This window comes from Xylanimonas oleitrophica, assembly GCF_003244315.1.
Classification (GTDB): domain Bacteria; phylum Actinomycetota; class Actinomycetes; order Actinomycetales; family Cellulomonadaceae; genus Xylanimonas_A; species Xylanimonas_A oleitrophica.
The window spans coordinates 1-98,838 of the sequence record NZ_QKWH01000015.1 but is presented as its reverse complement, the minus strand read 5'-3'; the positions used below and the strand labels follow the sequence as shown (position 1 = coordinate 98,838).

Here is a 98,838-nt window from a genome sequence, read left to right as displayed (position 1 = left end):
GGTGGCGGCAGGGGGCGGGTCGGGGTCGTGGTCTCAGTCGTCATAGTGCACCCAGTACTTCGAGAGCCAGAAGTTGACGGCGGTCATGACGCCGATGATCAGCACCAGCAACCAGGCCAGCGCCGAGGCGTACCCCATCCGGAACGAGCCGAAGCCCTCCTGGTAGAGGTAGAGCGTGTAGAACAGCAGCGAGTCGGCGGGGGCGCCGGTGCCCCCGGAGACGATGAACGCCTGTGTGAAGGACGAGAACGCGTTGATGACCGCCAGCACCAGGTTGAAGAAGATGATGGGCGTCAGCAGGGGCAGCGTGATGGCCCGGAACCTGTGCAGCACGCCGGCACCGTCGGTGGCGGCGGCCTCGTAGAGCTCGGTGGGGATCTGTCGCAGCCCGGCGAGGAAGATCACCATGGGTGACCCGAACGTCCAGATGTGCAGCAGGATGATGGTGCCCAGCGCCGTGTCTGGGCTGCCGATCCAGCTGGTGGTGTGGTGCACGCCCACGAGGGCGAGGCTGGAGTTGACCAGGCCGGACCCGCCGAAGACGAGCCGCCACAGCACCGCGATGGCCACCGACGACCCGAGCAGGCTCGGCAGGTAGAACGCCGACCGGTAGAAGGACCGGCCGCGCAGCCCGCGGTCGAGCAGCAGGGCGAGCCCCAGCGCGACGACGAGCTGGCCGGGGACGCCGACGGCGACGTAGACGAAGGTGACCAGCAGCGCCTGGTGCAGGCGGGTGTCGGTGAGCATCCGCTCGAAGTTGGCGAGTCCCACCCAGCTCGCGTCCTGGAGCAGGTTGTAGTCGGTGAACGCGAGGTAGAGCGAGGCGAGGACGGGGCCGAGGGTGAGCGCCGCGGCGCCGAGGACCCACGGCCCGAGGAACGCCAGCGCGGCCTTGTTGTCTGGTGCGTGCTGCGGGACGCGGGTCCGTGAGGACCGGCGCGTCAGCCGTTGCAGCTCGGCGACGGACATGAACACCTCCCCTTCGAGGTCTTCGGCACTTGCCCCCCATTGGGCTAGTGATACGTACCACGTGATACGAATCACTATGGTTGTGGGAGGCTGTCCCCCTGTCAAGAGCACGAGGGAGAAGGATGAGCGCGCCCCCCCAGCCGACCAGCCGCGACGTGGCCCGGCTCGCCGGCGTGTCGCAGACCACGGTGTCCTACGCGCTCACGGGCCGCGGCACCATCTCGGCCGCCACCCGCGAGCGCGTGCAGCGCGTCGCAGAGTCGATCGGATACCGGCCCAACCTGGCCGCGCGCTCGATGCGCACCCGCCGCTCCGGCAGGCTCGCCGTCGTCACCGGCGTCACCATCGACAACCACCTGCGGATGGTCGCCGGGGCGGGAGAGGTCGCCCAGGCAGCCGGGTACGTCACCGAGACCCACAGCGTGGGCGGCACCGTCGAGGACCGGACCCAGCACGTCCTCGAGCTCGCCGCCGCCCGCCAGCACGAGGGGATCCTCACCGTCGCGCCCGTGCTGCCCACGGCTCTGTCCGACGGGACGAGCGGCCCGGTGGTGGTCGCGGCGACCGCGTTCGACGACCAGATGCGGACCGTCGGCGACCTGGCCGACGCCAGCATGATCGCCACGTTCGTCACGACCCTGGCCGCCGCCGGGCACCGCCGGTTCGTCCATGTCGCCGGTTCTCAGCACTACGCCTCCGCCCGCGCCCGCCGCGACGTCTACCTCGCCGCCGTCGAGCGCTCCGGGGTCGAGTCGCTGGGGGTGCTCGGCGGCGAGTCGTGGTCCGCCGAGGCCGGCCGCCAGGCCGTGCTCGGCCTGCCCGACGACGCCGCTCCCCTCGTCGTCGTCGCGGGGAACGACCTGGTGGCGCTGGGCGTGCTGCGCGGCGCCGCCGAGCGCGGCTGGTCCGCGCCCCGAGACGTCGTGCTCACCGGGTGGGACAACTACGAGTTCGGCGCGTACACCACGCCCAGCCTCACCACCGTGGACGTCGACTTCCGCGAGGCGGGGCGCCGTGCCATGCACCAGCTCGTCGCGACGCTGCGCGGCGAGGAGCCGCCGTCGGCCACCGCGCCCCTGCACCGCATCGTGTGGCGCGAGTCGACGGGCGAGGCCGGCCCCGGCGCATGAGACGACCCAGGGCCCCGGAAGATCCGGGGCCCTGGGTCGTTCACAGGTGGCAGGTGAGGGATTCGAACCCCCGAAGCATGACGCGGCTGATTTACAGTCAGCTCCCTTTGGCCGCTCGGGCAACCTGCCGGGTGTGGAGTTGTGCACCCCACCGCAGCGGGGCGGGAGCAACCATATCGCCCCCGACGCCCGGGAGCGAAATCGGCCGCCGCGGCGAAGCCCGCGCACCGTCGCCCCGGCCTACAGTGAGCCGGTGAGCTCCTCCCCCACCCCGGCGCCGGAGACGGCGTCCGCCGGCGCGCCGTCGTCCCCCGCCGCCACCACCCCCGACGGCGTCGGGCCCGTCGCGGGCGACCAGCCGGGCCGACCCGGCACGACGCCGGCCGCAGCCGACCGCTGGGGGCTGCTGCTCGGCGTCGCCGCCTTCTTCATCTGGGGCGGCATGCCCCTGTTCTTCCCCCTGCTGGAGCCGGCCGGGGCGCTGGAGATCATCGCGCACCGCGTCGTGTGGAGCCTGGTGTTCTGCGTGGTGCTGCTCGCGGCGTCCCGCTCGTTCCGCGACTACGTGCGCGTGCTGCGCACGCCGCGCACCCTCGGCGTCCTGACGCTCGCCTCGCTGTTCATCCTGTGCAACTGGACCACCTACGTCTACGGGGTGCTCACCGACCGCGTGCTCGACGCCGCGCTCGGCTACTTCATCAACCCGCTCCTGACGGTGCTGCTCGGCGTGCTCGTGCTGCGCGAGCGCCTGCGGCCGGTGCAGTGGGTGGCGATCGGCTTCGGCGCGGCCGCCGTCGTCGTCATCTCCACAGGCGTGGGCGGGCTCCCGTGGATCGCCCTGACCCTGGCGTGCTCCTTCGGCGTCTACTCCCTGCTGAAGAACCGGGTGGGCCGCACGGTCGGCGCCCTGCCCGGCCTCGCCGTCGAGACCACCGTGGCCGCCCCGCTCGCGCTCGCCTACCTCGGCTGGCTCACCGCCCAGGGGCAGTCGACGTTCGCCGCCCACGGCACCGGCCACGTGCTGCTCCTCATGGCGAGCGGCATCATCACCGGCCTGCCCCTGCTCCTGTTCAGCGGCGCCGCCCGCCGACTCCCCCTGTCGGTGGTGGGGATGCTGCAGTACCTCGGCCCCGCCCTGCAGTTCGCGTTCGGCGTGCTGGTGTTCCACGAGCACATGCCGGCCGCCCGCTGGGCGGGCTTCGGGCTCGTGTGGGTCGCCCTCGTGCTGCTCACCGTCGACGGCGCACGGCAGGCCCGGGCCACCCGGCTCGCCGCACGCTGAGCCCACGCCGACTACGGTTGCCCTCAGCAGCCCCACCACCGAGCCGAAGGAGCCCCGACGTGGCCGACTCGTCGTTCGACATCGTGTCCAAGGTCGACCGCCAGGAGGTCGACAACGCCCTCAACCAGGCCGCCAAGGAGATCGCGCAGCGCTACGACTTCCGCAACGTCGGCGCCTCCGTCGCCTGGAGCGGCGAGGACATCCTCATGGTCGCCAACTCGGCCGAGCGCGTGCTCGCCGTCCTGGACGTGCTGGAGACCAAGCTCATCAAGCGCGGCATCTCCCTCAAGGCCCTGGACACCGGGGACAAGGAGCCCAAGCCCTCGGGCAAGGAGTACCGCCTGGCCGCGTCCCTCAAGGAGGGGCTGAGCAGCGAGAACGCCAAGAAGATCACCAAGATCATCCGGGACGAGGGCCCCAAGGGCGTCAAGACGCAGATCACCGGCGACGAGGTGCGCGTGACCAGCAAGTCGCGCGACGACCTCCAGGCCGTCATCGCCCTCCTCAAGGGCGCCGACCTCGACGTCGCGCTCCAGTTCACCAACTACCGCTGACGCCGGCCCCACGGGGGACCACGCGCACAGAGGACCATCCGCACGGCCGAGGGCCGGTGCCAGGCCGAGACGCCTGGCACCGGCCCTCGGCCGTGCCGGTCGACAGACCTCGGAGGCGGCTGCGCGCCATCGCGTGGCGGGAGTGCGACAAACCCGGTCATCCCGGGCGCCGGGGCTGCGCACCGCGGGTAGCGTTCCGCGCGTCAGCCGGCGAGCCCCCGGTCAGCACGGGTGTCGTGCCGGACCGCAGCGCTCGGCGAGGGGACTCCACGCGGTGTCACACAGGTTGTCGTTCGAGGGCGTGTCGTACTCCTACGGGAAGAGGTCGCGCCCGGCCCTCACCGACGTCACCTGGACGTTCCACGCCGGCCGGACCGTGCTGCTCGGGCCCGACGGTGCGGGCAAGAGCACGCTCCTTCGGCTGGCGGCCGGAGAGCTCGTTCCCGACGCCGGCCAGGTGAGGCTCGACGGCGACCTGCCGAGCGCCCCGCGGCGCCGCTGGCCACCGCGGCCACCGCGGCACCGGACGCTGGCACGACGGGCTGCGGTGACCGGCTGGATGCCGCAGGAGGTGCGCCCTGCTCCCGGGCTCACCGCCCGCGAGCAGGTGGCCTACGCGGGCTGGCTGCGCGGCATGGAGCGGGCCGAAGCGTGGGAGCGGGCCGTGACGACCCTGCACGACGTCGGCCTCTCGGCTGACGCCGGGCGTCCCGCCTCGGCTCTGTCCGACGAGCAGCTGCGCCGCGTCGGGCTCGCCGAGGCGCTGGTCCACGGCCCCCGCCTGCTCCTTCTCGACGAGCCGACGGCCGGCCTCGACCCGGCACAGCGGGCGCGGTTCCGCGACGTCCTGAAGAACCTCCCCGGCGACCCCGCCATGCTCGTCTCGACGCACCAGGTGGACGACCTCGACGAGCTGTACGACCAGGTGGTGGTCGTGGCCGGCGGCCAGGTCCGGTACGCGGGGAGCGTCGCGCAGCTCCTGGAGCACGGGCGCGACGGGCGGCCGGGGCGGGCCGAGAGCGCCCACCTCGCCCTCGTGGCCGATGCGGGGGACCCGTGAGACCGTCGGCGCGATGGAGGACGTCCGGGGCCACCTGGGTGCTGCTGGTCCTCCTGGCCTGGATCGTCCTCGACCAGCAGCTGACTCACGACGCCCTCGGGTATGCACGTGCCGACCGCGTGGCCATCCAGGCTGCCGGGCACACGGTGTGGATCGTCCTGGCGGTCACCGTGGTCGCCGCCCTCGCAGGAGCGCAGTGGCGCGCCGCGAGGTGGGCGGAGCGGACGGCTGCCCGCCCGGCCGCCGCGCGGCTCCTCGACGCCCTGTGGCCCGCCCTGGTGGTGGGGGCGGTCGGAGCCGGGGCGGCCACCGCCCTCACGGCCGCCACCCTCGGGTCGGTGGGCCGCGTCGAGCCCCGGCCCTACGTCACCCTCCTGCTCTTCGTCGTCGCTGCGGCCACCACGGGTCTCGCAGTGGGGCTGCGCCTGCCGCCGGCGTTCGCCGTCGTGGTGGCACCCGTGATGTGGTTCGTCCCGCTGGCGTTCGCCCCCGTGATGGAGACCCCGTGGCCACGCCACCTCGTGTCCATGACCTGGTGCTGCGGGGTGGACACCACCACGGACCCGCGCGTCTACGCCGCCAACGCCCTGTGCGCGACGTCGCTCGCCGTGGCGGGACACCTCGGTGCGCGCGGTGCGACGAGGCCGCGGCCCCCGCTCGGCGAGATCGTCGGCGCCGGCGGCGCGGTGGTCTGCGGCCTCGCGGGAGCCGTGGCCGTCGCGCTCCCCCTGGGCCACTCGCCGCACGTGGTGCGGGACGAGGCGCTCCACTGCCGGGACGGCGTGCAGACGAGCATCCGGTACTGCTACTTCCCCGAGGAGGCGGCAGCAGCGCCCGCGGCGATCGCCGAGGCGGACGCCCTGTTCTCGGCCGTGGAGCGACGCACCGGGGTCGAGCTGCCGCACAGCATCAGCCAGCGGCCCGATCGGGCGTCCGGGGAGCGGCCGATGGACGCGGTCCCCGCCCGGCGCCCTCCGCAGGAGCAGGGGCACGGCCTGCTGGCCCTCGCGGCGTTCCCCACCGTGCCGGACGACTGCTGGGACGCGCTGCCGGGAGGCACCGGGAGGTCTGTGCTCTCGGAGGACGTGGCCGTCGTCGAGCGGACCGGACGGCTCTGGTGGGAGGCGTGGGCGCGATCGGTCCGGCCCGGCGAGCCGACGGTCGACACGGAGCTCCGCGCGGCCGCGGAACGGCTCCGGGACGGCCAGGTGCCCCGGCCCCTCCTCGACCACCTGTTCGCGCTCACCCCCGCAGAGCAGGGCAGATGGGTCAGCGCCGCGCAGGCCGCCGTCGAGTCCTGCGACACCGCATCGATGGAGCACCTGCTGACGCAGGGCCTGCGGTGAGGTGGCACCTCTCGGCGCGCGCACGTCATGAGGGGCTGTCAGGTGTGACGCTCGGCACGTGGGGCCCGGAGCGTCACCCGGCGGGCGGCGCGCGGCGTTGCGATAGCGCGGTTCCTGCCCGTGCCGGACGCTCCCGGGCTCACCGGCAGCGTTGCTGGCCAGCGTCGTGTTACCGCTACGTTAAAGCCTCATGAGACAGAGAGGTTTCGTGATCCTGGCTGCCGCGACGACGCTCCTCCTCGGAGGGTGCGCGGGCGGCGACGCCGCAGCCTCCTCGGGGGCCTCGGCAGGGTGCGTCAAGGCGTTCGAGGACGCCACCAAGCTCGAGGGTGTGAGCGACACGCACGAGGCGCTGTTCCCCGTGTTCGACGCCTGCACCACGCTGGACGAGTTCGCCGCGGTGGCGGCGGACCACCCCGACCTGCTCGCCTACGTCGACCCGGAGACGTACGCGCGCAACGGCTGCCAGTACCGCCCGGAGGTGGCCGACTCGACGCTCTGCGCCTCTGCCGCCGCCCTCGACGAGGAGGCAGACGAGGCCGAGGAGGCTGAGGGATAGCAGCCCGAGGTCTCGCCCGGTGCCGTCGGTAGACTCCCCGCACGGCACAGCCGCCAGCCCACCTCCAGGAACGGCGAGGCCCCACGATGTCCAGCGCACCCCGACACCCCCAGCCCCGGCCGAGCGGCCCCGCGGCCGCGGGCCGGGGCGCCGCGCTCCCCCGCCTGGTCGCCACCGACCTCGACGGCACGCTCCTGCGCTCCGACGGCACCGTCTCCGACCGCACCCGCCGCGTGCTGGCGGCGGTCGAGGACGCCGGGGTCGAGGTGGTGTTCGTGACGGCCCGCCCACCCCGCTGGCTCGACGTGCTCGCCGGCGTCGTCGGCCGGCACGGCCGTGTCATCTGTCTCGGCGGCGCAGCCGTGTGGGACCTGGAGGGCTGCCGCCCGCACGAGGTCCAGGGGTTCGACGACGACGAGGCCCTGCGGCTCGTGGCAGACCTGCGCGACGCGGTGCCGGGCGTACGCCTGGCGTTCGAGCGGGTGGACGGCCCGGTGTTCGACCCCGGGTTCACCTCGGCCCCCGGCGACCTCGACGACCCCGCGTGGCGCGCCACGGTCGAGACGACGCTCGGGGCGGGAGCCCAGCCCGTGGCCAAGATCCTCGCCCGGGCCGGCCAGGACGAGCCCGAGCAGGCCCGGCCCGGGCAGCCGGCTGACGGCCCGGCCGTGACGCCGCTGGCCGGGGACCAGGCCCAGGACGTGTTCTTCGACCGCGTACGTGGCGTCGTCGGGCGCCGGGCGCACCTCGCCTACTCCGGCGCGGCCGGGCTCGCCGAGCTGTTGGCACCGCAGGTCACCAAGGACGCCGCCCTGGCGCGCTGGTGCGCCCGGCTGGGCATCGACGCCGCCGACGTCTGGGCGTTCGGCGACATGCCCAACGACGTCCCCATGCTGCGGTGGGCGGGCCGCGGCCTGGCCGTGGCCGGCGCGCACCCGGACGTCAAGGCGTGCGCGGACGGCGTCGTCGGGGGCAACGACGAGGACGGCGTCGCCGCGGCGCTCGAGGAGGCCCTGGCAGCGCCGCGCTGAGCGCCCGGGAGCCGGCCGCCCCGGCAGCCGGCTCAGTAACGGGTGATGCCGCCGTACCCGAAGCCCTGACCGCCACCGGCCATGGCCTCCAGCCGCTTGATGCGCTCGCTCATCGGCGGGTGCGTGGCGAACAGCCGGGCCAGGCCCGCCCCGCGGAACGGGTTGGCCAGCATGAGGTGCGAGACGTTCTCCAGCTCACGGGTCTGCGGCAGCGGGGCGGCCGAGGTGCCCTGCTCGAGCTTGCGCAGCGCGGACGCCAGAGCCAGCGGGTCCCCGGTCAGCTTCGCCCCGTCCTCGTCGGCGTCGTACTCGCGCGTACGGGAGATGGCGAGCTGGATCAGCGTCGCCGCGATCGGCGCCAGGATCACCATCGCCAGGGCGGCGAGCGGGTTGCCGCCCTGACGGCGGTCTCCCCCGCCGAAGAACATCAGGAACTGCGCCAGAGACGTGATGACGCCCGCCAGGGCCGAGGCCACCGAGGACGTGAGGATGTCGCGGTTGTACACGTGCATCAGCTCGTGGCCCAGCACCCCGCGCAGCTCACGCTCGTCGAGGATCGCGAGGATCCCCTCGGTGCAGCACACGGCCGCGTTCTTGGGGTTGCGCCCCGTGGCGAACGCGTTCGGCGCACGCGTGGGCGAGATGTACAGGCGCGGCATCGGCTGGCGGGCCACCGTGGACAGCTCCCGGACGATCCGGTACATCTCCGGGGCCTCGAGCTCGGTCACCGGGTAGGCGTGCATGGCCTTGATGGCGATCTTGTCGGAGTTCCAGTACCCGACGAACGTCATGACCAGACCGATGAGCGTGAACAGCCACAGGAACCGCGAGGTCCCGCCGCCCACGGCCCAACCGAGGCCGAGCACCACCGCCCACATGACGCCGAACAGCGCGGCGGTCTTGAGACCGTTGAAGTGCCGGTGCCCCATGGGACTCCTTCCGTACCGTCCTGCACACGGCCCCGGCGGGGCCTCACGGACGGTCAACGCCGGGCGGACCAGGACGGTTCCCGCTGCGGCACGTCACGTCGGCAGCTCCTCGCCGGGCCGCACCACCCAGGCACCCGTGCCGCGCCCCGCCCAGGCACCCGTGCCGCGCCAGGGTGCGGCACGGGCGAGGGGCCCGACGACGGCTGCTGCGTCGTCGGGCCCCTGGCGTGCGTCGTCGGCACCGGACGCCGGGCGGCGGGTAGCCGGCAGGCTCAGCCCTGGTAGCGGCCCTTGGCGATCGCGATCATGTCCTCGCGCGGCACCACCTTGATGCGCTCACGGCCGTGCGGCTCGCCCAGCGTGCGCTCGTGGGCGTCGAGCAGCTCGAAGTCGGCCCACTCGACGTACTCGACGCCACGCTCGGCGAGGAACTCGAGCACCGCGGCGGGGTCGGCCTGCGGGGCCGTGCGCCCGCCGGCCAGGTCCCCCGCCGCGACGTCGCCGCCGTCGCCCACGCCCGTCACGTCCTCCACCAGGTGCCGGACCGTCTCGGACGCGTCGGACTTCGTGTGCCCGATGAGGCCGACGGGGCCGCGCTTGATCCACCCGGTGGTGTACACGCCGGGCAGGTGCTCGCCGTCGATGTCGACCACGCGGCCCTCCCGGTTGGAGATGACGCCCTTGGCCTCGTCGAACGGGATCTCCGGCAGCGGGGAGCCGAAGTAGCCGACGGCGCGGTAGACGGCCTGGACCGGCCACTCGTGGAACTCGCCCGTGCCCTTGACGGTGCCGTCGCCCTGCAGCGCGGTGCGCTCGGTGCGCAGCGCCTCGACCTTGCCGTCGCCGAGGATCGCCGCGGGAGCGTGGAGGAAGTGCAGGTGGATGCGGCGCGACGCCTTCTGCGTGGACGGGTCCACCAGCGTCCAGTCGGTGAGAGTCTTGACGACCTGCTTCGTCTGGTTCGACTTCTCGATCGCGGCCATCGAGCCCTCGTCGAAGTCGAAGTCCTCCGGGTACACCACGATGTCGACGTCGGGCACGTGCCCCAGCTCCCGCAGCTCGAGCGGCGAGAACTTGGCCTGCGCCGGACCGCGCCGCGCGAAGACGTGCACGTCCGTGACCGGCGAGGCCTTGAGCCCCTCGTAGACGTTGGCCGGGATCTCCGTGGGCAGCAGGTCGTCGGCGTGCTTGGCGAGCACGCGCGCGACGTCCAGCGCGACGTTGCCCGCGCCGAGCACCGCGACCTCCTTGGCCTCCAGCGGCCAGGTGCGCGGCACGTCGGGGTGCCCGTCGTACCAGGAGACGAAGTCGGCCGCACCGTACGAGCCGGGCAGGTCCACGCCCGGCAGGGGCAGCGGGGCGTCCTTGATCGAGCCGGTCGAGAAGATCACGGCGTCGTAGAACTGGCGCATCTCCTCGAGCTTGAGGTCGACGCCGTAGTCCACGTTCGCGATCAGGCGCACGTCACCGCGCGAGAGCACCTTGTGCAGCGCCACGATGATCTGCTTGATCCGCGGGTGGTCGGGGGCGACGCCGTAGCGCACCAGCCCGAACGGCGCGGGCAGACGCTCGAACAGGTCGATCGACACGTCCAGGTCGGTCTTGGACAGGATGTCCGCGGCGTAGATGCCGGCGGGGCCGGCGCCGACGATGGCGACGCGCAGCGGTCGGGTGCTGGTCACAGCGGAAGAGACCTTCCGTTCGGGGTGGCCGGCTCGTTCACCGAGCGCGGCCCACGTTCGCTGGTGCTCGACCCCCGATTCTACGGCGCTGTGAGGCTCGCCTAACCGCCCGGTGCCGATACGCCCACCATGTGGACAAGACCTCCACACTCGCCGGCCCCCTGCCCGCCGTCACGTGCCGGCCCGTACCTGCACGGGGCGACCTGCGCCAGCAGCGGCGCGACTCGGAGACGGTGCCTGTCAGCCCGCCTGCGCGGACGGCTGACCGCTCGGCGTGGCATCGGTGTCGATCACCGCGATGCTCTCACCGATCGCGGTCACGACCTCCTCGTCGAGGTGCTCGCCGGTGAGCTGCACCGCCACCGTCTTCGAGGTCTCCTTGTCCGACGCGACCCACCAGACGCCCTGGAGCGGCTCGCCGTCCTCGGACTCGTACGTGAAGTCGATGCGCCAGCGCTGCGTGTCGGCCTCGAGATCGGGCCAGTCCTGGTTCTCGACCTGGAACCCCGGGTAGCCGCCGACCTGCGCCTCCGCCACCAGCTGGCCGCTGGCCGCGTCAGAGCCGGCGGTGCCCCAGGCGGGGACGGCGGCGAGCTGGACCGCGCCCTGCTCCCCCTCCGCGTCCTGCCAGCTGCGCGACCACCGGTCGTTGAGCGCACCCGTGTCGGTCCAGCCCTCCGGGACGTCGACCCGGAGCCAGCCGTCCTCGACCCGGTCGTAGCCCTCCGGCGCACCGCCCGAGGTGCACGCCCCCAGCAGCGTCGCCGACAGCAGGGCGAGGACGCCCGCCCGTCCGGCCAACCGTGCACGTGCACCCCTCATCGGTTCCCTCCCAGGTAGTCGACCGGAGCAGGCCGGCCCGTCGCGGACCGCGCCCGACGGCGCATCAGCGTAGCCACCCCCACCGCGGCGAGCGCCGCGACGAGCACGTGGACCATCATGCCGCCGGCCAGGGGGCCGACTGCCGCTCCCGCACCGGCACCGCGCACCGTCGTCACCACCGCGCCCACCACCGGTACCGCGAGCGCCGCGACCAGCCACGCCCACCGCGGGGTGGGCTCACGCACCGGCAGCGCCAGCACCGCGGCAGCAGGCCCCACCACGGCGGGCAGGAGCACCGGTGCCCACAGCACCCAGGCGTTCGCCTCGACGTCGGCCACCCCGCGGATCACCGACCCCACGAGGAGGCTCGCCAGCAGGCCCGCCCCGTAGTACCCGACGAGGCTCACCACCAGCCCTCGCGCCAGCTCGCCGACGCTCACGCCGCCCAGGTCCCGTCGCACGCCCCGGGCGCTCACTGGGACACCACGCACATGTCGTCGGGAAGCAGGGAGCGCGTGCCGTCGGTGCCCGGGGCCCCGAGGAACTCGGCGTCGACCGCCGTGGCGGTCGCCTCCTCACCGCCGATGTTGAACCCGAGCTCCCAGCCCTTCTTGACCGCCAGCTCGAACTCCCAGGCGTCCTTCACGTTGTGGTAGTTGATGGAGCTCACCTTCGCCTGCTCGTACATCAGCTGCTCGAACGGGTCGTCCGAGGGCTTGTCCGGGATCATGGCAGAGAACGGCAGGGTCATGGCCGCCGTCTGGCTCTGCCGGCTGGAGAGCCAGGCCTCGACCGTCGCGCGGTTCTGGTCCGTGACGTCCAGCGTGGTGGTCACCACCGACGAGGAGGTCTCGGTGTGCCCGGCCTCCCCGGAGACGGTGTCGAAGCTGTCGTTGCCGAGCGAGCCGGAGAAGCCGCCCTCGTGGATGTGCTGCAACGAGATCTGGGTGAGCTCGCCGTTCTCCCCGCGGGTCACGCTCATCGCACCGGTCAGCTCACCCTGCGCCTGCGCCTCCCCGGCCACGAACGAGCCGCTCGCGCTGCCGCTGCCCTTGAGCTCGAAGGTCCAGGTGCGTTCCTTCTTGTCGTGGTCCGTCTGCAGGATGACGTTCGTCCCGAGCTTGATCTCGCCGTCGACGCCCACGTTCGGGTCGAAGAACTCGGGGTTGCCGTCGGCGTCGAGCGCCCCCGTCGGCTCCCTCAGCCCGAACGCCGCCGACGCCGCCAGCTCGAGCCCGACGCTGGACATCGAGATCGACGGGTCCTTCGGCGGCTGCTTGGGGTCCTTCCACAGGAACTGGATGGCGTAGTAGGGGCTGTGCTTCATCGCTTCCTGCTCCACGAGGTACTCGTTGAGCTGCCTCTCCATGTCCTGCCACTGCTGGGGGTTGTCGAACTGCCAGGTGGACCCGTAGGCGAACTTCAGGTCGGCACCGAGACTGACCTCGAGCCCCGCGTTGTCCCCGTTGCCCAGCTTGCCCGCGTCGAACGTGCTGCTGGAGACGGCGCCGTTCGCACCGATCGACGCACCGTCGGTCAGCGTCACCTGGACAGGACCGTCTTCCCCGCCGTCCTCGGCGGCGAACTGCTGGACGATGAACCCGGAGTCCTGACCGAACTGCACGAACCAGACCTTGACCGCGGCGGAGTACTGGGAGCTGGTCTGCGACAGCATGCAGGCCGGCGGCCGGAAGTCCTCGTCCGTCGGCAGCGTCGGCGGCGCGGCCGTGCCCGCCGTCTCCTCGCAGGAGGCGGCGCTGCCACCGCCGACCAGCTGGGCGAGCTGGCAGAACACCGTCGAGACGCGGCCTGGGAACACGGTGATACCGAGGACGACAGCACCGACCAGGAGCACGGCGATCGACGCGATCCCGAGGTTCTCCAGCGTGCCCGCACCGCGCTCGCTGTCGCGGCTCCAGCCTCGCATCATCGTCGTACGCCCCCAGTCCTGGGCTCGTGCCATGTCATGCCCGGTCGTCCTGCTCGTGCTCTGCTCCTAGGGAAGCCGGTCGCGCGCCGTCGCGGTGGGCCCATGGTCCCGTTCCCGGGCCCAGGCCCGGAAGGCGCTCGAGCGTGCCCGGCCGTTCTCGCGGTCCGCGGCTCGGCGCACCCTCCAGCCCGTGCTCTCCGTCCTCTGGTGCACGGTCAGTCGGTGACAGGGATGTCGGTGAGCCGGAACGGACGGGCACCGAGCGCCTTGTTCAGCTGGAGCGTCACCGTGTCGACGTCACCGATGCTCGGGTAGAGGGCGACAAACCGGATCGTCTCGCCGCCGTCGACACGCTGGAGCGTGCTCAGCTCGCCGAGCGTGTGCCACAGCTCCTTGCCACGGCTGTCGGACCCCACGTGGTAGTCGTACGGGTACACGGCGGTCGAGCCGGACATGAGCGTCAGGCCCAGCACGTGCTGGGGCACGACGCTGCCCTCGCCCCGGTAGGACCAGAAGCCGCTGAGGGCGCCCGGCTGGATCCCCGAGTCGACCTCGTCGTCCTCCGCGGTCACCTCCAGGGTGACCAGCAGAGAGTCGCCGACCCGCTGGACCGCCGGCGCCGTGTAGCGCCAGGTGCGCGCGCCCTCCTCCAGCACACCCTCCTCGCCGGTGGCCACGGGGCCGTCGAACTCCGGCAGCTCGCCCGTGGCCTCCACCTGGGTCTGCGTCGTGATTTGCGACGTCAGCGTCAGCACCACCCGGCGGTTGGTCGCGCGGTTCTCGTCGTTGCTGTTGGGCACCAGCGGCTCGGCCTCGCCCCGTCCCGAGGGCCGCAGCTCGTACGCGGAGGTGTCGATCCGCTGCGCCAGCGCGTCGGCCACCGCCCGCGCGCGGTTCTCCGAGAGCACCTGGTTGGAGGCGTCGTCCCCCACGTCGTCGGTGTGGCCGACCACGTCGACCACGCCCGGTTCCCGGCTGGACAGGTGCGCCGCTGCGGCGTCGACGACCGCCACCGCCTCCGGCGTCAGGTCGAACGAGCTCGAGGCGAACAGGACGTCACCGCCCAGGCTGATCTGCACCTGCTCCGTCGACTCCAGCACGTCGACCGCGCCACCGAGCTCGCGGGTGAACGACTCCAGCCCGTGCACCGGCGCGTCGGCGACCGCGTCGACGTCGAGCGGCTCGGCGTCGGGACCCGTGCCCGCGGCCGGGCTGGCACCGTCGTGAGCGCCGGGCGCAGGCACATCTGCGTCGATCACGGGGACGCTCTCCAGGTAGGCCCCCGGGAGCATCAGCCCCAGCGCCTCCGTGCCCGCCGGGGGTGCGGCGAAGACTCGCTGGACCCGCAGCCCTTCCACGGGGACGTGGTCGACGGTCCCCGGCTCACCGACGACCTCCCCCGCGGCGTCGACACCCTGCAGGTAGACCTGCTTCTCCTCCACGTCTGCGAGCCGGACGTAGTCGCCCTCCAGGTTCCCCCCGAACCTCGTCCCCAGGCGCACCCGCTCGGTGCCCTCCTGGACGAGGTCGTAGGTGAGGACCACGTGCTCACCCGCCCGCACGAGCGGGTGCACCTCGACGGTGATCTCCGTGCCGCCCACGACGAGCGGAACCCGCTCCACGACCGCCTCGGCGGACGGGCTCGCCGGCTCCTCGACAGCGGCCGGTCCCGGGTTCGCCTCCGGCGAAGGGCCCGCGTCGCCGGTGCAGCCTGCGACGAGCGCCAGCACCGCCAGCGCCGCGGCCACGGTTGCTCCGCGCCCCAGGGCCGGCCCGTTCCTGGTCGTGCGCGTCCGTCTCGTCACGAGCACTCGTCCCCTCTGGCCGCCGTCGCGGCCTGTCGATGCGGTCCGGCCCGCCGGGTGCTCCACCCGACGGCGGTGAGGTCACCCTACGAGTCGGGGCGCCAACGCCTCCTCGACCCGATCACGCCCCCGGTCGAGGACGCTGCCCAGGCTCGTCCCCCGGACCGGGTCGATGCCGGCGCAGGAGAAGGTGTACTCCCACGGCCCGTAGCGCCACTCGAGCTCCGGCTCCGGCTCCGGCTCGGGCTCGGGCTCCGGCGGCACCTCCGGGTCGGCGCCGGGGTCGGGCTCGGCAGGCGGCGGGGTGGGGGTCGGCGAGGGCTCGACCTCCACCTGTTCCGCCGAGCGGCCCGCCTCGAGCCGGCAGGTGTGCAGCGCGACGTCACCGAGCCGCGCCTCGGCGGTCGACTCGGTGCGCCCCCCACCGGGTGCCGTCTCGGTCAGGCGCGCCCGGACGCTCACCGTGCGCGAGCCCAGGTCGTAGCGGTACCACTCCGCCGGTACCCGCGCGCCGTTCTTCGCGGCGTACTCTGCCGCCTCCGGGTAACCGGACAGCGCCCACAGCTCGAGGCCGGGGAACGGCCAGGTCGCTTCCCGACCCCCGTGCTCGTCACCCGGCAGCCACCCCGCGGGCGGGGCGATCAGCATGCCGAGGGCGCTCTCACGGATCGCCTGCGCACCAGCCAGCGCCGCCGCGTCCGCGGCGGTCTGCGTCCGCCCTGCCTGCTCGGTCCCGCGCAGCAAGGGGATGGTTGCCATGAGGAGCACCGCGACCACGCACGCGAACACGACGACGACGACGGAGCTCGTCGCGAGCCCGTCGTCGCCGCGCAGCAGTCCGCGGCGGCGACCCGTGTCACCGCCGCGGACCCGATCCGGTGCATGACTCATCAGCCGCCCTGCGGGGTCCCGATCTGGTTGAGCTGCTCCTGGACCTTGGACGCCAGATTGAACTGGTTGACGGCCCAGACGATGGCACCCACGAGCACCACGGCGATCATGGCGATGCCCAGGAACTCGAGCGTGCCCTGACCGGCCTCGCCGCGGGCGAGCGCGCGGCGCTCGAACGCCTTCTGGACGGCGACCTGCGTACGGACGAACGTGCGGGTCATGCTGTCTCCCTCCTCCGGTCCGCCGAGGCGGACCCGCTGCCCGGGTGCCCGGGCGCTGACCTGATGTGCTTCACGCTAGGAGACGCCCCTCCTCGGCCGGCGGGCCCACGGGCCCATTCGGGGACCCATCTCGGACGTGCGAGGCCCGGGCCCCGGGACCGCCCGGCCGCGAGCCGCCGCGAGCCGTGTCACGCCGGTCCCCCGCCGAGCCACACCGCCACGGCCTCGGCCCGGGTGCGCACCCCGAGCTTGGCGAAGATGTGGTTGACGTGGTTCTTCACCGTCTTCTCCGCCAGGAACAGCCGTGCGGCGACGTCTCCGTTCGTCAGGCCCTGCGCCACCAGCTCCATCACCTCCACCTCACGGTCGGAGAGCCCGGCGTCAGGACGCGCCGGCCGCGCCGGCTCGGACGTCGCCGTCCAGACCGGCCGCAGCGCCGCCATCGCGGGACCCGAGAGCAGGAACGTCCCCTCGGCGACGGAGAGCACCGCACGCTCGAGCTCGTGCGTCGCGAAGTGGCCGTGCACCAGGTAGCCCGCGGCGCCCGCCTCGACGGCAGCCCGCACGACCTCCGGCGCGTCCGTGTAGGTCAGCATGATCACCCTGGTCCAGCGGTGCACCTCGCTCAGCACCTGCACGCCGTCGCGCCGAGGCATCCGCACGTCGAGCAGCGTCACGTCGGGGACCGTCGCACGGATCATCGCCACCGCGGCCTCGCCGTCGCCCGCCTCGCCGGCGAAGCGGAGACGGTCGGAGGCGTCGACCAGCGCACGCAGGCCCATGCGGATCACCGGGTTGTCGTCGACGACCGCCACCGAGACCTGCCGGGGCGCAGCGGCCTCGAGGCGCTCCGGGGGTGCGGCCGCGTCACCCGCCCCTGCCGCAGGGGCGTCCGCCCGGGGGCCGGAGGGCTCAGGCATCGGCGGCCTCGCGCGTCTCCGGCCGCGCACTGCGGTCGTCGTCTGGGTCGACGCTCTCCACGGACACCGTGGTGCCGTGCCCCGGCGCGGACGACACCGACAGCCGCATCCCTGCCTCCCGAGCACGCTCCGCCATGCCGGTGAGCCCGAAGTGCCCCTCCGGGCTCCCGCCGTCCGGGCGTGGGAGGAACCCGCGTCCGTCGTCACGGACGCCGACACGGACACGACCACCGGCCAGACCGGTCAGGGCGACCTCGACCTGCTGGGCGTCCGCGTGCCGCGCCACGTTCTCCAGCGCCTCTCCCACGATCGCGAGCACCTCGTACCGGCAGGCCGTCGCCAGGTCCACGACGCCCGTCACGGTCAGGCGGCAGGGGATCCCGTGCGCCTCCTCCCACGCCGCGCACCGCTCGGCGAGCACCTCCGCGAACGGGCGGTCGGGCTGGTCGGCACGCATCCGGACCAGGAGACGCCGTGCCTCGTCAGCAGCCTGGTGGGCCCCGAGCGACAGGTCGCGGGCGTACGTGCTCGCCGTCGCAGGGTCCTGCTCCACGAGCCGTGGCAGCGCGTCGGCGCCCAGGGCGATGCCGTGCAGCGTCTTGCCCAGGGAGTCGTGCATCTCGCGTGCCAGCCGTGCCCGCTCGTCGGCGGCCGCGGCCGCGAGCTGCGCCTCGGCAGCCTGTCGTGCCGCGACGAGCTGGGCCTCGTGGGCTCCCCGGACGGCGCCACCGACGGCGATGAGGCCGACGTACAGCGCCGGCACGCCCAGCTCCAGCATGAAGCCGCGCGTCTGCGCCGGGTTGTAGAGCGAGACCAGCACGTAGCCCGCCACGAGGACGACCCCGCACAGCGCGGCCGTCCTGCGGTCGAACAGCATCCCCACGACCAGCGCCGTCGACAGCGTCACGAGCACGAGCGGGCTCTCCACCCCCACGACGTAGACCACCGCCAGGGCCACCAGCACGTCCAGCACGAACGCGAGCGGGTGGCGGCGCACGAACCCGGTGACCTGCGGCGACAGCAGCACGCTCAGACTCGTCACGCTCAGCACGAGGATGCACATCAGCACCGGCATCGTCATCGTCTGCCCGACGAGCCCGAGGAGCGACACCAGGATCGCCATCAGCCGGACGACCAGGCTGGCCGCGAGGATCCGGCCGGTGAAGTCGCGCTGGTGGAGGGCAGCGGCCTGCGGCGCACTCATCCGCCGCCTCCGAGCAGCACGCCCCAGTCGACGTCCATGCCGAGGAACAGGCCGACGATCACCAGGATCAGCGCTGCCGGCAGCAGCACCAACGACGTCACCAGCGTCACCCGGGGCGCCGTCTTCGCCGCGGCCTGTCGCTGGCGCTGCGCGCTGTCACGGCGCATGTCCTCGGCGATCTGCTGCAGCGACTCCGCCAGCGGAGCGCCGAGCTCCTGCGACTGCAGGAGGGCCGAGACGAACTTGGCCATCGGCTCCGACGAGCTGCGCCGCCGCAGGTCGGTGAACGCCTGCCGCACCGAGGCGCCGTTGGCGATCTGGTGCAGCGTGAGCTGGATCTCCTCGGCCAGCGGTCCGTCGAACCGCTCGGCCACGCGGGCCAGCGCGGCACGGAAGCTCACCCCCGCCACGACCGTGACAGCCAGCACGTCGAGGAAGTCGGGCAGGTCGCGGTCCACGCGCTCGCGGCGGATCCGCTGCCCCGCCTCGATCCTGCTCAGCGGCAGGACGACCGGGATCGCCACGCACATCAGCACCAGGAGGAACTGGCGCTGCAGCAGCACGATCAGCATGACGGGCGAGACCAGGAGCATCCACCAGACGCACTGCTGGAGGTACCCGTCCACCGTCAGGCCGCCAGGCCGCCCCGCCTCGTCGATGCGGCGCTGCAGGTTCGCGAGGATCCGCGGGCCGAGGAGGCGGCGCAGCCCAGGCACGCGCCCCCGAGCCAGCCGCTGCAACGGCGGCTCGCCCTGCGCCCTGCGCCGCTGCTCGCCGCGGAGCAGGTCGAGGTCCTCCACCTCGAGGATGTCGAGGGCGTCCGAGCGCGCCAGACGGTACCCGACGAGGAAGAGGACCATCGCACCGGCGGCGAGCAGCGCGAGCGCGAGGACTGCCGGGGCGCTCATCCGCGGAACCTCGTCATGCGCCGGATCGTGAGGAACCCGCCTGCGAACAGGGACGCGCTGACCGCGAGCGCCAGCTGCCCCACCCAGTGCCGGGTCATGGCGTCGACCGTGCCGGGCTGCAGCGCGTTGAGGAGGAACAGCAGGCCGAAGCCCACGAGGATCACGAGGTACCCGGTCGTGGTCGACTGGGCCAGGGTGGTGCGGATCTCCCGACGCACCTCCTTGCGGTCGTCGAGCGTGTCGGCGATGTCGCGCAGGGCCGTGACGAGCGAGCCACCGCTGCGCGCGCTCACGAGCAGCGTGGAGACGAGCACGGTCACCTCGCGCGACGGCAGACGCTCTTCGAGCCCGGCCATCGCGTCCTCCAGGCTGTCCCCGAAGCGCATGCGTTCGGCCACCCGCGTCATCTCGACACCGGCCGGTGCGGACAGCTCGCTGCCCGCCACTGCCACCGCGCTGGCGATCGAGAGGCCGGCGCTCGTCGCGTTCGACAGGACGCGGGCCAGCTCCGGCATCTGCGCGACGAACTGCTCCTTGCGGCGCTCGCGCCCCCGGGCGAGGTACCAGCGCACCGCCAGCACCATCGCGCCCACGCCCAGCAGCCCGAAGACCGGGGCGAGGCCGGCGGCGAGGACCCAGCCGACCACCACGCCCACGAGCGCCGCCACCGTGACCACGGTCAAGGGCCGCAGCCGCTCCTCACCGGCCAGGACGAGCTGGGTCTCGACCCAGCGCCCGGGGCGCGTGCGGCGGAAGGCGCGGTCGAGCCGGTCGACGTGGCTGCGCGGACGCGGCCCCGCGCCCACGTCGAGCCCTCGCACGAGCGCCCGGCGCCGCAGGCGCACCGCCGACAGGTCCACGATGCCGGCCAGCAGGAACCCCGCGAGAAGGACCGACAGGACGAGCAGGAGCAGGACGATCACGGCGATCCCCACGAGCCCGACGTCGGCGCGGCCTGCTGCCCCAGCTCTTCGCCGGCGACACGCAGCCGCGTCGCCATCGCCTCTGGCGGCGCGTACGAGACGAAGCGACCGAGACGGCCGTCGTCCCCGGCGGCCTCCGGGTCCCACCGCATCAACGGCTCCAGCCGGAAGTCCTCGCGGTGACGGGACGCCACCCAGTCCACCGAGACGACACGACGCGCGCCGTCGGACCCGCGCAGCAGCTGCACCACCACGTGGACCGCGTTGTTGACCTGGTCGCGCAGCGCGTGGAACGGCACCTCGACGTCGCTCATCGACGCGAGGGTCTCGAGCCGGATCAGCGCGTCGAGCGCGGAGTTGGCGTGCACCGTGGCCAGCGAACCCTCGTGGCCGGTGTTCATGGCCTGGAGCATGTCCAGGGCCTCGCCGCCGCGGACCTCACCGACGATGATCCGGTCGGGCCGCATGCGCAGGGAGTTGCGGACCAGGTCGCGGATCGTCACCTGTCCCTTGCCCTCCACGTTGGCCGGCCGGGTCTCCAGGCGCACCACGTGCTCCTGCGAGAGGGACAGCTCGGCGGCGTCCTCGATGGTGATGATGCGCTGCCGCGACGGGATGAACGCGGAGAGGGCGTTGAGCATCGTCGTCTTCCCGGACGAGGTGCCGCCGGAGACGATGATGTTCATGCGGGCGCGCACGCAGGCCGCCAGCAGGTCCGCCGTCGCGCGGTCGAGACTGTTGCGGTTGAGCAGCTCGTCCAGACCGTAGGCCTTCGGGAACAGGCGGATGGTCACGGTGGGGCCCTCGAGCGCCAGCGGCGGCAGCACGACGTGGACACGGGCTCCGCGCGGCATGCGCTCGTCAGGGGGCAGACGCGCGTCCACCATCGGGCTCGACTCGTCCACGCGGCGGTTGACCGTGGAGACGATGCGGTCGACCGTCTGCCGCAGCTGTTCCTCGGACGTGAAGGCCGTCGGCACGCGTTCCACCACGCCGAAACGCTCCACGTAGATGGTCCGGTGACCGTTGATCATGATCTCGGACACCGTCTCGTCCGCCAGCAGCGGCTCGAGGACGCCCAGGCCGATCGCCTCGTCGACCACCCGTCGGATCAGCGCGTTGCGCTCGCGGGTGGTGAGGATGACGCCCTCGGTCGAGACCAGGTGGGCGACCACACGCTCGAGGCGGATGCGGCGCTGGCCGGCGTCGAGCCGCCCCAGCTCGTGGAGGTCGACCTCCTCCAGCAGCTTGCGCCGGAACAGCGCGACCAGGCCCTCGTCGAGGTCGGAGCGAGCGAGAGCCTCCGCCGAGGGCGTCTCGGCAGGCCGCCGGTCGGCGTCCGCCCACTCCCCGAAGCCGCCCCTCACGAGGAGGTCCTCGGCATCGTCGCGGCCCGCTCGACCGTCATCGCGGGGAACGGCCCGACGCGCGGCACGGGGACGCGCACGACGACGCGCTCGCCGCTCTCGACCCGCACCGTCGACGCTCGCAGCGAGCCCGGCAGCGAGCGGTCCACGGCCTGAGCCACCTGGACGTACCCGGACCCGGTGCTCAGGGCACGGGCGCCGTCGCGCGAGGCCTGGTTGGCCCCGGACACGGTGTAGGCGAAGGCGCACACCTGGACCAGCGCGATCGCCGCGACGACGACGAGCGGCACGAGCCCCAGGATCTCGAGGGTGGCGCTGCCGCGCTCGCGGCGCCTCACGGCTCCCTCACCACCTGCCGGTCCACCGTGACGTCCCAGCCGGAACGCATCACCCCCGGCATCAGGCGGGGCACGCCTGCCGTCACGTCGACCTGGACGCTCCCCGAGGGGGAGTAGTCGACCCCCACGTCGAGGCGGCTGCGCAGGCCCTGCGGGAAGGCGTCCTGCGCGGCCTCGCGCACGCGCCACGACTCCCACGGCTCGGCGATGGCGGCCTGGCGGGCCGCCTGGGTGGCTGCGTGGCCCGTGTAGACGTACGTCACGCCGGCCAGGGCGAGCTGGCACAGCACCGCGACCAGGAGAGCGAGCGCCGGCACCACCCCGAGGAGCTCCAGCGACATCGAGCCGCGCTCCCGGGCAGCCCGGGCGGCGCGGCGGCCGGTCACCACCGGTGCCTCGGCCTCGGGGGCGACGTCACCGGCGCTGCGCTCGCCCTCCTGCTGCTGGGCCGAGCGGGAGCGACGGCCGCGGCGCGACCGTGAGTCGGTCTCCTCCGGCTCGCCGGAGTCGAGCGCCCGGGCGACCCCGAGCTCGTGGCCGACCGCGCGCAGGGCACGCCACCACCCCTCGTCGGTCGTCAGGTGCGGCGAGCGGGAGTTGGTCGAGGCCTCCAGACGGCGCCCCTGGTGCGGCACGGTCGCGGCGAGCACCGGAGCGGGCGAGAGCTGCCGCACCGCCTCGGGCTGCACCTCGTCCGACTTCGTGTGCCGGTTGAGGAGCACGCGGACGGCGTCGGGCTTGCGGACCCCCAGCGACTCCCACCAGCCGAGGTTGCGCCGCAGCGCGCGCAGGCTGATGAGGTCCGGGGTCACGACCTGCACGACCTCGTCGGAGACCTCCACGATCGCCGCCTGGACCGGCGTCACGTGCGCGCCGGCGTCCACGAGCACCAGGTCGTACTGCTGGCGCAGCAGGAACAGGATCTGCCGGATCGCCGTCGGGGTCACCCACTCGACGTCCCGCACGTCCTCCGGCGGCAGGAGCATGTGCAGCCCCGACTCGTGCTCGAAGACCGCGTCGGCGACGGTGCGTGGTGAGAGGTCCTCGGAGACCTTCGCCAGGTCGGCGATCGACGTGCGGTAGCTGGCGGCGAGGTAGCTGGTGACGTCGCCCTTCTCGAGGTCGGCGTCCACCACCGCGACCGACAGCTCCGGCAGCTGGCGCCGGATGTCCCACGCCAGGTTCGTCACCACGGAGGTGGTGCCGACCCCGCCCTTGGAGCCGGTGACGGTCACCACGGTGGCGCGGCCCCGCGCGCTGGCGTCGCCCTGCTCGGCGGCGGTGAGCATCCCCTGGATGTGGCGCGACCACTCCAGCGCGTTGGTGACACGCTGCTGCACGTCCTCGAACGTCAGCGGGTAGGTGATGACACCCCGGGCGCCTGCGTCCATGGCGGCGGCGAGGGCCTCGGGCTCCGGGTCGCTGGAGACCACGACGGAGACCGTCCCCGGACGGCGCAGGCCGAGGTCGCGCACGACCTGGTGCACCGGGAGCGGGCCGAGCCGGTCGTGGACCAGCAGCAGGTTCGGCTGGTGGGCGACCACGAGCTCGGTCAGCTCCGTCGTCGTCTCCGCGAGGCCCACCACCTCCAGGTCGGAGATCTCTGCGAGGAGCGCGCGCAGCTCGTACGCGAGCGTCTGGTCGGCGCAGCCGACCACCACGGTGCCGGACATCAGTTCCCTCCCTCGGGGATCGCTTCGCCGCCGAGGTCCCCGGCGTCGAAGTCACCCTGCTCACCGGTGCGGTCCTCCGGCGTCCCGGCGGGCAGGCCCACCAGGCGGACCTCCTGGGCGAACGCCGCGGCGTACGTCACCGCCAGCGCGTCGTTGGGCGTGAGGGCCAGCGTCACCGGGATCACGGTGGACTGGCCGGTGACGCTGTCCTGGTCGACCTGGACCTGCGTGCCGCGCACGGAGACGACGCGGACGCTGCGCACCAGCACCCGCACCTGCTTGGGCAGCCCCGGGACGTCGGCGAAGACGGCGTAGATGTCGACGTAGTCGCCCGGCTGGACCCGGTCGGCGACCCCGGTCACGGAGTCGACGTTGATCGCGATCTCGCGCTCGTCGGCGTCGAGGTCGGACGGCGGCACGAGCATGTCGGACGTCAGCATCGTGCCCTCGTCGAGGTTCACCGCGACCCGGCGGCCGAGCAGCTCCTCGCGCTGCAGCACCGCGCTGTCCGACAGCCAGCGGCGCGGCACCTCGTCCGTCCTGATGGTCTCCTCGGTCAGCGCGCTGTAGGCAGGCAGGTCGGAGCTCGCCCGGTACACGGTCACGAGCGACCCCACCTGGCTGCTGACGTTCCCCACGTAGACGGTGACGGCGACGAAGACGACGACAGCCATCAGGGCGGCTGTCAGGATGAAGAGGACTCCACGTCTCTGGCGCGGGTTCACAGGGCTCCTCCGGTGGCGAGCTCGGTAGGCCGGATCGGCCTCACGTGGCAGTACGGGCAGTAGGGGCCGACCAGCAGGACGCCGCACACGCCGCAGCGCTCCGCGGCCTCCGCCGGGGTGGGCAGCAGTCGGCGCGGCGCCTGCGGCAGGGCCACGGCCTCGACGGCGCGCGGCGTGCCGAACCGCTCGTCGGGCGTGAAGTCGAACGGCGGCAGCACGCCCACCGAGAGAGCACCCGAGACGCGCAGCAGGGCGTCGCGCGCGGCGTCGGGGACGCCGTGACGGTCGACGAGGAGCTCGGCCCGCGCGAACGGCCTCGTCCCCGACGGCTCGCTGAGCGCGATCCGGGCGACGGCCTCGACGGCTGCGCGGTCGCTGCCTGCCAGCGTCACGACATAGCCCTTGCCCCCCGGCACCCAGGACCGCACGTGCTGCCACAGGCTCGGTGAGGGGTCGGCCAGACCCGTCACGCCGGGCAGCCACGCGCCGCTGTACGTGTGCGCACCGAGGGCCTCCACGTAGCCGGGCACCAGCCCGGGGTCGCTCGCCACCGTGCTCGCCTCGAGGGCGATCAACGTGAGGGCCGCGGGCCCGTGCGGCAGCGTGCGGACGGCCACGTGGTGGCCCACGTCGGTCAGGGCGGCTGCCTGGCGCAACGCCTCCCGCTCGTGCCGCTGCTCGGCGAGCAGGACGACGTGCTCGGCCTGCGCCGGCGCTCGACGGACGAGCTCCGCGACGTCGTCGGGGGCGGAGACGAGAACGCGTCCGCCCAGGGCTTCTCCCGTGCTCGCCGCGCTCGCGGCGAGCACGCACACCTTTGGTCCCACCATGTGTGGCCTGTTGTCCCCTGGTCGTCCTTACCCGTCGCCCGCATCGTAGCGGCGGTTATTTACGGCATTTGGCGCGTAACGGGCATCGATCCGTCCAGAACGGTTCTCCAGGGCACGTTTCACCCGCTCCGTCGGGCATGCTCACACCCGTGAATGCTCACGTCCAGGCCTCACCGTCCGATAGCGCCCGCACCCTCGTGGTGGACGGCCGTGCCGTCGGGCCCGTGCTGCACGCCCGCACGTGGTGGGCACGCAGCCGCGGGATGCTGCTGCGGCAGCCGCTGCCCGCAGCGCTGTGGCTCGAGCCCTGCTCGTCGGTGCACGGGGTCGGGATGAGCGCCGCCCTCGACGTCGCCTTCCTGGCCGAGGACGGGCAGGTGATCGACGTGACCGTGCTGCGGCCCTGGAGGCTGACGTCGCCGCGACAGGACGCCCGCGCCGTGCTCGAGGCCCCCGCCGGGAGCTTCCCGGGCTGGGGACTGTCCGTCGGCAGCCTCGTGAGGCTCGCCTAGCATGCCGTCCATGGAAGCCTCCGGTCCCGACGCCCCTCCCGCCGCACCGGGACAGGACCCGAGACCCTCGCTGCTGCGGCGCCTCCCCGGCGAGATCGCCCCGTTCCGCCGGCCCGTCGCCGTCGGTGCGCTGGTGGCCGCCGCGTGGGCCGTCTGGGTCAGCGGCCCAGGGCCTGCGACCCCGGCGCTCGTGGTCACCGCGGCGGCGGGCGCAGCGCTCGCCGTCATCGACGCCCGGACGCACCGCCTGCCGGACGCGGTGGTGCTGCCGACGACCGTGGTGGCAGCGCTGCTGCTCGCGCTCGCCGCCGGGATCACCGGCGACCTGGCGGCGCTGCAACGTGCGGCCCTCGGCGCCCTGGTGCTGGGAGCCGTCTACCTGCTCCTCCACGTCCTCAACCCGCGGGGGCTCGGGTTCGGCGACGTCAAGCTCGCGGTGCTCCTGGGCCTGGTCACCGGCTGGTGGGGGTGGACGCCGGTGTGGGTCACCACCGTGGCGCCGTTCCTCCTCGGCGGCCTCGTGGCCCTCGCCCTGCTGGTGGTCCGCCGGGCGGACCGCCACACCGCCATCCCGTTCGGACCGTTCATGCTGTTCGGCGCTGCCCTGGCCGTCACTGCCGTACGGCTCGCCTGATCGCGGAGCGCATCGCCGCCGCCGGTCGCGCGCCTGGCCCGCCTGGGCCAGGCGCCGCCCGGCTCAGGCCGCCCGGTCCGCCAGCGCGGTCGCGAAGGACTCGAGAGCCTCCTTGACCGGCCCCTCGGGCAACGACGCGAGCTCGCCCGCGGCCTCACGAGCCCAGCGGACGGCCAGCGCACGGGTCTCGGCGAGCACCTCGTGGGCACGCAGCCGGGCCACGACGTCCGCGAGAGCCTCGTCCGAGGAGAGGTCGGCGTCGAGGGCGGCGAGCAGCGCGACGTCGTCGTCGGACGCCACGCCGCGGGCGACGCGCTGACGCAGCAGCAGCACGGGCATCGTGGGGACCCGCTCGCGCAGGTCGGTGCCCGGCGTCTTGCCGGACTGGTCGCCGCTCGAGGCGAGGTCGAGCACGTCGTCGGCGAGCTGGAAGGCGACGCCGAGCTTCTCGCCGTAGGCGCCGACCACCTCGACGACCTCCTGCGGCGCCCCGCCGAACATGGCGCCCATGCGCGCCGAGGCCGCCAGCAGCGACGCCGTCTTGTCGGCCAGCACCTGCAGGTAGTGCTCCACCGGGTCCTCGCCCTCGGCGGGGCCGGTGGTCTCGTGAAGCTGGCCGAGGCACAGGCGCTCGAACGTGCGGGCCTGCAGCAGCACGGCGTCGGGCCCCAGCACGGCCACGCGCGCCGAGGCGCGGGCGAAGAGGAGGTCGCCCACGAGGATGGCGACGGTGTTCCCCCACACGGAGTGGACGCTGGGAGCGCCGCGGCGCAGGGGCGCGGAGTCCATGACGTCGTCGTGGTAGAGCGAGGCCAGGTGCGTCAGCTCGACACCGACGGCCGCGTCGACCAGCTCCGGGCGGGCCCCGTCGCCCAGCTCACCGGTCAGCAGCGTGAGGAACGGGCGCAGCCGCTTGCCGCCCGCCGCCATGAGGTGGTGCGAGGCCTCGTCGGCGAGCCGGTCGGCCTGCGCGGCGGCGTCCGAGAGCGCTTCCTCGACGACGACCATGCGTTCGGCGAGCCGCGCGGCGAGCGCGGGGTCGGACAACGGGATGGCCGTGCCCGTCGGGGTCGGGGCGGCGCTGGGCGGGACGGGCTGGCTCACGGGACGAACTTAGCCGCCTGACCCGCCAGATCCAGAACCGACGCGGGCAGGAGCCCCAGGAGGAGGACACCGGCGGCGCAGAGCGCGACCACGAGCGCGGCCGGACCGGGCGTCGTCACGACCGTCACCACGGTGCGGGTCGCCGCCGGCGCGGCCGTGAGCGTGCCCGTGGGTGCACCGCCCCCGACGGCGTGCGCGGCTGCGCCCGCGTCGGGACCGGCGTCGGTGCCCGCCGCCTCGGGCGCACCGCCGTCGGGCGCACCGCCGTCGGGCACCAGCTCGTCGGCGGGCGGCGTGAGCACCATCAGCACGATGACGCGCACGTAGAAGAACACGGCGACGGCCGAGGCCACCACGCCCGCCACGGCGAGCGGCCAGGCCCCGGCGTCGACGGCCGCCGAGAACGCGCCGAACTTGGCGATGAACCCGGCGGTGAGCGGGATGCCGGCCATCGAGAGCAGGAAGAGCGCGAACGCGGCCGTGAGCCACGGGGCCTTGCGGCCGACCCCGGCCCACTGCGCCAGGTGCGTGGCCTCCCCCAGCAGCGTGTCGGACGCAGCGCTCGCCGCACCGTGCTCGGCGTCCGGCACGGGCGTGGTGAGCCGCTCGCGCACCACGGTCACGACGGCGAACGCCCCCACCGTGGCCAGGCCGTACGCCAGCAGGTAGAACAGCACCGCAGCGGCTCCCGTCTCCGAGAACCCGACGAGCGCCACCAGCACGAACCCGGCGTGCGCGATCGAGGAGTACGCCAGCACCCGCTTGATGTCGGTCTGCACCACGCCCACCACGGTGCCCACCACCATCGTCAGCAGCGCGACCGTCCACAGCACCACCTCGACGCCGTGCCGCGTCCCGGCGTCCATGCCCTCGGCGAGCGTGAACAGGAACCGCACCAGCGCGCCGACGGCGGCCGCCTTGGTGCAGGCGGCCATGAACCCCGTCACCGGCGTCGGGGCGCCCGTGTACACGTCCGGCGTCCAGGCGTGGAACGGCGCCGCACCCACCTTGAACAGCAGGCCCGCGACCACCAGCAGGACGCCGGCCAGGGCGAGCACGTCCATGCCCGCCAGCGGCGAGGCACCCTGGCCCGCCAGCGCCTCGGCGATCGCCCCCAGGCGCACCGAGCCGGCGAACCCGTACAGCAGCGCCACGCCGAAGATCAGCAGCGCCGAGGCGAACGAGCCGAGCAGGAAGTACTTGGCCGCGGCCTCCTGGCTGAGCAGCCGGCGGCGGCGCGCCGTGGCGCACAGCACGTACAGCGGCAGGCTCAGCACCTCCAGGGCGATGAACAGCATCACCAGGTCGTCCGTGGCGGGGAAGAGCATCATGCCGCCGGTGGCGAACAGCACCAGCGGGTACACCTCGGTCTGCTCGAGCCCGGCCCTGCGGGCCTGCTCCTCGTAGGTGCTGCCCGGCACGGCCGCAGCGGTGGGCGCGAACGCGTCCTGCCCACCAGGACGGTCGGCCACCACGAGCACACCCAGCAGCGCGCACACCACCACCACGGCCTGCACGCCCAGCCCGAACGGTGTGAGCAGGTAGCTGCCGCCCACCACGGACAGCGCCGCCTCCTGCACCCTGCCCCACAGCAGCGCCACGGCGACGAGCGCACCCGCCAGCGCACCGAGGGTCAGGACGAGCTGCACGGACCGCCGCGCACGGGCAGGCACGAGAGCCTCCAGCAGCACGCCGAGCACGCCGGCGGCGAGCACCACGAGCACGGGCGACACGGCCGCCCAGTCGATGGTGGGGGCGACGAAGTCGATCACGAGAGGCTCCCCTCGGTCGGGCGGGCGTCCACCGGCTGCGCACCGAGGACGGGCGGCGGGTCGCTCTCACCGACGAGCTCGACAGCCACCTGCCCCGGAGCGTCCACGTACCGCAGGGCGAGCCCCGGCACCAGGCCCAGCACGAGCAGCGCCCCGACCAGCACGCCGGCCACGGTGCGCTCGCGGGCGTCGAGGTCGCGCACGGGCGCGTCCTCGCGCGTGCGGCTGACCGTGTCCTCCAGGGGCGGCGTGCCGTCGTCGGTGGCCTCCCGCGCTGCGTCACCGCCGAGGTGGGCCGGCACCGTGCCGGTGAAGATCCGCTGGTAGGTGAGCAGCACGTAGACGGCGGCGAGCACGACGGCGGGCACCGCGACCAGGGCGGCGACCGGGGCGCGGCCGAACGCCCCGAGGAACACCATCACCTCGGACACGAACGTGGCCAGCCCCGGCAGGGCGGCGGCGCTGAGCGCGGCGACCAGGAACGTGCCGCCCAGCACGGGGGCGACGGTGCGCAGGCCGCCGTAGTCGGCGATGCGCTGGCTGCGCGCCGGGTGCCGGGCGATCACGAAGCCCGCCACCAGGAACAGCGCCCCGGTGGAGATGCCGTGGTTGAGCATCATGAGGCTGGAGCCGGACGTCCCCAGCGAGGTGAACGTGAAGATGCCCAGCACGATGAACCCGAAGTGGGACACCGAGGTGTAGCCCACCAGGCGCAGCAGGTCGCTCTGCCCGATGGCGAGGATCGCCCCGTAGAGGATGGAGACCACGGCGAGCACGATCACGAACGGCGCGGCCCAGCGCGACGCCTCCGGGAACAGCGGCAGGCAGAGCGTCAGCATGCCGAACGTGCCGACCTTGTCCAGCACGCACACCAGGAGGGTGGACGTGCCCGGGGTGGCGTTCTCGGCGACGTCGGGCAGCCAGCTGTGCACCGGCACCAGCGGTGCCTTGATGGCGAACGCGAGGAAGAAGGCGGCGAACATCAGGCGGCCCTCGGTGGTGCCGAGCTCCAGGCCGGTGAGGTTCTCCGTCAGGAACGTCCGCGGGCCACGCTCGGCCGCCGGCACCTGCAGGTACAGCGCGATGACGGCGACGAGCATGATCAGGCCGCCCGCCAAGGAGTAGAGCAGGAACTTCACCGCGGCGTACCGCCGCTGGGCTCCCTGCCCGAACCCGCCGATCAGGAAGTAGGCGGGGATCAGCATGGCCTCGAACAGCACGTAGAACAGGAAGACGTCCCGGGCGGCGAACACCGCCACCATGAACGCCTCGAGCACCAGCACGACGGCGAGGTAGCGCCGCAGCCGGGAGTCGTCACCGCCCTGCTCGCGCCAGGCCGCGAGGATCACCAGGGGCACCAGGCCCACCGACAGGGCCACGAGCAGCAGGCCCACGCCGTCGACGCCGACGGCGTAGCTCGCGCCGATCGCGGGGATCCAGTCGTGCGTCTCGGCGAGCTGGTGCTCGCCCGCGCGCGTGGTGTCGAAGGCCGTGAAGGCACCGACCAGGAGCAGCACCTCGACGAGGGCGCCGGCGAGCGCGACGACGCGGGCGGCGGTGCCGCCGAAACGGCCCGCCCCGGTGCCGGTCGCTGCCGGGCGGCCCCGCCCCACCCCGGTCAGGGCGGTGGCGAGGGCCGCGAGCAGCGGCCACACGATGAGGGCGGTGAGCCAGGGGAAGGTCATGTCTTCTTCTCCTCAGTACGCCAGCGCCCACACGACGGCGGCGACCACGAGCAGGCCGCCGAGCGTCGTGGCCGCGTACGACCGGACGTAACCGTTCTGGGACCGGCGCAGCCCGTCCCCCGCCCGCCGCACGCCCGAGGCGAGCCGGAGGAACGCGGAGTCGACCACGGTGCGGTCGGCGTACACGAGCGTGCGGGTGGCAACCTGCCCCGGCAGCATCGCCAGGGTCTCGTTCACCGGGTCCTGGTACAGGTCGCGGCGGGCCGCGCGCACCAGGGCGTTCGACGCGGGCGGCTCCACCGGGACCTGCTGCACCGCGTAGAGGCGGAACGCGAGCGCCGCCCCGAGCACCACCAGCACGAGCGTCAGGGTGATGATCAACCACACCGGCAGCACCGGGTCGTGGTGCTCGGCGTGCCCGACGACGGGCTCCAGCCAGGTGGTGAACCCGCCCCCCAGCGTCAGCAGGCCGCCGAGAGCCACCGAGCCCACGGCCAGCACGATCATCGGCAGCCTCATCAGGAACGGCGCCTCGTGCGGGTGCCGGGCGCCCTCGCCCTCGCTCTCCCACCGCCGTCGGCCCGCGAACGTCATGAAGAACAGGCGGGACATGTAGAACGCGGTGATGCCCGCGCCCACCAGGGCCACGGTGCCGAAGACCCAGGGCCGCCAGCCCTCCCCCACGAACGCCGCCTCGATGATCTTGTCCTTGGACCAGTACCCCGAGAACGGCGGGACGCCCAGGATGGCGAGCCACCCGAGCCCCATGGTGACCGCCGTGACCGGCAGCGCCCGGCCCAGCCCGCCGAACCGGCGCATGTCCACCGAGTCGTCCATCGCGTGCATGACGGAACCTGCCCCGAGGAACAGCCCCGCCTTGAAGAAGCCGTGCGTCACCAGGTGGAAGATCGCGAACGCGTACCCGATCGGTCCCAGGCCCGCGGCGAGCATCATGTAGCCGATCTGCGACATCGTCGAGGCCGCCAGGGCCTTCTTGATGTCGTCCTTGGCGCAGCCCACGACCGCCCCGAACAGGAGCGTGACCGCACCGACCACGGCCACCACGAGCTGGGCGGTGGGCGCCGCCTCCAGCACCGGCGCGCTGCGCACCAGCAGGTACACCCCCGCCGTCACCATCGTCGCGGCGTGGATCAGGGCGGAGACCGGCGTCGGGCCCGCCATCGCGTCGCCCAGCCACGCCTGCAGCGGGAACTGCGCCGACTTGCCGCACGCCGCCAGCAGCAGCATCAGGCCGATCGCGGTCGCGACCCCCGTGCTCATCCCACCGGCAGCACCCAGCACGTCCCCGAAGCTCAGCGAGCCCACCTGCCACAGCATGAGCATCATCGCCACGATCAGGCCCATGTCACCCACACGGTTCATGACGAACGCCTTCTTGCCCGCCACCGCGTTCTCGCGGCGGTGGTCCCAGAAGCCGATCAGCAGGAACGACGCCACGCCCACGCCCTCCCAGCCCACGAACAGCAGCAGGTAGGAGTCGGCCAGCACCAGCAGCAGCATCGCCGCGACGAACAGGTTGAGGTAGGCGAAGAACCGCCGACGGTCGACGTCGTGCGCCATGTACGCCACCGAGTACAGGTGGATCAGCGTGCCCACGAACGTCACCAGCAGCACGAACGTCAGCGACAGCGGGTCCACCCGGAACGCGGCGTCCACCTGCAGCGTGCCCACCTCCAGCCAGGTGCCCAGGCTGTGCACGGCGACACGCTCGTCGGCCGGCAGGCGCAGCACGTCGGCCAGCAGCACCAGCCCCACCGCGAAGGCCGCGGTGCTCGCTAGCACGCCGAGCCAGTGGCCCCACCGGTCGGTGCGGCGCCCGCCCAGCAGCAGCACGGCGGCCCCCGCCAGCGGGAGGCCCACGAGCCAGGGCGCGAGTCCCAGGGTCTGCATGCTTCAGCCCTTCAGGAGGTTCACGTCGTCGACCGAGGCGGACCGACGGGTGCGGAAGATGGTCACGATGATCGCCAGGCCCACCACGACCTCGGCGGCCGCGACGACCATGACGAAGAAGGCCAGCACCTGCCCGGTGAGGTCGCCGTGGATGCGCGCGAACGTGACGAACGCGAGGTTGGTGGCGTTGAGCATGAGCTCGACACCCATGAACACGACGATGGCGTTGCGGCGCAGCATCACGGTGGTGGCGCCGATCGCGAAGAGGATCCCCGCGAGCACGAGGTAGTTGGTGATCGGCATCAGCGGGTCTCCCCCTCGGTGCTGTCAGCCCCGGCGCCCGGGACTTCCCGCGCGCCTTCTGCGGGCACGTCCTCGGGGGCGATGCGCTGCACCAGCGTCTCCTGCGCCCCGAGCACCGCCACGGGCGAGCGGCGCTGACCGCGGATGCGCAGCACGCGCGGCACCGAGTGCTCCAGCGGCTGCCCGTCCGGCCCCAGCGCAGGGGTGTCCATCGCGTTGTTCTGCGCGTACACGCCCGGGGCGGGCAGCGGCGTCAGCGGCCGGCGCCGGGCCGGGTCCACCGCCATCTGCGCCACCCGCTCGCGCGCCTGCAGCCGCTGGGTGCGGCGCGGGCCCAGCCGGCGCCGGTGAGTGAGCACCAGCCCCGCGAGCGCCGCGGTGACCAGCAGCACGCCGACGACCTCCATGGCGAGCACGTAGTCGCCGAACAGGACGGCGGCGAGGCCCTCGGGGTTGGTGGCGGCGTTGGCGGCCTCGAGCCCGACGGCGGGCGGGAACGTCGCCCGGGTGATGACGCCCAGGAGCACGGCCAGCAGCCCGGCGCCGAGCAGGACGCCGATCCAGCGCTGCCCCCTGATCGTCTCGGTGAGCGAGTCGGCGGCGTCGACGCCCACGAGCATGAGCACGAAGAGGAACAGCATCATGACGGCGCCGGTGTAGACGACCACCTGCACGATGCCGAGGAACGGCGCCTCGTTGGCCACGTAGAGGATGGCGAGCGAGACCATCACGAACACCACGCAGATGGCGGCGTGCACGGCCCGGCGGGCGAAGAGCAGGCCGAGCGCGGCGATCACCATCAGCGGGGCGAGCACGGCGAACAGGGCGGCCTCGCCGCCCGACGTCGTCACTGGCCCGTCCCGGCGGCCGAGCGGGCGGCGCCGGACCGGGTGGCCGGGGGCCGCAGCTGGTGCCGGCGCGGGGTGGGCGGGGGCGCCTGCCCGTCGACGACCTTCGCGGCGGCGTCGAGGGTCGGGTCGTCCGGGCGGTGCTCGCGCACCCACGCCACCTGCTCGGCCGTGGGCGCCGTGACCTCGCCGCGGTAGTACTCGGTGTCCGTGGTGCCCTCGGCCATCGGGTGAGGTGCGGCGAGCATGCCGTCGGAGAGGGGGGCGAGCAGGTCGGGCTTCTCGTAGATCATCCCGGCGCGGGTCGGGCCGGCCAGCTCGTAGTCCTCGGTCATGGTCAGGGCGCGCGTGGGGCACGCCTCGATGCACAGGCCGCAGAAGATGCAGCGCAGGTAGTTGATCTGGTAGACGCGCCCGTACCGCTCGCCGGGGCTCATGTGGGCGCCGTCGGGCAGGTCCGCGTTGTCCCCGCCCTCGACGTAGATGGCGTCGGCGGGGCAGGCCCAGGCGCACAGCTCGCACCCGATGCACTTCTCGAGCCCGTCGGGGTACCGGTTGAGCTGGTGGCGGCCGTGGTAGCGCTGCTGGGGCGGCACCTTCTCGAACGGGTACTGCTCGGTGACGGTGGGGCGGAACATCGACCCGAGCGTCACTCCGAACCCGGCCACGGGTGCCAGGGCGCGGCCGATCGGGCCCTTGGTGGGCCGCAGGGGCTTGTACTCCGGTGAGTCCGTCATCGGGCACCCTCCTCGACGTCGTCGTGCGGGGTATCGGGGCCGGCGCCGCCGGCGGGGACGTGCTCCACGGGCCGGCGGCCGGCGCGGGGCGAGGGCGGCAGGCTCTGCCCGGGCAGCGGGGGCACGGGGTAGCCGCCGGCGAACGCGTCGACGGTGCCCGGAGCGCTGCTGGGCGCGGTGCCGGCCTCGCTGCCGGGCCCGGCGTCGTCGTGCTCCGGGCTGCGCCTGCGGTCGGGCCAGAGGCTCACCAGCGCCACGGCGGCGAGGCCCACGCCGAGGATGACGGCGACCAGCACGGTGCGCGAGACGCCGGCGTCGAGGCGGAACCACTGCACCACCGCGAGGACCACCACCCAGGCGAGGGCGACGGGGATGAGCACCTTCCAGCCGAACACCATGAACTGGTCGTAGCGCAGGCGCAGCAGCGTGCCGCGCACCCACACGAAGACGAACATCAGCAGCCAGACCTTGGCCAGGAACCAGAGGATCGGCCACCAGCCGGTGTTGAGCACGCCGTCGCCGACGGCACTCAGGGGCCACGGGGCCCGCCAGCCGCCCAGGAACAGGGTGGTGGCGATGGCCGAGACGTTGAGCATGTTGATGTACTCGGCGAGGAAGAACCAGGCGAACTTCATCGACGAGTACTCGGTCATGTACCCGGAGACGAGCTCGCCCTCGGCCTCCGGCAGGTCGAACGGGAGGCGGTTGGTCTCGCCGATCATCGAGATGACGTAGACGACGAAGGCGGGCAGGAGCGGCAGGAAGAACCAGATGCTCTGCTGCCCCTCGACGATGGTCGAGGTGGACATCGACCCGGCGAGGATGAACACGCTCACCAGGGACAGGCCCATCGCCAGCTCGTAGCTGATGACCTGGGCGGTGGAGCGCACCGACCCGAGCAGCGGGTACGTGGACCCGGACGACCAGCCGCCGAGCACGATGCCGTACACACCCAGGGAGGCGCAGGCCAGCACGTAGAGCACCGCCACGGGGAAGTCGGTGAGCTGGGCGGGCGTGGTGAAGTCGGTGAACGGGATGGTCACCTCGGGCCCGAAGGGCACGACGGCGAACACCAGCAGCGAGCAGAACACCGAGACCATCGGGGCCAGCAGGTAGACGATCCTGTCGGCCGCCGTGACGTTGACGTCCTCCTTGAGCAGCAGCTTCATCGCGTCGGCGAGCGACTGCAGCAGGCCGAACGGGCCGTGCACGTTGGGCCCGGGCCGCACCTGCATGCGGGCCACGACGCGGCGCTCGAACCAGATGGCGACGAGCACGCTGGTCAGGAGGAACACGATGATGAGCACGGCCTTGACCAGGTAGGTCACGAACGTGTCCTGGCTGAAGTCGGCGGCGACCCCGGGGATCATCGGGCCTCCTCCGTCCCCGTGCCAGGACGGGCGCCCGCGGGCGCCCCCGCTGCTCCTGACGCCACAGGTCCTGCGACGGCGAGGCGGACGACGTCGCCCGGCGAGGCGCCGAGCGTGTCGTGCACGCGGCAGCCGCGGCTGGCCAGCGGCAGCCACACCACGTGGTCCACCATGGCCGTCACCTGGAGCGGCACGGTGATCGCGCCCCGGTCGGTCGAGACGGTCACCGTGTCGCCGTCGGCCGCCCCCACCGCCGCCGCGGTGGCCGGGCTCAGGCGGGCCACCGGTCGCTTGGCGGTGCCGGCGAGGAACTGCTCGCCGTCCTGCAGGGCGCCGTCGTCGAGCAGCAGGTGCCACGAGGCGAGGACGGCGGTCCCGGGCTCCACCCGGGCCGACGACGTCGCGGCCGCCGGCGGGGGCGCGACGCGCTCCCCGCCCCAGGCGGGCAGCGCCGCCACCGCGAGGTGCGCCGCGAGCGGCTCGGCCGCCCCCAGGTCGGCGCCCAGCTGGGCCGCCAGGGCGTGCAGCACCCGGTGGTCGGGCATCGACGACGACTCCAACGCCTGCGGGAACGCCCGCACCCGCCCCTCCCAGCTCCAGTACGAGCCCGAGCGCTCCACGGGCGGGGCCACGGGCAGCACGACGTCGGCCAGGGCCGTCGCCTCCGACGCCCGCACCTCCAGGGAGACGACGAACCCGGCGGCCGCGAGCGCCCGGCGGGCCAGCGCCGGGTCGGGCAGGTCGGCCAGCTCGAGGCCGCCCACGAGGGCGCCGCCGAGCTCTCCGGCCTCCAGCGCCCGGAGGATGCCGGTCGCGTCCCGGCCGGGCTCGGCGGGCAGGGTGGTGACGTCGACGCCCCAGGCCGCCGCCACCTCGGCGCGGGCGACGGGGTCGGTGAGGGGGCGCCCGCCGGGCAGCACACCGGGCAGCAGCCCGGCCTCGACGCCGCCGCGCTCGCCGGCGCGGCGCGGCACCCAGGCGAGCCGGGCACCGGTGGCCTCCGCCAGGCGCAGGGCAGCGCCGTACGCACCCGGGGTGCCGGCCAGCCGCTCGCCCACGAGGAGCACGGCTCCCGGCTGGGCGAGCGCCTCGGCGGCGGCGGCCACCGCGGCCGCGTCCACCCCGGCGGGCAGTCGGCCACCGGTCGCGCTCGCGGCCACCGCACCGAGCCAGTCGGTCTCGGTGCCGGGGGCGGCGGGCAGGAGCGTGCCGTCCAGGCGCCGCAGCCCCCGGGTCGCGAAGGGCGCCAGGCCCAGCACGCGCACCCGGTTCTTGCGCACCGCCTTGCGCAGCCGCAGGAAGACGACGCCGCCCTCCTCCTCGGCCTCGAGGCCGGCCAGCAGCACCGCGGGCGCCTTCTCCAGGTCGGAGAACGTCACGCCGACGCCGGTGCCTGCCACCGCGCGGGCCAGGAACGCCACCTCCTGCTCGGAGTGCACGCGGGCCCGCATGTCGACGTCGTCCGTGCCGAGCACGGCCCGGGCGAACCGCGACCACGCGAAGGCGTCCTCGACCGTGAGGCGCCCGCCTGGCAGCACGCCGACACCACCTGCGGCACGGGCCGCGACCAGCCCCTCGGCCGCGAGCTCGAGCGCCTCGACCCACGACGCCGGTCGCAGCTCGCCGCGCGTTCCGTCCGCGCCGCGGTCGCGCACCAGCGGGGTGGTGATCCTGTCCGGGGCCGACTGCCACGTGAACGCGAACCGGTCCTTGTCGGTGATCCACTCCTCGTTGACCAGCGGGTCCTCCCCCGCCAGGCGGCGCAGCACCACGCCGCGGCGGTGGTCCACGCGGATCGCCGAGCCCGAGGAGTCGTGCTCGCTGACGCCCGGGGTGGAGACGAGGTCGAACGGGCGGGCCCGGAAGCGGTAGGCCGCCCCCGTCAGCGCACCGACCGGGCAGATCTGCACCGTGTTGCCGGAGAAGTACGAGGCGAACGGGGTACCGGTGGTCGAGCTGGTCGCCGAGCCGGCGGGCAGCTCGGCGGGCACGTCGCCGCTGCGGACGGCGTCGGTGGCCGCGACCGGGTCCGCGTGCCCGTCAGCGCCCTCGGCGTGGCCGGCGCACGGCGGCGGGGCGAAGTCCAGCACGCCCTCGTCGAACCGCCCGATCTGCTGGCGGGCACCACGCTCCTGCAGCGCGATGAACGCGTCCCCCGCGATCTCCTCGCTGAACCGGGTGCACCGCTGGCACAGCACGCACCGCTCCCGGTCCAGCAGGATCTCGGTGGACACGGCGATCGGCTTGGGGAACGTGCGCTTGACGTCCACGAACCGGGAGGTGGCCCGCCCGTTGGTCATGGCCTGGTTCTGCAGCGGGCACTCCCCGCCCTTGTCGCACACCGGGCAGTCCAGCGGGTGGTTCATGAGCAGCAGCTCCATGACCCCGTGCTGCGCCTTGTCGGCCACGGGGGAGGTGCGCTGCGTCTTGACCACCATGCCCGGCGTGGCCTCCAGGGTGCAGGAGGCCTGCGGCTTGGGCATCGGGCGCAGGTTGCCCTCCCGGTCCGGGGTGGCCACCTCCACCAGGCACTGGCGGCAGGCGCCCGCCGGCTCCAGCAGCGGGTGGTCGCAGAACCGCGGGATCTGGATGCCCACCTGCTCCGCCGCCCGGATCACCAGGGTGCCCTTGGGCACGGTGACCTCGAGCTCGTCGAGCGTGAAGGTGACGGTCTCGACGGGTGCGGCCGCGCCGCCGGCCGACCTGTCCGTGGTCGCGGTCATCGGTGACCTCCTGCCCCGGCGCCGGCCAGCACGCCGGCCGTGGGGCTCGTCTTCGGGGTGTAGGCGAACAGCGCGGAGGCCGACGGGTCGAACGGGCAGCCGTGGCCGTCGATGTGGGCCTGGTACTCGTCACGGAAGAGCTGGATCGAGCTGGTCACGGGCGAGGTGGCGCCGTCGCCGAGCGCGCAGAAGGCGCGGCCCAGGATGTTCTCGCACAGGTCGAGCAGCAGCTCGAGGTCGCCGTCCTGCCCCTCGCCCGCCTCGATGCGGCGCAGCACCTGCTTCATCCAGTAGGTGCCCTCCCGGCACGGGGTGCACTTGCCGCAGGACTCGTGGGCGTAGAAGTCGGTCCACCGGCTCACCGCCCGCACCACGCAGACCGTCTCGTCGAAGATCTGCAGCGCACGGGTGCCCAGCATCGACTTCGCCGCGCCCACCGACTCGTAGTCGAGCGGCACGTCCAGGTGCTCGGCCGTGAACATCGGGGTCGAGGAGCCGCCCGGCGTCCAGAACTTCAGCTCGTGGCCCGCCCGCACGCCGCCCGCCAGGTCCAGCAGCTCGCGCAGCGTGATGCCCAGCGGCGCCTCGTACTGGCCCGGCCGGGTCACGTGGCCGCTCAGGGAGAACAGGCCGTGCCCCTGGGAACGCTCGGTGCCCATCGAGGCGAACCACTCGGGCCCGTTCTTCAGGATGCCCGGCACCGACGCGATCGACTCGACGTTGTTGACCACCGTGGGCCGGGCGTACAGGCCGGCCACCGCCGGGAACGGGGGCTTGAGGCGCGGCTGGCCGCGCATCCCCTCGAGCGAGTCGAGCAGCGCCGTCTCCTCGCCGCAGATGTAGGCACCGGCTCCGGCGTGCACCGTGACGTCCAGGTCGAACCCGCTGCCGAGCACGTCCTTGCCCAGGTACCCGGCGTCGTACGCCTCCTGCACCGCGTTCATCACCCGCCGGTACACGTGCAGCACCTCGCCGCGCACGTACACGAACGCGTGGTGGCAGCCGATGGCGTAGCTGGTGATGGCGATGCCCTCCACCAGGTGCTGGGGGCTGGCCATCATCAGCGGGATGTCCTTGCAGGTGCCCGGCTCGGACTCGTCCGCGTTGACCACCAGGTAGCGGGGCCCGCCGTCGTCGGGCGGCAGGAACCCCCACTTCATGCCCGTGGGGAACCCGGCGCCGCCACGGCCGCGCAGGCCCGCGTCCTTGACGGCCTGGACCACGGCGCCCGGCTCCATCGCCAGCGCGTTGCGCAGCCCGGCGTAGCCGCCCTTGTCCAGGTAGGTGCTCAGCGCCCACGAGCGCTCGGCGTCCCAGGTGTCGGTCAGCACCGGGGTCAGGGTGTCGGTCACCGTGCCTCCCCCTTGCCTCGTCCGGGGTCGCCGGGGTGGGGCGACTCGGTGGTGTCCGACGGCGTCGCCGGCTCGCGCTCGGCGCTCGACCCGGGCTCGCCCGCCTCGGGCTCGCCCGTCGTCGTGCCACCCGCGGCCGGCGCCTCGTGCGCCGTCTCGGGCTGCGGGGCCGTCCAGCCGCGCTCGCGGGCCACCCGCAGGCCGGCCAGCGTGGGCTCGCCCGCGACGCCGCCCTCGTCGGCGCGCCCGTCGGGGAACCCGGCCAGCACCCGGCTCATCTGCTTGAACGTGCACACGCTCGCCGCGCCGCGCGTGGGCGCCACCGGCCGGCCGGCGCGCAGGTCGTCCGCGAGCGCCGTGGCCGTCTCCGGGGTCTGGTTGTCGAAGAACTCCCAGTTGACCATCACGACGGGCGCGTAGTCGCAGGCGGCGTTGCACTCGACCCGCTCCAGGGTGATGGCGCCGTCCTCGGTGGTCTCGTCGTGCCCGACGCCGAGGTGCTCGCTGAGCTCGTCGAAGATGGCGTCGCCGCCCATGACGGCGCACAGGGTGTTGGTGCACACGCCGACGGTGTAGGTGCCGTTGGGGTGGCGCTTGTACTGGGTGTAGAAGGTGGCGACGGCGCTGACCTCGGCCGGGGTGAGGCCCAGCTGCTCGGCGCAGAACAGGACGCCGTCCCGGCTGACGTACCCGTCCACGGACTGCACCAGGTGCAGCATGGGCAGCAGGCCCGAGCGCGGGTCGGGGTAGCGGGCCGTGATCGCGGCGGCGTCGGCGCGCAGCCGTGCGAGCAGGTCCGGGTCGAGGCGGGCGTCGTAGCCGGGGCGCGGCGGCACGCCCGTCCCGGTGGTCACGGGCTCGGCGGTCATCTCGGGGTCCTCGCGCAGGCGTGGGCGCAGCGAGCGGCTGCGTGGGGTGAGGTCATCGGTCGACTCCTCCCAGGACGGGGTCCAGGGACGCCACGGCCACGACGACGTCGGCCACCTGGCCGCCCTCGCACATGACCGACACGGCCTGGAGGTTGTTGAAGGACGGGTCGCGGAAGTGCGCCCGGTAGGGCTTGGTGCCGCCGTCTGACACCACGTGCACGCCGAGCTCGCCGCGGGGGTGCTCGACCGTCTGCCAGGCCTGGCCCACGGGGACCCGGAAGCCCTCGGTCACCAGCTTGAAGTGGTGGATCAGGGCCTCCATGGAGGTGCCCATGATGGTGCGGATGTGGTCGAGGGAGTTGCCCTGCCCGTCGCCGCCGACGGCGAGCTGGGCGGGCCAGGCGATCTTGCGGTCGGCCACCATGACGGGGTCGCCGGTCGTGGCGTCGAGGCGCTCGAGCGCCTGCTCCACGATCTTGAGGGACTGGTAGCACTCCTCGACACGGATGACGACCCGGTCGTAGCAGTCGGCGTTGGTACCGGTGGGCACGTCGAAGTCGTACGTCTCGTACCCGCAGTAGGGGAACGCCTTGCGCACGTCGTAGGGCAGCCCGGTGGAGCGCAGCACGGGGCCGGTGATGCCGAGCGCCATGCAGCCGGCGAGGTCGAGGGTGCCGACGTCGGTGAGCCGGGCCTTGAAGATGGGGTTGGCGAGCATGAGGTCACCGAGCTGGCCGAGGTACTTGCGCACCTCCTTCATGGCGCGGCGCACCTGGTCGGTGAAGCCGTCGGGCACGTCCTGCGCGACGCCGCCCGGGCGGATGTACGCGTGGTTCATGCGCAGCCCGGTGGCGGCCTCGAAGAGGCGCAGGATCTCCTCGCGGGCGGTGAACCCGATCGTCATCACCGTGGTGGCGCCCATCTCGTTGCCGCCCGTGCCGAGGCACACCAGGTGGGAGGAGATGCGGTTGAGCTCCATCATCAGCACCCGGATGACGCTGGCCCGCTCGGGGACGTCGTCGGTGATGCCGAGCAGCTTCTCGGTGCCGAGGCAGAACGCGGCCTCCTGGAAGAACGGCGCCAGGTAGTCCATGCGGGTGCAGAACGTGGTGCCCTGCGTCCAGGTGCGGAACTCCATGTTCTTCTCGATGCCGGTGTGCAGGTACCCGACGCCGCAGCGGGCCTCGGTGACCGTCTCGCCGTCGATCTCGAGCATGAGCCGCAGCACGCCGTGGGTGGAGGGGTGCTGGGGCCCCATGTTGACGACGATGCGCTCCTCGCCCACCACCTCGCGGGCGATCTCGTCCCAGTCGCCGCCCGACGCCTCGTAGGACGGGGTGCCGGGGTCGAAGTCGCCGACGGGCGGGCGGGTGGCCCGGTAGCCGGTCGTGGGCGTGCTCACGAGTACTGCCTCCTCGTGTCGGGCGGAGGCACCGTGGCGCCCTTGTACTCCACGGGGATGCCGCCCAGCGGGTAGTCCTTGCGCTGCGGGTGCCCGGGCCAGTCGTCCGGCATCTCGATGCGCGCCAGGCCGGGGTGCCCGTCGAACACGATGCCGAAGAAGTCGAACGTCTCCCGCTCGTGCCAGTCGTTGGCCGGGTACACCGCCGTGGTGGACGGGACGTGCGGGTCGACGTCGGGGCAGGCGACCTCCAGGCGCAGCTGCCGGCCGTGGGTCACCGAGGTGAGGTGGTAGACGGCGTGCAGCTCGCGCCCCGCGTCGTGCGGGTAGTGGACGCCGCTGACGCCGAGGGACAGCTCGAAGCGCAGGTCCTGGTCGTCGCGCAGCGCCTGGCAGACGCGCACCAGGTGCTCGCGCGCGACCCACAGGGTGAGCTCGGCGTGCGCCCCGGCCCGCGAGCTGCGGGGCGGGTCGACGACGACGCGCTCCACCGCGTCGTCGAACGCGACCCCCTGGGCGCCGAGCACCTCGGCGAGCACGTCGACCGCCTCGTCGAACCAGCCGCCGTAGGGCCGTTCGGCGGCGCCCGGCATGGCGACGGGCTGCACGAGGCCGCCGTAGCCGGTGGTGTCGCCGCCCTGCTTGACGCCGAACATGCCCTCGCGCACGGCGATGATCTCCGGCTGCGGCAACGAGCCCGCACCGGCGGGGCTGGCGGTGCCGGAGACCAGCTCCCCCGAGCGGGGGCCCATGGCCTCCTCGGGCTGCGGCACCGGCGTCGTCGGCTCCCCCGGCCCCGGGGCGGGCGTCGGGCCGCTCATCGCAGCAGGCCCTTCATCTCGAAGGTGGGCGTGGCCTCCAGGGCCGCGGCCTCGGCTGCCTTGGCCGCCTCGACGCGGTTGACGCCCAGCGGCGACTCCTGGATCTGGTGGTGCAGGGCCAGGATCGCGTTGATGAGCATCTCGGGCCGGGGCGGGCAGCCGGGCAGGTAGATGTCCACCGGCACCACGTGGTCGACGCCCTGGACGATCGCGTAGTTGTTGAACATGCCGCCCGACGAGGCGCACACGCCCATCGACAGCACCCACTTGGGCTCGCTCATCTGGTCGTAGACCTGGCGCACCACCGGGGCCATCTTCTGGCTCACCCGCCCGGCCACGATCATCAGGTCGGCCTGGCGCGGGGAGGCGCGGAACACCTCCATGCCGAACCGGGACAGGTCGAACCGGGAGGTGCCGGCGGCCATCATCTCGATGGCGCAGCACGCCAACCCGAACGTCACCGGCCACAGCGACGCCTTGCGCAGGTAGCCCGCGATGTCCTCGACCGTCGTCAGCAGGAACCCCGACGGCGCCTCTTCCAGCCCCATTGCTCTTCCTTCTCTCAGACCCAGTCGAAGCCGCCGCGGCGCCACTCGTACACGAACGGCACGGTGATCAGCGCGAGGAAGACGAGCATCGCCACCAGCCCGAACCCGGCCAGCCAGGCGAAGCTGACGGCCCACGGGTAGAGGAAGACGACCTCGATGTCGAAGACGATGAACGTCATGGCCACCAGGTAGTACTTGACCGGCAGCCGCCCGCCCCCGGTGGCCTGCGGCGTCGGCTGGATGCCGCACTCGTAGGCCTCGAGCTTGGCGCGGTTGTAGCGCTTGGGGCCGATCACGGCCGAGGCCGCGACACCGCCCAGGGCGAGCACGGCCGCCACGGCCATGAGCACCAGCACCGGGACGTACGGGTTGGTCATCGCCCCTCCCTCCCTCGCTCTGCCTGCGTCATCGTTCGATCACTCCTTCGTGCTCGCACCACGCTCGTCCGCCGGCCGTCAGGCCGCGGGGACCACCCGCGTCATCGCTGCGATCACCCGGTCCACCCAGTCGCCCCCGCGCGGCTCGTAGCAGTCCGAGAGCAGCTTGACCACGAGCCTCATGACCACGGGGACGGGCAGGGCGTACCGGGTGCCGACCCGCATGATCGTGGGGTGCTCGATGAGCCGGACGAACGCCCGGCCCAGCGTGTAGTAGCCGCCGAGCTCGGCGCGCATGCGGTCGGCGTAGGTGCCGAGCGCGCGCTCGCGGGCGTCGTCGGTGGTGCGCGTGCGGGCCTGGGTGATGGCGTCGGCGGCGACCCGCCCGGCCTGCAGCGCGTAGGCGATGCCCTCGCCGTTGAACGGGCTGACCATGCCGGCGGCGTCCCCGACCAGCAGCGCGCCGTCGCGGTACATGGGCGTGCGGTTGAACCCCATGGGCAGCGCGGCCCCGCGGATCGGGCCCACCTGGTTGTCGGGCGTGAAGCCCCACTCGGCGGGCGTGTTCTCGATCCAGGTGCGCATCAGCGCCTTGTAGTCGTGCCCGACGGCGGACTGGCGCGCCGGCGTCGAGCTCACCGAGCCGAGGCCCACGTTCACGGTGCCGTCACCGAGGGCGAAGATCCAGCCGTAACCGGGGAGCAGGTCGCTCTGGCCGGGCGCGCCGGACCACAGCTCGAGGTGGGACTCCATCCAGGCGTCCTCGTGCCGGCTGGTGGGCCCGGTGGCGGACGGGGTGCCGTCGGCGGCCTTGCCGTCGGTGCGGAAGTACGTGCGCACCGCGGTGCCCATCGGGCGGTCGTCACGGCGCTCGATGCCGAGGCTCGTGGCGAAGCGCGAGCTGACACCGTCGGCCGCGACGACGACGGGTGCCCGGTAGGTGGTGGGGGCGCCGTCGGGGCGGCCCCGGCCGTCCAGGGGCTGGGCGGTGACGCCCACGACGCGGCCGGTGCGGTCGTCGAGCAGCGGGCCGGTCACCTTGGTGCGCTCGAGCAGCTTGGCGCCGCTGCGCTGCGCGTGCTGGGCGAGGCGGTGGTCGAGCGTCATGCGCGAGCGGGCCATGCCGTAACCGGGGTAGGCCGTGACGTCCGGCCAGGGCAGCTCCCACGTGCGGCCGCCGGCCACCACGCGCAGCCCCTGGTTGCGGATCCAGCCGTCCGCGGCGTCGGTGGGCACGCCCATGCGGGCCAGCTCGGCCACGGCGCGCGGCGTCAGCCCGTCGCCGCAGACCTTGTCGCGAGGGAACCCGGCCTTCTCGAGGAGCAGCACGTCGAGCCCCGCGGACGCGCACCAGTGCGCGGCGGAGGACCCGGCAGGGCCGGCACCCACCACGATGACGTCCGCGTCGTCGGATGCGCCTGCTCGCACGTGATCACCTCGCTCTCACCAGAGCCCGGGGCCTGCTCCGTCGCAGGCGGCGGGCCTCGTCAGACTGACTTGTGAACCCGATCACAACACCGCCGTCACCATATCCACATGAGCGGCTGCTTGTGTAGCAAGGCTCGCCTTCGTCGTGGCGCACGGCTCCGGCAGGCCCTCGGGCAGCCGCCCCGTGATGGCTGCGGCCAGGCACGATCCTCGCTCACCAAGGAGGCCGGGACGTGCGGATCCGGGCCGCGAGAAGACCCCAGATCGCGGGCCGAAGGTCCCGAGCCCCGTCCCGCCGCGGCGTCACGCCGTCGGGCGGGCTCACGCCCTCGGGCGGGCTCGCGGCGTCGGCGGGCTCGCCGCCCTCGGGGACGCCACGACCTCCCCCTGCGCGGCCACGACGCCCCCGCGGACGACGAACCCCGGTGCGGGGCTGCCCGAGGGCGCCCCGCACCGGGGTGGGGTCCGCGGCGGCGGGGACGAACCTCGCGGACACGACGACGCTAGGCCCCGTGGCTGAGGGTTCCCTGCCGCCCGCCTGTCAGGACCGTGTGAACCTCTGGCGGGAGCCTCAGGCGAGAGGATCGCCCGCGAGGATCAGGCGGGCCGGCTCGCGCGGTGCAGCGCCACGATGCCCCCGGTCACGTTCCGGTAGGCCACGTGCTCCCACCCGGCGTCGAGCATCAGGTGGGCCAGCCCCGGCTGGTCGGGCCACGAACGGATCGACTCCGCCAGGTACTCGTAGGAGCCCTTGTCACCGGTGACGGCACCCGCCACGACGGGCAGGGCACGCATCAGGTACTCCATGTACAGGGTGCGGAACGGTCCCCACGTGGGCGTGGAGAACTCGCACACCACGATGCGCCCGCCCGGGCGCACCACCCGCAGCATCTCCCGCAGCGCACCCTCGGTGTCCACCACGTTGCGCAGGCCGAAGCTGATCGTCACGGCGTCGAACGCGCCGTCGGCGAAGGGCAGCGCCGTCGCGTCGCCTGCGACGAACGGCAGGTCGGGGCGGCGCTCCTTGCCCACCCGCAGCATCCCGAGCGAGATGTCGGAGGGCACCACGATCGCGCCGTCCTCGGCGAACGGCTCCGACGACGTGCCCGTGCCGGCCGCCAGGTCGAGAACCTTCTCCCCGGGCATCGCCGCCACGGCCTCGCGCACCAGGCGGCGCCACCGGCGGTCCTGCCCCAGGGAGACGAGGTCGTTGACGAGGTCGTAGCGCTCGGCGATCCCGTCGAACATCGACGCGACCTCGGCAGGCTTCTTCTCCAGGCTGGCGCGGGGCATGGCGTCATCGTGCCACGGCCGGGCAGGGTGCCGTGGTGCGGCGGGCCGCGCTCAGCGGCCCCGCACCACACGTGGTGCGGCGCCCGGCGCGAGCCCCACCACGAGGAAGGCCGCCGCACCGCACGCCGCAGCGACCACCATCGCCGCCGGACCCGCCGGCGACGCAGGACCGGCTGCCGCACCGACGGCCTCGGCCACCACCCCGGCGAGCGGGAACGCGGCCCACCAGCCGGTCCACCCCACCAGCGCCACCAGCGCCAGCCCCGCGACCACCAGCGCGCGGGGCCGCACGGGGGCGCCGCCCAGCACGCGCCGCCGCACGGCGGGCACAACACCCAGGAGCAGGTACGCCAGCACCGCTCCCAGGCTCAGCGCCGCCCAGGCCAGCACCGCCCAGGAGCCGGCCTCGTACGCCGTGCCGAGCGCCTCCCGCACCTGCGCCGACGAGCTCCCCGGCACCCGGGCCCGAGGGTCCCACACCACGGCGTGCAGTGCCTGGGCCACCGTGACGGCGGTGGCCAGGCCGGCCAGGAGGACGACGGCGAGCCGGCCCGCACCGGCATCGGGCTCGCCGCCGTGCTCACCCTGGCCCGCGCCGTCCTCCCGCGCAGCCCGCGCACGGCGGGCCGCCGCAGCCGTCAGCGCCAGCACCACCACGGCCACCACCAGGCCTCCCAGCGGTACCAGCACCAGCGCAGGCGCACCGGCCACGGCGACCACCAGCCCCAGCGGCAGCAGCAGGGCCCGTGCCCCGACCTCCCGCCAGCCCGCTCCGACGGCCGCGCCCAGCGCCACGAGCCCCGCGAGCACCAGCACCGCCGCCGCCACGAGACCCGCTGTCGTCACCGCCGCGAGGACGGTGGCCGCCGGCCGGGGCACGACGTCGCCGGACCCCGCGTTCCACCACAGCGACACGGCCAGCACGGCCCCGGCCAGCACGAGGGCGTACGCCAGGCGGGTGGAGCGCTCGAAGGTCATGGCCTGGATCCTGCCGTGGATCCTGCCGTGCCGGCGCCTCCCAGGGCACGATCGCCGCGATGCTTCACCGAAGCGGCACCGACCGTGCGGATCCCCTCCCGCCGACGACGGTGCGGCGCGGGTAGCGCGTGCGTGCGCCGGGGCGCGCCGGGCGTGCCCCGGCAGGCGCCCCGGCTGCGGCCAGACCGTCGCCCCGGCGTACTCTGGACGGCGATGTCCGCCTTCCCGTCACCCGAGCCCGGCCCCCGCGTGCCCAGCACGCCGGACGCGCAGCCGCTCGTGGTCCGCACCGCCCCGATCGAGCTGCCCGACGGCGGCCTCACCACGCTGGTCGACCTGCTGCCCGACGCGCGCCCGCTGACGTGGGTGCGCCGTGGCGACGGCATCGTGGGCTGGGGCGAGACGCTGCGGATCCGTACCGAGGGGGCGGGCCGGTTCGCCGACGCCGAGGCGGCGTGGCAGTCGGTGCTCGAGCGCGCCGTCGTGCGCGACGACGTCCAGGTGCCGGGCACCGGCCCGGTGGCGTTCGGCTCGTTCGCCTTCGACGACACCTCGGGTGCCGGGGGCGTGCTGGTGGTGCCCCGCGTCGTCGTCGGCCGCCGTGGTGGCACCGCCTGGGTGACCACGATCTCCACCACGCTGGACGCCGCTCCGTCCACCGCGGTGCTGGACACCCCGCGCGCACCGGTCACCGCTCCCGGTGCGGTGACCACGGCGGACGGCGCGGTGCCCGCCGCCGACTGGCCCGGCGTCGTGGCCGCGGCCGTCGCCCGCATCCAGGCCGGCGGGCTCGACAAGGTGGTGCTCGCGCGCGACGTCGTCGCCACCGCCGAGAACCCCGTGGACCCGCGCTGGCTGCTGCGGCGCCTGGCGAGCGCCTACGAGACCACGTGGACCTTCGCCGTCGACGGCCTGGTGGGGGCCACCCCGGAGCTGCTGGTGCGCTCGGAGAAGGGGCTGGTGGCCTCGCGCGTGCTGGCCGGCACCATCCGCCGCGAGCCCGGCATGAGCGACGACGACGCGCTGCTGCGCGCCGCCCAGCTCGCCCGCTCGTCGAAGGACCTGGAGGAGCACGAGCACGCCGTCGTCTCCGTGGCCCGCGCGCTGGAACCGTTCTGCACGTCCATGAACGTGCCCGAGCAGCCGTTCGTGCTGCACCTGCCCAACGTGATGCACCTCGCGAGCGACGTGACGGGCGTGCTCGACCGTGCCGCGGCGCCCGGCCGGGCGCCGTCGTCGCTGTCGCTCGCCGCCGCCCTGCACCCCTCGGCGGCGGTGTGCGGCACGCCGACGACGGCGGCACGCGACCTGATCCGCGAGATCGAGGGCATGGACCGTGCCCGCTACGCCGGGCCCGTGGGCTGGACCGGCGCGGACGGCGACGGCGAGTGGGGCATCGCGCTGCGCTCGGCAGCCGTGGACGACGCCGACGCGCGCCGGGTGCGGCTCTTCGCCGGCTGCGGCATCGTCGCGGCGTCCGACCCGGCCGCCGAGCTGGCCGAGTCCGAGGCCAAGCTGGTCCCGATGCGGTTCGCGCTCGGCCTCTGAGCCCCGCTCAGGCCACCGGCGCCGATCCCGTGGCGGGCTCGGTGGCCAGCAGCCCGGCCGGCTGCGGCGCGACCGGCGGGGCGTCGGCCGCCTCGCCGGCGTCGTCCAGCGCCTCGGCCGCCTCGGAGACGCGCGGCGCCACCCCCGGTGCCGCCACCCCCGGCCCGCCCTCGACGCTCGCGGCACGGCCGGCGTCGTCGCGCTCGCGCTCCAGGAGGAGGCGCCGCTGCCGCGCCCACGCCACGGCGACGGGGGCCAGGCCACCGAACCACGCCAGCGGCGCGGCCATCGCCACGCCGAGGAAGCCCACGTGCTCCACGAGCACCAGCGCTGCGACCGACCGCATCACGAGCTCCACCAGCCCGGCGACGGTCGGCACGGTGGACAGGCCCAGGCCCTGCACGGTGTTGCGGAGCACGAACAGCACGGCGAGCACCGCGTAGAGCCCCCCGTTGACGAGGAAGTACTGGTGGGCCAGCGCCACCACCTCCTCCTGCCCGGGGCCCACGAACAGCCCCGCCACCGGCCCGCCGAACAGGACCAGGACGCCGCCGAGCAGCACGGCGAGCCCACCGGCCACGAGACTGGCCCGGAAGGCGCCGACGCGGATGCGCCGCCACTCCTGCGCCCCGCGGTTCTGGGCCACGTAGGTGACCATCGCGACGCCGAACGAGTTGAGCGGGGCCAGGGCGAGCTGGTCGACCCGCATGGCGGCGGTGAACGCGGCCACGGAGACGGCACCGAGCCCGTTGACGGCGAGCTGCAGCACCAGCGCCCCGATGGCGATGACGGACATCTGGAAGCCCATCGGCAGGCCGGCGTGCAGCGGCTCGCCCATCGCCCGCAGGCCGGCCCGCCAGTCGTCCCGGGACAGGCGCAGGGCAGGCATGCGCAGCAGCACGTAGACGACGCAGCCGGCCACGGCGGCGAGCTGCGCGAACACCGTGGCGGCGGCGGCCCCCGGCACGCCCCAGCCGGTGCCACCGACGAGCACGACGACGAGCACGGCGTTGAGCAGGCAGGAGATCACGAGAAAGACGAGCGGGGTGCGGCTGTCGCCCAGGGCGCGGATGGTCGAGGCCAGGAAGTTGTAGGCCACCGTGGTGAACGACCCGAGGAACGTGACCTCGAGGAAGCGGGTGGCGTCGGCCATGAGCTCGGGCGGGGTGTCGAGCAGGCGCAGGATGTCTCCGGCGAAGGCGACGCCCAGCACGGTGATGACCACCGCCATCCCGAGCGAGGCGTAGGCGCCCGCCGCCGTGTAGCGGCGCACCCCGGCCATGTCCCCGGCGCCGAACGCCCGGGCCACGGGGATGGCCAGGCCGGCCGAGGCACCCCAGGAGAACCCGACCAGGAGGAACACGACGCTGCCGGAGGCTCCGACGGCGGCGAGCCCCTCGAGCCCGACGAGCCGGCCCACCACGGCGGCGTCGGTGAACATGTAGACCTGCTGGAAGACGTTGCCGATCAGCAGCGGCAGGGTGAACGCCACGATGAGCCGGGTCGGTGGCCCGGCGGTCAGGTTCTTCACGGGTGCACGCCTCTCGCCGACGTCGTGGACGCCGCGCCTCAAATCGATTCGATCCGAGGTGAGCATACTGCCTGCGGCAACCGTCCCGAGACGCCACGGGGCCCCGCGCCCGACGGTGGACCGCCGGCACGAAGCCCCGGGGCCGCGCAGCCCTCTCAGCCGGTACGCGACCAGACCGACTCGCTGAACCCGTTCCACGTCTGACGGTCGGACGTCGCGCCGAGCAGCCCCACCGTCGGGTCCGTCAGCGCGAGCAGCAGCCCGGTGACCGACTGCGGCGGATGCTCCGCGTCGAGCCGCAGCGACGACCCGTCCGGCAGCGGGGCCGTGAGCGAGGTGACGTAGATCGTGGCGTCCCCCTCCATCACCACCGACTCCGCCGTGGTGTACGTGCCCGCGACCTCGCCCCTGTCGTACGCGTACGTCTTGAGCTCGAAACCCGACGTGGTGATGTGGTCGGCCACGATCTTGAGCGCGTTGCGCCGCTCCCCCGGCGCACCGGCCACCGGCACGGAGACCAGCGCGACCGCGCGCAGGCCCGAGATCCGCAGGTCGCGCGCCTTCAGCTCACCGGGCACCGAGTACACGTCGACGTCCTCGTTGCCGCCCAGCACCACCGGCAGCTCCTCGTCGTGCGGGGCGGGCAGACCCGGCGGAACCTCGACCGTGACGCCGTCGTCGGACGCGGGCTCCGGTGCCGCGCCCGGCGAGCCACCGCCCCGCTCGCCGCCTCCCTCGGCGCCACCCGGCACACCTCCTGCACCGCCGCCGACCACCTCGCCGGCCGTGCCGCCCACAGCCCCACCCACAGCCTCTGCCCCGGCGTCGCCGACGGCCTGACCAGCGCCCGTGAGCGCGTCCCCCGCACCGCTCACGGCGTCGCCCGCGCCCCCGACGACGCCACCGACCGCGTCGCCCAGCGGGCCGCCGCCGGCGTCTCCTGCCGCCGTGAGCGCCCGGCCCACACCGTCGAGGACGCCGCCGACGCCACCCTCCCCGAGCACCACGTCCAGGATCCCGTCACCCGTGACGTCCTCCAGCACGCCGTCGAGCACGCCGTCGCCGTCCACGTCCACCTCGTCCCCAGGCGTCCCCTCGACCACCTGCCCGGGGGACGGGCTGACGGTCGGGACCGGGGCAGGGGCACCGCTGCCGCCGCCGCAGAGGATGAACCCGAGGAGGCACGGCCCTGCCGGAGCGGCAGCGGGTACCGCGGCCGGGACCGGCCCCACCGCACCCCCGGCGATCATCGCGGCACCGAGCGCGACGGCGGTCGAGCGGCGCGCGGTGCGCCCCGGGGCGGGCCCCTCCCCGGCGACGCCCGGGCCTGGCGACCGCTCCCGGCCGGACGGAGCCCCGTCCGGCACGTCCGCAGGCACGCCGTCGGGCCCGCCGCCGGGCACACCGGCCCGGGCGCCGTCCGGGCCTGCCCCCGGCTCGCCCCTCGGCTCGTCCCCCGGCACGACGGCGCGGGACGGCATCCAGGAGACGACGACGATGCCGCCGACGACGCCGAGCAGCATGCCCACCCCGAACCCGCCGAGGTTGACGCCCATGAGCGAGTACACGGACACCGCGAGCGTGATGACCCCGTAGAACACGTGGTGCGCGGGCTGGGCGGCGGCGAGCACGCCCACCAGCACCAGCACCACGGGCAGCAGGGTCGACTGCATGCCGGCGAACCCGAGCTGCACCTGCAGGTTGTCGAGCTGGATGCGCCCCGACAGGAAGAGCTCGACGCCGGCCAGCACGATCAGGAGCGCACCGACGAACGGGCGGCGTCGCCGCCACCGGGCGAACCGCTCGCGGCGAGAGCCGGCCGTGCCTGGGCGAGCGGGCCGGCGGTCCTGGTCCTGCGTGCTCATCCGGCTGCCCGTCAGAAGCACTCTTCGCCCTGGGTGACCTCGAGCTTGAGGCCGTTGAGCTGGAACACGGCGGCCTGCGTGCTCCAGGAGACCTGCTTGAGGTCGTCGATGACGATGCTGTCGGAGTCCATGGCGAAGTCGCCGGCACTGCCCTTGGGGGTGGTGTTGACGGTGGATGCGTCGACGCCGATGCGGATCTGGTCGAACCGGGCGGTGCCCTGCAGGTTGTCCATCCCGATCTGCAGGTCGGTGGCGGTGACGGGCTGGTCGCCGCCACCGGCCGTGATCTTGAGGCCGACCTTGCCGCCCGGGACGACCACGGACTGGCACAGGTCGTAGAGCCTGGCGTCGGCGATGTTCGCGATGGCGGCCGGATGCTCGGTGCCGTCCTGCGCGGTGGCGATGCCTGCGTACTGGGAGAACCCGGTGCCCTCGAGCTTGGTGGCGGCGATCTTGAACTGCTGGCCCGAGACGGCGAACGAGACCGGGACGGCCCCCTGGGCGACCCCGCCCCCGATCATGCCCAGGGCAGCGAGCGTGGGCACCGTGGCCAGCAGCACACGGCCGCGGCGCGTGGTGGTCAGAGCACTGATCTTCATGTCCCCTCCAGGGCGATGAACGAGGCGACGGCTCTGTCGCCCGCGTCAACGAACGTACCACCTACTGATGGTCCGTCAATTGTTGGCGGGGAGTGCGGCGCACGCGACCTCGGCCGGGGGCAGCGGGCCGCCACGTCCACGGCCCCTATGCTCGGAAGCATGCCTCCCGCGCTGCAGGGCCCCACCGGCGGACGCCGACGGACCCGGCTGAGCCCGCAGGAGCGCCGCCAGCAGCTGCTCGCCCAAGGCGTCGAGTGGCTCGCCGACCGCCCCCTGGAGTCCATCTCCGTCGAGGACCTCGCCGCCGCGGCAGGTGTCTCTCCCGGGCTCGTCTTCTACTACTTCGGCAGCCGCCAGGGCCTGCACCAGGAGATCGTGCGCACCGCGCGCGACGCCATGCTCCATGCCACCGAGCCGCGCCCCGAGCTGCCGCCGCTCGAACGGCTCGACGACGTCCTCGAACGGTTCGTCGCGTTCGTCCAGGAGCACGACGCCACCTTCTACTCCATCGTGCGCGGCGCCTCCTCCGGCGACCCCCAGGTGCGCTCCACCGTGCAGCACGCCCGCGACGTGCTCACCGGGCACACCACCGAGATCCTCGACGAGCTCGGCATCGAGCGCACCCCGCTGCTCGACGTCGCGATCCGCGCCTGGATCTCCCTCGCCGAGCAAGCGCTGGTCGACGCCGCCACCGACGAGGCCGTACCCACCCACGAGCTGGTCGGGTTCCTCTCCCGCAGCGCGCTGGCCACGATCCAGGCCGCGCACCCTCAGGCCGCGCAGCCCCCGCACCGGCCCGCCGCACCCTGACCAGCCGGCCGACCGCGGGCCAGCGACCGCACGGGTCGGGCCCCGGCGCCGACGACGCCGGGGCCCGACCCCTCGTGCGAGCGCAGGCTGCGCCCCGACCTCAGTTGCCGAACAGCCAGTCCCAGGGGAAGCCTCCCTGCGAACCCCCCTGACCGGACCCGCCCTGCGAACCATCCTGCGAACCGTCCTGCGAGCCGTCCTGCCCCGGCAGCTGACCGCCGCCCTGACCGCCCTGGCCGCCCTGGCCCTGCTGCCCCTGCTGGCCCTGCCCGGCGCCGGTGGACTCGTCGCGCACCGCGAGCGTCACCTCGACCTGCTGGGCGCGGCCGTCCCGGACCACCGTGAGGGTCACCTTGTCGCCCGCCGAGCGCTCGCGCACCGACGCCGTGAGCGACTGCGCACCGTTGACCGGCTGGTCGTCGATCGCGACGACGACGTCCCCTCCCCGGATACCGGCGTCGGCGGCCGGCGAGCCGTCGGTCACCTGCTGCACCTGGGCACCACGGCGGGTGACGCCGTCGGCCGTCGCCGTGCCGTCCTGCATCATGACGCCGAGGAACGCGTGCTGGGCGCTGCCGTTCTCGATGAGCTGCTGGCTGATGTTCTTGGCCAGGTTCACCGGGATGGCGAACCCCAGGCCGATCGAGCCCGCCTGGCCCCCCAGCCCGCTCGACATCGTGGCGATCGACGACGTGATGCCGATGACCCGGCCCGACGCGTCGAACAGCGGGCCACCGGAGTTGCCCGGGTTGATGGCGGCGTCGATCTGGATCGCGTTCGTCACCACCTGCTCGCTACCGCCCTCGCCCGAGGCCGAGACCGGCCGGTCGAGCGCCGAGACGATGCCCGTCGTCGCCGTGTTGGCCAGGCCCAGCGGGTTGCCGACGGCCAGCACCGGGTCGCCCACCCGTACGTCGTCCGAGTTGCCCAGCGCCACCGGCGCCAGGTTGTCGGGCGCGTCCTGGATCTGCACCACCGCCAGGTCCGTGGTGGGGTCCGTGCCCACGATCCGCGCCTCGTAGAGGCGGCCGTCGGTGAGCGTGATCTGCACGGTGCCGTTCTGCGCCCCCGCCACCACGTGGTTGTTGGTCAGCACGTGACCCTGCTCGTCCAGGATCAGCCCCGACCCCTCGGAGCCGCCCTGCCCGCTCGCGACCTGGATCGCCACCACCGAGCGCGAGACGGCCTGCGTGACCGCCTGCCAGTCGGGGTTGGCCGCCGTGGACTCCTTGACCGGGGCGGAGTCGACGCGGCCAGGGTCACCGATCGAGGAGATCGACACCGCGGAACCGTCGCCGTCCAGCCCCGTGACCAGCGCCGCGGTGCCACCGCTGGCCAGGAGCGCGGCGATCGCCGCCGCGCTCACCACGGGCACCCACGCCCGCGGCCTGCGCTCGCGCCGACCCTCCGGCGGCTCGCCCGCCGCCTGGTAGGGGTTCGAGAAGCTCGCGCCCGGCTGGTAGGGACCCTGCGCGCCGTGCTGGTGGGTGCCCTGCTGCTGCGGGCCCCGGGAGTACGGGTCCTGTGCGTACGGGCCCTGCGGGTGCTGCTGCCCGCCCTGCTGCCCACCCTGCTGCCCGTGGTGCGGCGCGTGCTGGGACCCCGGGGCGTACTGCCCGTAGCGGGGCTGCGGCGGAGCCGGGTACGGCTGTGTCGGGTGCTGCTGCGGGTGCAGCTCCTGCGTGGGGTGCCCCTGCGGGTGCTGCTGCCCGGCCGGGGTCTGCGGCGCCTGCGACGGCGCGGGAGGCTGCGGGACCGCGCCCTGCTCCGGCCGCACCGTCGCCGGGGCCTGCGCCGCCTCGCCCTGCGCCTGCTGCGCCGCCTCGCCCTGCGGAGCGGGCGCCGGGCGCTCGCTCTCGGGCTGGGCCGGCGCGGCGTCCCGGGGCGGTTCCTGGTCGTGGTTCTCGGTGCTCATGATGGCCTCCTCGATCTCCTGACCATGAGTTCACACCATGTGGCTGGTGTCGATCTGGAGCGTTCCTGAGAATCTTCTGCGACGTGCGGCCTGCTCACGGCCGGCGTCAGGCCGACCCCAGAGCGCCACGGACGGCGTCGACGACGCGGGCGGCGACCTGGCGCGACTCAGCGAGCCGGTCGGCGCGCGGCACCCGTACCTCCACCACCTCGACGCCCCGGCCCGGGTCTGCCAGGGCGGCGCGCAGGCCCGTCAGGTCGTGCACCCGGCGGTGCCGCACGCCGTACCCGGCGCAGAGCGCGGCGAGGTCGGCCCCGTGGGGGGTGCCGAACACCCGCTCGAAGACCTCCCGCCCGGCGCCGGACGAGGCCGCGAGGGTCCCGTGCTCCAGGGTGGCGAAGATCGACCCGCCGTCGTCGTTCACGACGACGAGCTGCAGGTCCGCGGTGGGCTCGTGGGGGCCGCGCAGCAGCCCCCCGGCGTCGTGGAGGAACGTCAGGTCGCCCAGCAGGGCGCGGGTGCGGCCGCGCACGCCGCCGAGCGCGACTCCATAGGCGGTCGAGACGAGGCCGTCGATGCCCGCGAGCCCGCGGTTGGCGAGCACCGCGGGAGCCGGGGCCGACGGTGCGGCGTCCAGGCCCAGCACGAGGTCGAGGTCACGGACAGGGTTGGAGGAACCGACCACGAGGACGTCGTCGGGCCCGGCCGCCGCGGCGACCGCGCGCGCGACGGCGAGGGCCGCGTGCGGCACGTCCGCCAGCACCGCACCGGCAGGCAGGGCACCGGGCGCCCCTGCGGCCGCCCCGGAGGGAGGCGCAGGCGTCGCGTCGTCTCCGGTGAGCGCCCGCAGCACGCGGTCGGCGGCACGGGACGCGGCCTGCCACCGTGCGAGGAACGGCCTGCTGGCCGCCCGGTCGGACGGCGCGACGAACCATCGCTCGGCCAGGCGGTCCACCACCACCTCGGCGTTGCGCGCCGCGTCGGGCCACGGGGCACCCCCGGGGGTGACCACGGTGACCGTGACACCCTGCCTGCCGAGCAGCCGCTGCACGGGCCGCGACAGAGTGGGCCGCCCGAGCACCACGACGTGCTCGACGTCGGCCACGAGCTCCTCGACACCGAGCACCGCACGGTAGGCCTGGACGCCGTTGGGGCCGCCGCACGCCCCGGACGAGGGCTCCGCGAGCAGGGGCCAGCCCTGCGCCTCGGCCAGCGCGCGCGCCTGCGGGCCGGCGCCGTCACCGGCCACGACCAGCGTGCGCGCCGGGTCGCCGTACAGGGCCGGATCGGCGCCCGGACCCGGGGCGGACGGCTGCACGACGGTCCGGCGGGACGGCTCGGGCCACACCCGGCGGGCGCCGTCGCCCGCGCCGTCGAGCACGCCGGCGGGCTGCAGCGGCTCGCGGTAGGCGAGGTTGAGGTGCACGGGGCCAGGGTTCCTGTCCCGCAGCCCCAGGGCCGCGGCGAGCGCCCGGCCCGCGGTGCCGAGCAGGTCGCGCACCTCGCCGTCGCGCCCGCTGGGGGCCGGCACGTCGGCGGCGAACCGCACGGCCGAGCCGAAGATGCCCACCTGGTCGGTGGTCTGCGACGCGCCCGTGCCGCGCAGCTCGTGCGGGCGGTCGGCGGTGAGCAGCAGGAGCGGCACCCCGGTGTGGTGCGCCTCCAGCACGGCCGGGTGCAGGTTGGCGACGGCGGTTCCCGACGTCGTGACCACGGCGACCGGCCGGGGCAGCGTGATCTTCGTGCCCGCGCCGGGCCCCGCACCCCGCTCCAGCGGCTCGGCGCCCTTTGAGAGCCCCAGGGCCAGGAAGCCGGCGGCGCGCTCGTCGACGCGCACGTGGAGCCGGAACCGGGGGAACACCGACGCCGCCTCGGCCAGCGCGTACGCCAGGGGCGCAGAGCGAGACCCGGGGGCCAGCACGACGTCGCGGACGCCCTGCACCACCAGGTCGGCCACCAGCGCCCGGGCGGCGGCCACGGCAGGCGGGAGGTCGGGCTGCAGATCAGGCGGGAAGTCGGCCGCCACGTCGGACGACACCGGGTCGGACGGCCCATCGGCGGCCGGCACGGGCCCCCCGGGCACGGCGGCGCTCACCGGGCACCCCGAGCAGCCGGGCCGGCCGCGTCGACGTCGAGCAGCGCCGCGAGACGGCCGTGCCGGGCGAGCCACGCCTCGCGCACGCCGTCCGGCGGGGCAGCGGCCGCGAGCGCCACGGCGTCGGGTGCGATCGCCGGGTCGCCCGCGGCGTGGGCGGGCAGGGCGCCGTCGACGGGCAGCAGGGGCTGGGCGACGACGTCGCGCTCGAAGAGCTGGGAGGTGGCGAGCCCGCAGGCGTACGGCAGCTCGGGCAGGGCGGCGGCGAGGGCGACACCGGCCGCGAGCCCCACGGAGGACTCCAGCGCGGAGGAGACGACGACGGGCAGGCCCACCTGCTCGGCGAGGTCGAGGCAGGCGCGGACGCCGCCCAGGGGCTGCACCTTGAGGACGACGACGTCGGCGGCGTCGGCGCGCACCACGCGCAGGGGGTCGGCGGCGCGCCGGATGGACTCGTCGGCGGCGACGGGCACGTCGAGGCCCGCGCGCAGGAGCGCCCGGCGCAGCAGGGCGAGGTCCTCCACGGTGGCGCAGGGCTGCTCCGCGTACTCGAGGCCGCGCGCGGCGGCGTCCAGTGACCTCAGGTGGGTGACGGCCTCCTCGACGCCCCAGGCGCCGTTGCCGTCGACACGGATGCTGCCGGCGCCCGGGCCGTAGAGCTCGTCGAGCGCGGCGCGGACCGCGGCCACCCGCTCCACCTCGGCGGCGACCGGCTCCAGCTCGCCGGTGGCGGACCGCTGCGCCACCTTGACCTTCGCGGTGCGGCACCCGCCGGAGGCGAGCACGATCTCCCGGGCGCGCTCGGGGCCCACGGCGGGCACGGTCACGTTCACCGGCACGCTCTCGCGCACCGGGGCGGGCCAGCCCAGGTCGGCCGCCTCGCGCGCGGCGCGCAGCCAGGTGGCGGACTCGGCGTCGTCGTAGTCCCAGAACGGGCTGAGCTCGCCCCAGCCGGCGTCGCCGCGCAGCAGCACGCCGTCGCGCACCTCCAGGCCCCGGAACCGCGTGCGCAGCGGCGTCGACCAGACGGCGGGCGAGGGCAGCGGGCGTGCGGGCACCAGGCCAGGGTAGTGCGGGGCGCGCTCCCGGCCCGGCTCAGCGCTGCTCGCGCCCGACCGCGCCTGGGCCTGCGCGCCGGGCTCAGTCGGTGAACTCGGTGAGGTCGTCGTGGAACTCCAGCGTGCCGGGGCACGGCCGAGGCTCCTCGGCGAGGGCGCGGAGCTGGGCGGCGTCGTAGGCCAGGACGTCACGGGCGATGTCGTGCTCGACGTCGGCGAGGTCGAGCACCTGGGGGGCTGCGAGGTTGCTCATGCCTTCCATGGTGGCCTGGCCTGACCACACGTGCGAGGGCTCGGCACGAGCAACCTTGTGAAAGTGCTCACAAGCCTCAAGGAACGGTCTGCGGGCCACCATCCCGGGCTCCGGAGAACCCCCACGGACCACCTCCTGCCCGCCCCTCTCCGCCGAACCGGCGCCGGTGCCGGGACGCCCACCCACCCCCGCACCGCCTAGGCTGCGGGCGTGAGCAGCCAGCCCCCCGCCCTCCCCCGCCAGGTCTCCGAGACGTTCGACCCGCAGCGCTGGCGCGAGGTCACCGGCTTCGACGACCTCACCGACCTCACCTACCACCGTGGTGTGGAGCGCGCGGAGGACGGCACGGTGCGGGACCTGCCGGTGGTGCGCGTGGCGTTCGACCGACCGCAGGTGCGCAACGCGTTCCGCCCTCACACGGTGGACGAGCTGTACCGGGTGCTGGACCACGCCCGCATGACGTCGGACGTCGGCACGGTGCTGCTGACGGGCAACGGCCCCTCCCCCAAGGACGGCGGGTGGGCGTTCTGCTCGGGCGGGGACCAGCGCATCCGCGGCCGCTCCGGCTATCAGTACACGACGTCGGCGGACGGCGGCGCGGCGCCGGCCGAGACTGCCGACCACATCGACCCGGCCCGTGCCGGGCGGCTGCACATCCTGGAGGTGCAGCGCCTGATCCGCACCATGCCCAAGGTCGTGATCGCCGTGGTCGACGGCTGGGCGGCCGGCGGCGGCCACTCGCTGCACGTGGTGGCGGACCTGACGGTCGCGTGCCGCCAGCACGGCCGCTTCAAGCAGACCGACGCCGACGTCGGCTCGTTCGACGGCGGCTACGGCTCGGCGTACCTGGCCCGCCAGGTGGGCCAGAAGCGGGCGCGCGAGATCTTCTTCCTGGCCCGCGAGTACTCGGCCGACGACGCCGAGCGCTGGGGCGGGGTCAACGAGGTGGCCGAGCACGAGGACCTCGAGGGCCTGGCCCTGGAGTACGCCCGCACCATCGCGGGCAAGTCCCCGCAGGCGGTGCGCATGCTCAAGTTCGCGTTCAACCTGGCCGACGACGGCCTCATGGGCCAGCAGGTCTTCGCCGGGGAGGCGACCCGCCTGGCGTACATGACCGACGAGGCCGTCGAGGGGCGGGACGCGTTCCTGGAGAAGCGCGACCCGGACTGGTCGCGCTTCCCCTACTACTTCTGAGCCTCGGCCGTCGAGGTCCGGCTCGTCAGCCCACCGTCCAGGAGCCGGACCCGCGGGGCACCAGCTCGACCCACGTGGTGCCCGGGTCGAGGCGCACCTCGGTGCCGTCGGCACCGGTCAGCACGATGCGCTCGCCGAGGGACGGCTTGGACCAGGTGACCTCGACGGCCTTGCCGCCCGAGGCGAGCACGCCCTGCCCGGTGCCCTCGATCTTCGTCTCGGGCACGGGCGACCCCGCCGGGTCGCGCCACTTCGTGGTGACCATCTCGGCGCTCAGCAGCAGCACGTTGCGGGCCGCGTGCCGGGCACCGGTGGTCGAGACCGACGGCGTGGAGCCGTCGCTGCGCAGGTAGGTGCCCTGCTCCCCGTCCCAGTCCCACACGGTGCGCTGGGCGCGCGAGAGGCTGACGTCGAGGCGCTGCGCGGGGGTGCCGGTCGCGGACGCGGTGCCCTGCCCCACCTCGGCGGCGTACTCGAACTGCGCGGGCGGCGGCACGGCACGGTCGCCGCGGGCCTGGTCCAGGAACGCCTGGGGCGTGCCGACCACGTTGTGCGGGGCGCGGCGGGCGCGGTCGCGCGCGAAGCCTGCGTCGCCGCGGTCCATGATCACGGACTGGACCCCGGCGGCCTCGATCGCGTCGATGAACTGCGGCTGCGCACCCGAGTAGGCGAGGATCCCGCCGAGCGGGGCCACGATCGCCGGGTCCATGGGTCGCGCTGAGCGCACGGGCTCCACCGCCTCCGGGATCTGGGAGTGGTAGACCGCCACGTACCGGGTGATGCCGCCCTCCACGACCTCCTCCCAGACGATGTCGGCCAGCTCCAGCCCCGTCTGGGGGCGCGCCTCACGCGAGTTCTCGATCTTGATCGCGAGCGCCGGCCGCTGGGCCACCTCGTCCGTGGGCACGCCGGTGAGGGGCCACACGGACGGCTCGGCCTGCGGAGCGGGCGGAGCGCCCTTGCGCGCGGCGACGTCGGGGTCCGCGGTGGCGTGCACGGCGGCCGCGCCGCCCGAGCAGGCCGCGAGCGCCAGGGCGAGAGCCAGGGCGCCGGTGACCGCGGCGGCGTGCAGGGCGGCGGTACGACGGGGGGCGGGCGCGGTACGCCTGGTCATGGGTTCCTCCTCGGATCCCGGCCACGATAGGCGCGGGCAGGGCGACGACCGCGGACGCCACGGCGGGGCGGGCCTACCCTGGCCTCGTGCTTCACCCGCCCCTGCCCGCCGTCGTGGCCGATCTCGCCGCGGGCGTGCGCGCGGCGCTCGACGGCGGCCCGGCCGTCGCGCCGCTGCCCCGCCTGCACGACGCCGCGCCCCCGCCGGGCACGGCCCTGGTGGTGCGCACGTCGGGGTCGACGGGCGCGCCGCGCGAGGTGGCGCTGCCCGGGGACGCGCTGCGTGCCTCGGCGTCGGCGACGCACGCCCGCCTGGGCGGCCCGGGGCGCTGGGTGCTGGCCCTGCCCGCCACGCACGTGGCCGGGCTGCAGGTGGTGGTGCGGTCGCTGCTGGCGGCCGACGCCGGGGTGCCCGGGGCGCTCGTGGCCGCGGAGCCGGGCGGGCACTTCGACCCGGAGGCGTTCGCCGACCTGCTCGGCCCGGCGCTGGCCGACGACGCCCCCGTCCACGTCTCGCTGGTGCCCACGCAGCTGCACCGGCTCGTCGCCGCGGCCGACGCCGGCCGGCACCGCGGTCTGAGCGCCCTCGCCCGGTGCTCCAGCGTGCTGCTGGGCGGTGCCGCCACGCCCGCACCGCTCCTGGCCCGTGCGCTCGACGCCGGGGTGCCGGTGGTGCGCACGTACGGCATGTCCGAGACGGCGGGCGGGTGCGTGTACGACGGCGTGCCGCTCGACGGCGTGCGGGTGCGCCTCGCCCCCGTCCCCGCCCCCGGTCTCCTCTCCGCCCCGGCGGAGGGGACCGGGGTGGTCGAGATCGCCGGCCCCACGCTCGCCACCGGCTACCTCGGCGACGAGGGGGCCACCGCCGCGGCCTTCCGCACCGACGCCGACGGCCCCGACGCCGGGACCCGCTGGTTCCGCACGTCGGACCTCGGCAGCCTCTCCCCCGCCCGGCCCTCGTCCGAGGGCCGGGGCCCTCGCGTGCTGACCGTGCTGGGGCGCGCGGACGACGTCGTGGTCACCGGCGGCGTCAACGTGGCCCCCGCCGCGGTCGAGCAGGCCCTGGTCGAGACGCTGCCGCCGCTGCTGCCCACGGGGACGGGCCCAGCCGTGGAGCCGTGCGTGGTGGGCGTGCCCGACGACGAGTGGGGCCAGGCGCTCGTGGCCGTCGTGGCCGTGCCCGGGGCGGGCCCCGGCCTGAGCGCGCTGGCTCCCGACGCTCTCGGACGGGTGCGCGACGCCGTCGCGACTAGGCTGGGCACGCCGTCGGCACCGCGGCGGGTCTACCTGACCGACGCCCTGCCGCTGCGGGGGCCCGGCAAGGTCGACCGCACCGGCGTCGCGGCCGCCGTCCGGGCCGCCGAGCACGGCTGAGCGCCACCCGCGCGCGGCAGCGCACGAGATCCACCGCACGAGATCAGGAGCACCAGCACGCCATGGCTACGACCGCCGAGTGGATCGCCGGGGCCCGGCCCCGCACCCTTCCCGCCGCCATGGCGCCGGTGCTCATCGGCTCCGGCGCCGCCGCACAGGTCGGCGCCTTCTCGGGCGGCCGGGCGCTGCTGGCGCTCGGCGTCGCGCTGGCGCTCCAGGTGGGGGTCAACTACGCCAACGACTACTCCGACGGCGTGCGCGGCACCGACGTCGACCGGGTCGGCCCGCTGCGCCTGACCGCCTCCGGGACCGCCCGCCCCTCGCACGTCAAGGCGGCTGCGTTCGCCGCGTTCGGCGTCGCCGGCGTGCTGGGCCTGCTGCTCACCTGGCTGACCGGGCACTGGTGGCTGCTCGCCGTCGGCGCCCTGTGCGTGCTGGCGGCCTGGTACTACACGGGCGGCAAGCGCCCCTACGGGTACGCGGGCCTCGGCGAGGTGGGCGTCTTCGTCTTCTTCGGCCTCGTGGCCACCCTCGGCACCACGTACACGCAGGCCGACCGCGTGACGTGGCCCGCGGTGCTCGGCGCCGTCGGCGTGGGCCTCGTCGCCTGCGCGCTGCTGATGGTCAACAACGTGCGGGACATCCCCACCGACGTGCTCGCCGGCAAGCGCACCCTGGCCGTCCGGCTGGGCGAGCGCAGGGCCCGGCGCGCGTACGTCGCGATGGTCCTGCTGCCCGTGCTGCTCGGCCTCGCCTGCGCGTTCTGGGCGCCGTGGTCGCTGCTCGTGCTGCTGCTGGCCGGGCCCGCGGTGCTGCTGGCCCTGCCCGTGCTGGCCGGGGCGCGCGGCAAGCTGCTCGTCCCGGTGCTCGGCGGCACCGGCATGTTCGAGCTCGCCTACGGCATCCTGCTCGGCATCGGCCTGGCCGCCTGACGCAGCCCGCTCAGCACTGACGCCACCGACCGGCACCACTGACCGGCACCACTGGGGCCGACAGCACGGCGAGGCATCGCCGCACGGCGGGCGTCGCAGCCGGTGCGCCGCTCACGCCCGCCCCGACCGCGGCAGGCGGTAGGTCAGCGGTCGCGGCCCTCGTCGACCACGGAGTCCTCGAAGCGTGCGTCGTCGTCGCCCGCGCCGCCCCGCGCGGCCTTCGCCGCCCGGCGGCTCTCGACCCGCCCGGCCATCCAGGTCGCCGCGGCGTCCCGCGGCCCGCGCAGGAACAGGTAGGAGACAGCGAACGCGATGACGACGGCGAGGGCCGCCGCCAGCAGCACGTGCGCGCCCGCCCACAGCAGCAGCACGAACGCCGCCACGAGCACGAGGAAGCGGTAGAGCGAGTACAGGAAGAGCGGCACCCCACCAGGGTAGGCGTTCCCGCCGCCCGCTCCGAACGGCCCTGGAGCGGGCTCCGGCCAGCCCACGCCCGGTGCGCGACCGGCCCCCGGCCGGCGCTGCGGTCGCGTGCACCACGCCCCACCTGGCGGCCATAGGCTGGTACCCATGCTCCGCGTGCTGATCCCGCTCGTCGTCATCGGCCTCGTCGTCTACGCCCTGGCCGACCTCGCCCGCGTCACCGAGGACGAGACCGGCGGTCTGCCCAAGTGGGCCTGGGCCGTGATCATCGTGCTGCTGCCCGGCGCCGGGTCGCTCGCCTGGATCGTGTTCCGACGGGCCCAGCGCGGCTCGGGCGGCGGGTACGACCGCCGCTCCGGCGGTCCCGGTCGCCGTCCCTCGCCCGGGCGCCCCGTGGCCCCGGACGACGATCCCGAGTTCCTGTGGCGCCTCGAGCAGGAGCGCCGTCGTCGGCAGCGCGGCGAGGCCGGCGGCTCCGGGGGTGCGGGTGGCAGCACCGGCGGCTCCGGGGAGACCGGTGGCACGGGCGGCAAGGACGCGTCCGGCGAGAAGGGCGACCAGGACCGCCCCGCCTGACACGGCGAGCTTCGCAGACGAGGACACAGACGAGGACGGCGGGAGCCCACCGGGGCTCCCGCCGTCCTCGTCTGTGTCCTCGTCCTCGTCTGCGTCGCGCAGGCACCGCCCTGGCCCTGGACCGCAGGCGCGCGGGCCCGCTCGTGCGGGCGACGGGCGTCCTGGCTCCAGTGGGCGCTCGGCCCGCGCCGCACCACGACGGCCCGCCCCTCGGACGGAGGCGGGCCGGGGGGCGTCAGCCCGCGGTGAGCCCCGAGTAGGAGTGCATGCCGTTGAACAGCAGGTTCACGCCGGTGAAGTTGAACAGCACGCAGGCGTAGCCGACGACGACGAACCAGGCGGCACGCGTGCCCGACCAGCCGCGCGTGGTCCGCGCGTGCAGGTAGGCGGCGTACACCACCCAGATCACGAAGGACCAGACCTCCTTGGGGTCCCAGCCCCAGTAGCGGCCCCACGCGTGCTCGGCCCAGATGGCGCCACCGATGATCGTGAAGGTCCACAGCACGAACCCGATGGCGTTGAGGCGGAAGCTCAGGCCCTCGAGCGACGTCGGGTTGGGCACGCGGTCGAGCCAGTACCAGGTGCCGAGCAGCTGTGCGCCGCCGTCACGGGCCTCGCGCAGCAGCTGCAGCACCGAGGCGACGAACGCGACGGTGAACACGCCGGTGGCGATGATCGCGACGCCCACGTGCAGGATCAGCCAGTACGACTGCAGGGCCGGCTGGACACCCATCGCGGCCACGTAGAAGACGTTGAGGCCGAGGGTCAGGAAGATCGCGGCGAGCCCGGTGACGAACGCACCCAGGAACCGCACGTCCCGGCGCAGCGTGAAGCCGAGGAACACCGCCAGGGCCACGAACGAGCCGACCAGGGTGAACTCGTACATGTTTGCCCACGGGGTGCGTCCGGCCGCGACGCCGCGCAGCACGATCGCCGCCAGGAGCAGGGCGGTGCCCAGCCAGGTGGTGGACATCGCGATGCCGGCGGCCCTGCCGCTCGGCGGCAGCACCGCGCCGTCGGGCGAGACAGGGTGGGGCTGCGTCGTCCCGGGGCCTGCGCCGGCGTCCGTCGAGCCCGCGGCAGACGTGGCGGTGCCCGCTGTGCCGGACGCGGCTGCTCCCGCGGCGGCGAGCTCGCGCGCGCGGTCGGCGCCCCGCTCGCCGGTGCGGCGAGCCAGGTCGATCGAGAAGGCGACGAGCGCGATCGTCAGCGCGACCAGGCTCGCCCAGACGAGCAGCGTGCTCAGGTAGGCGGCATCCATCTCAGTGTCCCTCGCGGTTCGTGGGTCGGTCCTGCGTGTCGTGCTCGCCGGCCCGCTCGGCCGGCGTGGTGTCTGCCGGGGCGACACCCTCGGCATCGGCGTCGGCAGCCGCGTCGCCGGTGGTCTCGTCGTGCGGGGCGACCAGCCCGGGCACCGCGGCCAGCGCCCGGTCGACCTCGCCCTGGAGCCCGGCGTCGTCGCCGCGGGCGAGCCCGGCGAGCTCCACGCGGGTGCGCCCCGGCTCCTGCGGGTCCTGCCACGTGCGCAGCCACACGCGGCGGCGCGGGGTGAACAGGGAGACCGCCAGGCCGGCCATGGCGACGAGCGAGAACGTCAGCACCCAGGCCAGCGACGGGTCGTGGCGCAGGTCGAGGGCCACGTACCGCGGCACCTGCTGGCCCAGGGTCACGGTGCCCAGGCCGTCGGGCAGCTCGACCGTCTCGCCGGGCCGCACGAGCACCTTGATCCGCTCGCCGTCGGCATCCGTCACCGGGTCGAGCGACGCGGTGTCGAGCCGGTAGACGTTCTGCGGCACGCCGTCGTCCAGCCCCAGGTCGCCGGTGTAGAGCTCGAGCACCATGAGCGGGTTGTCGGGCTGCGGGAACACCGAGCGGGCGGCGCCGTCCTCCGCGACGACGGCGCTGGGTAGGAAGTAGCCCACCATCCCGATCTGCTCGAGGCCGGGCGAGACGTCGGGCACCTTGATGACGCCCCGGGAGGTGTACATCGTGTCCTCGGGGAGGAACGGCACCCGGCCCGCGAAAGCGACCTGGCCGTCGGCGTCGGTGATCGTCAGGTCCGGGGCGAACCCGTTGCCCATGAGGTAGATCTTGGCGCCGTCCACCGTGATGGGGTGGTTGACCTTGATCGTCTGCTCGGACTCGTCGCCGCTGGCCTCGATGACGCTGACGTACGCCGTGAAGTCGCGCGCCTGGGCGAAGGCGACGTCGTCGGACGCGAAGTGCGACGAGAAGGCGTCGAGCGTGAGCGAGAACGGCCGCAACGCCTCCGGGCGGAACCAGGCGCCGTTCTCGAAGGTGTCGTAGTCGGTGACGGCGTTGGCGAAGCCGCGGCCCTCGGTGACGATGGCCTGCCCGCGGTAGTGCAGGAGCTGCCCGAGCGCCACGGACACGAGCAGTCCGACCAGCGCCAGGTGGAAGACGAGGTTGCCCGTCTCCCGCAGGTAGCCGCGCTCGGCCGCCACGGTGCGGGTGGCCGGGCGGGCGGGCAGGGCCCGTTCCCCCGTCCCGCGCGCCGCGCGGGCAGGCTCGGCGGCGACGTCGACCCGGAAGGTGTGCCGGCGCCGCAGGTGGGCTGCGACAGCCTCCACGACGTCGTCGGGTGACGCCGTCGTCGTGCCCTCGGCCAGCGCGGGGAACCGCGCGAAGCGTGCGGGGGTGCGCGGCGGGCGGCCGCGCAGGTTGCGCGCGTGCTGCATGGCGCGCGGCACGATGCAGCCCACCAGGGAGACGAACAGCAGCAGGTAGATCGCGCTGAACCAGGGCGAGGTGTAGACGGCGAAGAACCCGAACCTGTCCAGCCACTCCCCGCTCGTGGGGTGGTTGCCCAGGTACTCCAGCACCCCGGCCGGGTCCTGGCCGCGCTGCGGCAGGATCGAGCCGGGCACGGCCGCCACGGCCAGCAGCATCAGGAGCAGCAGCGCCACGCGCATCGACGTCAGCTGCCGCCACGTCCAGCGCAGCATCCCGCGCCAGCCGAGCGCGGGCACGTTCGGGGCCGGGGCACCCTCGGTGCGCGTCCCGCCGTCGCCGACGAACGCGTCGTCGATGCCCTCGGGCCGGTACGTGGTGCGCTCGCTCATCAGATCACCGTCCCGAACCCGCTGACCCAGCCCTGCAGCGACCGCGTCACCATGCCCCACAGGCCGGAGACGAGAGCGAGGCCGATCAGCACCAGCAGGCCGCCGCCCACCCGCATGATCGCGAGGCGGTGGCGGCGGAGGAACCCGAGCATGCGCTCGGAGGACTGGAGGCTCAGGGCCACCAGGAGGAAGGGGACGCCCAGGCCGACGCAGTAGGCGACGCCGAGCGCCACCCCCCGGGCCACCGACGCCTCGTCGAGGGCGAGGGCCTGGACCGAGGCCAGCGTCGGGCCGATGCAGGGCGTCCATCCCAGGCCGAACACGAAACCGAGCACCGGCGCGCCCCACAGGCCGGTGCGCGGGCTGACGTGCAGCCTCCGCTCCCGCTGGAGGAACGGCACCCCGCCGAGGAACGCCAGGCCCATGAGCACCACGACGACGCCGAGGACGCGCTGGATGACGTCCTCCCAGCGCACCAGGTAGCCACCGAGAGCACCGGCGGCGGCCATCAGGGTGACGAAGACGGCGGTGAACCCGAGGACGAACAGGCCCACGCCGGCGACGACACGGCCGCGGGCCGGGGAGCGCCGGGAGCCGGGGGCCGACGGGCCGGCCCCGGCGGCGGCCATGCCGGAGACGTAGCCCACGTAGCCGGGCACCAGGGGCAGCACGCACGGTGAGGCGAAGGAGACGAGTCCGGCCAGCAGCGCCACGGGCACGGCCAGCAGCATCGACCCCGACCACGCGGTGGTCGCGAACACCTCGCCCATCAGCCGGCGCTCTCCGCCGCGTCGCCGCCCTCGGCCAGGACGTCGTCGACGATGGCCTGCAGGGTGGAGCCCTCGGCCAGGCCGATGACGCGTGCGGCCGGGCGGTGCTCGCGGTCGAGCACCACCGTGGTGGGCACGGCCTGCAGCGGCACGACGCCGGACAGCCGCGCCACGGCCTGGCCGCGACGGTCGTCGATCGACGGGTACGGCACCTGGAAGGTGCGCTCGAACGCCTGGGCCGCCCCGGCGTCGTCGGTCGTGTTGATCCCCAGCACGCGCACGCCGTCCTCGGCGCGCTCGTTGGCCAGGTTCACGAGGTCCGGCGCCTCCGCCCGGCACGGCGGGCACGCGGCGTACCAGGTGTTGATGACGACGACGTCGCCCGCCCAGTCGGACGTGTCGATCTCGGCACCGTCGAAGGCCGTGCCCGTGACCGTCACCGGGTCCTTGCGGTCCCCGACGTCCCACTGCTGCACGGAGCCGTCGCCCGAGACGAACCCCTGGTTCACCACGTCGCCCGCCCCGGAATCCTGGGCGCAGCCGGCCACGAGCAGCACGGACAGCAGCGCTCCCGGGGCGGCGAGCAGCGTGCGGCGAGCCCTCGTCGTTCGCGTCGAGACGTTCACTTGACCGACCACGCCCCCTTGCTCAACGTCTGTGCGAGGCTCCCGGCGGGCTCCGAGTAGGTCAGCCCGGCGAACCGGTCGCCCTCGAAGCGCAGGCTCGTCAGGGAGGCCAGCGTGCACTGCCGCCTGCGCGGGTCGTGCGCCAGCCGGCTGCCCTCGTAGGAGCGGCGGGTCACCCAGATGGGCAGCTGGTGGCTGACCAGCACCACCTCGTGCCCCGCGTGCGCGGCCCGGGCGTCGTCGACGGCGGCCCGCATGCGCTCCGCCTGCTCGCGGTACGGCTCGCCCCACGACGGGCGCCACGGGTTCCACAGGAGCTTCCACCGGCGCGGGTCGAGGAGCTGGCGCGGGTTGGAGCCCACCGTCGTGCCCTCGAACTGGTTGCCGGCCTCGATCAGGCGCTCGTCCGCACCGATCTCGAGCCCGAACGCCGCCGCGACCGGCGCAGCGGTCTCCTGCGCGCGCTGCAGCGGGGAGGCGATCACCGCCACGACGTCGTGACGTTCGTCCACCAGGCTCTTCGCCACCATACGGGCCATCTCCTGACCGGCCTCCGAGAGGCGGTAGCCGTCGAGGCGCCCGTACAGGACACGTTCAGGATTGTGGACCTCGCCGTGGCGCAGCAGGTGCACAGTCGTGGTGGCCATGCGGCCCAGTCTCCCACGGGGTTCCTGGAGGTTCCGTGGGCTTCCGTGCGGGTGAGACGACCGTCACTGCACCAGGCCCTGCGCGGCGTCCCGCACGCCAGGGAGCGCCACCGCGACGGGGTAGCCAGGCGTTAGCGTGGACCGCGTGACGACGCCCAAGGTCTACGCCCTGCACGAGAACCCTGACTGGTTCCCCCCGTTCGCCGCCGCCTTCGAGGCCGAGGGCGTCGAGTACGAGGAGTGGCTGCTCACGGAGGGCACGCTGGACCTGGACGCCGCACCCCCGGAAGGGATCTTCTGGTCGCGCGTCTCGGCGTCGTCGCACACCCGTGACCACGGGTTCACGAAGGACTACGCCCGGGCGGTGCTGTCGTGGCTGGAGGCGCACGGACGCCGCACGGTCAACGGCCGCCGGGTGCTCGAGCTGGAGATGAGCAAGGTGGACCAGCTCACGGCGCTGCGCGCGGCGGGGATCGACACACCGCGCACGGTGGCCGCCGTCGGCGGGCGCGACCAGGTGCGCAAGGCGGCGCAGGACTTCGTCGCGGGCGGGGGCGGCACCCCGTTCGTCACCAAGCACAACCAGGGTGGCAAGGGGCTGGGCGTGCGGCGGTTCGACTCGCTGGCCGACCTCGACGCGTACCTGGACGGCGCGGAGTACGAGGAGCCGGTCGACGGCGTCACGCTCGTGCAGGAGTACGTGGTGGCGGCCGACGGCGGCATCACCCGCGTGGAGATCGTGGGCCACGAGCTGGTGTACGCCGTCCGTGGGGACACCGAGCGTGGCGGGTTCCAGCTGTGCCCGGCCGACGCGTGCGCGATCGACCCGGCGACCGGCCGTCCGGTCATGCCGCCCGGCGCCACGGTGGCGATGGCGCCGGACGACCCGACGAGCCTGTTCTCGGTGCGCGAGGGCTACGACGACCCGGTCGTGGAGCAGTACTTGCAGTTCACGCGCCGTCACGGCATCGAGGTGGCCGGCATCGAGAACATCCGCACGGTCGACGGCCGCACGCTGACGTACGACGTCAACACGAACACGAACTACAACAGCGAGGTGGAGGCGGCGGCTCCGCTGAGCGGGCCGCGCCAGATCGCACGGCTGCTGAAGCGGGTGCTCGCAGAGACCTACGCCTCGTAGGTCTTGGCCTCGCGTGCCACCTTGCCCATGGCGCGTCCGAGCACCTCGAACTCCTCGGGCTCGAGCACGTCGACCATGAGGCGGCGCACCGCCGCGACGTGGAGGGGTGCGGACCGGACGAGCAGCTCCCAGCCGGCCTCGGTCATCACGCAGTTCACGCCGCGCCGGTCCCCGGGAACGGCCTGCCGCTCGACGAGGCCGCGCCGCTCCATGCGGTCGACGGTGTGGGTGAGGCGGCTGCGGGAGAGGGCGAGGCCGTCGGCCAGCGCGGACATGCGCAGCGTGCGGCCGGGCTGCTCGGAGAGCTGGACGAGCAGGTGGTACTCCCCGAGGCTGAGAGGGCTGCCGGAGTCGTGCGCGCGGTCGAGCGCGGCGACGAACCGGGCGGTGCCCTCCAGGTAGGCGCGCCAGGCGCGCTGCTGCCCGTCGTCGAGCCAGCGGACCTCTGCCTCGCCCTGCGTCGCGGCCGCCCTGGTGCTGTCGGTGGTGCTCGCCATCGCCATCCCTCCGAGTGCCCGCGCGGCGGTCCGCCGCTCGATCACCGAGTCTGCACGGACGAACGGGAATACGCTACGTGAGTCGTCTGTTCTAGCCGATGCCCACACGGGTAGTTGACGTTTCAACTATCTGCCACGGGGAGGCGCCTGCCTGCCCGACCAGACCGACCGAGGAGAACCATCCATGGCCACGCCGCTGCCCGCCGGCCTCACCGCCGGCACGTACGTCATCGACGCCTCGCACTCCACCGCCGGCTTCACCGTCCGCCACGCGGGCATCTCGAAGGTTCGCGGCTCCATCGCGATCTCCTCCGGCACCATCACCGTCGGCGAGGACCTCGAGTCCTCCTCCGTCTCCGTCGAGCTCGACGCCGCCTCGGTCAACACCGGCGACGCCAACCGCGACGGCCACCTCAAGAGCGCCGACTTCTGGAACGCCGAGGAGCGCCCCACCTGGAGCTTCACGTCGACCAGCGTCAAGGGCGACGGCGACGACTTCGTCGTCACTGGTGACCTCACCATCAACGGCGTCACCAAGACCGTCGAGCTCGAGACCGAGTTCTCCGGCACCGCCAAGGACCCGTTCGGCAACGACCGCGCCGGCTTCGAGGCCCAGCTCGAGATCTCCCGCGCCGACTTCGGCCTGACCTGGAACGCCGCTCTCGAGACCGGCGGCTTCCTGGTGGGCGACAAGGTCAAGATCGGCCTCGACATCTCGGCCATCAAGCAGGCCTGACCTCCCGCAGCACACGAGGCCGCGACGGCGCCCGCGCAGGGGCGGGCACCGTCGCGGCCTCGTCGCGTCGACGGCGGCCGGCGCACCGGTCCAGGACCCGCCCGGACCGGCAGGCGCTCTACCGCGCGGCCGTCGCCGCCCGCGCCGCCGCGTGGAACGCCAGGATCTGCAGCTCGCCACCGACGTCGACGCTGCGGACCACGACGTCGTCGGGAAGCTGCAACGCCACGGGCGCGAAGCACAGGATCTCCTTGACGCCAGCGGCGACCACCCGCTCGGCCACCGCCTGGGCGGGCGGCCCCGGCGTCGCCAGCACCACCATCGTCACCGCCTCGCGCTCCAGCACCTCCTCCAGGGCGTCGAGGTGCTCCACCACCAGGCCGCCGGCCGGGCGCGTGCCCACCACGGACGGGGCGACGTCGAGCAGCGCGGCCACCTCGAACCCTCGTGACGAGTACCCCGAGTAGTTGGCCAGCGCCTGGCCCAGGTTGCCGATCCCGATGATCGCCAGGCGATGCGTCGAGCCCAGCCCCAGCGCCGTGGTGATCACCGACGACAACGACTCGACGTCGTAGCCCACGCCGCGCGTGCCGAACGAGCCCAGGTAGGACAGGTCCTTGCGCAGCTGCGCCGACCCGACCCCGGACGCCTCCGCGAGCTCCGTCGACGACGTCGTCGTCACCCCGCGCGACGCGAGGTCGCGCAGCGCACGCAGGTAGTAGGGCAGACGTGCCACCGTGGCGGCCGGAACCGTCACCTCGCCGATCTCGATCACCGCGTCCTCCTGTCCCCGAGCCGGCGCGCCAGCCTGTCCCCGTCGACCTGCCAGAAACCTTGCTGCACCCCGTCGACCTCGACGACGGGCACGTACTCGCCGTACCGGGCAGTCAGGTCGGCGGCGTCAGGGCCCGACTCGATGTCGACCTCGCGCCACCGCTCCCCGGCGGCCTCGCAGACCCGGGCCACCACCTCCCGTGCGTCGTCGCACAGGTGGCAGCCCTTCCGGGAGAACAGCACCACACGCACTTCCTGCTCCCCGCCGTCCACGAGCACAGCGTACGCGCGCCGCTAAGGTGGACCGCATGTCCGACGCCGCGAACGCCGCCGCGACCGTTGCCGAGCACGCGGCGGCGACCGCCGCGACCGACACCGCCCACCGGCCCGCGGCAGCGTTCTTCGACGTCGACAACACGGTGATCCGGGGCGCCAGCGCCTACCACCTGGCGCGAGCGCTCTACCAGCGCAAGTTCTTCGGGACCCGGGACCTGCTGCGCTTCGGCATCATCCAGCTGCGCTACCTCGTCTTCGGGGAGTCCAAGACCCAGATCGACACGGTGCGCGAGCGGGCGCTGTCGCTCATCGCCGGCCGGTCGGTGGCCGAGATCGCCGCCGTGGGCGAGGAGGTCTACGACACCGTCCTCGAGCTGCGGATCTTCCCCGGCACCAAGAAGCTCCTGGACGAGCACGTCGCCGCCGGCGACCAGGTGTGGCTCGTCACGGCCACGCCCGTGGAGATCGGCCGCCTCATCGCCCGCCGCCTCGGCGCCACCGGGTGCCTGGGCACGGTGGCCGAGCACAAGGACGGGTTCTACACCGGCCGCCTCCTGGGCGACCTCATGCACGGCGAGGTCAAGGCGCAGGCGGTCCGCGAGCTGGCCGAGCGCGAGAACCTCGACCTCGAGGCGTCGTACGCGTACGGGGACTCGCTCAACGACCTGCCGATGATGCACACGGTGGGCCACCCGTGCCCCATCAACCCCGACGCCCGCCTGCGCCGGCACGCCCGCGAGGTGGGCTGGCCCATCCGGGAGTTCCGGGGGCGGCGGCAGCGCGTGGCCGGGCGCAGCGTGCGCACCGCGTCCTGGGCGGGCGCCGCCTGGGTCGCCGGGTTGGTGGTGCGGGCCGTGCGCCGTCAGGTGCGCAAGCGCCTCGAAGGGCGCTGACCCCGCGCCCGAGCAGGGCACCTGCGCGTCTGGACCGGGAGAGACGAAGAGCCCGGCCCCCTGAGGGGCCGGGCTCTTCGCTCACTTCGTACGCGCTCTCACTTCTTGTTGCGGCGCTGGTGACGCGTCTTGCGAAGCAGCTTGCGGTGCTTCTTCTTCGCCATGCGCTTGCGGCGCTTCTTGATGACGGAGCCCATGAGGTCCTCCACGATGCTGGTCGGTCGGTGGAACAGTCGTCGGTCCACGTGGCCCCCGTGAGGGGACCGGCCGCCGACCAACACAGAAAAGTCCGTCCCTCAGGGTACCTGATGGACCGCGCGGACCCGAACCGAGCGTCCGGGAGGGCCCGTGCGAGCCCTGTCAGTCCTGGTAAGGGTCCAGCCCCCACAGGGGGAACACGTGCTTGCGGGTGGCCAGCACGCTGCGGTCCACGTCGTCGGCCGGGTCGTACCCCTCGCCCCACGGCCGCCACTCCACCGTCTCGACGCCGAGCCAGCGCGCGGCGTCGAGGCCCGAGATGGACTCGACGTGCTCGCGCCAGGCCGTCGGCAGCGGCCGGCCGAGGTCGAGCGGCGTGTGCAGCGCCTCCGCCACCAGGGACGACCACACGAGCGGCACCACGTCGACGACGGCGTAGCCGCCACCGCCCAGCGCGACCCAGCGCCCGTCGCACAGCTCGTGCGCCAGGTCGTGGACCCAGCGGGCGGCCGTGCGCTGGGCGTCCACGCCCACGCGCAGGTCGGACAACGGGTCGCGCCGGTGGGCGTCGGCCCCGTGCTGCGAGACGATCACGTCGGGCCGGAACTCGCGTACCACCGCAGGCAGGACGGCGTCCACGGCCCGCAGCCAGGCGCCCGACCCGGTGCGGGGCGGCAGCGAGACGTTGACGGCGGTGCCCTCGGCACCCGCCCCTCCGACGTCGGCGGCGTTGCCCGTGCCGGGGAACAGCGTGTGGCCGTCCTGGTGCACCGAGACGGTCAGCACGCGGTCGTCGTCCCAGAACATCTGCTCGACGCCGTCGCCGTGGTGGGCGTCCAGGTCCACGTACGCCACGCGCCGCGCGCCCTGGTCCAGCAGGCGCTGCACGGCCGCCACCGCGTCGTTGTAGATGCAGAAGCCCGACGCCGCGTCCCGGCGGGCGTGGTGCATGCCGCCGGCGATGTTCAGACCGTGCTGCACCGCGCCGTCCCACACGGCCTGCGCGACGTCGACCGACCCGGCTACGAGCCGGGCCGCCGCCTCGTGCATGCCGGGGAACACCGGGTCGTCCTCGGTGCCCAGGCCCCGCAGCGGGTCGGGGGTGCCGGCGTCGGCACGGCGCACCGCGGCGACGTAGGCGGGGTCGTGAACCGTCTCGAGCAGGGCGTCGGGGGCCACGGCCGCCGGCACGACCTCCAGCTCGGGCGAGGCGAGCAGCCCCAGCTCTCCCACGAGCCGCATGGTCAGATCGAGCCGGGCCGGTGCCATGGGGTGCCCGCGGCCGAAGTCGTACCGCAGGAGCTCGGGGCCCCAGACGAGCCGTGCCAGACGCATGCCCGCCACGGTAGCCGACTCCCGTGGCAGAGTTGGTCCGGCGTCCGCCCGGGCGGACCGACGGAAGGAGACGCGGTGGCACGCGTGCGCGACAGCATCTTCGCGGGCCGCGAGCTCGTCGAACGGCTCGCCCGGCAGTCCCCCGCCCGCCTGGCGGTGACCGCGTTCCTCGGGGTGTGCGGGCTGTTCACCGTGCTGCTCCTCATGCCCTGGGCGACGGCCTCGGGCGAGCGGGCGCAGTTCGTCGACGCCCTGTTCACCGCGATCTCGGCGGTCTGCGTCACCGGGCTGACGGTCGTGGACACCGGCACCTACTGGTCGGCGTGGGGCCTGGTGGTCATCCTCCTGGCCATCAAGGTCGGCGGGTTCGGCGTCATGACGCTGGCCTCCATCCTCGGCCTGGCCGTCTCCCGCCGCATCGGCCTGACCCAGCGCATGCTCACCGCCTCGGAGACCAAGACGGACAAGCTGGGCGAGGTCGGCTCGCTCGTGCGGGTCGTGATCATCACCTCCACGTCTCTCGAGCTGCTGATCGCCCTGATGCTGTTCCCCCGGTTCCTGGTGCTGCAGGAGACGGTGGGCGAGGCCGCGTGGCACGCGATCTTCTACGGCATCTCGGCCTTCAACAACGCCGGGTTCGTGCCCACGCCCGAGGGGCTCATGCCGCACACCGGCGACTGGTTCCTGTGCCTGCCGATCATCCTCGGCGTGTTCGTGGGCTCTCTCGGCTTCCCGGTGATCCTCAACGTGCTGTCCTCGCGCAAGAAGGCCGGCCGAGGCCGCTACTGGTCGCGCTGGTCCCTGCACACCAAGCTGACGATCGCCACGAGCGCGGTCCTGGTGCTCGTGGGCTGGGTGCTGATGGCGCTCATGGAGTGGAACAACCCGCGCACGTTCGGCGACCTGTCCTTCGACGACAAGCTCCTCGCGTCCCTCTTCGCGTCCGTCATGCCCCGCTCGGGCGGGTTCTCCACCGTGGACGTCGCGGAGATGCGCGAGTCGAGCTGGCTCATCACCGACGCACTGATGTTCGTCGGCGGCGGGTCCGCCTCCACCGCGGGCGGCATCAAGGTCTCCACGCTCGCCGTCATGCTGCTGGCGATCGTCGCGGAGGCGCGCGGCGACCGGGACATCGAGGCCTACGGCCGCCGCATCCCGCGCGACACGCTGCGCCTGTCGATCGCGGTCGTGTTCGTGGGCGCCACCGCGGTGCTGGTCAGCTCCCTGGTGCTGCTGGAGATCACCGGGGAGTCCCTCGACATCGTGCTGTTCGAGGTGATCAGCGCGTTCGCCACCTGCGGCCTGTCGACGGGGCTGTCGCAGAACCTGCCGGACGCCGGCAAGTACGTGCTGTGCGCACTGATGTTCGTGGGCCGCACCGGCACCATGACGTTCGCCGCCGCCCTGGCCCTGCGCGACCGGCGCCGCATCGTACGCTTCCCCGAGGAACGCCCCATCATCGGCTGAGAGGACCTCCGTGCCCGACAGGGAGAAGAAGACGCCCGAGCGTGACGCCGGCGTGCTCATCATCGGGCTCGGCCGGTTCGGCACCGCGCTGGCCTCCACGCTCGACCGCCTCGGTCAGGACGTGCTGGCCGTCGAGCGGGACGAGCGGCTGGTGGCGCAGTGGTCGGGGCGCCTGCCCCTGGTCGAGGCAGACGCCACCAACCCCGAGGCGCTCGAGCAGCTGGGTGCGCGCGACTTCGGCGTCGCCGTCGTGGGCATCGGCTCCTCCCTCGAGGCGTCCGTGCTGGTCACCGCCAACCTGGTGGACCTGGGCACCCCGCAGATCTGGGCCAAGGCGGTGTCGTCCGAGCACGGGCGCATCCTGCAGCGCATCGGCGCCCACCACGTCGTCTTCCCCGAGGCCGACGCCGGCTCCCGCGTCGCGCACCTCGTCAGCGGCAAGATGCTCGACTACATCGAGGTGGAGGACGGCTTCACCATCGTCAAGATGCGCCCGCCCAAGGAGATGCAGGGCTTCACGCTGGCGCAGTCGAACATCCGCCAGCGGTACGGCATCACCGTCATCGGCGTGAAGTCCCCCGGGATCGAGTTCCAGTACGCCACGCCCGAGACCCGCGTCAGCTCGAACGACCTCATCGTCTGCTCGGGGCACGCCGACCTGCTGGAGCGGTTCTCCGCGCGGCCCTGACAGGGACGGCGCCCGCCACGGCGGGCGCCGGGATCCCGGCGCCTCAGCGCGCCGTCGACTCCCGCGCCGCCACCTCGAAGTCCGCCACCACCCGCCGGGGCGCCACCACGGACCCGGCGATCCGCTCCACGAGCAGCTGCACCGCCGTCCGGGCGATCTGCTCGCGCCCCGGCGAGACGGAGCTCAGCGGCGGCTGCGAGTAGCGGGCGTCGTCGACGTCGTCGAACCCGATCACGGCGATCTCCTGCGGCACGGCCACACGGCGCAGGTGCAAGGTGTGCAGCGCGCCGAGCGCGAGCGCGTCGTTCATGGCGAACACGCCGTCGACATCCGCCCCCGTGTCGAGCAGCCGCGCCATCGCCTCGGCGCCGGTGGACCGGTGCCACGCCCCGGCGGGGCCGACCAGCGCGGGGTCGAACGGGAGGCCGGCGTCGGCCAGCGCCGCCCGGTATCCCTCCAGGCGCAGCACCGCGGACCCCATGCGCTCGCCCTCGTGAGCGCCGAGCACGGCGATACGCCGGCAGCCGCGCTCCACGAGGTGTGTGGTGGCGGCACGGGCACCTTCCACGTTCGCCATGGTCACGTGGTCGGCGGGCCCGTCGAAGATCCGCTCCCCCAGCAGCACCAGGGGGTAGCCGACCTCCAGCAGCGCCGTCTCGTCGGGCTCCAGCGCCAGCGGGGAGAACAGCAGGCCGTCGGTGAGGCGTCGTCGCTCGCTGTGCAGCACCTCGAGCTCGCGGGCCCGATCGGCTCCGGTCTGCTCGATGAGCACCACGAGACCGTGCTGCTCCGCCACCCGGATCACGGAGTCGGCCAGCTCGGCGAAGTACGGCAGCGACAGCTCGGGCAGGGCGAGGCCGATGATCCCGGTGCGTCCCTGCCGCAGGCTGCGCGCGGACAGGTTGACCTGGTAGCCCAGCTCGGCGATGGCGCGCTCGACGCGCTCCCTGGTCTGCGGGCGCACGTGGGGGTACCCGGTGACGACGTTCGAGACGGTCTTGACCGAGACGCCGGCGCGCTCGGCGACGTGCCGCATGGTGACGGCCATGCGCCTCCTCCTCGGCGGGGGCACCTCGTGCGGATGCCTGGGAACCGCTAATGTACATCGATGTAATCGACTCTCCGCAGAGGATCACCATGAGCGACAACGCCGTCCGCGTCACCCTCCACCCCGCGTTCCGCAAGGGCCGCGTCGACCGCCGCCTGTTCGGCTCCTTCGTCGAGCACCTGGGCCGCGCGGTCTACACCGGCATCTACGAGCCCGGGCACCCCACGGCCGACGAGCACGGGTTCCGCGGCGACGTCGCCGGGCTCACCCGCGAGCTGGGCGTGACCGTGGTCCGCTACCCCGGCGGCAACTTCGTCTCGAACTACGTGTGGGAGGACGGCGTCGGGCCCGTCGAGCAGCGCAAGCCGTTCCTCGACCTGGCGTGGCGCACCGTCGAGCCCTACCTGGTGGGCACCGACGAGTTCCTGCAGTGGGCGGAGCGCGAGGGCATCGAGCCGATGATGGCCGTGAACCTCGGCACCCGCGGCGTCGAGGCGGCCGCCGCGCTCGTCGAGTACTGCAACGGCGAGGCCGGCACCCGCTGGGCCGACCTGCGCATCGCCAACGGCCGCGAGAAGCCCTACGGCGTGCGGCTGTGGTGCCTGGGCAACGAGATGGACGGGCCCTGGCAGATCGGGCACAAGGACGCCCACGAGTACGGAAAGCTCGCCGCCCAGGCCGGGCACGCCATGAAGCTCGTGGACCCGAGCATCGAGCTCGTCGTCTGCGGGTCCAGCTCCATGCAGATGCCCACCTTCGGCGAGTGGGAGCGCACCGTCCTGTCGTACACGTACGACATCGTCGACCACATCTCCATGCACGCCTACTACGAGGAGCTCGACGGCGACCGCGGCTCCTTCCTCGCCTCGGGCACCGCCATGGACCGTTTCGTGGACCGCGTGGTGGCCTCGGCGGACGCCGTCGGCGCCGAGCGCCGCTCGGACAAGAAGATCACCATCAGCTTCGACGAGTGGAACGTCTGGTACCTGGAGTCCCGGTTCCCCGGCGAGAAGAACCTCCCGATCCAGCGGGACGCCCCGCGCATCATCGAGGACGTCTACTCGGGCCTGGACGCCGTCGTCGTCGGCGACCTCCTGGTCACCCTGCTCAACCACGCCGACCGCGTCCCCGTCGCGGCCCTCGCCCAGCTCGTCAACGTCATCGCACCGATCATGACCGAACCCGGCGGCGAGGCCTGGCGCCAGCCCACCTTCCACCCGTTCGCGACGACGGCGCGCCTCGCCCGCGGCGAGGCGCTCGACGTGCGTGTCACCACGCCGTCGTACGGCACCGCCCGCCACGGCGAGGTGCCCGTGGTGACGGCGGCCGCCACCGTGGACGACGACGGCGCGCTGGCCCTGTTCCTCACCAACAGGTCCGCCGAGCCGGTCGAGGTGGAGATCGACCACGTCGGCTCCGCGCTCGCCGTGCACGAGGGGCTGCGGATGCTCGCCGACCACGAGCCGGCCGTGCACGGCCCGCAGCACGCGGCGCGCGTGGCAGAGCGGTGCTGGGGCCCCGTCGACGTCACGACGGCGGTGCGCCCCGCCCAGGGCGCGCGCACCACCGTGCGCCTCGAGCCCGAGTCCTGGACGGCCCTGGCAGGGACGCTCACGACGGCGTGACCCGCACCCGGGCGCGCGCAGGGGGCGCGCCCGGCCCGGCGTCAGGGCCAGGACGCCAGACCCGAGACGCCAGGCCCAACATGCCAGAAGGAGCGCACGGAGAACCGTGCGCTCCTTCTGGCACCGACGCCGGACCGTCAGCCCTGCGGGATCCACACCCGCATGGTCGACGGGCCCCGCTCGGCCCACGAGTGGTACGGCACCAGCGGCACCAGGCGCTCCCCCGCACCACGGCCCACCTCGCGCGCCGGCGCGTCACCGTACGGCCAGTCACCGTCCACGGCCTCGACCGTGCGCACCGGCACCCGCACCTGGCCACCGTCGTCCACCGGCGGCACGTCCGTGCGCACCCGTGCCCCCGCGACGTCGGCGCCCAGGTCCACCGACTCCAGCGCCATCACCACCGGGCCCCGCTCCACGGCGACCTGGCCCCGCACCGCGTCCACCCGCGGGTCGGCCCACGTCCACCGCGCAGCCACCGGCAGCTCGAGCACGACAACCTCGCCGGCCGCCGGGCCCGCCACCTGCACGTAGCCCGGCTCGGCCCGTCGCGCCCCCTGCGCGCTGCGGACCACCGCCCCGCTCGCCCACGCCGGCACCCGCAGCGTCAGCTCCCACGGACCCGCGGGCGCCTCGACCACCTCCACCTCGACCCGGCCCTCGTCGGGGTAGCTCGTGCGCACCCGCAGCACCACCGCGCCCCCGGCCAGGTGTGCACGCACCGTCGCCGCGGCGTACTGGTGCAGCTGCACGCCCGCCTCGTCCTGCGACGCGACGTACGCCCCCAGCGACGCGAACGTGCGCGTCAGGTTCGTGGGGCAGCACGACACCTCGAAGAACGGCGCCCGCAGGCTCGACGCGGCGCGCGGGCTCGCCACGTCCGGGTCCACCTCACGGCCGGGCACCCGCTGGTGCAGCGTGTTCGTGTAGTAGAACGCCTGCCCGTCCTCCGCCGGCGACGTCGCCACCACGTTGAACAGCGTGCGCTCCACGGCGTCCGCGTGGCGGGCGTCGCCCGTGGCCAGCAGCAGCCGGTGGTTCAGCATGACCGACGCCACGCCCGCGCACGTCTCCGAGTACGACCGGTCCGGCGGCAGCTCGAAGTCCACCCCGAACGACTCGCCCTCGTGGTGCGCCCCCATCCCACCGGTCAGGTACGTGCGCCGCGCCAGCGTCGCCAGCGTCTGCGACACGACGGCGCCCAGCAGCTCCTCGTCGCCCGTCTCCGTGGCCACGTCCGCCGCCCCAGCGGCCAGGTACAGGGCCCGCACCGCGTGCCCCGCCAGCACCTCCGCCTCCCGGACCGGCACGTCGTCCTGGTAGTACGTGGCACCCAGCTCGATGTCGCCCAGCACCCCGTGCCCGCGGCGGTCCACGAACGCGCGCGCCTGGTCCAGGTAGCGACGCTCCCCCGTGACCCGGTACAGCTCCACCAGCGCCACCTCGATCTCCGGGTGGCCGCACACGCGCTGGTCGCCGTCCGGGCCGAACTGGCGGCACACGTGGTCGGCTGCCCGCACCGCCACCTGCACCAGCTCGTCGTCGCCGTGCGTGCGCGCCCGCGCCACCCCCGCCTGGATCAGGTGACCGAAGCAGTACAGCTCGTGGCCCCACTGCAGGTCGCTGTAACGCTCCCCCTGCCCCGACCGGCCGAACATCGTGTTCACGTAGCCGTCCGGCTCCTGCGCCGCGGCCACCCGGGCCGTCAGCCGCCGCAGGCGGGCGTCCAGGTCGGCGTCCCCCGTGCGGCCCACCTCCCAGGCCATCGCCTCCAGCAGCTTGTAGATCTCCGAGTCGGAGAACTCGCGGCCCCTCCGGGCCCCGGGCAGGCGGCCCTGCGCGGCGGCGTCGAAGTTGCCCGCCCAGCCCATGCGCTCCACCCAGCGCTCCACGTGCGGGATCAGCGCCGAGGCGTTCAGCTCCTGGCGCTCGGCCCAGAAGCCGCCGTCCAGGGTGACCTCGCCGAGCCCCAACGGGCGCCAGCGGCTCGAGGAAGGGACGAACGGGAGGCCGGCGTGGGCGCCCGCCTCCGGGCGCAGGCCGGTGCCGGCCGGGTGCGTGACGGTCATGGGAGGTCCTTCAGGTAGAGGTGAGAGGGAGAGCGACCGGGCTGTCACTTGACGGCGCCGACGGTGAGCCCGTCGCGCAGCAGCCGGTAGGTCGCGGTGAAGACGATGAGGATCGGGATCGACGTGAGCACGGCGAGCGCCATCAGCCCGGGCCAGTCGATGCCGAACGCGGAGACCTGCTGGGACAGCAGCGCCGAGAGCGGGTACTTGCCCGGGGTGAGGAAGAACCGCACCGCATAGAGGAACTCGCCCCACGCGAGCAGGAACGTGATCGACGCGACCGTCAGCACGCCGTTGCGGGCGATCGGCAGCGCGATCGACCAGAACGTGCGCAGGGTCCCAGCGCCGTCGAGCGCCCCCGCCTCTTCCAGCGAGGGCGGGACGGACCTGAAGAACGGGCGCAGCAGCAGAGTCGCGAAGGGGGTCAGGAGCGCGGCGTCCGCGAGGATCACGGCTCCCACCTGGTCGAGCATCCCCCAGTTGCCCAGCAGGTCGAAGAGCGGGATGACCTGGGCCGTCTGCGGCAGCATCTGGAGCACCACCAGCAGGCCCAGCCCGACGGTGGCGACCCAGCCGCGGGTGCGTGCGAGCCCGTACGCGCCGGGCACCGCGACCAGCAGGACGAGCGCGGTGGTGCCGGTCGCGATGGTGACCGACTGGCCCAGCGCCGTGAGCAGCGCGCCGTCCAGCGAGCGGGCGTACGCGTCCAGGGTGGGGCGGAACAGGAGGCTCGACTGCGTCCCGAAGACGTCGGACGAGCTCTTGAGCGAGGTCAGGACGATCCACAGGATCGGCAGACCGTAGAGCAGCGTGAAGGCTGCCTTGACGGTGACGGCCACGGGGCCGGCCTTGAGGTTCACGAGTCGGCCTCCTCCTTGCGGATGCTGCGGGCGTAGACCGCGGCCAGCACGAGCACACCGACGACGGCGAGGACCGACGTCGCAGCACCGAGCCCGTAGTCGTAGCGGCTGAAGGCCTGCAGGTACCCCAGGAACGGGAGCGTGTTGGTGGCCGTGCCAGGCCCGCCGTACGTCATGACGTAGATGAAGTCGAAGCTGCGGAACGCGTAGACGATCGTCAGCACGAGCAGCACGAGCGTGGTGGCACGGACGGCCGGGATCATGACGTACCGCACCTCTCCCCACCTCGTGGCGCCGTCGAGCGCGGCGGCCTCGAAGACCTCGGGGTCGATGGTCAGGAGCGCCGCCCGGTACACGAGGGCGTTGAAGGGGATGACGGCGAACGCGCCGACGAACGCGACGGACAGCAGCGCCCACGTGGTGTCGTAGAGGAACGGCACGGGGGTCTGGGCGCCGAGGGCGAGCAGCACGGTGTTGACGAGCCCACCGTCGCCCAGCAGGAACTTCCAGACGGAGCCGTTGACCACAGGCGGCAGCGCCCACACGAACACCATGAGGGCCAGGAGGAAGCCAGACCAGCGGCCAGCGGTGCGCAGGGCCACGGCGGCGGTGAACCCGCCGACCATGCCCAGCACCGTCACCACGAGGACGACCACGAGCGTGCGGCCGAGCGCCGGCCCGCTCTCCCCGGCCGCGAAGCCCTGGGCGTAGTTCTCGAGGCCTGCGAACTGCCACCCGGGGGCGTTGATGGTCCGCTGGGTGACGTCGTGCAGGCTCATCCAGACGAGCTGGAGCAGCGGGAAGACTCCCAGGACCCCCATGAGCGCCGCGGCGGGCAGGAGGAACACGACCCTGCGCCGCGAGGCGCGGACCGCCCGGGTGTCGGGGCGCGTCGGCCGGCTGCTCCCCTCGACCGGCGCCTCGGCGACCGCCGCGGCACCGGCCAGGGTGGGGGCGCCGGACATCAGCCGAGGAGCCCTTCGAGCGTCGCCTGGGCGCCGCGCGCGGCGTCGGCGGCGGTGCGCTGGCCACCGATGACGGCGCTCCAGGCCTGGCCCATGGCCAGCTGCAGGTCGGCCACCGCCTCGGCCGGGACGACGCCGTCCGGGTAGTTGGCGCCCGAGCGCTCGATCGACTCCGCGAAGGGGGCCAGGAGGGTGTTGCTCGTGACCACCTCGTCCTGGGCGGCGTCGGCCCGCGACGGGATGGAGCCCACGATCTCCGGGGCGAGGAGCTGACCCTCGGTCGAGAAGTAGGTGGCCTCCAGGTAGTCCCACGCGAGCTCGGGGTCGTCGCTGTGGGCGCCGATGGCCTGGCCCTCGCCACCCAGGTAGACCTTGCCGTCCGTGCCGACCGGCAGCGGCACGACACCGTACTCGAACTGCGCGTCGGCCTCGGCGGTGCCCTGCTGCCAGTTGCCGTTGGCGGCGAAGGCGAACCCGCCGGCGGCGAACTGCTGGAACGGCACCGTCTGGTCCCAGTTCACCGACTCCTGGGGCAGCCAACCCTGCTCGACCCAGCCGCGCACCCGGCCCAGACCGGCCTCGAGCGCCCCGGCGTCCGGGGCCTCGTAGGTGAACCCGGCGTCGGTGAGCCAGGGGTACGCCTGCCACTCGCCCTGGGAGTTGGGCAGGCCCGAGAGGGTGATGCCCTGGTACCCGGCCTCCTTGGCCTGGGCCATGGCGGACTCGAGCTCGTCCATCGTGGTGGGCGGCTCGACGCCGATCTCGGCGAGGATGTCGGCGTTGTACCAGAGGCCGAGGAGGTTGACGTAGCCCTGCGCCGCGTACATGGTGCCGTCCACCTCGTGGATGACGCTGTCAGGGAACTGGTCGGCGTCGGCGAAGGCGTCCCAGTGCTCGTCCAGGGGGGCGAGGGCCCCTGCGAGAGCGAGGGTGGAGGCCTCGGCGCCGTTGAAGACGACGACGTCGGGGCCCTGGCCGGCGCCTGCCGCCGAGATGAGCTTGGAGTTCATCTGGTCGTAGGGGACGAAGACGTTCTCGACGGTGGCGCCCTCGTGCTGGGCCTCGAACATGGCCTTGTACTCCTCCATGAGCCGCACCTGCTGCTCGTCGGTGAAGTAGTGCCAGACGGTCACGGTGCCGTCGCCACCGGTGGCGGAGCCCCCGGTGCCGGTGCTGCCGCCTCCCGAGCAGGCGGTGAGCGCCAGGGCTCCGGCGACGGCGGCCGCCGTCGTGGCGAGACGGCGGGCGGAGAACGTGTGCGCGTCGTTGCGGTGGATCCTCATCGATGCTCCAGGTGATGCGCCGGGCGGGGCCCGGGAGTCGAAGGGCACCCCGTCACCTCGTCGAGGCGGGGTGAGGACCCGGACGGCGATGCCCGAAAGTCCCCGAAACCCTTTTCGGGCACGCTAACATTGGCTGCGCGAGAGTGCAAGGATGTTCTCGTGAGAAGGTTTTCGCGTCTCGGCGGTCCGCCGACCCAGCAGCAGGAGGTACCCGTGGCCAGCTCCGTCGGCCCGAGCCGCGCCCGGAAGGTCACGCTGCGCGACGTCGCCCAGCTCGCCGGGGTCTCGGTCGCGACCGCGTCCAAGGCCCTCAACGGCCGCGACGAGGTGAGCGAGGAGACCCGACGGCGCGTCACGGAGGTGGCCGAGCGGCTCGCCTTCACGCCCAACACGCTCGCGCAGTCCATCCTCGCTGGCCGCTCCGGCACCGTCGGGCTGCTGACGAACGACCTCGACGGCCGCTTCTCGCTCCCCATCCTCATGGGCGCGGAGGACGCCTTCGGCGCGGGCCAGATGTCGGTCTTCCTGTGCGACGCGCGGGAAGACGCGATCCGTGAGCAGCACCACCTCAAGGCCCTGCTGGGGCGCCGCGTCGACGGCCTCATCGTCGTGGGCTCCAAGACGGACCCGCGCCCGCCGCTGGGCAGCAAGGTCCCCGTTCCGGTCGTCTACGCCTATGCCCCCTCGACCGACCCGGCCGACTCCTCGGTGGTGGTCGACAACGTGCGGGCCGGGCGCGCGGCCGTCGAGCACCTGCTGGCCACCGGGCGCAGGCACGTCGCCCACGTCTCCGGTGACGTCTCGTACTCCGCGGCCCGTGACCGTGCCGCCGGGGCGGGGGCCGCCCTCGCCGAGGCCGGGCTGGACCACGTGGGTCCCGTCCGCTACGGCTCGTGGTCGGAAGCCTGGGGGCGCGCGGCCGTCGCCGCACTGCTGGACGCCGACGAACCGGTCGACGCCGTCGTCTGCGGCAGCGATCAGATCGCGCGCGGCGTCCTGGACGCCCTGCGCGACCGTGGCGTGCGGGTGCCCGACGACGTCGCCGTGGTCGGGTTCGACAACTGGGAACCGATGATCTCCGGGTCCCGCCCGGGGCTCACCAGCGTGGACATGCGCTTCCAGGACATGGGCAGGCGCGCGGCCGAGCGGCTGTTCGCCGCGCTGGACGGCAGCGACCACCCCGGCGTCGAGGCCATCGAGCCGCGCCTGGTGGTCCGCGGCTCCACGGTGCCGGAGGCCTGAGCCCCCCAGCACGCCGTCGTGCCGGGGCGGTCGCACGACGACCACCCCGGCACGACGTTCTCCAGGCTCCTCAGAGCCCCTGGGCCAGCCGGTGGTAGGCGGCGTTCCAGCGCACCTGGTCGGCGAACCCGCGGCGCGTGGTGGACTCGTCGATGACGAGCAGCTCGGTGCGCGCGATCTGGGCGAACACCTCGAACGCCTCGACGCCGGCCGCCGTGGACAGCACCGTGTGGTGCGCGCCGCCCGCGGTCAGCCAGGCCTCGGCCGACACCTCGAACGAGGGGCGCGGCTTCCACACCGCGCGCGCCACCGGCAGGTGCGGCAGCGGGGCGGGCGGAGCGACGACGTCGACCACGTTGGCCGTGAGGCGGAACCGGTCCCGCATGTCCGCGAGCGACACGACGACGGCGCCCTCGGTGGCGTCGGCGTCGAACACCATGCGCACCGGGTCCTCCTTGCCGCCGATGCCGAGCGGGTGGATCTCCACGCGCGGCTTCGACGTCGTCAGGGAGGGGCAGATCTCGAGCATGTGGGCGCCGAGGATGAGCTCGGACCCCGGCGTGAGGTCGTAGGTGTAGTCCTCCATGAGGGAGGCGCCACCCGGCAGGCCCTCGCCCATGACCTTGGCGGCCCGCACGAGCACGGCCGTCTTCCAGTCGCCCTCGGCGCCGAACCCGTAGCCCTTGCCCATGAGGCGCTGCACGGCGATGCCGGGGAGCTGGCGCAGGTCGCCCAGGTCCTCGAAGTTGGTGGTGAACGCCTTGGCGCCGACCGACTCGAGGAACGTCTCGAGGGCGATCTCCTGACGGGCGGCGTAGCGCAGCGACTCGTGACGGTCACCGCCGCGGCGCAGCTCGGGCACGACGTCGTACAGCTCCTCGTACTCGGCCACGAGGGTGTCGACGTCGGCGTCCGCCACGGCGTCGACGGCGGCCACGAGGTCGTTGACGCCCCAGGTGTTGACCGAGACGCCGAACCGCAGCTCCGCCTCAGTCTTGTCCCCCTCGGTGACGGCGACGTTGCGCATGTTGTCGCCGAACCGCACCAGCTTGAGCTCGTGGGTGGCGGCCCAGCCCGCGGCGCCGCGCACCCAGGTGCCCACGCGGCGCGTGACCGCCGGGTTGGACACGTGGCCCACCACGGTGGTGCGGGCCACGCCCAGGCGGGCGGCCAGGTAGGCGTACTCGCGGTCGCCGTGGGCCGCCTGGTTGAGGTTCATGAAGTCGAAGTCGATGCTGTCCCACGGCAGCTCGACGTTCGCCTGCGTGTGCAGGTGCAGCAGCGGCTTGCGCAGCGCGTCGAGCCCGGAGATCCACATCTTGGCCGGGCTGAACGTGTGCATCCACGTGATGACGCCGAGCACGCGGTCGTCGCTGTTGGCGTCCAGCATGGCGCGGCGGATGGAGGCGGCGTCCTTGAGGACGGGCTTCCACACGATCGTGGCGGGCACGTCGGCGGACGCGTCGAGGGCGCGGGCGACCTCCTGCGACTGCTCGGCCACCTGGCGCAGGGTCTCCTCGCCGTAGAGGTCCTGGCTGCCGGTGAAGAACCAGACCTCGCGGTCGGCGTAGGGCTTGCTCATGCTCGTTCTCCTTCGGGGGCGCAGCGTCAGCGCTGGCCGTAGACGTTCTGGTAGCGGGCGTACAGGGAGTCGATCGCGTCCTGCGGGATGGGCAGCGGCTCGCCGAGCTGGCGCGAGACGTGCACCGCGCGGGCGACCTCCTCGAGCAGGACGGCGGCCTTGACGGCGGCCTTGGCGTCCTTGCCGATGGTGAAGGGGCCGTGGTTCTGCATGAGCACGGCGGGGCTGCGGTGGCCGGTGAGCGTCTCGACGATGCCGCGGCCGATGGAGTCGTCGCCGATGATCGCGAACGGCCCCACAGGCACCGGGCCGCCGAACTCGTCGGCCATCATCGTCAGGACGCAGGGGATCTCCTCGCCGCGGGCGGCCCAGGCCGCCGCGTACGTGGAGTGGGTGTGCACCACCCCGTTCACGTGGTCCATGTGCCGGTAGACGTAGGCGTGGGCCGCGGTGTCCGACGACGGGTTGCGGGTGCCCTCGACGAGGTTCCCGTCCAGGTCGCAGACGACCATGGCCTCGGCGTCCAGCTCGTCGTAGGAGACGCCCGAGGGCTTGATGACGAACAGGTCGGGGTGGCCGTCGGTGCCGGGCACCCGCTCGGACACGTTGCCCGCCGTCCACACCACCAGCTCCCAGCGGGGCAGCTCGGCGTGCAGCGCGGCCACGCGCTCCTTGGCGGCGTCGACGGCGGCCCGCATCGCGGCGGGCACCTCGGTGGTGGTCATCACTCGCTCCTTCAGATGGACTCGGTCGCGGCGCGCTCGACGGCGAGGCCTGCGACGTACTGGTCGAGGTAGGTGGCGTAGCCGGCGACGTCGGCCGGGTCGGGCTCGGCGACGACGGTCTGCGCGTCCGCGAAGACCTCCTGCGCCAGCCAGGTTCCGAGGTCGCGGCCGGAGGCGGAGCCGTCGGCCGTCGCGCGCTGGTAGGCGGCCAGCACGGCGATGCCCCAGGCGCCGCCCTCGGCCGCCGTGTCGCCCACGGCCACGGGAGCGCCGACGGCGGCGGCCAGCAGGCTCTGGGCCACCCCCGCCGTCCGGAACAGGCCGCCGTGCGCGAACATCGAGTCCACGGTGACGCCTTCCTCGGCCAGCACGCGCATGCCGAGGCTGAGGGTGGCGAAGACGCCGTAGACCTGGGCGCGGGCGAACCCGGCCAGGTCCAGGCGCGAGCCGGGCGTGCGGACGAACAGCGGGCGGCCCTCGTCGAGGCCGGTGATGGGCTCGCCCGACAGGTAGTTGTAGGCGAGCAGGCCGCCGCCGTCGGCCTGGCCGTCGAGGGCGGCGCGCAGGAGCGCGCCGAAGATCTCGCCGCGGTCGACGTCGTGGCCGAGCGCCGCGGTGAGCTCGCCGAACAGGTCGACCCACGCCCCCAGCTCGCTGGCACCGTTGTTGCAGTGCACCATCGCCACCGGGTCGCCGGCGGGCGTGGTGACGACGTCGATCTCGTGGTGCACGCGCTCGAGCGCCTTCTCCAGCACCACCATCGCGAAGATGCTGGTGCCCGCGCTGACGTTGCCGGTGCGGGGCGCCACCGCGTTGGTGGCGACCATGCCGGTACCGGCGTCGCCCTCGGGCGGGCACAGCGGCACGCCCGGCCGCAGCGTGCCGGTCGGGTCCAGGAGCGCGGCGCCCTCGGCCGTGAGCGTGCCGGCGTCGGCCCCGGCGGGGAGCACGCGCGGCAGCAGGTCCGCGATGCGCAGGTGCGCTCCGTGGGCCGCGGCCAGCTCGTCGAAGCGGGCCAGCAGCGCGGCGTCGTAGTCGTGGGTGGCCGGGTCGATGGGGAACATGCCCGACGCGTCGCCGACGCCCAGCACGTGCTGCCCCGTCAGGAGCTCGTGGACGTAGCCGGCGAGCGTGGTGAACGAGCGCACCTGGGGCACGTGCGGCTCGGCGTCGAGCACCGCCTGGTAGAGGTGGGCGACCGACCAGCGCAGGGGGATGTTCTGCCCGAACGCCTCGGTGAGCTCGGCTGCCGCCGGGCCGGTGGAGGTGTTGCGCCAGGTGCGGAACGGCACCAGCAGCTCTCCGGCCTCGTCGAAGGCGAGGTAGCCGTGCATCATCGCCGAGACGCCGAGGGAACCGAACGTCTCGGGGCGCACGCCGTAGCGCTGCTCGACGTCGGCCACCAGGGCCGCGTACGCCTGCTGCACGCCGGTGCGGACGTCGTCGAGCGAGTACGTCCACACGCCGTCCTCGAGCCGGTTCTCCCAGGCGTGGCTGCCGCTGGCGAGCGGAGCGTTGTCGGGGCCCACCAGGCAGGCCTTGATGTTGGTGGAGCCGAGCTCGATCCCGAGGGACGTGCGGCCCGTGGTGATGGCGGCGCGGACCGCCGTCGCGTCGTGCTGCGCCATGGCGCGGTGCTCCGTCCTCGCCGCGCGTCCTCGCCCGGCGTCGTCGATCGTCACCGGGGCGGCGGGCCTCCGGTGCACTGATGTTAACGCTCACATCTGGGTGGGCGCCACCGTCCGGCACCTACCGTGGCACGGCCGTGCTGCCCCGCACCACCAGCTCGGGCTCGATGACGGCCGCGACCCGCGGGCCGTCGTCGTGGCCCCGCTCCGGCCGCTGGTGCGGGTGGCTCGGCGGCCCCGGCCGGCCCGGCTGCTGGCCCGACCGCTCCTGGAGCAGCGTCCGCATCGCCGCCTGCCCCAGCGCGGCGAACGGCTGACGCACCGTGGTCAGCGCCGGCACCAGGTAGGCGCTGCCCTCGATGTCGTCGAACCCCACCACCGAGACGTCCCGCGGCACCCGGACGCCGTGCTCCCAGAACGCGCGCAGCAGGCCCGTCGCCAGGTAGTCGTTGCCCGCCACCACGGCCGTGGGGCCGCCGGCCTCGCGCACCTCGGCGGCGAGCCGCTCCCCCACCTCGTACCCGCGGCGGGCCGACCAGTCACCTGCCTCGACCACCACCGGCTCCAGGCCGCGGGCCTCCATCGCCTCGCGATAGCCCCCGGCCCGCTCGACGGCGTCGAACCACCCGCCCGGCCCCGCCACGTGCACGACGGCGGTGTGCGCGAGGTCCAGCAGGTGCTCGGTAGCCATCTGGGCGCCGCGCCGCTGGTCCACGCACACGTACCGCGCGGGCGACGTCGTCGGGACCCCTGGGCGCGCGGCGACCACCACCACCGGCAGCGTCGGTGCGACGTCGTCGACCACGTGGGCGACGTCCTCCAGCGGCGCGACGACGACGACACCGTCCACGCCCTGGTCCACGAGCTGGTCGAGGGCGACTGCGGCCGCCGCGGCGTCGTACGCAGCCAGCGAGCTGACGGACACGAAATAGCCCTCGGCGCGCGCTGCGGCCTCCACGGCCAGCACCGTGCTCGCCGGGCCGAAGTGCGCGTTGCCCACCGTGAGGATGCCGACGGTGGTGCTGCGCGCCGTCACCAGCGCGCGCGCCGCCCGGTTGGGCCGGTAGCCCAGCTCCTCGATCGCCGCCAGCACCCGCTCACGGGTGGCCGGGCGCACGCTCGGGTGCGCGTTCAGCACGCGCGAGACGGTCTGGTGGGACACCCCCGCCCGCGCGGCGACGTCGGACATCGCCGGCGGGCGACCGGCGGCCACCTCAGTCCCCCAGCTCGGCCGCGATCTCCTCGGCCCGCTCGCAGGACGCCGCGACGGCGTCGATGAACGCCGCCCGCACCGCCGCCTGGTCCAGACGGCGCAGGCCGGCGATCGTCGTACCGCCCGGCGAGGTCACGCGCTCGCGGGCCAGGGCCGGGTGCTCCCCCGTCTCCGCGATCAGCCGGGCCGAGCCCAGCAGCGTCTGCCGGGCCAGGCGGCTCGACAGGTCACGCGGCAGGCCCGCAGCGACGCCCGCCTCCGTGAGGGCGTCCAGCACGTAGAACACGTAGGCGGGGCCGGAACCCGAGATCGCCGCCGCGGGCGTCTGGTAGGCCTCCGGCACGCGGACCACGTCACCCGTGCCCGCCAGCACCGCCTCCACCAGGGCGACCTGCTCGTCCGTGACCGACTCGCCCGCGCTCAGCACCGACATGCCCGCACCGATCGCCGCCGGCGTGTTCGGCATGACCCGCACCACCGGCTGACGCGCCGGCAGACGATCCTCGAAGAACGACGTCGGCAGACCCACCGCCACGCTCACCACCACGGCGTGGTGAGGCAGCGCGTCCCCCACCTGCGTGAGCATCGCCGCCACGTCCTTCGGCTTCACCGCGATCACCACGACGTCGGCGCCCTCGACGGCGGCCACGTTGTCCGTCGTCGTGCGCACCCCGTGGCGGTCGGCCAGCTCCTGCAGCCGCTCCGGGCGGCGCACCGTGGCCGTCACGTGCTCCGGCGCCAGGCCCGCCCGCAGCGCACCCGCCAGCACGGCCTCTCCCATGTTCCCCGTGCCCAGCATCGCCAGGCGCACGTCGCTCAGGTTCGTCACGGGGCCCACCGTACGCGGGCTTCACCTGCGGTGCGGCGGACCGGCGCAGGACGGACTTGAGCCTGGGGCGCAACTCGTGCCGAGCCATTGCCTGCGCCGGTGAAACGCGCTCTATTCGTGATCACACTTCACCGAACGTACGGAAGGGCAACACCTGCAGCGGCCATCATCTCCTCGTAAAGTGACAGCCACTCGCGAACAGTCTGAGTAGCGAGTCCGTCAGGAAGCTCTTGTTCGAGGTCTTCAAGGAGGTTCGCGAGCGAGTCCCCCTGAACAAGGAGCCCCGGGAACCTCCGCTCAGGGTCACGTACGAGCCGCAGATTTCCGCGCCGATCAATGATCTCAGGGTCCATTTTCAACCTACCGGATTGAAGGTTATGTGAGGCAGATCGTCCGCGAGCCGCCCCGTGAATACGTCAATTTGACGCCCGTACCCCAACTCAGCCGCACCGCGCGGCACCGTCCACACCTGGGCGGACACCGAAGATCGCCGCTCCTCGATCTGCGTACCATCGGTGCGTATCCGGTTCCCACCCCGACACGTCCCCGTCCGCCTCCGTATCTCTCAGGGCGAGGCATCCATAGGGCGCCGCGACCTCGAAGGCGACAAGCATCTTCGACATCAGAAGGACATACCTCTTCCCTTGGATGCGCTCTGCACGATCTGAGAAACCACTCCGCCTTGCCTCCGTGCGCAGGAGAGGCAGTGAGGCCAAGCGGTCTGGGGGGTTCCACGCGACACTAGCGCGGTCGGAGGCTGGTGGTCAGGAAGTTCCCCATCGATGAGCCGCCCGTACACTTCAGCGGCCGCCTCGTCAGACGCGAGGGAACCGTCTCGCCAGAAGCCAAGGTCAAAACTCACGCGAACCTCCGATCAAACGTTCGAGGACAGGGCATCATCGGTCAATCCACACGTCAATTACGCCGGTCAGACTGCGGCCGTCGGACGCCCCCACGGAATTCCCAGGAGAATCCAGCCATTCGTCGAAATCGCGTGGCGACGGAGGTTTTCTCGCGCCGCCTCCCTCAACTTTAACTCCGAGCCAACGCCCGTCGATTCGCACAGTGCCGTCGTAGAGCCCTCGGACGCCCTGACGCAAATGACCGCAGAGCGACGCGAGGCGTCACATGCTGGCTACCAGCCTTCCCGAGCCCCGCCGACTTCGTCCCATACGACGAAATGGACACCCCTCAAGATTCTCTCAGTGATCTCGTACATCGGGTCAAGTGCAGGATTGGCCCCGGACGCGGTCCACGAAACGACGACGTTCGCCTCGCGCCCAGACCTAAACTTGCCTTGGGCTACGCCATTCACATACCACGAGACAAGGCTCGGATCTGCATCGACCTCCGCGTAAAGAGTGCCACCCGCGACCTCCACATGGAAGTCTGAAGAGGAAGGACCGAGCCTCCTCAGATCGGGAACTGTCGCGAGCCCGACCGCCTCTGCGAGGAAGTCGACGTCGACCGTCCTGTCCGGATCGTCAACCCTAGCAAGAACTGCGAATGTATAGGCCACGCATACCTCACAGTTGTCCAGTTGGCAAATACGTACGCAACACAGAGCCCTTCGTTGTCACGAAGCCAGGCATCTTTGGTAGCCCGGGGCTGCCCCGCATCCACACGGCCGGTATCGACCGCTAGCTGACGGCCGAGCCTACTGCGCGGAAATGTCCGAACGTCAACCGCCCTTTCAGGCTCCCCGCGCGTTCGCGATCGGCCTTCCAGTCCGCCCGTCACTGATCACGCGTGACCTCGTCAACGAGGGACCCCGGTGGAAGGTCCCTGACGGACTGACGCAACTGACCACAGATCGACCAATACACGTCCAAGTCAACGACCTCAAGGTTCTCGACTGTGTCTTGACCGCCGAGGAACAACGGGACGCGATACCCCACGCACTGCCCCCGCTGCAGCGGGAGCACACCACTGTTACCTGCTGACCACGCCTGGAAGTGCTCCGCCGCCAACGCAGCGTCCGCGTACTCGATGAGCTCCTGGTCATGGAAGGTCACGAATGACAGCGGGATCTCGAGCGCCTCGCCCGTGCCTGGCTCAAGCAGAATCACCTGAGGCTGGCCCGCATCGACACGGCCTGTATCGAGCGCGAGCTGACGGCCGAGCCAGTCATAACCGAAGGGCAAGACTCGTGTAGCGAGCTCCGGGAACGCCTCGACGACCAGGGCCAACCCTTGCGGACCGGACCGCGCCTCGTGCACCCGATATAGCCCGCCACCAAAGGAGGCACCGGCGAACTCGGCCATGAACTCGGCATATCCCTCTACGCCAGCGAACCGCTCGTCGCGCCAGGACGCTCCCGTCGCGGAGGCCGCGTCCCGGAGCGTCGCGTACTGCGCGCGGAAATGTTCGAACATCAACCGCCCTTTCAGCCGATCACCACCCGGACCAGGCAGGCCCGGCTCACCATCACTCAAGGTGGCTGACGCCGAGCTCAGCTCAGTCGCGCCACCATGCGATGTCGGGGTTGAGCTCGGCGGCGACGCCCGCGAAAACGAGGTCGTCCATCTCCAGATAGCCGCTGGGGTCGACGAAGAAGATCCCTCGGTTGAACGCCGCAGCCAGCGTCTCCGTCAGAGCGTCCAGTGAGCCGAACTCGATCGGATGCTCGGATTCCTCGATCCTGAAATGACGCACGGGCCCCGTTGCTGCCTGGCTGAGGTCGAGGACGTAGAAGTCACCGCCACCGTTGGCGAACAGGGGCAGCCAGCCGACCGTCCACCGGGCGTCGTTCGCGAAGGCTCGGTAGTTGGCGAGTGCGTCTTCGAGGGACAGCAGGTAGAAGCCCGGAAAGAGATGGATGTCGTCGACCGCGGCGACGCTCGCGGTCGAGGTACCGTTCTTCCACCCGTACAGCGTCTCCAACTCGGGTGATGACGGGAGATCCACTGTTGAAAGGGAGGACCGCACCGCCTCGGCCGGGACGCCCCCCTGGAGCGACTCCAGCAGGACTCGTCGGCCGAGGCGCTCCAGCGCCTTCTCAATCGTCGCGAGCGAAGAGGAGAGGTCAGTCATCACGGTCCAAACATCACATCGAAGGGATCACCGGGCCCGATCCCGAATCTCTGGAAGAACGAGCTCAACACGCCGCCCTGGTAACTCTGCTCGGCGATCGGCACCGGGTTGACGAACGATCCGCAACCACCCTGAGCAGAGCAGGCGAAGGGGTACTCGTCCAGCGACTGCCCAGCCGGAGCCGGAGGCTGACCACGCAACGCAGCCCGTCGGTTCGCGTCCCGAGCCGCGCCAGTCACTCGGTTCAGGCGGGTCGGGGCGCCATTCGCGACGGCGGTGTCAAACGTGTTCGCGATACCCGGAGCGCGGCTCCGGCTGAACACGACCGTCGGCACCTTCGGTGCTGCGTTTGCGGCGTCGCAGTTGTGGACGAGTACCGGCTGCGCCGCGGAGTCGGCCGCCACATAGTACGTGTGGTCGACCGCCACGGTGAGGTTGCGCACCGACGCATACCGCTGCTCCACCTCGACCGCGGTGACCTGGACCCACGTGCCGGCCGAGGTCTGCAACCAGTTCCCGGCAGCCAGGTCGATCGCATCCGCCCAGGCCTGGACCTTCGGCACCCAGAACGGATGCTCGTCCGTGGCCACGATCTGCTGCGTGTGCGCACGGTCATCAGTCAACGTGACCGTCACCAGCGTGTTGAGCCCCTCTCCGGGGATCAGCGCCGTGACCTCACGCCCACCGGTCTTCTGACCGGTCTTCTCGTCGGCCGCAAGAACCCTGTCCCCGACCTGGACCTTCTCGATGCGCTTGCGCGTCCCGTCAGCAAGAACCACCAGCGTGCCCGGCACGAAGCTGTTGCTGCAGCCCGTCCTGGCAGGCTGCGACTGGGCAGGCTTCCCTGCCGGCTTGGCAGCCGCCGGGCGTGCCGCAGGCCGCGCCGACGCCGCTGGCCGCGCCGGTGGCCGCGCAGCCACTCTGGCCGTCCGGGACGCAGACCGCGCCGGAGCTGCCCCCTTCAGCGCCCGCGCCGCCGGCCCCGCAGCCTTGCTGGCCACGCGGCCCAGCGGACCAGCCACCAGGCCGGTGGCAGCACCGATGGTCACGTCGCGGGCTACCGTTCCGGTGCCCACGTCACCCAGACCCGCCGCTACGAAGCCGGCACCAGCCAGCCCACCCTCGACGTCCTGTGGGCCCTCGCCCTCGCCGTCGGCCTCTCCGTCAGCACCGACGCTCTGGTCTTCAACGAAGATGAGCGCGGTCCCGCCGACGACCAGCTCCGCCTCCACCTCGAAGCACTCAACCAGCTCGACGACGACGAGAAGAACACCGTCATCAACCTCATCGAGTCCGTCCTGCTACGACACCAAGCCCGCCGGCTCGCGCGCAGCAGCTGACCCGGCTCAGGCGGTCTTGCCGGTCTCGTACATGAGCCGCTGGGCCTTCTCCTGCTCGTGCAGGTAGTCGGCTACCTGCTGGGCATGCTTCTGGTCGCGAGCATCGACGGCGAGCAAGCTGGGCGACGACCACTCGACCTGGGCACCCAGCGCTTCCAGCTCCTCGACTGTCGAGTCGCGGTTCCCAAAGTTGCCGCGCTCGAAGTAGACGCGGAACACGTAGCGCCCCGAAGCGGTGGACACCCGGCGAACCATGTAGTCGGCGTCCACCTCGACGACGTCGCCCAACGCGAGGTCGTACGCGAAGAACGGGATGCAACACAGCTCGAAGTGCCGATCATCGACCTTGCGCGCCCAGAGTTGCTCGGTCGTCACGTTCGTGTCGGCCGGGTCGACATCGATGGCGATGATGAAGTTCGACCGATCCCGCCACACGGGTTCGCGATGGACAGCTTCTCTCACACTCACGGGAACAGCCCCCACCAATCCGGAGGCCACATCCCGCGATAGCCAGGCGGCGGATTCACCGGGAAGTCTCGGGCTCCCTTGGACGCGTTGCACCACCAACAGGTGGTCTGAGCATTGTCGAGCATGGCGTTGCCTCCACGCGAGCGCGGGATGACGTGGTCGACCTGCGGCCGGTCGGTCTCCATTCGGCAGTAGACGCAGACGTTCGGGTCGTCATCCAGGACGTCGTTCTTCACCGAGCGCGGGAACGCCTTGCCCGCAGTCTCGCCGCCAGCCGATCCAGCCTTGATCGCCGGGGCTCCAGCGTTTGCGGCGTCGCAGTTGTGGACGAGTACCGGCTGCGCCGCGGAGTCCGCGGCCACATAGTACGTGTGGTCGACCGCCACGGTGAGGTTGTGCACCGACGCATACCGCTGCTCCACCTCGACCGCGGTGACCGCGACTGGGCAGGCTTCCCTGCCGGCTTGGCAGCCGCCGGGCGTGCCGCAGGCCGCGCCGACGCCGCTGGCCGCGCCGGTGGCCGCGCAGCCACTCTGGCCGTCCGGGACGCAGACCGCGCCGGAGCTGCCCCCTTCAGCGCCCGCGCCGCCGGCCCCGCAGCCTTGCTGGCCACGCGGCCCAGCGGACCAGCCACCAGGCCGGTGGCAGCACCGATGGTCACGTCGCGGGCTACCGTTCCGGTGCCCACGTCACCCAGACCCGCCGCTACGAAGCCGGCACCAGCCAGCCCACCCTCGACGTCCTG

General features: G+C 73.5%; 94 protein-coding genes, 1 tRNA gene and 1 pseudogene. 23 read left to right on the top strand and 73 right to left on the bottom strand.

The genetic code is table 11. The features are described 5' to 3' along the window. Nucleotides 1-33 precede the first annotated feature (33 nt). Nucleotides 34-969 (bottom strand): carbohydrate ABC transporter permease, encoded by a 936-nt coding sequence (locus DNL40_RS14815; protein ID WP_111252042.1) that lies wholly within the window; start codon nt 967-969, stop codon nt 34-36. Nucleotides 970-1,091: 122 nt separating this feature from the next. On the opposite strand from DNL40_RS14815, the gene DNL40_RS14810 reads away from it, so the two are divergent. Next, the gene (locus tag DNL40_RS14810; protein WP_111252029.1) at nt 1,092-2,099 is read left to right on the top strand and encodes a LacI family DNA-binding transcriptional regulator; all 1,008 of its coding nucleotides are present in this window, start codon (nt 1,092-1,094) and stop codon (nt 2,097-2,099) included. Nucleotides 2,100-2,146: 47 nt separating this feature from the next. Here DNL40_RS14810 and DNL40_RS14805 read toward each other — a convergent pair. After that, a tRNA-Tyr gene (locus DNL40_RS14805) sits at nt 2,147-2,228 on the bottom strand. 124 nt (nt 2,229-2,352) lie between these two features. Between DNL40_RS14805 and rarD the strand changes: the two genes are divergently transcribed. From rarD to DNL40_RS14775, 6 genes are all read left to right on the top strand, one after another. Beyond that, nucleotides 2,353-3,381 carry an EamA family transporter RarD gene (rarD, locus tag DNL40_RS14800; protein ID WP_111252028.1) on the top strand — a complete coding sequence of 343 codons (1,029 nt, stop codon included), beginning with the start codon at nt 2,353-2,355 and terminating at the stop codon, nt 3,379-3,381. A 59-nt stretch (nt 3,382-3,440) separates the two neighbouring features. After that, nucleotides 3,441-3,935, top strand: a complete 495-nt coding sequence (locus DNL40_RS14795; RefSeq protein ID WP_111252027.1) for a YajQ family cyclic di-GMP-binding protein — start codon at nt 3,441-3,443, stop codon at nt 3,933-3,935. A 133-nt stretch (nt 3,936-4,068) separates the two neighbouring features. Further along, on the top strand, nt 4,069-4,995 hold the full coding sequence (locus tag DNL40_RS14790) for an ATP-binding cassette domain-containing protein (protein ID WP_425450789.1): 927 nt from the start codon (nt 4,069-4,071) through the stop codon (nt 4,993-4,995). Between the two features lie 38 nt (nt 4,996-5,033). Further along, a complete protein-coding gene (locus DNL40_RS14785) occupies nt 5,034-6,341 on the top strand; it encodes a hypothetical protein (RefSeq protein ID WP_111252025.1) in 1,308 nt (435 codons plus the stop codon). Nucleotides 6,342-6,531: 190 nt separating this feature from the next. Next, the gene (locus tag DNL40_RS14780; RefSeq protein ID WP_146252114.1) at nt 6,532-6,900 is read left to right on the top strand and encodes a hypothetical protein; all 369 of its coding nucleotides are present in this window, start codon (nt 6,532-6,534) and stop codon (nt 6,898-6,900) included. A gap of 86 nt (nt 6,901-6,986) precedes the next feature. After that, complete coding sequence (locus DNL40_RS14775; protein WP_111252023.1) at nt 6,987-7,931, top strand: HAD family hydrolase; 945 nt, start codon at nt 6,987-6,989, stop codon at nt 7,929-7,931. 32 nt (nt 7,932-7,963) lie between these two features. Here DNL40_RS14775 and htpX read toward each other — a convergent pair whose 3' ends face one another. The 17 genes from htpX to DNL40_RS14685 form a co-directional block, all read right to left on the bottom strand. Continuing rightward, the gene (gene htpX / locus DNL40_RS14770; protein WP_111252022.1) at nt 7,964-8,860 is read right to left on the bottom strand and encodes a zinc metalloprotease HtpX; all 897 of its coding nucleotides are present in this window, start codon (nt 8,858-8,860) and stop codon (nt 7,964-7,966) included. A 272-nt stretch (nt 8,861-9,132) separates the two neighbouring features. Next, on the bottom strand, nt 9,133-10,542 hold the full coding sequence (locus tag DNL40_RS14765; RefSeq protein WP_111252021.1) for an FAD-dependent oxidoreductase: 1,410 nt from the start codon (nt 10,540-10,542) through the stop codon (nt 9,133-9,135). 240 nt (nt 10,543-10,782) lie between these two features. Beyond that, on the bottom strand, nt 10,783-11,364 hold the full coding sequence (locus tag DNL40_RS14760) for a hypothetical protein (protein WP_146252113.1): 582 nt from the start codon (nt 11,362-11,364) through the stop codon (nt 10,783-10,785). After that, nucleotides 11,361-11,804 (bottom strand): hypothetical protein, encoded by a 444-nt coding sequence (locus DNL40_RS14755; RefSeq protein ID WP_146252112.1) that lies wholly within the window; start codon nt 11,802-11,804, stop codon nt 11,361-11,363. The genes DNL40_RS14760 and DNL40_RS14755 overlap by 4 nt, the downstream gene beginning before the upstream one ends. Before the next feature lie 32 nt (nt 11,805-11,836). After that, nucleotides 11,837-13,327: a hypothetical protein gene (locus tag DNL40_RS14750; RefSeq protein ID WP_146252111.1), complete on the bottom strand. Its 1,491-nt coding sequence runs from the start codon at nt 13,325-13,327 to the stop codon at nt 11,837-11,839. 182 nt (nt 13,328-13,509) lie between these two features. Next, nucleotides 13,510-15,099, bottom strand: a complete 1,590-nt coding sequence (locus DNL40_RS14745) for an OmpA family protein (protein ID WP_146252110.1) — start codon at nt 15,097-15,099, stop codon at nt 13,510-13,512. 81 nt (nt 15,100-15,180) lie between these two features. Next, complete coding sequence (locus DNL40_RS16530) at nt 15,181-15,990, bottom strand: hypothetical protein (protein WP_179951095.1); 810 nt, start codon at nt 15,988-15,990, stop codon at nt 15,181-15,183. Then, complete coding sequence (locus DNL40_RS14730; protein WP_111252014.1) at nt 15,990-16,211, bottom strand: hypothetical protein; 222 nt, start codon at nt 16,209-16,211, stop codon at nt 15,990-15,992. The genes DNL40_RS16530 and DNL40_RS14730 overlap by 1 nt, the downstream gene beginning before the upstream one ends. Nucleotides 16,212-16,399: 188 nt before the next feature. After that, complete coding sequence (locus DNL40_RS14725; protein ID WP_111252013.1) at nt 16,400-17,131, bottom strand: response regulator; 732 nt, start codon at nt 17,129-17,131, stop codon at nt 16,400-16,402. Then, nucleotides 17,124-18,335 (bottom strand): sensor histidine kinase, encoded by a 1,212-nt coding sequence (locus DNL40_RS14720; protein ID WP_111252012.1) that lies wholly within the window; start codon nt 18,333-18,335, stop codon nt 17,124-17,126. Before DNL40_RS14720 ends, DNL40_RS14725 begins: the two co-directional genes overlap by 8 nt. Next, nucleotides 18,332-19,243 (bottom strand): type II secretion system F family protein, encoded by a 912-nt coding sequence (locus DNL40_RS14715; RefSeq protein WP_111252011.1) that lies wholly within the window; start codon nt 19,241-19,243, stop codon nt 18,332-18,334. Before DNL40_RS14715 ends, DNL40_RS14720 begins: the two co-directional genes overlap by 4 nt. Next, entirely contained in the window at nt 19,240-20,166 is a 927-nt protein-coding gene (locus tag DNL40_RS14710) for a type II secretion system F family protein (protein ID WP_146252109.1), read from the bottom strand. Before DNL40_RS14710 ends, DNL40_RS14715 begins: the two co-directional genes overlap by 4 nt. Further along, entirely contained in the window at nt 20,163-21,533 is a 1,371-nt protein-coding gene (locus DNL40_RS14705; protein ID WP_111252009.1) for a TadA family conjugal transfer-associated ATPase, read from the bottom strand. The genes DNL40_RS14710 and DNL40_RS14705 overlap by 4 nt, the downstream gene beginning before the upstream one ends. Further along, complete coding sequence (locus DNL40_RS16525; protein ID WP_179951094.1) at nt 21,530-21,871, bottom strand: TadE/TadG family type IV pilus assembly protein; 342 nt, start codon at nt 21,869-21,871, stop codon at nt 21,530-21,532. The genes DNL40_RS14705 and DNL40_RS16525 overlap by 4 nt, the downstream gene beginning before the upstream one ends. Further along, nucleotides 21,868-23,544 carry a CpaE/TadZ family protein gene (locus tag DNL40_RS14695; RefSeq protein ID WP_111252007.1) on the bottom strand — a complete coding sequence of 559 codons (1,677 nt, stop codon included), beginning with the start codon at nt 23,542-23,544 and terminating at the stop codon, nt 21,868-21,870. Before DNL40_RS14695 ends, DNL40_RS16525 begins: the two co-directional genes overlap by 4 nt. Beyond that, the gene (cpaB, locus tag DNL40_RS14690; protein ID WP_111252006.1) at nt 23,544-24,269 is read right to left on the bottom strand and encodes a Flp pilus assembly protein CpaB; all 726 of its coding nucleotides are present in this window, start codon (nt 24,267-24,269) and stop codon (nt 23,544-23,546) included. Before cpaB ends, DNL40_RS14695 begins: the two co-directional genes overlap by 1 nt. Beyond that, nucleotides 24,266-25,099 (bottom strand): hypothetical protein, encoded by an 834-nt coding sequence (locus DNL40_RS14685; protein WP_146252108.1) that lies wholly within the window; start codon nt 25,097-25,099, stop codon nt 24,266-24,268. The genes cpaB and DNL40_RS14685 overlap by 4 nt, the downstream gene beginning before the upstream one ends. 149 nt (nt 25,100-25,248) lie before the next feature. Between DNL40_RS14685 and DNL40_RS14680 the strand changes: the two genes are divergently transcribed. Both DNL40_RS14680 and DNL40_RS14675 read left to right on the top strand, forming a co-directional pair. Further along, the gene (locus tag DNL40_RS14680; protein ID WP_218926078.1) at nt 25,249-25,611 is read left to right on the top strand and encodes a DUF192 domain-containing protein; all 363 of its coding nucleotides are present in this window, start codon (nt 25,249-25,251) and stop codon (nt 25,609-25,611) included. A 10-nt stretch (nt 25,612-25,621) separates the two neighbouring features. After that, nucleotides 25,622-26,245 carry a prepilin peptidase gene (locus DNL40_RS14675; RefSeq protein WP_111252041.1) on the top strand — a complete coding sequence of 208 codons (624 nt, stop codon included), beginning with the start codon at nt 25,622-25,624 and terminating at the stop codon, nt 26,243-26,245. A gap of 63 nt (nt 26,246-26,308) precedes the next feature. Here DNL40_RS14675 and DNL40_RS14670 read toward each other — a convergent pair whose 3' ends face one another. The 18 genes from DNL40_RS14670 to DNL40_RS14585 all read right to left on the bottom strand — a co-directional run bounded on the left by DNL40_RS14670 (nt 26,309) and on the right by DNL40_RS14585 (nt 47,766). Next, nucleotides 26,309-27,253 carry a polyprenyl synthetase family protein gene (locus DNL40_RS14670; protein WP_111252040.1) on the bottom strand — a complete coding sequence of 315 codons (945 nt, stop codon included), beginning with the start codon at nt 27,251-27,253 and terminating at the stop codon, nt 26,309-26,311. Between the two features lie 92 nt (nt 27,254-27,345). Next, a complete protein-coding gene (gene nuoN, locus DNL40_RS14665; protein ID WP_111252003.1) occupies nt 27,346-29,121 on the bottom strand; it encodes an NADH-quinone oxidoreductase subunit NuoN in 1,776 nt (591 codons plus the stop codon). Then, a complete protein-coding gene (locus DNL40_RS14660; protein ID WP_111252002.1) occupies nt 29,118-30,806 on the bottom strand; it encodes an NADH-quinone oxidoreductase subunit M in 1,689 nt (562 codons plus the stop codon). The genes nuoN and DNL40_RS14660 overlap by 4 nt, the downstream gene beginning before the upstream one ends. 12 nt (nt 30,807-30,818) lie before the next feature. Then, nucleotides 30,819-32,717: an NADH-quinone oxidoreductase subunit L gene (gene nuoL, locus DNL40_RS14655; protein WP_111252001.1), complete on the bottom strand. Its 1,899-nt coding sequence runs from the start codon at nt 32,715-32,717 to the stop codon at nt 30,819-30,821. Between the two features lie 3 nt (nt 32,718-32,720). Beyond that, the gene (nuoK, locus tag DNL40_RS14650) at nt 32,721-33,020 is read right to left on the bottom strand and encodes an NADH-quinone oxidoreductase subunit NuoK (protein ID WP_111252000.1); all 300 of its coding nucleotides are present in this window, start codon (nt 33,018-33,020) and stop codon (nt 32,721-32,723) included. Next, nucleotides 33,020-33,871, bottom strand: a complete 852-nt coding sequence (locus DNL40_RS14645) for an NADH-quinone oxidoreductase subunit J (RefSeq protein ID WP_111251999.1) — start codon at nt 33,869-33,871, stop codon at nt 33,020-33,022. The genes nuoK and DNL40_RS14645 overlap by 1 nt, the downstream gene beginning before the upstream one ends. Beyond that, nucleotides 33,868-34,605: an NADH-quinone oxidoreductase subunit NuoI gene (nuoI, locus tag DNL40_RS14640; protein WP_111251998.1), complete on the bottom strand. Its 738-nt coding sequence runs from the start codon at nt 34,603-34,605 to the stop codon at nt 33,868-33,870. Before nuoI ends, DNL40_RS14645 begins: the two co-directional genes overlap by 4 nt. Further along, nucleotides 34,602-35,975: an NADH-quinone oxidoreductase subunit NuoH gene (gene nuoH, locus DNL40_RS14635; RefSeq protein WP_111251997.1), complete on the bottom strand. Its 1,374-nt coding sequence runs from the start codon at nt 35,973-35,975 to the stop codon at nt 34,602-34,604. The genes nuoI and nuoH overlap by 4 nt, the downstream gene beginning before the upstream one ends. Beyond that, the gene (locus DNL40_RS14630) at nt 35,972-38,698 is read right to left on the bottom strand and encodes an NADH-quinone oxidoreductase subunit G (RefSeq protein ID WP_111251996.1); all 2,727 of its coding nucleotides are present in this window, start codon (nt 38,696-38,698) and stop codon (nt 35,972-35,974) included. Before DNL40_RS14630 ends, nuoH begins: the two co-directional genes overlap by 4 nt. Next, nucleotides 38,695-40,050: an NADH-quinone oxidoreductase subunit NuoF gene (gene nuoF / locus DNL40_RS14625; protein ID WP_111251995.1), complete on the bottom strand. Its 1,356-nt coding sequence runs from the start codon at nt 40,048-40,050 to the stop codon at nt 38,695-38,697. Before nuoF ends, DNL40_RS14630 begins: the two co-directional genes overlap by 4 nt. Next, the gene (gene nuoE / locus DNL40_RS14620) at nt 40,047-40,919 is read right to left on the bottom strand and encodes an NADH-quinone oxidoreductase subunit NuoE (protein WP_111251994.1); all 873 of its coding nucleotides are present in this window, start codon (nt 40,917-40,919) and stop codon (nt 40,047-40,049) included. Before nuoE ends, nuoF begins: the two co-directional genes overlap by 4 nt. 52 nt (nt 40,920-40,971) lie before the next feature. Next, entirely contained in the window at nt 40,972-42,321 is a 1,350-nt protein-coding gene (locus tag DNL40_RS14615) for an NADH-quinone oxidoreductase subunit D (RefSeq protein ID WP_111251993.1), read from the bottom strand. Next, nucleotides 42,318-43,142 carry an NADH-quinone oxidoreductase subunit C gene (locus DNL40_RS14610; RefSeq protein WP_111251992.1) on the bottom strand — a complete coding sequence of 275 codons (825 nt, stop codon included), beginning with the start codon at nt 43,140-43,142 and terminating at the stop codon, nt 42,318-42,320. The genes DNL40_RS14615 and DNL40_RS14610 overlap by 4 nt, the downstream gene beginning before the upstream one ends. Further along, entirely contained in the window at nt 43,139-43,690 is a 552-nt protein-coding gene (locus DNL40_RS14605; protein WP_111251991.1) for a NuoB/complex I 20 kDa subunit family protein, read from the bottom strand. Before DNL40_RS14605 ends, DNL40_RS14610 begins: the two co-directional genes overlap by 4 nt. A 14-nt stretch (nt 43,691-43,704) precedes the next feature. Beyond that, a complete protein-coding gene (locus DNL40_RS14600; RefSeq protein WP_111251990.1) occupies nt 43,705-44,067 on the bottom strand; it encodes an NADH-quinone oxidoreductase subunit A in 363 nt (120 codons plus the stop codon). A 78-nt stretch (nt 44,068-44,145) separates the two neighbouring features. Continuing rightward, entirely contained in the window at nt 44,146-45,495 is a 1,350-nt protein-coding gene (locus tag DNL40_RS14595) for a geranylgeranyl reductase family protein (protein ID WP_111251989.1), read from the bottom strand. Between the two features lie 597 nt (nt 45,496-46,092). Then, nucleotides 46,093-46,788, bottom strand: a complete 696-nt coding sequence (locus DNL40_RS14590) for a demethylmenaquinone methyltransferase (RefSeq protein WP_111251988.1) — start codon at nt 46,786-46,788, stop codon at nt 46,093-46,095. A gap of 51 nt (nt 46,789-46,839) precedes the next feature. Beyond that, nucleotides 46,840-47,766 (bottom strand): hypothetical protein, encoded by a 927-nt coding sequence (locus DNL40_RS14585; RefSeq protein WP_111251987.1) that lies wholly within the window; start codon nt 47,764-47,766, stop codon nt 46,840-46,842. A 213-nt stretch (nt 47,767-47,979) separates the two neighbouring features. Here DNL40_RS14585 and DNL40_RS14580 point away from each other — a divergent pair, with 213 nt between their 5' ends. After that, the gene (locus DNL40_RS14580; RefSeq protein ID WP_111251986.1) at nt 47,980-49,314 is read left to right on the top strand and encodes an isochorismate synthase; all 1,335 of its coding nucleotides are present in this window, start codon (nt 47,980-47,982) and stop codon (nt 49,312-49,314) included. A gap of 7 nt (nt 49,315-49,321) precedes the next feature. Here DNL40_RS14580 and DNL40_RS14575 read toward each other — a convergent pair whose 3' ends face one another. From DNL40_RS14575 to DNL40_RS14565, 3 genes are all read right to left on the bottom strand, one after another. After that, nucleotides 49,322-50,845, bottom strand: a complete 1,524-nt coding sequence (locus tag DNL40_RS14575) for an MATE family efflux transporter (RefSeq protein ID WP_218926077.1) — start codon at nt 50,843-50,845, stop codon at nt 49,322-49,324. A 155-nt stretch (nt 50,846-51,000) separates the two neighbouring features. Beyond that, complete coding sequence (locus tag DNL40_RS14570; RefSeq protein WP_111251985.1) at nt 51,001-52,710, bottom strand: DUF6114 domain-containing protein; 1,710 nt, start codon at nt 52,708-52,710, stop codon at nt 51,001-51,003. Nucleotides 52,711-52,721: 11 nt separating this feature from the next. Beyond that, on the bottom strand, nt 52,722-53,309 hold the full coding sequence (locus tag DNL40_RS14565) for a DUF6230 family protein (protein WP_111251984.1): 588 nt from the start codon (nt 53,307-53,309) through the stop codon (nt 52,722-52,724). A gap of 159 nt (nt 53,310-53,468) precedes the next feature. On the opposite strand from DNL40_RS14565, the gene DNL40_RS14560 reads away from it, so the two are divergent. Continuing rightward, nucleotides 53,469-54,119 carry a TetR/AcrR family transcriptional regulator gene (locus DNL40_RS14560; RefSeq protein ID WP_111252039.1) on the top strand — a complete coding sequence of 217 codons (651 nt, stop codon included), beginning with the start codon at nt 53,469-53,471 and terminating at the stop codon, nt 54,117-54,119. Between the two features lie 100 nt (nt 54,120-54,219). Here DNL40_RS14560 and DNL40_RS16920 read toward each other — a convergent pair whose 3' ends face one another. The 4 genes from DNL40_RS16920 to DNL40_RS16520 all read right to left on the bottom strand — a co-directional run bounded on the left by DNL40_RS16920 (nt 54,220) and on the right by DNL40_RS16520 (nt 59,440). Beyond that, complete coding sequence (locus tag DNL40_RS16920; RefSeq protein WP_111251983.1) at nt 54,220-56,034, bottom strand: S1C family serine protease; 1,815 nt, start codon at nt 56,032-56,034, stop codon at nt 54,220-54,222. Between the two features lie 106 nt (nt 56,035-56,140). Beyond that, nucleotides 56,141-58,036: a 2-succinyl-5-enolpyruvyl-6-hydroxy-3-cyclohexene-1-carboxylic-acid synthase gene (menD, locus tag DNL40_RS14550; protein ID WP_111252038.1), complete on the bottom strand. Its 1,896-nt coding sequence runs from the start codon at nt 58,034-58,036 to the stop codon at nt 56,141-56,143. Between the two features lie 89 nt (nt 58,037-58,125). Next, nucleotides 58,126-59,187, bottom strand: coding sequence for an o-succinylbenzoate synthase (locus DNL40_RS14545; protein WP_111251982.1), 1,062 nt, complete (start codon nt 59,185-59,187; stop codon nt 58,126-58,128). A gap of 82 nt (nt 59,188-59,269) precedes the next feature. Continuing rightward, nucleotides 59,270-59,440: a hypothetical protein gene (locus DNL40_RS16520; RefSeq protein ID WP_179951093.1), complete on the bottom strand. Its 171-nt coding sequence runs from the start codon at nt 59,438-59,440 to the stop codon at nt 59,270-59,272. Nucleotides 59,441-59,650: 210 nt separating this feature from the next. On the opposite strand from DNL40_RS16520, the gene DNL40_RS14540 reads away from it, so the two are divergent. Then, nucleotides 59,651-60,634, top strand: a complete 984-nt coding sequence (locus tag DNL40_RS14540) for a 1,4-dihydroxy-2-naphthoyl-CoA synthase (RefSeq protein WP_111251981.1) — start codon at nt 59,651-59,653, stop codon at nt 60,632-60,634. A gap of 25 nt (nt 60,635-60,659) precedes the next feature. On the opposite strand, the gene DNL40_RS14535 is transcribed toward DNL40_RS14540, so the two are convergent. Continuing rightward, on the bottom strand, nt 60,660-61,748 hold the full coding sequence (locus DNL40_RS14535; protein WP_111251980.1) for a DUF3048 domain-containing protein: 1,089 nt from the start codon (nt 61,746-61,748) through the stop codon (nt 60,660-60,662). A gap of 86 nt (nt 61,749-61,834) precedes the next feature. On the opposite strand from DNL40_RS14535, the gene DNL40_RS14530 reads away from it, so the two are divergent. After that, complete coding sequence (locus DNL40_RS14530) at nt 61,835-63,121, top strand: AMP-binding protein (protein ID WP_245885964.1); 1,287 nt, start codon at nt 61,835-61,837, stop codon at nt 63,119-63,121. Between the two features lie 62 nt (nt 63,122-63,183). Further along, nucleotides 63,184-64,053, top strand: a complete 870-nt coding sequence (locus DNL40_RS14525) for a 1,4-dihydroxy-2-naphthoate polyprenyltransferase (RefSeq protein ID WP_111251979.1) — start codon at nt 63,184-63,186, stop codon at nt 64,051-64,053. A gap of 143 nt (nt 64,054-64,196) precedes the next feature. On the opposite strand, the gene DNL40_RS14520 is transcribed toward DNL40_RS14525, so the two are convergent. Continuing rightward, nucleotides 64,197-64,478: a DUF4229 domain-containing protein gene (locus tag DNL40_RS14520; RefSeq protein ID WP_245885963.1), complete on the bottom strand. Its 282-nt coding sequence runs from the start codon at nt 64,476-64,478 to the stop codon at nt 64,197-64,199. A gap of 145 nt (nt 64,479-64,623) precedes the next feature. Here DNL40_RS14520 and DNL40_RS14515 point away from each other — a divergent pair, with 145 nt between their 5' ends. After that, entirely contained in the window at nt 64,624-65,052 is a 429-nt protein-coding gene (locus tag DNL40_RS14515) for a PLD nuclease N-terminal domain-containing protein (protein WP_111251977.1), read from the top strand. Between the two features lie 235 nt (nt 65,053-65,287). Here the strand turns inward: DNL40_RS14515 and ccsB are convergent, their stop codons facing one another. Genes ccsB through DNL40_RS14490 form a run of 5 tightly spaced genes read right to left on the bottom strand, consistent with a single transcriptional unit; the run spans nt 65,288 to nt 70,178 of the window. After that, nucleotides 65,288-66,313 carry a c-type cytochrome biogenesis protein CcsB gene (gene ccsB, locus DNL40_RS14510; RefSeq protein ID WP_111251976.1) on the bottom strand — a complete coding sequence of 342 codons (1,026 nt, stop codon included), beginning with the start codon at nt 66,311-66,313 and terminating at the stop codon, nt 65,288-65,290. Between the two features lies 1 nt (nt 66,314). Next, nucleotides 66,315-68,135 carry a cytochrome c biogenesis protein ResB gene (resB, locus tag DNL40_RS14505; RefSeq protein ID WP_111251975.1) on the bottom strand — a complete coding sequence of 607 codons (1,821 nt, stop codon included), beginning with the start codon at nt 68,133-68,135 and terminating at the stop codon, nt 66,315-66,317. Then, complete coding sequence (locus DNL40_RS14500) at nt 68,135-68,905, bottom strand: cytochrome c biogenesis CcdA family protein (protein WP_111251974.1); 771 nt, start codon at nt 68,903-68,905, stop codon at nt 68,135-68,137. The genes resB and DNL40_RS14500 overlap by 1 nt, the downstream gene beginning before the upstream one ends. Then, a complete protein-coding gene (locus tag DNL40_RS14495; RefSeq protein WP_425450788.1) occupies nt 68,905-69,543 on the bottom strand; it encodes a TlpA family protein disulfide reductase in 639 nt (212 codons plus the stop codon). Before DNL40_RS14495 ends, DNL40_RS14500 begins: the two co-directional genes overlap by 1 nt. After that, nucleotides 69,528-70,178 (bottom strand): histidine phosphatase family protein, encoded by a 651-nt coding sequence (locus DNL40_RS14490; protein ID WP_111251973.1) that lies wholly within the window; start codon nt 70,176-70,178, stop codon nt 69,528-69,530. The genes DNL40_RS14495 and DNL40_RS14490 overlap by 16 nt, the downstream gene beginning before the upstream one ends. A gap of 145 nt (nt 70,179-70,323) precedes the next feature. Here DNL40_RS14490 and DNL40_RS14485 point away from each other — a divergent pair, with 145 nt between their 5' ends. Beyond that, nucleotides 70,324-71,319: an ATP-grasp domain-containing protein gene (locus DNL40_RS14485; RefSeq protein WP_111252035.1), complete on the top strand. Its 996-nt coding sequence runs from the start codon at nt 70,324-70,326 to the stop codon at nt 71,317-71,319. Here DNL40_RS14485 and DNL40_RS14480 read toward each other — a convergent pair. After that, nucleotides 71,307-71,816: a MarR family winged helix-turn-helix transcriptional regulator gene (locus DNL40_RS14480; protein WP_111252034.1), complete on the bottom strand. Its 510-nt coding sequence runs from the start codon at nt 71,814-71,816 to the stop codon at nt 71,307-71,309. The genes DNL40_RS14485 and DNL40_RS14480 overlap by 13 nt on opposite strands. A 184-nt stretch (nt 71,817-72,000) precedes the next feature. On the opposite strand from DNL40_RS14480, the gene DNL40_RS14475 reads away from it, so the two are divergent. After that, the gene (locus tag DNL40_RS14475) at nt 72,001-72,552 is read left to right on the top strand and encodes a YceI family protein (protein ID WP_111251972.1); all 552 of its coding nucleotides are present in this window, start codon (nt 72,001-72,003) and stop codon (nt 72,550-72,552) included. 118 nt (nt 72,553-72,670) lie between these two features. Here DNL40_RS14475 and DNL40_RS14470 read toward each other — a convergent pair whose 3' ends face one another. Together DNL40_RS14470 and DNL40_RS14465 are read right to left on the bottom strand one after the other, a co-directional pair. Then, nucleotides 72,671-73,327, bottom strand: coding sequence for a redox-sensing transcriptional repressor Rex (locus DNL40_RS14470; protein ID WP_111251971.1), 657 nt, complete (start codon nt 73,325-73,327; stop codon nt 72,671-72,673). After that, on the bottom strand, nt 73,324-73,599 hold the full coding sequence (locus DNL40_RS14465; RefSeq protein WP_245885961.1) for a glutaredoxin family protein: 276 nt from the start codon (nt 73,597-73,599) through the stop codon (nt 73,324-73,326). Before DNL40_RS14465 ends, DNL40_RS14470 begins: the two co-directional genes overlap by 4 nt. Nucleotides 73,600-73,634: 35 nt before the next feature. On the opposite strand from DNL40_RS14465, the gene DNL40_RS14460 reads away from it, so the two are divergent. Then, entirely contained in the window at nt 73,635-74,495 is an 861-nt protein-coding gene (locus tag DNL40_RS14460) for an HAD family hydrolase (RefSeq protein WP_111251970.1), read from the top strand. A 98-nt stretch (nt 74,496-74,593) separates the two neighbouring features. Here DNL40_RS14460 and DNL40_RS14455 read toward each other — a convergent pair whose 3' ends face one another. Continuing rightward, nucleotides 74,594-74,692, bottom strand: coding sequence for a 30S ribosomal protein bS22 (locus tag DNL40_RS14455; protein ID WP_003792170.1), 99 nt, complete (start codon nt 74,690-74,692; stop codon nt 74,594-74,596). A gap of 163 nt (nt 74,693-74,855) precedes the next feature. Further along, nucleotides 74,856-76,028 carry an acetoin utilization protein AcuC gene (locus DNL40_RS14450; protein ID WP_111251969.1) on the bottom strand — a complete coding sequence of 391 codons (1,173 nt, stop codon included), beginning with the start codon at nt 76,026-76,028 and terminating at the stop codon, nt 74,856-74,858. A 75-nt stretch (nt 76,029-76,103) separates the two neighbouring features. Here DNL40_RS14450 and DNL40_RS14445 point away from each other — a divergent pair, with 75 nt between their 5' ends. Next, the gene (locus DNL40_RS14445; RefSeq protein WP_111251968.1) at nt 76,104-77,495 is read left to right on the top strand and encodes a TrkH family potassium uptake protein; all 1,392 of its coding nucleotides are present in this window, start codon (nt 76,104-76,106) and stop codon (nt 77,493-77,495) included. A gap of 10 nt (nt 77,496-77,505) precedes the next feature. Beyond that, nucleotides 77,506-78,183: a potassium channel family protein gene (locus tag DNL40_RS14440; RefSeq protein ID WP_111251967.1), complete on the top strand. Its 678-nt coding sequence runs from the start codon at nt 77,506-77,508 to the stop codon at nt 78,181-78,183. A gap of 43 nt (nt 78,184-78,226) precedes the next feature. On the opposite strand, the gene DNL40_RS14435 is transcribed toward DNL40_RS14440, so the two are convergent. Further along, nucleotides 78,227-79,231 (bottom strand): LacI family DNA-binding transcriptional regulator, encoded by a 1,005-nt coding sequence (locus DNL40_RS14435; RefSeq protein WP_111251966.1) that lies wholly within the window; start codon nt 79,229-79,231, stop codon nt 78,227-78,229. Nucleotides 79,232-79,320: 89 nt separating this feature from the next. Between DNL40_RS14435 and arfA the strand changes: the two genes are divergently transcribed. Next, the gene (gene arfA / locus DNL40_RS14430; RefSeq protein WP_111251965.1) at nt 79,321-80,856 is read left to right on the top strand and encodes an arabinosylfuranosidase ArfA; all 1,536 of its coding nucleotides are present in this window, start codon (nt 79,321-79,323) and stop codon (nt 80,854-80,856) included. A gap of 137 nt (nt 80,857-80,993) precedes the next feature. Here arfA and DNL40_RS14425 read toward each other — a convergent pair whose 3' ends face one another. The 4 genes from DNL40_RS14425 to DNL40_RS14410 are packed head-to-tail and all read right to left on the bottom strand — an operon-like array spanning nt 80,994 to nt 86,033. Then, nucleotides 80,994-82,925 (bottom strand): glycoside hydrolase family 127 protein, encoded by a 1,932-nt coding sequence (locus DNL40_RS14425; RefSeq protein ID WP_111251964.1) that lies wholly within the window; start codon nt 82,923-82,925, stop codon nt 80,994-80,996. Between the two features lie 44 nt (nt 82,926-82,969). Continuing rightward, nucleotides 82,970-83,785, bottom strand: a complete 816-nt coding sequence (locus DNL40_RS14420) for a carbohydrate ABC transporter permease (protein ID WP_111251963.1) — start codon at nt 83,783-83,785, stop codon at nt 82,970-82,972. Then, on the bottom strand, nt 83,782-84,750 hold the full coding sequence (locus DNL40_RS14415; protein WP_111251962.1) for a carbohydrate ABC transporter permease: 969 nt from the start codon (nt 84,748-84,750) through the stop codon (nt 83,782-83,784). Before DNL40_RS14415 ends, DNL40_RS14420 begins: the two co-directional genes overlap by 4 nt. Further along, complete coding sequence (locus DNL40_RS14410) at nt 84,750-86,033, bottom strand: sugar ABC transporter substrate-binding protein (protein ID WP_111251961.1); 1,284 nt, start codon at nt 86,031-86,033, stop codon at nt 84,750-84,752. The genes DNL40_RS14415 and DNL40_RS14410 overlap by 1 nt, the downstream gene beginning before the upstream one ends. Nucleotides 86,034-86,246: 213 nt before the next feature. On the opposite strand from DNL40_RS14410, the gene DNL40_RS14405 reads away from it, so the two are divergent. Continuing rightward, nucleotides 86,247-87,275, top strand: coding sequence for a LacI family DNA-binding transcriptional regulator (locus DNL40_RS14405; protein WP_111251960.1), 1,029 nt, complete (start codon nt 86,247-86,249; stop codon nt 87,273-87,275). A 70-nt stretch (nt 87,276-87,345) separates the two neighbouring features. Here the strand turns inward: DNL40_RS14405 and araA are convergent, their stop codons facing one another. From araA to DNL40_RS16975, 10 genes are all read right to left on the bottom strand, one after another. Next, nucleotides 87,346-88,857 (bottom strand): L-arabinose isomerase, encoded by a 1,512-nt coding sequence (araA, locus tag DNL40_RS14400; RefSeq protein WP_111251959.1) that lies wholly within the window; start codon nt 88,855-88,857, stop codon nt 87,346-87,348. A 26-nt stretch (nt 88,858-88,883) separates the two neighbouring features. Beyond that, nucleotides 88,884-89,582 carry an L-ribulose-5-phosphate 4-epimerase gene (locus DNL40_RS14395; RefSeq protein WP_111251958.1) on the bottom strand — a complete coding sequence of 233 codons (699 nt, stop codon included), beginning with the start codon at nt 89,580-89,582 and terminating at the stop codon, nt 88,884-88,886. An 11-nt stretch (nt 89,583-89,593) separates the two neighbouring features. Continuing rightward, complete coding sequence (locus DNL40_RS14390; protein ID WP_111252032.1) at nt 89,594-91,210, bottom strand: xylulokinase; 1,617 nt, start codon at nt 91,208-91,210, stop codon at nt 89,594-89,596. A gap of 121 nt (nt 91,211-91,331) precedes the next feature. Further along, nucleotides 91,332-92,399, bottom strand: coding sequence for a LacI family DNA-binding transcriptional regulator (locus DNL40_RS14385; RefSeq protein WP_111252031.1), 1,068 nt, complete (start codon nt 92,397-92,399; stop codon nt 91,332-91,334). Nucleotides 92,400-92,424: 25 nt separating this feature from the next. Then, complete coding sequence (proC, locus tag DNL40_RS14380) at nt 92,425-93,252, bottom strand: pyrroline-5-carboxylate reductase (protein WP_245885959.1); 828 nt, start codon at nt 93,250-93,252, stop codon at nt 92,425-92,427. 128 nt (nt 93,253-93,380) lie between these two features. Next, complete coding sequence (locus tag DNL40_RS16250) at nt 93,381-93,605, bottom strand: DUF6959 family protein (RefSeq protein WP_146252107.1); 225 nt, start codon at nt 93,603-93,605, stop codon at nt 93,381-93,383. Between the two features lie 782 nt (nt 93,606-94,387). Beyond that, nucleotides 94,388-94,771, bottom strand: a complete 384-nt coding sequence (locus DNL40_RS16245) for a hypothetical protein (protein WP_146252106.1) — start codon at nt 94,769-94,771, stop codon at nt 94,388-94,390. A 217-nt stretch (nt 94,772-94,988) separates the two neighbouring features. Next, nucleotides 94,989-95,627, bottom strand: coding sequence for a T6SS immunity protein Tdi1 domain-containing protein (locus DNL40_RS14375; protein WP_111251957.1), 639 nt, complete (start codon nt 95,625-95,627; stop codon nt 94,989-94,991). A gap of 82 nt (nt 95,628-95,709) precedes the next feature. Then, complete coding sequence (locus tag DNL40_RS14370) at nt 95,710-96,285, bottom strand: SMI1/KNR4 family protein (RefSeq protein WP_146252105.1); 576 nt, start codon at nt 96,283-96,285, stop codon at nt 95,710-95,712. Beyond that, nucleotides 96,285-97,064 (bottom strand): polymorphic toxin-type HINT domain-containing protein, encoded by a 780-nt coding sequence (locus DNL40_RS16975; RefSeq protein ID WP_342766652.1) that lies wholly within the window; start codon nt 97,062-97,064, stop codon nt 96,285-96,287. Before DNL40_RS16975 ends, DNL40_RS14370 begins: the two co-directional genes overlap by 1 nt. Before the next feature lie 288 nt (nt 97,065-97,352). On the opposite strand from DNL40_RS16975, the pseudogene DNL40_RS16970 reads away from it, so the two are divergent. Beyond that, a pseudogene (locus DNL40_RS16970) lies at nt 97,353-97,625 on the top strand (RstR family transcriptional repressor); the annotation flags it as partial. Between the two features lie 6 nt (nt 97,626-97,631). Here the strand turns inward: DNL40_RS16970 and DNL40_RS14355 are convergent. Together DNL40_RS14355 and DNL40_RS16510 are read right to left on the bottom strand one after the other, a co-directional pair. Further along, complete coding sequence (locus DNL40_RS14355) at nt 97,632-98,093, bottom strand: DUF4265 domain-containing protein (RefSeq protein ID WP_218926076.1); 462 nt, start codon at nt 98,091-98,093, stop codon at nt 97,632-97,634. After that, a complete protein-coding gene (locus tag DNL40_RS16510) occupies nt 98,090-98,515 on the bottom strand; it encodes an HNH endonuclease (protein ID WP_218926075.1) in 426 nt (141 codons plus the stop codon). The genes DNL40_RS14355 and DNL40_RS16510 overlap by 4 nt, the downstream gene beginning before the upstream one ends. Between the last annotated feature and the right edge of the window lie 323 nt (nt 98,516-98,838).

Excerpts from the sequence above, each read along its gene's own strand:
- DNL40_RS14815 (WP_111252042.1), bottom strand. The coding sequence starts at position 969 with ATGTCCGTCGCCGAGCTGCAACGGCTGACGCGCCGGTCCTCACGGACC.
- DNL40_RS14810 (WP_111252029.1), top strand. The coding sequence starts at position 1,092 with ATGAGCGCGCCCCCCCAGCCGACCAGCCGCGACGTGGCCCGGCTCGCC.
- DNL40_RS14780 (WP_146252114.1), top strand. The coding sequence starts at position 6,532 with ATGAGACAGAGAGGTTTCGTGATCCTGGCTGCCGCGACGACGCTCCTC.
- DNL40_RS14775 (WP_111252023.1), top strand. The coding sequence starts at position 6,987 with ATGTCCAGCGCACCCCGACACCCCCAGCCCCGGCCGAGCGGCCCCGCG.
- htpX (WP_111252022.1), bottom strand. The coding sequence starts at position 8,860 with ATGGGGCACCGGCACTTCAACGGTCTCAAGACCGCCGCGCTGTTCGGC.
- DNL40_RS14760 (WP_146252113.1), bottom strand. The coding sequence starts at position 11,364 with ATGAGGGGTGCACGTGCACGGTTGGCCGGACGGGCGGGCGTCCTCGCC.
- DNL40_RS14750 (WP_146252111.1), bottom strand. The coding sequence starts at position 13,327 with ATGGCACGAGCCCAGGACTGGGGGCGTACGACGATGATGCGAGGCTGG.
- DNL40_RS16530 (WP_179951095.1), bottom strand. The coding sequence starts at position 15,990 with ATGAGTCATGCACCGGATCGGGTCCGCGGCGGTGACACGGGTCGCCGC.
- DNL40_RS14730 (WP_111252014.1), bottom strand. The coding sequence starts at position 16,211 with ATGACCCGCACGTTCGTCCGTACGCAGGTCGCCGTCCAGAAGGCGTTC.
- DNL40_RS14725 (WP_111252013.1), bottom strand. The coding sequence starts at position 17,131 with ATGCCTGAGCCCTCCGGCCCCCGGGCGGACGCCCCTGCGGCAGGGGCG.
- DNL40_RS14720 (WP_111252012.1), bottom strand. The coding sequence starts at position 18,335 with ATGAGTGCGCCGCAGGCCGCTGCCCTCCACCAGCGCGACTTCACCGGC.
- DNL40_RS14715 (WP_111252011.1), bottom strand. The coding sequence starts at position 19,243 with ATGAGCGCCCCGGCAGTCCTCGCGCTCGCGCTGCTCGCCGCCGGTGCG.
- DNL40_RS14695 (WP_111252007.1), bottom strand. The coding sequence starts at position 23,544 with ATGTCCGGCACCGTGGTGGTCGGCTGCGCCGACCAGACGCTCGCGTAC.
- DNL40_RS14685 (WP_146252108.1), bottom strand. The coding sequence starts at position 25,099 with ATGGTGGGACCAAAGGTGTGCGTGCTCGCCGCGAGCGCGGCGAGCACG.
- DNL40_RS14675 (WP_111252041.1), top strand. The coding sequence starts at position 25,622 with ATGGAAGCCTCCGGTCCCGACGCCCCTCCCGCCGCACCGGGACAGGAC.
- DNL40_RS14670 (WP_111252040.1), bottom strand. The coding sequence starts at position 27,253 with ATGGTCGTCGTCGAGGAAGCGCTCTCGGACGCCGCCGCGCAGGCCGAC.
- DNL40_RS14660 (WP_111252002.1), bottom strand. The coding sequence starts at position 30,806 with ATGACCTTCCCCTGGCTCACCGCCCTCATCGTGTGGCCGCTGCTCGCG.
- nuoL (WP_111252001.1), bottom strand. The coding sequence starts at position 32,717 with ATGCAGACCCTGGGACTCGCGCCCTGGCTCGTGGGCCTCCCGCTGGCG.
- nuoK (WP_111252000.1), bottom strand. The coding sequence starts at position 33,020 with ATGCCGATCACCAACTACCTCGTGCTCGCGGGGATCCTCTTCGCGATC.
- nuoI (WP_111251998.1), bottom strand. The coding sequence starts at position 34,605 with ATGACGGACTCACCGGAGTACAAGCCCCTGCGGCCCACCAAGGGCCCG.
- nuoH (WP_111251997.1), bottom strand. The coding sequence starts at position 35,975 with ATGATCCCCGGGGTCGCCGCCGACTTCAGCCAGGACACGTTCGTGACC.
- DNL40_RS14630 (WP_111251996.1), bottom strand. The coding sequence starts at position 38,698 with ATGACCGCGACCACGGACAGGTCGGCCGGCGGCGCGGCCGCACCCGTC.
- nuoE (WP_111251994.1), bottom strand. The coding sequence starts at position 40,919 with ATGACCGCCGAGCCCGTGACCACCGGGACGGGCGTGCCGCCGCGCCCC.
- DNL40_RS14610 (WP_111251992.1), bottom strand. The coding sequence starts at position 43,142 with ATGAGCGGCCCGACGCCCGCCCCGGGGCCGGGGGAGCCGACGACGCCG.
- DNL40_RS14605 (WP_111251991.1), bottom strand. The coding sequence starts at position 43,690 with ATGGGGCTGGAAGAGGCGCCGTCGGGGTTCCTGCTGACGACGGTCGAG.
- DNL40_RS14600 (WP_111251990.1), bottom strand. The coding sequence starts at position 44,067 with ATGACCAACCCGTACGTCCCGGTGCTGGTGCTCATGGCCGTGGCGGCC.
- DNL40_RS14590 (WP_111251988.1), bottom strand. The coding sequence starts at position 46,788 with ATGCCCCGCGCCAGCCTGGAGAAGAAGCCTGCCGAGGTCGCGTCGATG.
- DNL40_RS14585 (WP_111251987.1), bottom strand. The coding sequence starts at position 47,766 with ATGACCTTCGAGCGCTCCACCCGCCTGGCGTACGCCCTCGTGCTGGCC.
- DNL40_RS14580 (WP_111251986.1), top strand. The coding sequence starts at position 47,980 with ATGTCCGCCTTCCCGTCACCCGAGCCCGGCCCCCGCGTGCCCAGCACG.
- DNL40_RS14570 (WP_111251985.1), bottom strand. The coding sequence starts at position 52,710 with ATGAGCACGCAGGACCAGGACCGCCGGCCCGCTCGCCCAGGCACGGCC.
- DNL40_RS14565 (WP_111251984.1), bottom strand. The coding sequence starts at position 53,309 with ATGAAGATCAGTGCTCTGACCACCACGCGCCGCGGCCGTGTGCTGCTG.
- DNL40_RS14560 (WP_111252039.1), top strand. The coding sequence starts at position 53,469 with ATGCCTCCCGCGCTGCAGGGCCCCACCGGCGGACGCCGACGGACCCGG.
- DNL40_RS16920 (WP_111251983.1), bottom strand. The coding sequence starts at position 56,034 with ATGAGCACCGAGAACCACGACCAGGAACCGCCCCGGGACGCCGCGCCG.
- DNL40_RS16520 (WP_179951093.1), bottom strand. The coding sequence starts at position 59,440 with ATGAGCAACCTCGCAGCCCCCCAGGTGCTCGACCTCGCCGACGTCGAG.
- DNL40_RS14535 (WP_111251980.1), bottom strand. The coding sequence starts at position 61,748 with ATGACCAGGCGTACCGCGCCCGCCCCCCGTCGTACCGCCGCCCTGCAC.
- DNL40_RS14525 (WP_111251979.1), top strand. The coding sequence starts at position 63,184 with ATGGCTACGACCGCCGAGTGGATCGCCGGGGCCCGGCCCCGCACCCTT.
- DNL40_RS14515 (WP_111251977.1), top strand. The coding sequence starts at position 64,624 with ATGCTCCGCGTGCTGATCCCGCTCGTCGTCATCGGCCTCGTCGTCTAC.
- ccsB (WP_111251976.1), bottom strand. The coding sequence starts at position 66,313 with ATGGATGCCGCCTACCTGAGCACGCTGCTCGTCTGGGCGAGCCTGGTC.
- resB (WP_111251975.1), bottom strand. The coding sequence starts at position 68,135 with ATGAGCGAGCGCACCACGTACCGGCCCGAGGGCATCGACGACGCGTTC.
- DNL40_RS14500 (WP_111251974.1), bottom strand. The coding sequence starts at position 68,905 with ATGGGCGAGGTGTTCGCGACCACCGCGTGGTCGGGGTCGATGCTGCTG.
- DNL40_RS14490 (WP_111251973.1), bottom strand. The coding sequence starts at position 70,178 with ATGGCCACCACGACTGTGCACCTGCTGCGCCACGGCGAGGTCCACAAT.
- DNL40_RS14480 (WP_111252034.1), bottom strand. The coding sequence starts at position 71,816 with ATGGCGAGCACCACCGACAGCACCAGGGCGGCCGCGACGCAGGGCGAG.
- DNL40_RS14475 (WP_111251972.1), top strand. The coding sequence starts at position 72,001 with ATGGCCACGCCGCTGCCCGCCGGCCTCACCGCCGGCACGTACGTCATC.
- DNL40_RS14460 (WP_111251970.1), top strand. The coding sequence starts at position 73,635 with ATGTCCGACGCCGCGAACGCCGCCGCGACCGTTGCCGAGCACGCGGCG.
- DNL40_RS14455 (WP_003792170.1), bottom strand. The coding sequence starts at position 74,692 with ATGGGCTCCGTCATCAAGAAGCGCCGCAAGCGCATGGCGAAGAAGAAG.
- DNL40_RS14450 (WP_111251969.1), bottom strand. The coding sequence starts at position 76,028 with ATGCGTCTGGCACGGCTCGTCTGGGGCCCCGAGCTCCTGCGGTACGAC.
- DNL40_RS14435 (WP_111251966.1), bottom strand. The coding sequence starts at position 79,231 with ATGGCCGTCACCATGCGGCACGTCGCCGAGCGCGCCGGCGTCTCGGTC.
- arfA (WP_111251965.1), top strand. The coding sequence starts at position 79,321 with ATGAGCGACAACGCCGTCCGCGTCACCCTCCACCCCGCGTTCCGCAAG.
- DNL40_RS14425 (WP_111251964.1), bottom strand. The coding sequence starts at position 82,925 with ATGACCGTCACGCACCCGGCCGGCACCGGCCTGCGCCCGGAGGCGGGC.
- DNL40_RS14415 (WP_111251962.1), bottom strand. The coding sequence starts at position 84,750 with ATGTCCGGCGCCCCCACCCTGGCCGGTGCCGCGGCGGTCGCCGAGGCG.
- DNL40_RS14410 (WP_111251961.1), bottom strand. The coding sequence starts at position 86,033 with ATGAGGATCCACCGCAACGACGCGCACACGTTCTCCGCCCGCCGTCTC.
- araA (WP_111251959.1), bottom strand. The coding sequence starts at position 88,857 with ATGAGCAAGCCCTACGCCGACCGCGAGGTCTGGTTCTTCACCGGCAGC.
- DNL40_RS14395 (WP_111251958.1), bottom strand. The coding sequence starts at position 89,582 with ATGACCACCACCGAGGTGCCCGCCGCGATGCGGGCCGCCGTCGACGCC.
- DNL40_RS14390 (WP_111252032.1), bottom strand. The coding sequence starts at position 91,210 with ATGGCGCAGCACGACGCGACGGCGGTCCGCGCCGCCATCACCACGGGC.
- DNL40_RS14385 (WP_111252031.1), bottom strand. The coding sequence starts at position 92,399 with ATGTCCGACGTCGCCGCGCGGGCGGGGGTGTCCCACCAGACCGTCTCG.
- DNL40_RS16250 (WP_146252107.1), bottom strand. The coding sequence starts at position 93,605 with ATGGACCCTGAGATCATTGATCGGCGCGGAAATCTGCGGCTCGTACGT.
- DNL40_RS14375 (WP_111251957.1), bottom strand. The coding sequence starts at position 95,627 with ATGTTCGAACATTTCCGCGCGCAGTACGCGACGCTCCGGGACGCGGCC.
- DNL40_RS14370 (WP_146252105.1), bottom strand. The coding sequence starts at position 96,285 with ATGACTGACCTCTCCTCTTCGCTCGCGACGATTGAGAAGGCGCTGGAG.